The sequence below is a fragment of the Stenotrophomonas sp. Steno-Z1 genome (assembly GCF_056393175.1).
Window position 1 is genome coordinate 1 of the sequence record NZ_JBWJPB010000012.1, and the last position, 101803, is coordinate 101803.

Below are 101803 nucleotides of genomic sequence, written 5' to 3' on the forward strand. Positions count from 1 at the left end.
AAATCACACATGCCATCAACCCTATAAACAGGTAGATGAAATCCGACGACACGATAACCACCGGCCTTCCGATTAGCATGAATGCTATCGACTTTATGATCAGGATAATTGATCCAAAAAGAAGAAAAGTATCCATAACCAATAAAGAGCCCATCCCCATGTGAAGCCTCTTTCCCTTGAGAATCACAACCCCGATGTAACACACAAGAACCAGGAAAGATATCAGGGCCGTCAGGCCAACAACCACCCACTCATTTTCTAGGAACTTTATCACAGCCGGGACACTCCCTTAGGTTAAGACGATAAGCCAAAATACCAAGTGCAGAACCAGCCATTACCAGAACAAATTTCAACAACAACGACTCTGGCGTAAAGAGCGCAACTGGCGCGACGGCACAGAGGAGAAAATATCTAAAGTCAAACACACTGGGCGACAGCAACCACGATTCAATACAATTCTTTTTCATATAAAAGGGCCTCCTCTAAACATAGTAGTCCGCCCAATCAAATCGTCAACAAACTAGCAACATACTAAATCATTTGACCGGAATTCCATCAGGAACGTCATACATGATATCGGTGATTTCACTAACAAGGCGGTGATCCAACAGCAATGTCATGATGACCTTGGCGGTCTCTGCGGTCGGGATAATTTTCCCCGCCTTATCGAAAGCGACGCCCCACTTCCGCTTCGTCGCAACAGTCTTGAGCGCCTTCAAATATTTTGGATTGGAATAGAGATTCTTGTCCTGAATCACCGTCATCCTCTTTAGATGCGTTCCATTCTCGCCAACATAGTCCAACAGCGGTTGCATGTCAGTAAAGAGAGCGGAGAAGGCAGGCTCCAACTTCAGCTTTTCGAACGCCTGAGCATAGCCAGCTCGATACTGCATCATTGACTCAAAGCCCTTCTTGTTCGACACCAAAAGAACACCATCCAAGGCAAAGATGTCAAATCGGGGCTCAAGTGTGAACTCATCACCCGCTACGGCCGACAACTGACCGTTCTTAAAAATGGCATTAATTACATTTTTCTTTATATATACCGGCTTCCACGTCATCGGCGTGCGCCGCGTGGCGTAGAGGGTCTGCCCGTCCTTTACAAACTTCACCAAGTAGCCGACAGCGCCCTTGAGCTTCTTAAGATCATTAGTCGCATGGTCAGACTCCGGCTCGTCAACGAGATCCTTTAGAACCTGAAAGTCAGTATCACCCACAGCAATAGTCAGGCATCCATCATCGGTGGGCTGAGAGAGATGCCCATATGGAATCCACTCGTTAATTCGGGCCCTCTCATTTTCCGCAAAACCCTTGAGAGCATTATCTAGGACTGGATCCGTCTTGATGTAGTACGCCTTGAATTTCTTCGTACCAACGCTCCTCTTAAACACCCAAAGGAATACGCTTGACCCGGCGAGGTCAAATGCCTTGAGGCTTTTCAATGCCAGATCGCTCATGGGTCCCCCATCAAATATACTTCCTGAACATCCTCAATAAGCTGCTTGCCAGGCAACAGCTTTCCTTGCTTCAGCGCGCGCACGGTCTTATGGACCTGTTTTCCACCGACAGCAATATCAACCTCATACAGCCGCCAGCCGAAAGCAATCAATACGGGGTTCATCAGAATCTGCCCCGACCTATAGGTAATCAAAAACAAAAGCACAAGAAAAACGAAGAATCCCGCCAACTTCTGCGGATCTCCGTAACTCAACCCCATGAATGATACAACGTAGGGGAAAACATAATTAATCAGGTCATTCGGAACGGGCTTCGCGGACAGAACTTCAGCTTCGATCTTCAATCGGACAGCCTTTATGGAATACATCGTCAGCCACAGTGCGGCTGATGTAACCACTATTGCGGCCAAGGATGCCCAAGGGTGCTCAAAGATCTGAAGTTCGCAATCAAACTGCCCTCCCCAACCACATATGGGTTCTCCCCACAGCGCTTTTTTGATGTCTTGCGCCGCCAGGACAAAGGCCAGCGGGGCATATGACCCTAGAAAAAGCACTCCTGCTGACCACATCCGAAATTGCATTCCGGTATTTCCTTCTAGTCCACCCCTCTGTTGCCAAGCATAGACCGGCCTCGTCTCATCGACCGAGAACTCCGCCGGGTCAAGGACGCCAGCTAAAGATACCCATTGATTAGAGGCCCTCATAGATAGCGGCTCGCCTGCGGGGATCTTTAGGACGGCCCAAGCCGACGAACTCCAGGCCGTACCCCTGCTCGCATCATGGTGCGAACTTGGGTAGCATCCGGGACACACCACAGGACACAAATCCGGTTTGTGGACGCCTCCGGAGCTAGGCGGGACGGTCAAGGTACTGTTTCCCCCTCTCTCCGCCACACACATGAAAAGGGCTGCCCATCGGGTGGCCCTTTTTATTTGTCTGGGTAGCGCGGCGCGCCGACTGCCGGGTTCGTGGCACAGTCAGCCGATCCGCCCACCCGCATGCAGTCCATGTCCCCGATCCGCGCCTTCACCGCTGCCGATACACCCGCCTGCCTGGCCCTCTTCGACGGCAACGTCCCGCAGTTCTTCGGCGTGCATGAACGTGCGGATTTTGCCACTTACCTGCAGCAGCCTGCGCGACCTGCGGACTACCTGGTGATCGAACGCCACGGCCGGGTGGTGGCATGCGGCGGACTGGCGATGGACGACGCGCTGACCGCCGCGTTCTGCTGGGGCATGGTGGAACGGGCCATGCACCGGCAGGGGCTCGGCAGCGAACTGGCGCACGCGCGCCTGCAGCAGGCACGTGCGCGTGGCGCGCGCCGCGTGGTGTTGAGCACCAGCCAGCACAGCTGCGACTTCTACCGCGCACAGGGGTTTGAAGTGACCGGCGTGGTGAGCGATGGCCATGGTCCGGGCCTGGATGCCGTGGGCATGGCGCTATCGCTGGCATAGCGCGGGAGGACATCCTGCCGGATGCCCCTGTTCATGGTGACCGGGCCGGCGCTACGATGCCGCACGGCAACGTGCTCGCGGCACGACACAGTCAAGGAGGAAACCCGTGTTTCGAACGATCATCATCGCCTGCCTGACGGCAACCGCGCTCAGCGTTCCGATGGCAGCGTACGGCAAGCTACTCGACGGCGATTCCCAGTACACCCCGCCCACCGCTCCGCTTGAGATCCGGAACAGCCGGGATTTTTCCGCCCCCTTCGACACCACGTGGCGGGCCCTGGTCTCGCACCTGTCCGAAACGTCCTTCGTGATCGACAACATCGACAAGGCGTCCGGGCTCATCACCCTGTCGTTCTCGGTACCCGAGGCAGGGAGCGCGTTGGATTGTGGCCAGTGGTCCCTGTGGGTGAAGAATCTGCGTGGCAGGCGGGACTACGCCTACGCAGGCGCGGCGGATTTCGCGCGGTACGAGGCAGTGAATGCCGGAAACCTCTATACGCATGAGCGAAGGATGACCCTGTCCGGCAAGATGAACATCTTCGCCACGGCACTCGATGACACATCCACGCGGGTGAAGGTCACCGTCCGGTACGTACCCGCAATTTCGCTGACCGCGTCCACATTCGAGCTGGACATGAACTTCAACCGCCGCCCTCCCCAGACCGTGAACGATACGTCCAGCTTCAACACCGGACAGGAGGGGCAATTCACGCACGGATTGACCACGTGCAGGGCAAAAGGAACGCTCGAGCGTTCACTTCTGGACAGTATCGCCGCAACGCTCGCGCCCTGACCCTCGATGATAAACCGCCTATCGGTGGCCCCTTCCAGGGGGCCACCGGAGCGGGCGGGCACTCAGCTGCTCGACACCTTCATCAGCACCAGCCCGCTCACGATCAGCACCGCCGCGCCGATCCGCATCGCATTGATCGTTTCGCCCAGGAAGATGATGCCGATGACGAACGCGCCCACCGCACCGATGCCGGTCCAGATCGTGTACGCGGTGCCCAGTGGCAACGTGCGCATGGCCAGCGACAACAGCCAGAAGCTGGCGATCATGGCGGCAAGGGTGATGACCGAGGGCGTGAGCTTGCTGAACCCGTCGGACTGCTTCATCGCGAACGCCCAGACGATTTCGAGTACTCCGGCTGCCAACAGATAGATCCAGGCCATGCGGCCCTCCTTGATGGGGGCCAGGTCGTCCTGGTCGTTGGTTCCCGTTGCGGGGGAGGTCGTTCCTCCTGCCGCCGATTCTAGCAACGCCGTTTCGATCCAGGCACCTGCAGATCCGCCGCTTTGCGCAGGGTTCAGCCCTGGGACGCGGTTGATTCAGCTCCATGCCCGCCGCGTGGCATCCTGTCCCGCCCTGATGCAGGAAAGGCGCATGCCGATTCATCCGACACTGGCCGACTGGCTGGAACAGGCGCTACAGGCGCGGCTACCGGAGGCGGTCGTGGGGCTGTCGTTCAACCTCAGCGAAGGCGCAGCGGGCGACGATGCCGGATTCTGCATCGAACTGGTCGGCACCGACCGCTTCGATGCGAACGATACGGACTGGCCCTGCGACGAGATATGGGCGCCGCCCGTGCGCGAGATCGAGCTCCCCTTTGCACTGACCGGCCAGGGCTGGGAAGCGTGCCTGGCCGCAGTGCACGCGGCGTTGCTGCAGGCACTGGACACGCCCCGTTTCGGCCCGCGCCTGACCCACCAGGTAGCGGGTATCGGCCTGGGCTTCGTGGACGGCGACCTGGACCTGCTCTGGCAGCGCGCCGACTGAGCGGCATGCGCTGGCACTGCGTGCCACGCATGCGCTAGAATGCGCGACTGCACTACGGGGGGCCTGCTCCTGCAGTACAGCTTCCAACACTGGGCGTCGATCCCCGATCGCCCCACGTGTGGAACGTCTCTATGGTGGCCCCGTCGGCCCCTCGCGACGCTAGGTCGAAAATCCCGCCAGGGCCGGAAGGCAGCAACGGTATCGATCGACGCGGGCGCCGAGGTCAGCCGGCGGGGCCGCCACCTTTTTGGGGCCCGGCTACGCCGACGTGTCGCTGCCGCCTGCCGCCGCCGGCGTGCCCTGATGAAACACCACCCGCCACGCGCCCCCGCTCAGTCGCCACAGCGAACTGCGCAGCACCTCGCGCTGGCGCACCCCCTCGATCACATACCAGCTGCGATAACGCACCTGGGCCAGGGTCGGCGCCAGCAGGGCAATGCGATAGTCCTCAGAGACGATCTCCACCGCCGTGCGCTCGGCGGGAATGTCGACCAGCGCCGCCGCGCGCCCGTAGCAGTTCCCGGAACTGCCGATCTCACTGAAGTCGCTATCCAGCAGGTCCGCCAGACGCGCCGCATCGCCCCGCACCCTGGGGGCATGCAGGGCGCGTTCGAGGGCTTCAAGGTGAGCAGCCAGCGCGGCGAGGTCCGGTGCGGACGCCATGCTCAGGGCGGGTCCTGGGCCAGTACGTGCATGGCCGTCGGCGTGGCCAGCGGCACGCATTCGCCGGGCAGCGCGACACGATGGCCGCGCTGGCGCAGCGCATCGCCATCGGCCTCGCTGGCGTAGTGGTAGAGCATCATCCGCGCCTGCAACGCAGCGCTGTATTCGCGCTCCAGGTCGTCAACGCCCGTGTGCGACGGGTTGCCGTGCAGGCCACAGTCGTGGGCGATCAGCTCGTTGTCGTCGGCATAACGCGCCAGCATTTCCGGAATCGGCCGGGTATCCCCGCTCCACACCACGGCGCCCTTGAGGCGCAGGCCGTACGCGGTTTCCGGCCAGTGGTGACGCACCGGGAACACCTCCAGGCGCACGCCGTCGTGCCAGAACGCATCGCCCACCACGATCAGCTGGAAGGCATCCCAGAAGTTGGCGCCGCCCTCGGCCAGCACATTGGGGTAGTCGGCCACGCGCCGGTGCAGCAGCGGCACCACCGTGGCCGGCACGTACACGCGGATGCGGCCACGCCGGTGCGGCGAGAAGAACGCATCCACGAACAGCCGTTCAAAGCCGGCGACGTGGTCCAGGTGCACATGGGTGACGAACAGCGCCTGCGGCACGTGCCCGTACTGGGCCTGGAAAGCGGTCAGGCCTTCCCCACCGCAATCGATGGTCAGCCAGGGCCTGCCTTCGCGCTCGATCACGGCCATCGGCGAGCCGAGCTGGACCGCCGAGGCATTGCCGACGCCCATGAAACGCAGTGCCCACTCCATCAGTAGCCCCGGTTCCAGGCCAGGTCGTAGGCACGGCGCAGTCGTGCGTAATCTTTTTCCACGTCGTCCTGGCTGCGCTCGCCGCGCAGCTTGATCAGCGAGCGCAGCAGGCGCTTGAGGTTCTTCTCACGCCAGCGGGTGGCCGGGATGCGCTGCACGCAGCGGTCGAAATCGATCAGCCAGCCATGGCCATTGGCGTCGAACAGGATGTTGTGGGCGTTGAGGTCGGCGTGGTCCAGCCCGGCGCGATGGAACCGCGCGATCAGCCGCCCGGTTTCTTCCCATGGCGCACCACGGCCGGCGACCAGCGCGCGGTCGGCCAGCGAGCGCACGCCTTCCAGCCGCTCCATCAGGATGGCCGCGCGGTAGCGCATGCCGTCGCGCATGTAGAACGCGGCGATCGGTTGCGGCACCGGCAGCTTCAGCGCGCGCAGCGCGCGCATCAGGCGGAACTCGGCAAAACTGCGGGTGCGGTTGGCACCACGCCACAGGTACTGATCGCGGCTGAGTTTGGCCGCCATGCCGCCGCGCAGGTACTGGCGCAGCACGCATTGGCCAAACGGCGCATCCACGAACCAGGCCCCGCCACGGCCGCCATCGCCGACCGGACGCGCCCGCTCGGCCCAGTGGGCGGGCGAGAACAGGCCGATCTCGGCTTGCCGCAGCCGTTCGCGGTCGAACAGAATGGCACCCATGCCGCGTCCATCGCGGCAGGGCGTCAGCGCTTCAGTGGCGTCGAATGCGACCATTCCTTCGAGTCTAACAACACCATGGCATCAGCGTCCTCTTCCTTGTGTCTTTTGCGTTTGTCCGCACTCGGCGACGTCACCCACGTGGTGCCGCTGGTGAGGACCCTGCAGCAGGCCAGGCCGGGCACGCCGCTGCACTGGATCATCGACAAGGCCGGCCACAAGCTGCTCGATGGCCTGCCGGGCGTGGTATTCCACCCCTACGACAAGAAGACCGGGCTGGCCGGCATGCGCGCGCTGCGCAGCGGGTTCCCGCCGGGGCGTTTCGAGGCGCTGCTGCAAATGCAGGTGGCCTTCCGCGCCAACGTGCTGTCCGCGTTCGTGCCGGCCGTGCGCCGGATCGGTTACGACAAGGCACGCTCCAAGGATCTTCACGGCCTTTTCATCAACGAACGCATCCCCGACCGCCCCGGCATCCATGTGCTGGATGCGATCGGCAGCTTCGGCGAGCCGCTCGGCATCCGCCAGAGCGAGGTCAGCTGGGACCTGGCCATTCCGCCAGCGGCGGTGGCCTGGACGCAGGCGCAGTGGCAGGACGATGGCCGCCCCGTGCTGATGATCTCGCCCTGCTCCAGCCACGTGCGCCGCAACTGGTATGCCGACCGCTATGCGGCGGTGGCCAACCACGCCGGCACGCGTGGCTGGCGGGTGGTGCTGTGCGGCGGGCGCAGCACGCTGGAGCGGGACATGGCCGATGCCATCCAGGCCCAGCTGCAGACCCCGGCGCTGGACCTGGTCGGCAAGGACACGCTCAAGCAGCTGCCGGCCCTGTTGGCCCGCGCCGCGCTGGTGATGACCCCCGACTCGGGCCCGATGCACATCGCCAACGCCATGGGCAGCAAGGTGCTGGGCCTGCACGCGGCCAGCAATCCGGCCCGCAGTGGCCCGTATTCGGACCGCCGCTACTGTGTGGACCGCTACGACGATGCAGCGCGCAAGTTCCTCGGCAAGCCGGCCAGCGAACTGAAATGGGGCACCAAGATCGAGTTCGACGACGTGATGCAACTGATCACCGTCGAAGACGGCATCGCCGCGTTCGAGCGTTATGTCGCCGATCACCGCCCGGCCTGACCGGCAGGCGGACATCACGGGGTTGCCGGCGAGCGTTCGCCCCCCCCTTTTAGCGTCGCAGGCCGACGGAATTACGCGCCCTTGGGCGCGTAGTCCTTATACGACTTCTCTTCGACGTAACCCGAGCCCAGCGCCAGGTTGATGTCCTTCTTGATCCGCGCACGCTGGTCGTTCTCCAGGTAGACGCTGCGGGCCAGGGCGATGAAGTCCTCGTCGAAGGCCTGCGCCTTGTCCTGCAGGCGGATGTTGTCCTCGATGTCCCACAGGCGCTCGTTGACCGCCTTCAGCTCGGCGCGCAGGCGCGCGATGTCCTTGACCGCGGCCGGATGCGCCATCCACGTCTTCTCCAGCGCACTCAGCTCGGCATGGATGTTGGCCAGCTTGGCAGCATCGTCGATGCGCTCGGACTTGATCTGCAGGATCGAGATCTTGTCCAGCAGCTCGCCGAAGGACACGGGAACCAGGATTTCAGCGGTCATGGGGGACATCCGTTACGTGAGATCGGCAGTTTAGCGGACGGTGATGCCGGGCGCCTGCGGCCCGGTAGAGCCACGCCATGCATGGCTTCGTGATGCTCGGCGCACGTCCGTCCCACAGCGGCCGCCCTTCGGGCGGCGTTGCCTCTCCGTCGGAGGGTCGAACCCGGAACGAGGGTGGCCGCTTCATTGCCGGGATTGCTGGGCCCATCCATGGGCCCAGCCCTTCCGCGCTGCGCGCTCCAGGGCCAGCCGTTCGGCTGTCCGGATTCGTTCCAGACGAATCCGTCGAACCCCGGCGTGTCTTCGCTTCACCCCCCTCTCCGCCAGACACGCAAAAAAGGCCACCCGTTGGGTAGCCTTTTTTGCGTGTCTGGCGGAGAGGGGGGGATTCGAACCCCCGAGGCGCTATAAACGCCTGCCTGATTTCGAGTCAGGTACATTCAACCGCTCTGCCACCTCTCCAGATGGTCCCGGCGAACCGGGAGGCGAATAATACGGGCAGGATGCGCCGACGACAAGTCATTCGTTTGCCACGCACGTGAATTTCTTCTGTCTGGATGCCTTGCCGGATGTCCGGCGGCCCGCGATCATGCCGTTATCCCCTGCAACGTCCCCTTGGATGCCGCCCCCTCATGATCGAATTCGGACACCTCACCCACCCTGGCCTGCGCCGTGACCTCAACGAGGACACCTACTACGGCGATGGCGAACTGGCGTTGTGGCTGGTCGCCGACGGCATGGGCGGGCACGCCTGCGGCGAGGTGGCGAGCGCCCTGGCGCGCGAAACCATCGTGCGCGAGATCCGCCAGGGCGCGACCCTGGCACATGCGATCCGGGTCGCCGACGAGGAAATCATCCGTACCTCGCGCCGCCGCAACGACAGCCTGCCGATGGGCACCACCGTGGTGGCTGCGCGCGTACAGGGCAATCGCTATGAGGTGGCCTGGGTCGGCGACAGCCGCGCCTACCTGTGGCGCGACGGCGCCCTGGCCCAGCTCAGCCAGGACCACAGCGTGGTCCAGGAAATGGTGGCGCAGGGCAACCTGACCGCCGAGCAGGCGCGCGCGCATCCGCACCGCAACGTGGTCACCCAGGCGTTGGGAGTGACCGATCCGGCGCACCTGAACGTGGCTACCACCACCGGTGAACTGCGCCCGGGCATGCAGTTGCTTCTGTGCAGCGACGGCTTGACCGAGGAAGTGGAGGACAAGGGCATCGCAAGCACCCTGGCCTACGACGACGCCAGCGCCCAGGAATGCGTGGACACCCTGGTGGCGGCCGCCCTGGACGGGGGCGGTTCGGACAACATCACCGTGATCCTGGTGCGCTGCCACTGAGGCCCGACCGGTCGCGCGGCGGCGGACGCTGCGCCATGCCGACTCGAGGAGCGCGGGCCGAGCATGCGGATTCAAAGGCTGACGGTCGCCGCACCGACGGGGCGCTGAGCGAGATAGCCATCACCGCCCGACTTACACCCGGGCCGGCCCACCCCGGGTAGAGCCGAGCCACGCCCGGCTGCCCTCCGCTCCGGCCCGTGCACGCCGCCAGCCGGGCCGCAGCCACGCCTGGCGTGGCGCCACCCGGCAGATCCAGGCATGCGGCGCCCTGCGGTCAGCCCGCCTCGGCCATCACGCGCTCGCCGTCCCAGATTGCGTGGCCGGCCTTCTTGCGCAGCTTGGCCAGCCGCGCCTCGTGCGCTTCCAGCTCGGAGGCGGTGGCCACCACGCGCGGACGCGGCAACAGGCGCGAGGTGTCGAACGCCTGCGCATGGGCGGTGCCGCCCTTGGCGTCGTCGACCGAACCGAAACCGATTTCTTCCTGGCCCGAGGTCAGCGCGATGTACACATCGCCCAGGATCTGCGCATCGAGCAGGCCGCCGTGCAGTTGGCGATGGGCGTTGTCCACGCCGAGCCGCTTGCACAGCGCATCCAGCGAGTTGCGCTGGCCCGGGAAGCGCTCGCGCGCCATCTTCAGCGTATCGATCACCGTGCAGCGGTCGGTGATCTTGCCGTAGTGGTCGCCGAGCAGCGACAGCTCGTTGTCCAGGAAGCCGATATCGAACGCGGCGTTGTGGATGATCAGCTCGGCGCCATCGATGAAGGCCAGGAACTCCTCGGCGATCTGCGCGAAGACCGGCTTGTCGGCCAGGAACTCCAGGGTCAGCCCGGTAACTTCCTGCGCGCCCTGTTCGAACTCGCAGTCCGGCTTGATGTACTGGTGGTAATTGTTGCCGCTGGGCCGGCGCTCAAGCAGCTCCACACAGCCGATTTCGACGATGCGGTTGCCCTTTCGCCACTCCAGGCCGGTGGTTTCGGTATCGAGGATGATCTGACGCATGGGCTCAGTGTACCGGGCCGGCGGCGCGGATCCGGATCGCGGCGTCGCGCGCCAGCTGGTCCACGCGTTCGTTGTCCGGGTCGCCGGAGTGCCCCTTCACCCAGCGCCAGTCGATCTGGTGGCGCAGCGTGGCCGCGTGCAGCCGTTCCCACAGGTCGCGGTTCTTGACCGGATCGCCGCCGGCGGTCTTCCAGTTCTTGCGGATCCAGCCCGGCATCCACTGGGTCAGTCCCTGGCGGACGTACTGCGAATCGGTGAACAGCACGATGTTGCAGGGCTCGGTCAGCGCCTCCAGCCCGGAGATGGCCGCCATCAGTTCCATCCGGTTGTTGGTGGTGTGCGCTTCACCGCCGCTCAACTCGCGCTCGTGCGCGTTATAGCGCATCAAGGCCGCCCAGCCGCCGGGGCCGGGGTTGCCAAGGCAGGAGCCGTCGGTGTGTAGTTCGATTGTCTTCATTGCATTCCAGATCAGGTCGCCACGGTACCGTGCCAACGGCGTACCGGCAGTGGCGTAGGTCCTGGCAGGGCCAGGGTGCGTTTCTCGGCGGTGAACAGGCAGGCTGCGCGCAGCGGCGCCAGGCTGCGCAGGCCAGGGGCACGGTTGGCCCACATTGGCCCCAGGTAATCCAGCTGCTCGCAGGCCAGACCGGCCCGCTCGAGCGTGTGCCGCAGGCGTTGCGGCGTGCGTACCACCAGCCCGTGGTGGCGCCACTGGCGGCGATACGGACTGAACGGGTTGAGCGTGGACAGCCACAGCCGCCCACCGGGCATCAGCACCCGCTCGCACTCGGCGATGAGGTGCTCGGCATCGCGTGCGGTCACGTGCTGCAGCACGATCGCGTTGACGCTTTCGTTGGGCAGCGGCAACGGCAGCCCACACCGGGTGTCGCCGGCATAACCGCCGCCCTCGCGATGCAGGCGCAGGCCGCGTCCGGGCAGGTCGGCCAGGGCGGTCCAGGCGGCGGTCGGCGCCAGCCACAGCCAAGGTGTGCTCGGCCGCTCGTTCAGCAACGGCGTCAACCGCTCGAACTCCAACTGGCACAGCACTTGCGCCGGTTCAGTATCAAACCAGGATGCGACTGACGCTTGACGGGGGCTCGGCGCGGCGGGCATGGTCCAATTCTATGCGACTCACTGCCCTACCCGCATTTGCGGACAACTACATCTGGGCGCTGGTCGCCGAAGACGGCCAGGCGGTCGTGGTCGATCCGGGCCAGGCGGCGCCGGTGGTGGCTGCCGCAACGCAGCAGGGATGGGTGCCGCGGGCGATCCTGCTCACCCATCACCACGACGATCACATCGGCGGCGTGGCCGAGCTGCAGGCCCGCTACCCGGGGCTGGAGGTGCATGCACCGGCCGATCCGCGCATCCCCCTGGCGACCCATCGGGTCGTTGAAGGTGAACCCGTTCAGGCATTGGGCCAAAGGTTCCACGTAGTATCCGTGCCCGGTCACACCCGTTCGCATGTCGCGTTTCACACCGCTGAACATCTTTTCAGTGGCGACGCACTGTTCAGCCTGGGCTGTGGCCGCATGTTCGAAGGTACGCCGTCCCAGCTTCTGGCATCCCTGCACAAGCTGGCGTCCCTGCCGCCGCACCTGTTGTTGTGTTGCGGGCACGAATACACCGTGTCAAATGCCGTCTTCGCGCGGCATGTCGACCCCACCAACGCTGCGTTGCTGCAGCGCCATGAGGAGGCCCTGGCCATGCGCCGCGATGACCGCCCCACGCTGCCCGTGTCACTGGCCAGCGAGCTTGAATGCAATCCGTTCCTGCGTACCGGAACGCACTCGATCCAGCAGGCCGTCAGTGCCCACCTGGGTCGCCCCGTCACCGATGAAGTCGATGTCGTCGCAGGTCTGCGCGGCTGGAAAGACGGATTCCGTACATGAGCCGGCGATTGTTGCCGCTCGCGCTCGGCCTGGGGTTGTCCCTGGCTGGCGGCGCGAGCGCCCAGTCGTTGAGTGCCGGCATGTCGCAGAACGTGGCCGGCCTGTCGCAGCTGCCACTGGAGGCCAGCGCCCTGCCGCCGGTTTCGGTGCGCAACGGGCAGGAGATCTTCGCCAGCTTCCGTGAGGGCCTGGCCGAGCCGACCTGCAATGCCGAGGCCACCAGCCCGCGCTGGCAGAAACAGTTTGCCCATGCGCCCTCGCGCCTGGCCAACCAGGACGACGATGCCCTGGTGCTGTTCGGCTACGTGGTCGAGGAACTGCGCCGGTCGAACCTGCCGACCGAGTTCGCCCTGATCCCGTTCGTGGAAAGCGGCTACCGCCCCAATGCCCGCAACGGCAGCGGTCCGGCGGGCCTGTGGCAGTTCATCGCCACCACCGCCAAGAACCATCGCGTGCAGATGACCGCCGGTTACGACGGCCGCCTCTCGGCGGTCGATTCGACCCAGGCCGCGGTGCGCTACCTGAAAACCCTGCACGGCATGTTCGGCGGCGACTGGCGGCTGGCCACCATGGCCTACAACGCCGGCGAGTACCGGGTGCTGCAGTCACTGCGCAAGGCCGGGATGAACGCGCAGAACGCGCGCCCGGCCGAACTGCCGGGCCTGTCGCCGATCACCTACGCCTACGTCGAGAAGCTGCACGCGCTGGCCTGCGTGCTGGAGAACGCCGAGACCAAGCCCGGCGTGATGGCCTCGCTGGACCGCACCGTGCCGGTGCTGAAGGGCCACACCCTGCCGGCCGGCACCAGCGTCCAGCAGTGGGCCGCACAGCGCTCCCTGGACCCGGCACGGATCGCCCGGCTCAACCCGGCGCTGGCCAGCGGCAAGGGCCGTCCCAGCGGCCAGGTGACCGTGCTGGCGCCGGCGGCGCACGCGCCGGCGGATGCCAGCGCTGCGGTGATGGCCACCGTCGCCGCGGTGGACGCGCCCGCCGCGGCCAGCGATGCCCTGCCGACGGCCAAAGCCGCCCCCGCCGCCCCGCGCGCCGCCCGCACCGTGGCCAGCAGCGCCGATCGCCCGCGCAACCGCCGCCATACCGTGCGCGACGGTGAGTCGCCGTGGACCATCGCGCGCCGCTATGGCATGCCGCTCAAGGCCCTGCTGTCGCTGAACGGGCTCACCGGCAGCAGCGTGCTGAAGCCAGGCGCGGTGCTGCGCGTGGAGGATTGACGGGATTTCCCGCCGGCCCTGAGGATGACCGCGATGCCCGGCGATGCCGGGCATCGTCGTTTCCGGGGGATGGCCGGCCACCGGAGGCCCGCGCTGGGCGCCACGACGGCGCGCGCAGGGACCGCAGGTGCCCCACCCCACAAACGCAGAAGGCCCGGCAATGCCGGGCCTTCTGCTGCCGCTGCGACCGGATCGGTTACAGGTTGGCTTCTTCGGTCTGTACGCGGTAGCGCTTGCGCATGGCCTCGATGTAGGCCTTGGCCGCCGCCAGGCCGTCGATCTGGTTCAGCTGTTCGCTGAAGGCCTTCTTCTGCTCCGGCTGGATCTCCGCCAGGTTGCCCGGGCTGACCTTGGTCACCGCATAGACCACGTACCGGCCCTGCACCGCCACCTTGCCGTAGCTCGGCTTGCCTTCGGTCGGCGCAACCGCCGAGAACACGGCGCGGTTGATTTCCGGGGTCGGAACCGGCTGGGTACGCGGCAGGCCCGGCATCGGGTTCAGCTGCAGCTTCTCGCTGACGGCGAGCTCCTGCAGGCTCTGCCCGGCCTTGAGCTTGGCCAGCAGTGCGTCCGCGGCCTTCTCGGAGGCCTGGCGGCTACGGTCGGCATGGATCGCGGCGATCACCTGCTCGCGCGCCTTGTCCAGCGGCAGTGCCTGCTCCGGGCTGTGCTCGGTCACCCGGATCATCACGTTGTGGTTGGGCGCGATCTCGATCGGGTCGCTGACCGTACCGTCCTGGGTCAGGATGTCGGAGAACGCCGCGCGCAGTACCGCCGGGTTGGCGGCGACGCCGCTGGCGGTGGCGCGGGTGAACGGGCCCAAGGTCTGCACCGGCAGGTTCAGTTCCTTGGCCGCGCCTTCCAGCGAGGTGGGGTTCTTGTAGACCAGGTCGACCAGGCGGCCGCTCAGCTCGGTGAACGCACGCTCGTTGTCCGCCTTCAGCTGCTCGGCCACCAGCTGGTCGTGCACCTGCTCGAACGAACGGCTTTCGCCGCCCTTCTTCTCGCGCAGCAGCAGCACGTGGTAGCCGAAGTCGGTCTTGACCGGCCCGGTCACTTCACCGGCCTGCATGTTGAACAGCGCATCTTCGAACGGCTTGACCATCGCGCCGCGCTCGACCCAGCCGAGGTCGCCACCGTGTTCCTTGGAACCGGGGTCTTCGGAGTTGGCCTTGGCCAGGGCGGCGAAATCGGCACCCGACTTCTTGGCATCGGCGGTCAGGCGCAGGGCCTTTTCTTCGGCCGCCTTGAGCTTGGCCGGATCGCTGCCATCGGCGGCGATCAGGATGTGCGAGGCCAGTCGCTGTTCGGGCGTGGCAAAGCGCGCCTTCTCTTCGTCATAGCGCTTGCGCAGGGTCGCTTCGTCGGCGGCCGTGGCCGGCGGCAGGCTGGCGCCGTTGATTTCAACGTATTCCAGCGACACGGTTTCCGGCTGGCGGAACTGCTTGAGGTGGCCGTCGTACCACTGCTTGATCTGCGCGTCGGTGACCGGCGCGGTGTCGGCCGGCACGTCCGGCAGCGCGGCCAGTTCGATGTCGCGGGTTTCGCCGAGCATCTTGAGCAGGCGCTCGGTCTCGGCCTGGGTGACGAAACCGGACGACTGCAGCGCGGACGGGATCACGGCCTGCTGGATGCTTTCGCGCACCAGCGCCTCGAACTGGGTCGGGGTGCGCGGCGGATTGCCGCTGGCCAGCGCAATCCGGTACTGGTTGTCATTGAACTTGCCGTCGGCGCCGATGAACGCGGGGATCGCGGCGATGTACTCGCGCACGGCGTTGTCGCCGATCACGATGCCGGACTGCTCGCCGGCGAGGCGCACGACCTGCTCGTCGATCATCTGCTCGAGCACGGCCAGCTTGTTTTCGGTGCTTTCGAAATGGCGCGGGTCGAAGTCCTCACCCTGCTCCTGGCGGGCCTGCTGGCGCGCCTGCTCGAAGCGGACGCGGAAGTCCTGCGAGCTGATCTCATGGTGCTGCCACAGGAACGACATCGGCCACCACGACGGCGCCGAGCGCCACCACGTCGGCGGCGCTGCCACCTTGGCCACGTTCTGCGCGCCCACGCCACCGAGGTAGCTGGAGTCGATCACGAACAGGAACGGAATCATCAGCAGCCCCAGGATCACCGTAACGATCCAGCCCGAGGTCTTGTCGCGAAGTTTCTGCAGCATGGGAAAAATCATGGCCTGAGTGGCGAGCCGGGCAGTGTAACCCGCTTCCGGCGTGGCTCCAAAACCCGCGCGGGCAGGCGCGGGGCCGCTACCGCAACGGCTGCGGGCCGCCGGATGTCGCACTTGCATCGATCCCGGCGTCGGCAGCTGGGCATGGTGCGCTGGATACTGTCGCAGCAGGCAAAGCCGGCTCTCTGCCATCGGCCTGAAACGCACGAAGCGCGCTGTGGCCCACGCCGGACGCGACTGTTGGCGGGTTAAGCGCTGGCTCCCCATGCCCTTTCCGGCGAATGTCCTCCGGCGTCGGCCTACGGCCGCCCCCTCCCCCTTTATTTCGCCTCCAAGGGCATGGGGAGCCAGCGCCCAACCCACCAACGGTCACAAAAAAACCGTTCGACACCGCGCCTGTACCGCGAGCCGAGCCCCGTCGCGGTCGGCAGGCTCCTCGGCAAAATAACGGAGGAGTTCGCCAGGCCGAGGGACCGTTGCGCCAGGGGCCTGGCGGCGGCTGCGGGGCCTCACGCTCGCAGTAATTCCGAACGGCGCCGCCACCCGATCCACGACGTCGCCGCGACTATCCGGACGAACGAGCACGGACGTACGCCACCTGCTCCCGCCGTTGCAACAGGACGGTCCCGTTCTCATTGGGAGAAAAGCCAAAAAAAAAGCCCCTGGTTTTCACCAGGGGCTCTTCAAAGATTGGCGGAGCGGACGGGACTCGAACCCGCGACCTCCGGCGTGACAGGCCAGCATTCTAACCAGCTGAACTACCGCTCCGCGCTTGAAACTTTGCAGGCGCTCATTCTATCCGAAGATATTCAGAAAACCTACCCCGAATACTGCTTTTTTCGAGGATTTTTTTGTAACTGGCGGAGCGGACGGGACTCGAACCCGCGACCTCCGGCGTGACAGGCCAGCATTCTAACCAGCTGAACTACCGCTCCGCGCTTGAACTTTTTCAGCCGACCAACGGTCGGCTCTACCACCTTTCACCGCGACGTACATCGCTGGAGAAAACAAGGCCCCCGATCGCTCAGGGGCCCTATTGAAACTGGCGGAGCGGACGGGACTCGAACCCGCGACCTCCGGCGTGACAGGCCAGCATTCTAACCAGCTGAACTACCGCTCCACATTTCAAACTTTTACTGGCGGTGCTGTGGTGGGTGCTGAGGGTTTCGAACCCCCGACCCTCTCCGTGTAAAGGAGACGCTCTACCGCTGAGCTAAGCACCCCAGCAAGCCGCTTAGTTTACGGCATCCTTCAGGGCTTTGCCAGCCTTGAACGACGGATTGTTCGATGCAGCGATCTTGATGGTGTCGCCGGTCTTCGGGTTGCGACCGGTGCGGGCAGCACGCGCGCGAACCTGGAACGTACCGAAGCCCACCAGCGTCACCGCGTCACCGCCCTTCAGGGCCTTGGTGATGGAAGCGATGACGGCGTCGACGGCGCGGTTGGACTCGGCCTTGGTCAGGTCGGCGGCCTCGGCAACGGCGTCGATCAATTCGGTCTTGTTCATTCTGTACAGCTCCTTTGGCGGGGATTCCGCATGTTCGACAGTGAAGCATCCGACCCAGACTGCGGCCGGACGCCAGTGAAGTTCTCGATTCGCCGACGTCAGTGAGTGCTGACTCGCGAGTGCTGCTTTTATACCAGCGCACCCCTACCCGCGCAAGCTGAAAAGCCAATAACGACGCGGGTTTCGGCGATTTCCAGATGGCGCGTCAGTGCTTGACGCGCGCGTTGGAAGCTGTCTTGCTCTTGCTGCGCACTGTGACGCGCGCCCCATCCTTCTTGGCCTTCTTCGGGGTCAGCGGGGTCTCCAGGGCCAGGTCCAGCACCTCTTCGATCCACTTCACCGGAATGATCTTCAGGTCGCGGGTCACGTTGGCCGGGATATCCGCCAGGTCCTTGCGGTTCTCTTCGGGGATGATCACCGTGGTGATGCCGCCGCGCAGCGCCGCCAGCAACTTCTCCTTGAGCCCACCGATCGCGGTCACGCGACCGCGCAGGGTGATCTCGCCGGTCATCGCCACCTCGGCGCGGATCGGCACCTTGGTCAGCGTGGACACCAGCGAGGTCACCATCGCGATGCCGGCGCTGGGGCCGTCCTTCGGGGTGGCGCCATCGGGCACGTGCACGTGCACGTCGTGCTTCTGCAGGAACTCGTTGTCGATGCCCAGGCGTTCGGCGCGCGAGCGCACCACCGACAGGGCGGCCGAGGCCGACTCCTTCATCACGTTGCCGAGCTGGCCGGTGAGGATCAGCTGGCCCTTGCCCGGGACCAGGGTCGATTCGATCTGCAGCAGATCGCCACCGACTTCGGTCCAGGCCAGGCCGGTGACCAGGCCGATCTCGTTCTGTTCTTCGGCACGACCGAAGTCGACCCGGCGCACGCCCAGGTACTTGTCCAGGTTCTTGCCATTGACCACCACCAGCGCCTTCTTCTTCGCGCTGGCCTTCTTGCCGGCCTTGGCCGGCTTGGGCAGCCCGGCCGGGCCGGCGAGCGCGATGTCCTTGACCACCTTGCGGCAGATCTTGGCCACTTCGCGCTCGAGGTTGCGCACGCCCGATTCGCGCGTGTAGTAGCGCACGATGTCCTGGATGGCGTCGGCCTCGATCTCCAGTTCCTCCGGCTTGAGGCCATTGGCCTTGAGCTGCTTGGGCACCAGGTAGCGCATGGCGATGTTGAGCTTCTCATCCTCGGTGTAGCCGGGGATGCGGATGACTTCCATGCGGTCCAGCAGCGGGCCGGGGATGTTGAGCGAATTGGAGGTCGCCACGAACATCACTTCGGACAGGTCCAGGTCCACTTCCAGGTAGTGGTCGTTGAAGGCGTTGTTCTGCTCCGGGTCGAGCACTTCCAGCAGCGCCGAGGACGGATCGCCACGGAAGTCCATCGACATCTTGTCGATCTCATCGAGCACGAACAGCGCGTTCTTGCTGCCCACCTTGTTGAGGTTCTGCACGATGCGGCCCGGCATCGAGCCGACGTAGGTCCGACGATGGCCACGGATCTCGGCCTCGTCGCGCACGCCGCCCAGGCTCATGCGCACGAACTTGCGGTTGGTGGCCTTGGCGATCGACTGCCCCAGCGAGGTCTTGCCCACGCCGGGCGGGCCGACCAAACACAGGATCGGGCCCTTCATCTGCTTCACCCGCGACTGCACGGCGAGGTATTCCAGGATGCGGTCCTTGACCTTGTCCAGGCCGAAGTGATCGGCGTCCAGCGTGTCCTGCGCAACCTTGAGGTCCTTGCGCACCTTGGTGCGCTTCTTCCACGGCACGCCCAGCAGCCAGTCCAGGTAGTTGCGCACGACCGCGGCTTCGGCCGACATCGGCGACATCTGCTTGAGCTTGTTGAGCTCGGCCTTGGCCTTGGTCTCCACCGGCTTGGGCATGCCCGCCTCGGCGATCTTGCGTGCCAGTTCGTCCAGCTCGCCCGGCGCGTCGTCCAGGTCGCCCAGTTCCTTCTGGATGGCCTTCATCTGCTCATTGAGGTAGTACTCGCGCTGGCTTTTTTCCATCTGCGACTTCACGCGGCCGCGGATGCGCTTTTCCATCTGCTGCACGTCGATCTCGCCGTCGACCAGGCCGACCAGCATTTCCAGGCGGTCGCCGATCTGCAGGGTTTCCAGCAGGCGCTGCTTGTCGGCCAGGCGCACGCTGATGTGCGCGGCGATGGTGTCGGCCAGGCGCGAGGGCTCGTCGATGCCGGCCAGGGTCTGCAGCAGCTCCGGCGGCAGCTTGCGGTTGGTCTTGACGTACTGCTCGAACAGCGACATCAGCGAGCGGGCGATCGCCTCGATCTCGCGCGGCTCGCGCGATTCGTCCGATTCGATTTCGGTGGCCACGCCGTGCAGCGCGCCGTCGCGCTCGGTGACCTGGGTGACGTTGACCCGCGACAGGCCCTCCACCAGCACCTTGATGGTGCCGTCAGGCAGCTTCAGCAGCTGCAGCACCTGGGCCAGCGTGCCGACCTGGTAAAGATCGGCCGCGTTGGGGTCGTCGGTCTCGGCCGACTTCTGTGCCAGCAGCAGGATGCGCTTGTCCGCCGCCATCGCCTGTTCCAGCGCGTGCATGGACTTGTCGCGGCCGACAAACAGCGGAATGACCATGTGCGGGAACACCACCACGTCACGCAGCGGCAGTACCGGCAGGTCGAGAGTCTCAGTAGGGGAACGGGCCATGTGGGCTCCAGTGGAACAGTGGGGATGGCCTCCGGGCGGCCTCGCCCGGATACAAAAAAAGCCGATGGCCTCGTTATGGGGCCATCGGCTTCTAGATGCAAGCTGTTCTAATAAACTTGTTTCAATTCAAACGCTTGAACCGATTACTCCGCGCCAGCGGCCTTCTGTTCAGGGGCCGGCGGGGTCTGGTAGATCAGGTACGGCTCGGACTTGTGCTCGATCACCGATTCATCCACCACCACCTTGCTGACGTTCTCGGCCGACGGCAGGTCGTACATGGTGTCCAGCAGTACCGATTCGACGATGGTACGCAGGCCACGGGCACCGGTCTTGCGCTTCAGCGCCTTGCGGGCAATGGCCGAGAGGGCGTCCGGGCGGAACTCCAGTTCCACGTGCTCCATCTCGAACAGCTTCTTGAACTGCTTGGTGATGGCGTTCTTCGGCTCGGTCAGGATCCTGACCAGGGCGGCCTCGTCCAGCTCTTCCAGCGTCGCCACGACCGGCAGGCGGCCGACGAACTCCGGAATCAGGCCGAACTTGATCAGGTCTTCCGGCTCGACTTCCGCCAGCACCTTGCCCACTTCCTGCTTGCGCTCGGAGCTCTTGACCTTCGCGCCGAAGCCGATGCCGCCGGCGTCGTTGGAACGGGCCTGGATCACCTTGTCCAGCCCGGCGAACGCGCCGCCGCAGATGAACAGGATGTTCTTGGTGTCCACCTGCAGGAATTCCTGCTGCGGATGCTTGCGCCCGCCCTGCGGCGGCACGCTGGCCACGGTGCCTTCGATCAGCTTCAGCAGGGCCTGCTGGACGCCTTCGCCGGACACATCGCGGGTGATCGACGGGTTCTCGCTCTTGCGCGAGATCTTGTCGATTTCATCGATGTAGACGATGCCCTGCTGTGCCTTCTCGACGTCGTAGTCGCACTTCTGCAGCAGCTTCTGGATGATGTTTTCCACGTCTTCGCCCACGTAACCGGCTTCGGTCAGCGTGGTGGCGTCGGCCATGGTGAACGGCACATTGAGCAGGCGGGCCAGGGTCTCGGCCAGCAGCGTCTTGCCCGAACCGGTCGGACCGACCAGCAGGATGTTCGACTTGGCCAGTTCGACCTCGTCGTTCTTCTGCCGGCTCTCGATGCGCTTGTAGTGGTTGTACACAGCCACGGCCAGCGTGCGCTTGGCCCGGTTCTGGCCAATCACGTACTGGTCGAGGACTTCGAGGATCTCGCGCGGCTTGGGCAGCGAACTGCGCGCCGACTGCGCCTTTTCCTCGAGTTCTTCACGGATGATGTCGTTGCACAGCTCCACGCACTCATCGCAGATGAACACGCTCGGGCCCGCAATCAGCTTGCGCACCTCATGCTGGCTCTTCCCGCAGAAAGAACAGTAGAGGATCTTGCCGGTGTCCGTGGAACGACCTTGGCGGTCTTCGCTCATGCTTCGCTTACCCAGTTACCCCACCCGCTGAACGGGGGTTCGATTCGAGAATAGCACAGGGTCGGGAGGACGCCAGTCCGGCCCGACCCTGCGGAAACAAGCCGGAATGCCGGCCTGGCTGCATCATCACGCCGGGGTGATCGACTCTTCCGGACGGCGCTCGAGCACCTGGTCGACCAGACCGTAGGCCACCGCATCGGCCGCGCTCTTGAAGTTGTCGCGCTCGGTATCGCGCGCGATGGTCTCCAGCGACTGCCCGGTGTGCTTGGCCAGCACCTCGTTCAGGCGCGAACGCAGGGTCAGGATTTCACGGGCATGGATGTCGATGTCCGTGGCCTGGCCCTGGAAGCCGCCCAGCGGCTGGTGGATCATCACCCGCGAGTTCGGCAGCGCATAACGCTTGCCGGCCGCGCCGGAGGCCAGCAGCAGGGCGCCCATCGAGGCCGCCTGGCCGACGCAGATGGTGCTCACGTCCGGCTTGATGTACTGCATGGTGTCGTAGATCGCCATGCCGGCGGTGACCACGCCACCGGGCGAGTTGATGTAGATGCTGATGTCCTTTTCCGGATTGTCCGCTTCCAGGAACAGCAGCTGCGCCACCACCACGTTGGCCATGTGATCGTCGATCGGGCCCACCAGGAAGATCAGACGCTCCTTCAACAGGCGCGAATAGATGTCATAGGCGCGCTCGCCGCGGCTGGTCTGTTCGACCACCATCGGAACCATGTTCAGGGCTGTGGTTCGGTTGTCCATTAGTGAGGCACCTATTTTGGGGGGAACGACCCCGCGCCGGGGCGCGGGGCGTAAAACACGGGCCGCTTACTGGCGGATCGCGTCCTGGAACGACAGCTGCTCTTCGGTGTGCTGGGCGCGCTCGGCGATCCAGTCGATCACCTGCTCTTCCATCACGCGATTCTGCAGCCCACTCATCAGCTGGGGGTCATTACGGTACATCTCAATGACCTGCTCCGGCTCTTCATAGGTGGAGGCGATCAGGCGCATGGTTTCATTCAGGCGCTTGGGGTCCAGGCGCAGGTCGTTCCTGCGGGCCACTTCACCGACCAGCAGGCCGACCAGCACGCGCTTGGAGGCGGCGTCCTTGAAGCCTTCGTGGGCGTCGGCCGGGATGTCGCCCGGGTTGCGGCCGCTGCGGCGGATCTGCTCGACCTGCTGGGCCAGCATCGCACGGGCTTCGTTCTCGACCAGGCGCGGCGGCAGTTCCACCGAGGCGTAGGCCGCGATCAGCTGCTCGCCCACTTCCCGGCGGAGGCGGTTCATCAGCGCGCCCTTCAGCTCGCGCTCGAGGTTGGCGCGGATGTCCTTGCGGAACTGCTCCACGTCGCCGCCCTTCACGCCGAAGCTCTTGATGAAGTCCTCGTCCACGTCCGGCAGCACCGGGGCGGACACGTCCACCACCTTGACGGTGACCTTGACCTGCTTGCCGGCCAGCGCGGGCACGCGCCAATCGGCGGGGAATTCGACGTCCAGGGTCTTTTCCTCACCCTTGGCCAGGCCGACCAGGCCCTGCTCGATCTGCTCGAACATCATGCCCTGGCCCACGATCACGCTGCCCTTTTCGCTGCCTTCGGCCGGCAGGCGCTCGTCGCCGGCCTGGGAGAAGGTTTCCAGCGCGACCAGGTCGCCGTCCTGGGCGCCACGGGTGACCGGGCTCCAGCTGCGGCGCTGTTCACGCAGGTTGGTGATCATCTGGTCGATGTCCGCATCGCTGATCTCGGCGGTATGGCGGACCACGGTCAGCTTGCTGACGTCGACATCGCCGAAGTCCGGGATCAGCTCGACGGTGGCGACGAAGGAGAACTCGCCTTCCTCGCCCTTGTCGATGCGCGGCGTGCCGGCGATGCGCAGTTCATGCTCGCGCAGGGCCGCGTCGAAGGTCTCGCGCAGCAGGCCGTCAACGGCCTCGCTGCGGACCTGCGGGCCGAAACGCTGTTCGATCACCTTGGCCGGGATCTTGCCCGGGCGGAAGCCCTTGATGCGCGCGGTGCGGGCGATTTCGCCCAGACGGCCACTGATGTGGGTCTGCAGGCGGTCTTCCGGCAGCGAGAAGGTCAGGCGGCGTTCCAGATTGCCAGTGGATTCGATCGAAGCTTGCATGTTGACTCCTGCCACCGGCGGCAACGCCCCCGGCACGATGTGATGGATGGAACGGGTTTTGAACGCGGGGTCGTTGACGCGCATGCCCGCCGCAGCCCTGTAGTTTCGCCGATATCGGCCAGCGCCGCCAGCGCAGGGCCGGGGCGGCCGTGAAGGGCGGCCCGGGCAGCATGCGGCCGTCTCCCGGGATCCGGGACGTGCCCATCGTCATGGTGCCGGCCAGGGGCCGGGATGACTGGTGCGAAAGGGGGGACTCGAACCCCCACGCCTTGCGGCACTGGAACCTAAATCCAGGGCGTCTACCAATTCCGCCACTTTCGCGAGGCCTGCGCTGGGCAGGGGCGCATTGTTGCAGGCCGAGCAACAAAGCGGAAGGTCATCACCCGCCCGTCCGTCACTCCACGGGCAGTGGACGTGCCGGCTGGGTGTCGTCCTCGGCCACGCCGGTGCGCAGCACGGTGCGCGCAAAGGGGTTTGCGGGATCGCCGGGCAACGGCCGGGTCGGCACGAACTCGCCTTCCTGCACGTGGTCGCGGACCACGGTGGTGGCCAGCCCGGCCTCGCTGACGCCGGGCGCGGCCAGGTCCTGCGGCGGCGCTGCCATGGCGGCGGTGGTGCAGGCAGCCAGCAACATGGCGGCCAAGGTTCGGGCGGTGGTTCGGGTGTTCATCGGGGCGATTCCTGGAGCGTGCGCCGGGGCGCGGAAGCCCGAGTGAAGCGCGATTGACGGCTGCCGTTCGTGCGCCAGTCCGCAGGTTGCGGAATCGGGGTGACGGGCTTGGCCTGCTGCACGCAAACCTCAGGCAGGCGCCGGGGTTTTTGACGGCGGTCGGTAGGGTGGGCGCTGGGCCGCCATGCTCTTTCCGGCGACGCCGCGCCTGGAAGAGGTCAGCGGACGCCTCTGCCGGCCTCACAAAGCACTCCAGAAACCACCTGGGCGGACCCAGGCGGCGCCCGACCTGGTGGGGGAGCTGCTGCGCATTCGCGCTGCAGCCCCACGTCTCGCTGCGCAACACGCGGGCCCCTCTCATCAGCACCCAGAACCCCGCGGCTTCGCCGCGCCCCCTTGACTCAAGGGGGCTCTCCTCCCGCCAGCGCACGGAACAGTCGGACAAGAAAAAAGCCGCCTGGCGGACCAGGCGGCTTCTGTCTTGGCGGGGGAGCTGGTGCGCATTCGCGCTGCAGCCCCACGTCTTGCTGCGCAACACGCGGGCCCCTCCCATCAGCACCCAGAACCCCGCGGCTTCGCCGCGCCCCCTTGACTCAAGGGGGCTCTCCTCCCGCCAGCGCACGGAACAATCGGGCAAGAAAAAAGCCGCCTGGCGGACCAGGCGGCTTCTGTCTTGGTGGGGAAGCTGCTGCGCATTCGCGCTGCAGCCCCACGTCTTGCTGCGCAACACGCGGGCCCCTCTCATCAGCACCCAGAACCCCGCGGCTTCGCCGCGCCCCCTTGACTCAAGGGGGCTCTCCTACCTTCAGCACACCGAACGCCGGGCAAGAAAAAAGCCGCCTGGAGGACCAGGCGGCTTCTGTCTTGGTGGGCTGTCAAGGATTCGAACCTTGGACCTATTGATTAAGAGTCAACTGCTCTACCAACTGAGCTAACAGCCCGAAATCGGGAGGCGAATTATGCAGGATTTCCTGAGCGTGGCGCAAGCGTTTTGTTTGAATGGGAGGCGAATGCGCGCGACTGGGATACTGCCGGCCGATGGCCGGTTGCCGAGCATGGCTCGGCACTACCGTTTGCTGCGGGCGCTGGGATGGCCGATTGCCGAGCATGGCTCGGCACTACGGTTTGCTGCGGGCGCTGGGATGGCCTGTTGCCGAGCATGGCTCGGCACTACCGTCTGCTGCGAGCGTGGTGTTGGCCGCAGGCAAGAAAAAAGCCGCCTGGCGAACCAGGCGGCTTCTGTCTTGGTGGGCTGTCAAGGATTCGAACCTTGGACCTATTGATTAAGAGTCAACTGCTCTACCAACTGAGCTAACAGCCCTGAAAACTCAGGCGCACATTGTAGCGTGTGCGCCTTCTTTTGCAACCCCGATTCACTTTCGGTGAACCCGGTTTTAAATCAGTGGGGTGGCTGAGGGGATTCGAACCCCCGACCACCGGAATCACAATCCGGTACTCTAACCAACTGAGCTACAGCCACCACTGAAACCTTTGCTTCCTGACGCATGCACCCGATGGTGCGCCCGACAGGAATCGAACCTGTAACCGCCGGCTTAGAAGGCCGGTGCTCTATCCAGTTGAGCTACGGGCGCCCTGACCGGATTATCGCATTCCAATCCCGTTTTGAGCAGGCTTGGTCGGGGTAGAGGGATTCGAACCCCCGACATCCTGCTCCCAAAGCAGGCGCGCTACCAGACTGCGCTATACCCCGGCGGTAAATCCCTCCGAGGTTCCCCCCGAAAGAGTCGGCTATTGTGGGAATCGGCGAGCCATCTGTCAACGCTTATTTCACGTTGTCGTCGCTGTCCTGATCCGGCACCGTTCTATCGGCTATGCTCGGCGCAGCGACCGGATGGTCGAAACCCTACCCCTTCAAGGAGATTGGCAATGCGCAGCGGCAATCCCGCACTTTCCGAGTCGACCTTCCTCGACCTGGCCAGCGGCTCTGTAGTGACCTCGCCGGACCAGGCGATGACGATCAACGGCACCGTCAACAAGACCGGCCTGTTGCTGCTGCTGAGCGTGATCACCGCCGCCTTCGCCTGGAGCCAGTCGGTGGACGCCAACGGCCTGCCCACCGGCGGCGCGATGCTGTACACCATCGCCGGCGCGGTCGGCGGCCTGGTGCTGGCACTGGTGACGATCTTCAAGAAGGAATGGTCGCCGGTGACCGCGCCGATGTACGCGCTGGTCGAAGGCCTGTTCCTCGGCGCGATCTCGGCCGTGTTCAACGCCAAGTTCCCGGGCATCGTGATGCAGGCGGTGATGCTCACCTTCGGCACCCTGTTCGTGATGCTGGCGGTCTACCGCAGCGGCCTGATCAAGGTCACCGAGAACTTCAAGCTGGGCGTGGTCGCGGCAACCGGCGGCATCGCGCTGCTGTACCTGGCCTCGTTCGTGCTGAGCTTCTTCAACATCAACGTGCCGATGATCCACCAGGGTGGCTGGCTCGGCATCGCCTTCAGCCTGTTCGTGGTGGTGGTGGCCGCACTGAACCTGGTGCTGGACTTCGACTTCATCGAAACCGGCGCCGACGCCCGCGCGCCGAAGTACATGGAGTGGTACGGCGCGTTCGGCCTGATGGTCACCCTGGTGTGGCTGTACGTGGAATTCCTGCGCCTGCTGTCGAAGATCCAGCAGCGCTGAGCCACGCTCACGACGCGATATGACGAAGGCGCCGCAAGGCGCCTTTTTCATGCCTCCGGGATCACCGGGCGCCCGTGCTGGAGCGCGGCGTAATGGCGGGCCATGAACTCGGCCAGCGCGCGCACTTTGGGCGCCAACTGGCGTGCGTGCGGGTACACCGCGTAGTAGTGCCGGCGGCCCGCGTGGTACTGGGGCAGCACGCGCACCAGTCGCCCGTGCAGCAGATCGTCCTGCACGGTCAGGCGGGTGAACGCCGCGATGCCCTGCCCCGCCAGTACCGCCGCGTGCAGCGCCGGAATCGCATCCACGCGCAGCCGCCCGTGCGGGATGACCTCCACCTGCGCGCTGCGCGCCGAGGTCAACGACCACGCCGACAGCGCGCGCGCCCCGGCGAAGCCGATCAGCGCATGCCGGTCCAGGTCCGTGGGCTGGCGTGGCAGCCCCCATTGCGCGATGTAGCGCGGCGATGCCACCAGCACCATTTCGGTCACGGCCAGTTCGCGTGCCACCAGGGTGCTGTCGGCGAGCGGCCCGGCGATGCGCAGGGCCATGTCGAAACCGCCGCCGATCAGATCGACCAGGCGATCATCGCAGGACAGATCCAGCTCGATGCCGGGGTACTGCTCCAGGAAGGCAGGCAGCCATTGCGAGAGCTCCAGGGTGCCGATCACCAGCGGGGCACTGACCCGCAGCAGCCCGCTGGGCACGTCACCATCGGCCTGCAGGCGCTGCTCGGCCACCTCCAGCCGGTCCAGGATGTCCACGCAGTCCTGGTAGAAGGCGCGTCCGGCTTCGGTCAGCGTCAGCCGGCGACTGTTGCGATCCAGCAGGCGTGAGCCCAGGTGCACTTCCAGCTGGCGCAGCTGCCGCGACATCGACGAATGGGTGGTGTCCATGCGTTCGGCGGCGGCGGTGAAGCTGCCGGCGTCGACAATGCTGCGGAACGCCTTCATGGCGGAAAACTGGTCCATCACGCTCCCGTGCAGCGGCCGGCACCTGTGGCGGTGCCGGCAGCATAGCAAGGCCGGTGTGGCTCAGCGGACCGGCAGCGCCAGGATCTGATCGGTGCCCAGCACGGTGCCGTAGGTGTCTTCGATGCTGGCCAGCGCGGCGGCGTGCAGGCTGGCGTGCCCGACCCGGCTGCCGTCGTGCAGGTCCAGATCACGGCTGGCGGTGGCATCGGAAGAAACGATCACGTTCAGACCCTTCGGCGCGGCATCGCGCGCGGCACCGGCGACGCAGGCGTGGGTCTGCAGCCCGGCGATGATCAGCGTGTCGATCCCGGCGTCCTTGAGCGCCTGCTCCAGTACCGGGCCGGAGGCACCGGCGAACACGCTGACATTGTCCTTGGCGATCACCTGCTCGCCCTTGCGCGGCTGCATCCGCGGGTGGAACTGGACCGTGCGGCCGCCTGCGGCGAACAGCGGCGCCCCGGCCGGCAACACGTGCTGGACGTGGATGACCGGAATCGCGTGGGCGTCGGCGAAGTCCACCAGGCGGCGGGTCTGGGCCAGGGCGGCGTCACCATCGGGGATGGGCATGCGGCCACCCGCGAAATATTCGTTCTGGAAGTCGATCACCAGCAACGCGGTCTTGCCGGCCGGCAGGGCGGTGGCGTCGGGCGCCCCCGCCATGTGGCGGATGGTCGGGTGAGCCGGCTCGGCAGCGGGCTGGGCGGACGCGGTGGCGACACCGAGGATGCCGGCCAGGCCGATCAGGGAGGCGAAGTGCATGGGGAAGCTCCTGCTGTGGTTGGGATGGCGTGCATGGTGCGCACCGGATCCGTGCAGAAACAGCCAGTTACACGCACACCATCTGTGCTCTTCTCGCACAGATTGATGGATGCCCACCTCGTGATCGCCAGCGACAGCGCGCTCCAACAGGCAACAAAAAAGCGGGACGCCGAAGCGCCCCGCTTTCTGGACAACCTACCCGCGCGCTTACAGGCGGCTGGCGATCGCCTGGGCGAAGCCCATGGTGTTGCCGGTGCCGCCGAGGTCGCCGGTCAGCGAATCCTTGGCTTCCAGGGTGGCGACGATCGCCTTGCGCAGGCGCTCGGCGTTGTCGGTCTGGCCGACGTGGTCCAGCATCTGCGCGGCCGCCAGCAGCAGCGCGCACGGATTGGCCTTGCCCTGCCCGGCGATGTCCGGCGCGGTGCCGTGCACGGCTTCGAAGATCGCCGCGTTCTCACCGATATTGGCGCCCGGGGCCAGGCCCAGGCCGCCGACGAGGCCGGCGCACAGGTCGGAGATGATGTCGCCGAACAGGTTGGTGGTGACGATGATGTCGAACTGTTCCGGACGCATCACCAGCTGCATGCAGCAGTTGTCGACGATCATTTCCTGGAACTCGATCTCCGGGTACTTGGCCGCCACTTCGCGCGCCACGGCCAGGAACAGGCCCGAGGTCGACTTGATGATGTTGGCCTTGTGCACGGCGGTGACCTTCTTGCGGCCGGTGCTGCGGGCCAGCTCGAAGGCGTAGCGCACGATGCGCTCGGAGCCCTTGCGGGTGATGCGGGTGCCGGAGAACGCGGTCTCGCCGTCGGCCGACACTTCCTGGCCTTCGGCCAGGTAGGCGCCTTCGGTGTTCTCACGCACGGTGATCAGGTCCACGCCATCGCCGAAACGCGACTTGGTGTTCGGGAAGGACACCGCCGGACGCACGTTGGCGTACAGGTCGAAATGACGACGCAGGCTGACGTTGATCGAGGTGAAGCCGCCACCGACCGGGGTGGTCAGCGGGCTTTTCAGGGCGATCTTGTTGCGCGCGATCGATTCCAGCGTGGAAGCCGGCATCAGGTCGCCGTGCTTTTCCAGCGCGACCAGGCCCGCGTCGGCGTCTTCGTATTCAAAGCCGGTGTCCAGCTTGCCGAGCACGAACAGGGTAGCGTCCATGATCTCCGGGCCGATGCCGTCGCCGCGGATGACCGTGATTTTCTGCGTCATTGATGTGTAGTCCGAACCGAGGGGGAAGCGCCGTCCGTCAGGTGCGCGGAACGCGGGCGCAAGGGAAGTTTCACCCGCAATTATGCCTTACCCGCTCAGGAGACCCCAAATAGGCCATTGGTCGGAGGCGGGCCAGGGCAAACCGCGCTGCGGCTTGCCTTGCACCTCCCCTGCCCCCGCCTTCGGCGCGCCCCTGCGGCAGAAGGACGCTGCTCCAGACCGAGGGCGGTGGTGCCGGCCGATGGCCCGCAACCAACGGGTAGCGGATTCCGCATTCACCGACCGTCGGTCGGTGGCCGCGTCGAACATGAACGGAGAGCAGCCGACCAACGGTCGGCTCTACCGGGGCGGGGATGGAGCAGCCGGCCAACGGTCGGCGGTGCCGGGCCGGGGATGGAGCAGCCGGCCAACGGTCGGCCGGGCCGGGCCGGGGACGGAGCAGCCGACCAACGGTCGGCTCTACCGGGGCGGGGATGGAGCAGCCGGCCAACGGTCGGCGGTGCCGGGCCGGGGACGGAGCAGCCGACCAACGGTCGGCTGTGCCGGGACGGGGCCGTTGCGGCCCCGGACCTCAGTGTTCGTGAACGGCCGGGGCGTCCGCGCCGCCTTCGAGCTGGTCGAGGAAATCGACCGCGCGGCGCAGGTGCGGGATGACGATGGAGCCGCCGACCACCAGGCCGACCGAGAAGGTTTCGAAGAACTCCTCGCGGGTCACGCCGGCGTCCTTGCACTGGGCCACGTGGTAGCTGATGCAGTCATCGCAGCGCAGCACCATCGAGGCGACCAGGCCCAACAGCTCCTTGGTCTTCACGTCCAGCGCGCCGGCCTGGTAGGTCTGGGTGTCGAGCGCGAAGAAGCGCCGCACGACCTGGTTGGGCTCGCCCAGGATGCGCTGGTTCATGCGCTGGCGGAACTCGGTGAACTCGGCGATGCGGTCCTTGCTGCCGTCGTCGGCCGCGCTCATGCCTGGCCCTCGCCAGCCAGCAGCGGTTCCAGCTTGCCGGCGCGGTGCAGGGCCATCATGTCGTCGTACCCGCCCACGTGGACGTCGCCGACGAAGATCTGCGGCACGCTGGTGCGGCGGGTCTTGGCCATCATTTTTTCGCGTTCGACCGGGTCCAGGTCGATGCGCACTTCGGTCCAGTCGCGACCCTTGCTCTTCAGGAAGTTCTTGGCGGCCACGCAATACGGGCACACGGCAGTCGAATAGATGGTGATGGCGGGGGCGCCACCCGGGGTGGACGCAGCATCTTGGCTCACGGGAAACTCCACGGACAAACGAGTGTCTGTATATGGTAGCCGGCTGCTGGATTTTCCACGTCATCACCGCAACACTGTGGATCGAACACTGTCCGGCCCGCCCCGCCACGCTGCCGTCCCGCCTGCCCGCCCCATCCGCCCTGGAGCCCCGATTGCGCCCTCTGCTGCTCTCCGCCGCGCTGACCCTCGCCCTGGCCGTGCCGTTGGCCTCGGCCCAGGACGCCAAGCTGCCGGACATCGGCTCCTCGGCCGGCGAGCTGCTGACCCCGGCCCGCCAGGCCGAGTATGGCGGGATGATGCTGCGCGAACTGCGCAACTACGGCTACCTGCTGGATGACCCGCTGGTGGATGACTGGCTGCAGAACATGGGCACGCGGTTGGGCTCCAACAGCGCCCAGCCACGCCAGTCCTACACGTTCTTCATGCTCAAGGACCGCCAGATCAATGCCTTCGCCACCCTGGGCGGCTACGTCGGGGTGAACGCAGGCCTGGTGCTGACCGCCGAGCGCGAGGACGAGGTGGCCGCGGTGCTGTCCCACGAAATCGCCCATGTCACCCAGCAGCACGTGCTGCGCGGGGTGGAACGGGCCCAGCGCGACCAGATCCCGATCCTGCTGGGCATGCTGGCAGCGGTGGTCGCCGCGCAGCAGGCCGGGGGCAATTCCTCGGGCGATGCGACGATGGCGGCGATCACCTCGGGCATGGGCCTGATGCAGCAGCGCCAGATCAACTACACCCGCAGCAATGAGTCCGAAGCCGACCGCCTGGGCATCCGCACCCTGGCGCGCAGCGGCTACGACGTGGACGCGATGGCCGGGTTCTTCGAGCGCATGTCCGCGTCGATGCGCGGCAACGCGGGTGGCTACTCGGTGCCGGACTTCCTGCAGACCCACCCGGTCAATACCACCCGCATCAGCGAGGCCAAGGCGCGAGCCGAGCAGATGAAGAAGGACACCGTGCTGCTCACCACCGAGGTGCCCGGCGGGGTCCGCCAGGAGCGGGTGAACCCGGCGGACCCGGCGTTGTCCGATCCGATCGTGCGCGGCACCAACCCGATGCTGCCCGCGTCCATGCAGATCTCGGTCAACAGCCTCAGCCGCGGCGCCACCGGCCAGTTCGAATGGGCCCGAGAACGCCTGCGCGTGCTGAGTGCCGATACCCCCGCCGATGTGGTGCGCGAGTACGAGAACCTGCAGCGCGCGCAGAAGACCGGGCTGACCGAGCCGCAGCGTTATGGCCTGGCATTGGCGCGGCTGCGCAACAGCGGCGCGGGCGAGGCCCGTCGCGACCTGGCCGAGCTGCTGCGCGACCACCCGGACAACCTGTGGGTGGGGCTGGCGCTGGGCGAGGCCGAGTCGCGCTCGGGCCAGCCGACGCAGGCCAACGCCCGCTTCGAGACCCTGCTGCGCCAACACCCGGGCAGCCGTCCGGTGGCGCTGACCTTTGCCGAGATCCTCAATGAGCAGGGCGGCCGCGAGGCCGGCCAGCGCGCCCAGGCGATGCTGCGCCCGCTGCTGTCGCAAAGCGGCAATGATCCGGTGTTCCAACTGCGTTACGCCCGCGCCAGCGAACTGGCCGGCGATACCGTGCGCGCCAGTGAGGCCTACGCCGAGGCCGCCTTCCTGAACGGCCGCCCGGAGCAGGCGTTGATGCAGCTGCAGGCCTTGAAGAAGCAGCCGGCATTGGATTACGTGGGCCGCGCCCGGGTCGATGCGCGTATCGAAAGCATCACCCCGACCGTGCTGGAGATGCGCCGCCAGGGCATCCGCGACCCGGAACTGGAACGGCGCTGAGCAGGCGGCCTGGCAGCGCCCGGATGACCGTGGGATGGCAACGCGCGGCAATGTGCGCCGGGGTCGTCACAAACATGTCATGAAACCGTAGTCTACTGGGCTCAATCCCGGTCTGATAAGCAATACGGTGCGCACGTGCAGAAACGCATTCTGATCGTCGATGACGAGCCCGCGATCCGCGAAATGGTCGCCTTCGCCCTCCGCAAGGGCGACTACGACCCGATCCACGCCGGCGATGCCCGCGAGGCCCAGACCGCGATCGCCGACCGCGTCCCGGACCTGATCCTGCTGGACTGGATGCTGCCCGGCACCAGCGGCCTGGACCTGGCCCGGCGCTGGCGCAAGGAGGCCCTCACCCGTGAGGTGCCGATCATCATGCTCACCGCCCGCGGCGAAGAGAACGATCGCGTCGGCGGCCTGGAAGCCGGCGTCGACGACTACGTGGTCAAGCCGTTCTCGGCCCGCGAGCTGCTGGCCCGCATCCGTGCGGTCATGCGCCGGGCCCGCGACGACGATGAAGATGGCAGCGTGGCCGTCGGCTCGATCCGCATCGACGGTGCCGCGCACCGCGTGTTCGCCGGCGACCAGCCGGTGCCGATCGGTCCCACCGAATACCGCCTGCTGCATTTCTTCATGACCCACCCCGAACGCGTCTACACCCGCGCCCAGCTGCTGGACCATGTCTGGGGCGGCAGCGTGTACGTGGAGGAGCGCACCATCGACGTGCACATCCGCCGCCTGCGCAAGACGCTGGAACCGTTCGGCGCGGAGAACATGGTGCAGACCGTGCGCGGCGCGGGCTACCGCTTCTCGACCTCGACCTGAGTCTCGTCGGGCCGCTGCCTGGCGCCTGCGCCGGGTGGCGGCCACTCCTGCTATAACCTTGGATCGCGTCCGAGGACTGCACTTTCTGCGAGACCGCAATGCCGCGCCACATCCGCTCCGCCTGGTTGAAGACATTGGCCACCCTCGCCCTCCTGTTGCTGGCGGCCGGTGTGCTGGGCCTGCTTTCCGGGCATGTGTGGATGTGCATCGCATTGGCCGCGATCGGTGCGCTGGCCTGGCACTACTGGCGGTTGCGCCGGGTGCTGCGCCGGCTGACCGCCCGCCATCGCTGGGACGTGGGCGACGGCACCGGAGTGTGGAACGAACTGGACCGCCTGCTGTATCGCAACCAGCTGGAGATGCGCACGCGCAAGCGGCGCCTGCTGGACATGCTGCGCAGCTACCGTGCGGCCGCCGCCGCGCTGCCCGATGCGGTGGTGGTGGTGGACCGCAACAGCCAGCGCGTGCAGTGGTTCAACGAAGCGGCCACCTCGCTGCTCGGCCTGCACCACCCCGGCGACCTCGGCGAGGCGCTGGTCGAGCGCCTGCAGCCGATGCCGCTGGCGCACTGGCTGGCCGGCGGCCGCAATGCCGAACCGATCCTGGACGTGCCCTCCCCGGTCGATCCGGCGATCCGGCTCAACCTGCGCCTGATTCCCTACTCGCCCGATTACTGGCTGCTGATCGCCCGTGACGTGAGCAAGCTGCTGCGCCTGGAACAGGTCCGCCGCGACTTCGTGGCCAACGTCTCGCACGAGCTGCGCACGCCGCTGACCGTGGTCCACGGCTACCTGGACATGATGGAGCCGGAGGATTTCCCCGGCACCGGCCCGATGCTGGAGGAGATGCGCAAGCAGTCCCAGCGCATGGCCCAGCTGGTGGAGGACCTGTTGACCCTGTCGCGACTGGAGTCGCAGGAACACACCGAAGAAGAAGCGGTGGCGATGGCGCCGATGCTGGCCACGCTGCGCCGCGAGGCCGAGGCGCACAGCCAGGGCCGCCACCAGATCAGCGTGGTCGACAACGCCGGGGTGGACCTGCAGGGCTCCAACAAGGAGCTGCACAGCGCATTCTCCAACCTGGTCACCAACGCGGTGCGCTACACCCCCGCCGGTGGCCGGGTGGAAGTGGAACTGGCCCGCGAGGGCCAGGGCGTGGTGCTCAGCGTGCGCGATACCGGCTACGGCATCCCCGCCACGCACCTGCCGCGCCTGACCGAACGTTTCTACCGCGTGTCCAGCAGCCGCTCACGCGAGAGCGGTGGCACCGGCCTTGGCCTGTCGATCGTCAAGCACATCCTGGGCCTGCACCACGCACGCCTGGAGATCCAGAGCGAGGTCGGCAAGGGCAGCGTGTTCTCGTGCCATTTCGACGCCGACCAGGTGCGCGCGCGCACCGAGACGGCCTCCCTTCCTTCTGCAGAAGACTTCTCCGCATGAGCACTCTCGTCCCCATCGCCGTGCCGGTCGACAACGATCCGCTGCGCGACCCGGCGCTGTACATCAACCGCGAGCTGTCGCAGCTGGACTTCAACTTCCGCGTGCTGGCCCAGGCCATGGACACCCAGGTGCCGCTGCTGGAACGGCTGCGCTTCATGTGCATCTCCTGCACCAACCTGGACGAATTCTTCGAGATCCGCGCCGCCGCCGTGCGCCATGCGCAGGAGTTCGGCCTGCCGCCCGCGCCGGACGGCATGACCCCGCAGGCCATCCTCAACGCCATCCATGACCGCGCCGCCCAGCTGGTGGACCAGCAGTACCGCTGCTGGAACGAGACTCTGCGCCCGGCACTGCACGAGGCCGGCATCGACGTACTCGGCCGCCACTCCTGGAACCATCGCCAGAAGCGCTGGCTGCGCGCGTATTTCCGCAACGAGATCATGCCGGTGCTGTCGCCGCTGGGCCTGGACCCCTCGCACCCGTTCCCGAAGATCCTCAACAAGTCGCTGAACATTGTGGTGGTGCTCAAGGGCACCGACGCGTTCGGCCGCGCCGGCCACCTGGCCATCGTGCGTGCACCGCGCTCGTTGCCGCGCATCATCCAGCTGCCGGAGAAACTCGGGGGCGCGCAGACCTATGTGTTCCTGTCCTCGGTGCTGTCGACCTTCGTCGACGAGCTGTTCCCCGGCATGGAAGTCCAGGGCGCGTACCAGTTCCGCGTGACCCGCAACTCCGAACTGGTGGTGGACGAGGAAGAAGTGGAAAACCTCGCGCTGGCCCTGCGCGACGAGCTGGTGGACCGCGGCTATCGGCCGGCGGTACGGCTTGAGATCGCGCAGGACTGCCCGCGTGACATCGTGCGCACGCTGCTGCAGAACTTCGGCCTGACCGAGAACGCGGTGTACCGCATCGACGGCCCGGTCAACCTCAACCGCGTGATCCAGCTGTACGACCTGCTGGCCCGCCCGGAACTGAAGTACCCCACGCTCAACCCGCGCGTGCTGCGCGATGGCGATGGCATCTTCGACGTCGTCGCGCGCAAGGACGTGCTGCTGCACCATCCCTTCGATGCGTTCACCCCGGTGCTGGACCTGATCAAGCAGGCCGCGGTGGATCCCAACGCGCTGGCGATCAAGCAGACGCTGTACCGCACCGGCAAGGATTCGCAGATCGTCGATGCGCTGATCCAGGCCGCGCGCAACGGCAAGGACGTCACCGTGGTGGTCGAGTTGCGCGCGCGCTTCGACGAAGAAGCCAACCTCGGCCTGGCCGACCGCCTGCAGGAAGCCGGCGTGCAGGTGGTGTATGGCGTGGTGGGCTACAAGACCCACGCCAAGATGCTGCTGATCGTGCGCCGCGAGGGCCGCAAGCTGCGCCGCTACGTGCACCTGGGCACCGGCAATTACCACAGCGGCACCGCGCGCGCGTATACCGACCTGAGCCTGATCACCGCCGATCCGGATATCGGCAACGATGTGCACCTGCTGTTCCAGCAACTGTCCGGGCTGGCCCCGCGGACCAAGCTCAAGCGCCTGCTGCAATCGCCGTTCACCCTGCACCCGGGGCTGCTGCAGCGGATCGATCGCGAAACACGACTGGCCGCCAGTGGCCGCCCGGGCCGGATCATCGCCAAGATGAACGCCCTCAACGAGCCGCAGGTGATCCGCGCGCTGTACGCCGCCTCGCAGGCCGGCGTGCAGATCGACCTGATCGTGCGCGGCGCCTGCACGCTGCGGCCGGGCGTGCCGGGCGTGTCGGACAACATCCGGGTGCGCTCGATCGTCGGTCGCTTCCTGGAACACAGCCGGGTGTACTGGTTCGGCAACGACGGGGCGGCCGAGCTGTACTGCGCCAGCGCCGACTGGCTGGAACGCAACCTGCTGCGTCGGGTGGAGACCTGCTTCCCGATCCTGGACCCCGAGCTGGCGCGCAAGGTTTACCGCGACGTGCTGCAGAACTACCTGGACGACAACCTCAACGCGTGGGAACTGCGCGCCGACGGTGAGTACGCCAAGTGCACGCCTGGGCATGACGAGCCACCGCACGCGGCGCAGATGGCGTTGATGCAGGGCCTGTAGGTGTACGCGACAGCGCTTGCGCTGTCGCCCCACGGCGTGCCATGCAGGCCGTGGCCCCCGCTTGCCACCCCTCGCACCCCGCGCCGGTTGGCGCGCCCGCTCACCCGGCGGCTCAAGCCGTCGGATGCATCGCGGCAGCACTGGCCGGCGCGCGCCAGCGCCGTGAACCGCTGCGACGTCCCGTCGCATCCCATGTGAAGGCCGCGCGGTGACTTCACGCCCCGCCCTTCGGCTAACATTCGCCCATGCCGCATACCTCCACGACTCCGCCCGCCCTGCAGGATGGCGACCTGCTCGCCGCCATCGACCTGGGTTCCAACAGTTTCCACATGGTCATCGCGCGTTACACGCTCGGGCAGTTGCGGGTGGTCGACCGCCTGCGCGAGACGGTGCGCATGGCCGACGGCCTGGATGGCAAGGGCGGCCTGTCCGCCGAGGCGCGCCAGCGCTCGCTGGAGTGCCTGGCCCGGTTCGGCCAGCGCATCCGTGCGATCCCCTCGGTGCGCGTGCGCGCCCTGGCCACCAACACGGTGCGCCAGCTGCGTTCGCCGCAGGCCTTCCTGATGCCGGCCGAGACCGCGCTCGGGCATGCCATCGAAGTGGTCAGCGGCCGCGAAGAGGCGCGCCTGATCTACCTGGGCGTGGCCCATGCGCAGCCGCCCAAGCCGGACCAGCGCCGGCTGGTGATCGACATCGGCGGCGGCTCCACCGAATTCATCATCGGCCAGGGCATGCAGACCCTGGAGCGCGAGAGCCTGCAGGCGGGCTGCATCGCCAGCACCCGGCGCTTCTTCCCGGGCGGCAAGCTCAGCCGCAAGCGCTGGAAGGACGCGCTGACCGAGATCGGCGCGGAGTTCCAGCAGTTCGCCACCAAGTACCGCGCACTGGGCTGGCAGGAAGCGCTGGGCTCATCGGGCACGCACAAGGCGATCAGCGAGATCTGCGCGACGATGAAGCTGAGCAAGGGCGCGATCACCGCCGAGGCCCTGCCGCAGCTGCGCGACGAGCTGCTCAAGGCCAAGCGCATCGAGGACATCAACCTGCCCGGGCTGTCGGCCGATCGGCGCCCGATCATCGCCGGGGGCATCCTGGTGCTGGAAGCGGCGTTCCAGGCCCTGGGCCTGGAGAAGCTGCTGGTCAGCAAGGCCGCCATGCGCGAAGGCATCCTGTACGACATCCTCGGCCGCGCCAGCGAGAACGACCTGCGCGATGAATCGGTGGCGGCGCTGACCCTGCGCTACGGCATCGACATCGTCCAGGCCGACCGGGTCGAACGCACCGCGATGAACCTGCTGGGCCAGGTCGAAGCGAGCTGGGGATTGGACCCGGACGATGCGCGCATGCTCGGCTGGGCCGCGCGCCTGCACGAACTGGGGCTGATGATCGCCCACAGCGGCTACCACGTGCACGGCAGTTACGTGCTGGAGAACTCGGATATCGCCGGCTTCTCGCGGCAGGAGCAGCAACTGCTGGCCGCCCTGGTCCGCAGCCATCGCCGCAACGTGTCCAAGTCGGCCTTCGAGGCCCTGCCCGAGCGCCTGCTGCAACCGGCGCGACGGATGACCGCCCTGCTGCGGCTGGCCGTCCTGCTCAACCGCGCGCATGAAGACACCCCCATGCCGGCGCTGGAGCTGACCGCCGACGACAGCCGCCTGTCGTTGATCCTGCCCCAGGCCTTCATCGATGCCCGGCCGCTGCTGCGTGCCGACCTGATCGGCGAAACCGACGGCATGGCCGGCCTGGGCGTGCAGTTCCGCCCGTTCGTGGCCTGATCCCGGGCGTGGCGGCCGCCACGGCCGCCCGCCCACCCCGCGTGCCCCCGCCCCCGTCCGCCCGGCCCTGTCCGGCGGCTCGATCGTGCGTGCTCCCTGCCTGCGGCCGCCCCGCCAACCCGGCGTCGAACGCCGCCTTTCGCGCACGGCGCCATGCTGCGTCGCAGCATAAAGCTACATTGCGACACAAATCGGTACAGCGGCCGGCGTGCGCCGCATCTGCAACTATCTGCTGCCGCTCACTTTTTGTTCAGGTCCGCACGCCATTGTGAAAAAAGTTTCACTTTGGCTTTACACGGCCTTAACTACCGAGACTATGATCGGGGTAACCGGCCTTCTTGGGCCGGATTTTGGGACGGCGGGAACTTGGGCCCGCCGGCTCCTTTTTGATTCAGTTCCGAACGAGAGAGAGAGAGCGCACATGAATTCACGCACCAACGTATTGGGGCACGCGATCCGCTGTGCCCTGATCGCCGGTACCGCGGGCCTGATGGCCGCGCCGGCGATGGCACAGGACGCGCCGACCGCTACCAACCTGGACCGCATCGAAATCACCGGTTCGCGCATCCGCCAGGTTGACGTGGAGAACGCCCAGCCCGTGCTGGCCATCACCCGTACGGACATCGAACGCCAGGGCTTCAGCTCGGTCGCCGACATCCTGCAGAACGTCACCGCGATGGGCAGCCCGGCGATCAGCCGCGCCAACGTCCTGAGCGCCGGCGAAAACGCCGGTGGCACCTACATCGACATGCGCAACCTGGGCGCGCAGCGCACCCTGGTGCTGATCAACGGCAAGCGCCTGGGCATCAGCACCTCCGGCTACCAGGACGTGTCGAGCCTGCCGGTGTCGGCAGTGGAACGCGTGGAAGTGCTGAAGGACGGCGCCTCGGCCATCTACGGCTCGGACGCCATGGCCGGCGTGGTCAACATCATCACCCGCCATGATGTCACCGGCGTGACCGCCAACGTCTACCACGGCCAGTACAGCCAGGGCGACGGCGCCCGCGACCGCTTCGACGTGGTGGCCGGCTGGGCCAACGACCGCGGCTCGATCACCGTCTCGGCCGAACATACCGAAGAAAAGGCCGTGTGGGCCAAGGACCGTGGCTTCAGCGCCTACGGCAACACCGACCGCCACCCGACCGAAGCCTGGACCACCGTCAGCCAGTACGGCCAGATCACCGGCCTGCGCGGCCCGGGCTGCACCGGCACCGCCACCTGCAGCTACTCGCTCAACCGGGGTGCCAACCCGCTCAACCCGGCCAACTACCACCTGACCAACGCCAATGCACCGGACGGCGATGTCAGCAACACCAACGAGCAGATGCACCTGAACTACCCGCTGAAGCGGGACTCGCTGTTCGTCGACGGTCGCCTGAACATCACCGACGACATCCGCTTCAGCACGCAGCTGGGCTACAACAAGCGTGATTCCAGCCGCCAGGTCGCCGGCTACCCGCTGCAGTCGTCCACGGCCGGCATCGGCCCGATGTCGATCGACAGCTACTTCAACCCGTTCGGCCGCAAGAACGGCTACGCCACCCCGACCGCCGTGGCCTGGAACCACCGCACCTGGGAAGTGCCGCGCGTAAGCGACAGCTCGCTCAAGACCTACCGCGCCGTGGCCGCCTTCGATGGTTCGTTCAACATCGGCGAGCGCTACTTCGATTGGGAAGTGGGCTACCAGTACAACAAGAACGAACTGCGCCAGCACGCCACCGGCAACCTGCACAAGGAACGCGTGAAGAACGCGGTCGGCCCGTCGTACTACAACGCCGCCACCGGCAAGGTCGAGTGCGGCAGCGCCGCCGCCCCGATCGCCAACTGCATGGTCTGGAACCCGCTGGTCGCTGCAGGCGTGACCGATCCGTACGGTCTCACCGGCAACCAGGCCCTGATCGACTACCTCATGCCGGCGGAAGACTCCACCGGCAAGACCGTCGGCAAGAACTTCTTCGCCACCATCGCCGGCTCCATCGTGACGCTGCCGGCCGGCGACCTGGGCTTTGCGTTCGGCCTTGAAAACCGCAAGGAAACCGGCGAGTTCATCCCCGATGCGCTGGCCCAGACCGGCGCGACCACCAACCTGGCCTCCGGCCCGACCGGTGGCAGCTACAAGGTCAAGGAAGCGTACGTCGAGTTCAACGTGCCGGTCCTGGCCGACCTGCCGGGTGCCAAGGAACTGACCTTGAACGCGGCGACGCGCTTCTCGGACTACGACACCTTCGGCAACACGCTCAACAGCAAGTTCGGCTTCAAGTGGCGCCCGATCGACCAGATCCTGGTCCGCGGCACCTGGGCCGAAGGCTTCCGTGCCCCGACCATCTCCGACCTGTACGGCGGCGGCTCTGAAACCTTCACCACCGGCTACGCCGATCCCTGCGATACCGTCTACGGTCCGTCGCGTACCAGCGCCGCCGTGCGCGCCCGCTGCGCCCGCGACATCGCCAATGCCGACACCTACCGTCAGCTGAAGCAGGGCAACGTGCCGATCACCAGCAGCACCGACCAGACCCCGGTGCCGTTCACCAACGGCTCCAACCCGCTGCTGCAGCCGGAAACCTCCAAGAGCAAGACGCTCGGCGTGGTGTGGAGCCCGAGCTTCATCAGCAACTTCAACGTGTCGCTGGACTGGTGGAAGATCCGCATCGACAACACCATCGTTGCCGACAGCCCGAACCAGATCCTGATCGACTGCTACGAGCAGGGCATCGATTCGCGTTGCGCACAGTTCACCCGTGACCCGGCGCTGGGCATCGTCAACAAGCTGACCTACGGCAATCGCAACGCCGGTTTCCTGGAAACCGAAGGTTACGACATGGACCTGACCTACCGTCTGGACACCGACAGCCTGGGCAAGTTCAGCACCAACTGGTCGACCACCTACGTCAGCTCCAACATCTACCGTTCCACCAACGACACCAGCGTCGTGCCGACCCCGACCAACGGGATCGCCACCAACGCCACCAGCGGCTTCCGCGTGCGTTCCAACCTGACCCTGGGTTGGGATCTGGGCGACTTCGGCATCAGCTGGACCGCGCGTTACTACTCCGGTGTCAAGGAGCAGTGCCTGAACGCAACCGCGCATCCGGACGAGTGCTCCGATCCGGGCGTGCGTGCGCCGTGGTACTCCGGTTCGCGCAACTACAACGAGCGTGGTTCGGTGACCTTCCACGACGTGCAGTTCCGCTACAACCTGCCGTGGGATGCCACCGTGTCGGTCGGTGCCAACAACGTGTTCGAGAAGTACGGCCCGAACATGTACACCAAGCCGAACTCGGTGTTCTCCTACTACGGTGGCTACGACATCGGCCGCTTCGTGTACATGAAGTACCAGCAGCGTTTCTGATCGCTGCCGGGTAATACCGCTGCACCCCACCACGGCCCTTCGGGGCCGTGGTTTTTTTTGTCCTGCCGTCCTTGCAGGCGTGGTGGCCACTGGCCGCCAGGAACGATCCCGCCGGGTTGCGGACGCCCACGCCACGCGCGCCCCAGCGCGCGTCATCGGCCGGTCATATCCACGTCATGTCCACTACATCGCCCGGGCCGAGCATGGACGCAACCCGGAGGCCCGCCATGCGCTATGCCATCGTCACCGAAACGTATCCCCCCGAGGTCAACGGCGTTGCCCTGACCGTGCAGGGACTGGAACAGGGACTGCGCGCCGCCGGCCACCAGGTCGACCTGGTGCGCCCGCGCCAGGCCAGCGAAGCCGAGCATGCCCACGACACCCTGCTGGTGGCGGGGGCCGGGTTGCCGCGCTACCCCGGCCTGCGCTTCGGCATGCCCGCCCCCAAGCGGCTGGCCCGCCAGTGGCAACAGCAGCGCCCCGATGCCATCTACATCGCGACCGAGGGCCCACTCGGCTGGTCGGCCCTGCGCACCGCGCGCCGGCTCGGCATCCCGGTGGCCACCGGCTTCCACACCCGCTTCGACGAGTACCTGCCCGACTACGGCGTCGCCTGGCTGCAGGCCGCCGCGCTGCGCTGGATGCGGCGCTTCCACAACCAGGCCGATGCCACCCTGGTACCCACCCAGGAGCTGAAACAGTTCCTGGGCGAGCAGGGGTTCGAGCGGGTGCGGCTGCTGGCCCGCGCGGTGGACAGCAGCCAGTTCGATCCGCAGCGTCGCGACCCGGCCCTGCGTGAGGAATGGGGCATCGACGGCAACGGCTTCGCGGCCATCTACGTGGGACGCATCGCCCCGGAAAAAAACCTCGGCCTTGCCGTGAAGGCCTTCCGCCGAGTGCAGCAGTCGCGGCCGAAGGCGCGTTTCATCTGGGTGGGCGATGGCCCCTCGCGCGAGAAGCTGGCGCATGAGAACCCCGATTTCATTTTCTGCGGCGTACAGCGCGGCGAGGCGCTGGCCCGGCACTTCGCCAGCGGCGATCTGTTCCTGTTCCCCAGTCGCAGCGAGACCTTCGGCAATGTCACCCTGGAAGCGATGGCCAGCGGCGTGGCCACGGTGGCCTTCGACTACGGCGCGGCACGCGAACACCTGCGCACCGACGAGAGTGGCATTGCAGTGAACGATGACGCCGCGTTCCTGGCCGCCGCGCTGCAGCTGGCCGGTGACGACGTGCAGCGTGCACGGCTCGGCCGCAATGCCGCCACTGCCATGCGGCGCCTGCACCCACAGCAGGTGGTGGCCGAGTTCGATGCACTGCTTGCCGAACTGGCGCAGGCGCGGAGGCCGCATGCAGACCACGCGGCTTGAGGCCCTGCGCGGGCGCGAGACCCGTTGGTGCCGGCGCGCCAATCACTACTGCCGGCGCCGGCGCGTGCGCCAGGCCTTCGCCGCCGTCAGCCGGCTCGGCGATGGTGCGTTCTGGTATGGCTTGATGGCCGCGCTGGTCCTGGTGGACGGTCTCGAGGGGCTGCGCGCCTCCCTGCACATGGCCGCCACCGGACTGATGGCGCTGCTGCTGTACAAAGGCCTGAAGCGCTGGACCCGGCGTCCACGGCCGTATGCGGCCGACCTGCGCATCCGCGCCTGGGTGGCACCGCTGGACGAATTCAGCTTCCCCTCCGGGCATACCCTGCACGCGGTGTCCTTCACCATCGTGGCGCTGGCCTACTACCCCTGGCTGGCACCGCTGCTGGTGCCGTTCACCGTGGCGATCGGCCTCTCGCGCGTGGTACTGGGGCTGCACTACCCCAGCGACGTACTGGCCGCCACGGCCATCGCGACCGCGCTGGCCGGTGCCAGTCTGAGATGGCTGCCGCTGCCGGTGTAACCCGTTTTACAATGCGCGCATGACCACGCTGTTCATTTCCGATCTGCACCTGGACCCGAGCCGTCCAGCCATTACCGAGCTGTTCCTGGCGTTCCTGCGCGATGAAGCGATGCAGGCCGAAGCGCTGTACATCCTCGGCGACCTGTTCGAGGCCTGGATCGGCGATGACACCCCGTCGGCGGCCGCCGATGCCGTCGCCGATGCGTTGCATGCGGTGGCCGATGCCGGCGTGCCGGTGTATTTCATCCGCGGCAACCGCGATTTCCTGGTCGGCAACGACTATGCCCGTCGCACCGGCTTCCGCATCCTGCCCGACCCCAGCGTCATCGACCTGTACGGGCGCCCGGTGCTGCTGCAGCACGGCGACCTGCTGTGCACCGACGACGTCGCCTACCAGCAGTTCCGCGCACAGACCCGCGACCCGCAGTTCCAGGCGCAGTTCCTGTCCCAGCCGCTGGCCGCGCGCATCGCCTTCGCGCAGAAGGCACGTGATGCCAGCCAGGCCCGGCAGTCGGAAATGAAGCAGGACGATCGATCCACCTTCGAAACCGTCACCGACGTGGCGCCGGCCGAAGTGGAGGCCACCTTCGCCCGCCATGGCGTGGACACCCTGATCCACGGCCACACCCATCGCCCGGCGATCCATGCCCTGCAGGTCGGTGGCCGCGATTGCACCCGCATCGTGCTGGGCGACTGGTACGAACAAGGCTCGGTGCTGCGCGTCACCGCGCAGGGTTGGACGCTGGATACGCTGGCACGCTGAGCCTCACCACCCCGCGACCGCAGCCACTGCGGTCGCGGGCGCCGCCACTCAGCGGAACGCGGCGACCGTCGCCTTGGTATTGACCAGCACGCGCTGGTTGTCGGCGCTGGACGCAATCCCCATCGGCACGCCGTTGTAGCTGATGTTCGGGTTGGACCAGAAGTTCAACCGCGGGCATCCGGCCGTGCACGCGTAAGCCATGATCGTGCGCCAGCGTGCGCCGCTGGACGGCTCGTAGCGGTAGCCGTGGCCATAGCTGTACGGCGAGGTGCTGGGATCGGTGGCGATGTCGTGGCGTGCGCTCTGCAGGTGCCCGATTTCATGCGCGAAGGAGTAATAGCCGGTGGCGCAGTCCCAATGCACCGCCGCGAACGCGGTGGCGGCGGTGGAGCCGATGCCCGAGGCCAGGCCGCAGGAACTGGCATTGTTGATGACCAGGACCGCGACATCGGCGCGGGTGTTGTTGCGGCTGGTGTGGATGCTGTCCATCACCCCGTCGGTGGTACTGCGGAAGCGCGACAGATCGGTGGAGAAGCTGCTCGACTCGGCATAGCTGGTGGTCTCGTAACCGGCCAGCTCCAGGGTGATGCCGACGTTGCTGTTGATGTAGCCCTGGTTGGATTCGGCCACGGCCAGCTGCACCAGCGACTGCATGTTGCCGCCATACGCGGCGACCGCGCCATTGGTGGCCACCACCAGCACGCGGATGGTGGCCGGGGAGCCCGACGACGCGGCGGCGATGCCGGCACGGTCGCTGACCGGCATGGCTACCTGCGGCAGGCTGTTGTAGTCGGCCGGGTGGTCGGCCGGCATCCGCGACTCGTCCACTTCCACCAGAACGTGGCGACCGTCGCTGAGCGGGCGCAGGCGATAGAGCTGGCCGTCCTTGCGGATCGAGCCGGTCACCGTGTCGCCGGAGCGCACCAGGATCACCGAGTTGGCCGGATCGGACGCCGTGGCCTTGCCCGCTGTTTTAGCGTTGCCGGCCTGCAATTGCCCGTACCAGATGCTGCCGCCGTCCGGCAGTGCCTGCACCCGCTGCTGCAGCGCCTGCACGGGGGTACCCAACAGTTCGAATTCCAGCTGGCGCTGGTTCGCGCCCACCGCGCCGGCATCCACGCGCACTTCCTGCACCGCCGCCGTGGACGCGGCCGACAGGACCGCCTGCGCGGCGGGCTGGTTGGCGGCGCCGGCGCGGCTGAGCACCGTGACCGGTTCAAACAGCGGAGCGGCGCTGGCAGCACCTGCCGCGGCCAGGCACAACGTGATCACACCTGCGGCCTTGCTCATCGATCTGGACATCGTGTCGTCTCTCTTTGAGTGGAAAACGGGGCGGTAGTCGTTGCTGCGGTGCAGCCCCATCGGTCGGGGCCCGCCCATATGGCGCCAACCGTGCGCGTGAATTCAACAATTCCTACGGACGAACATTCGGAACTGTGACCGCCGACCGCACGGTTCAGCGACGTCGCGTTCGCGTCATTTTCGCGCTACCTTTGCCCTGCACCCCGGGGACCCCGCGCCATGGCAGGACCGCCCACGCCGCCACCCACCGCGCCGCTGTCGCTGCAGATCGGCCTGTTTTTCGACGGCACCCGCAACAACGCCGACAACCTGCTGCGTGCCTCGCGCCCGCCCGGCAGCACCACGCCCGCGCCCCGCCCCACGGCACCGCTGGTGGCCGACGACGCCTCGCCTTACCAGAGCCGGCTGACCAGCAGTTACAGCAACGGCCTGACCAACATCGCGCAACTGCATGCGCTGTATCCCGATGACCGCACCACGCCGGCACCGGGCAGCGCCTTGTCGCTGGCGATCTACATCGAAGGCGTCGGCACGCGCAGCGGGGAAGATGACGACCTGATGGGGCTGGCCTTCGGCATCGGGCGCACCGGTGTGCGCGCCAAGGTGCGCCGCGCACTCGACGAGCGCCTGCCCGATGCCCTGCGCAGCCTGGCGCGGGCGCACCCGCATGCCGTGCTGGGCAGCGTCCGCATCGATCTGTTCGGTTTTTCGCGGGGCGCCGCGTCGGCACGCGACGCGGTGCACCGGCTAAACCGTGCCGATGGCCGCACCTGGTTGCGCGAACAGCTGCGCCGTACCGGCTGGCAACTCGCCGGCGAGGAGGCGGTACCGGCGCGACCGGCCCGCTTCGTCGGCCTGTTCGATACCGTCGTGGCGATCAATCGCCAGCAGCACGATGAACTGCCCGAAGTGGGCCTGCCGAGCGGCTGCGCCGACAAAGTGCTGCAACTGGTCGCACGCGACGAGCATCGCCATCATTTCGCGTTGACCAGCGTCGCCCCGGAACACGAGGAAATCGCCCTGCCCGGCGTGCACGCCAACATCGGCGGCGGCTACGACCAGCGCATCGAAGGACCGAAACTGCTCACCCGACCGCTGGGCCAGCGTGTACTCGAGCATGGCCTGGCCGACACCGAGGCGCCGCCCCTGGCCGTGCTGCGCGCCACCGAGGTTTACCGACAGGCGCAGGCCGCATGCGTGCGCTGGCAGCAGGCGTTGGGCCTGGGCGAGGATGCGCTGTGGGTGGACGTGTGGCATCGATGGCAGGCGCAGCGGGTAGCCGGCAGCGTCAGCGTGCGACCGCAGTGGCGGTTGTTCGCGCATGCGGCGGTGGTGCTCAAGCGCGAGATCGACGGGCGCTACCAGTGGGTGGCGCTGCGCCTGATGCAACAGCGCGCAACGGTCGCGGGCGTACGCTGGCTGCGGACCGTGGACGAGGTGCCCGAGCTGGCGCTGCCCGGCGACCTGCTGCCGATCGCCGCGCGCGTGCTTGCTGGCCAGGCACTCGATGCGACGCAGGAGCGGCTGTTGCGCCAACGCTACCTGATGCAGTCCGCGCACTGGAACTTCGACGCACTGGGCGACACCGCCCTGCTGTACGCCGCCGACGAAGCGACGCGCGAGCTGCCGTACCGCCCCGGGCCAGGCTTGTTCTACATCAACCGCCCCACCGAGGACGGCAAGCGCGTGGTGTTGCCCAACGTGTGATGCGCCCGCAGGGGCGGCGGGTCATGGCGTCCGATGGAGAAGCAGCCACGCATGGCGTGGCTCTACGATGGTCCCGTAGAGCCACCCCATGGGTGGCTGCGCGCGGTCCCGGATCGAGAGGAGCACGCGGGCCCGGATCGAGAGAAGCAGCCACGCATGGCGTGGCTCTACGATGGTCCCGTAGAGCCACCCCATGGGTGGCTGCGCGTGGGGCCGGATCGAAAGAAGCACGCGGTCCCGGATCGAGAGAAGCAGCCACGCATGGCGTGGCTCTACACCGCCCCTCGTAGAGCCACCCCATGGGTGGCCCGACACCGCGCCCTCGTAGAGCCACCCCATGGGTGGCTGCGCGCGGACCCGGATCGAGAGGAGCAGCCACGCATGGCGTGGCTCTACACCGCCCTCGTAGAGCCACCCCATGGATGGCTGCGCGTGGTCCCGGATCGAGAGGAGCAGCCACGCATGGCGTGGCTCTACACCGCGCCCTCGTAGAGCCACCCCATGGGTGGCTGCACGCGGTCCCGGATCGAAAGAAGCAGCCACGCATGGCGTGGCTCTACACCGCCCCTCGTAGAGCCACCCCATGGGTGGCTGCGCGCGGTCCCGGATCGAGACGCAGCCACGCAGGGCATGGTTCTACCGTGCCGGGCCGCTGGTGCGTCCGGCCTGCTCGATCAGGTCGGCGAGCTCTTCTTCGTCGAACCCGGCCAGCAGGCGCGCCTCCAGGTTGAACGGGCCGTACAAAAAGCCGCCGGCGTATTCGTTCAACAACGCGATGAAGCGCGCGCGCGGTTCGACCCCGGCGCGGTTGCAATACCAGTGATACCAGCGCGAACCCGCGGCCACATGCGCCACTTCCTCGCGCAGGATGATCTCCAGCACGTCGGCGGTGGCGTGGTCGTTGGCCGAGCGCAGCTTGGTGATCATGCCAGGGGTGACGTCCAGCCCGCGCGCCTCGAGCACGCGCGGCACCAGCGCCATCCGGGCCAGGCCGTCGTGCGCGGTCTTCTCGCACATCTCCCACAAGCCGTTGTGCGCGTCGAAATCACCGTAGTCGAACCCCAGCGCCTGCAGCCGGCCATGCAGCAGCATGAAGTGGCGCGACTCATCATCGGCCACGCTCACCCAGTCGGCATGGAACGAACCGGGCAGCCCGCGGAAGCGGTACACCGCATCCCAGGCCAGGTCGATGGCGTTCAGTTCGATATGCGCGATGGCATGGATGAAGGCGGCACGCCCCTCAGCGCTGCCCAGCCCACGCTTGGGCAGGTCGCGCGGGTGCACCAGGCTCGGCCTGGCCGGTCGTCCGGGCATCCGGATCGGATCGGCCGGGGCGGCATCGGCGCGGGCCTTGAGCTGGCCCGCGCGGAACTGCGCCGCATAGGCCTGGGTCAGGGCCACCTTGTGCAGTGGATCGGTTGCGGCCAGGCACTGCTGCGCCGCGCGCAGCAGGTCACCGGCCGCCTCCAGCGGCAACTCCCCGGCCATCGGCACGGCCTCAGGCGCGGCGCTTGTGCTTGGCGTCGTCCGAACGCAACTGCTGGATACGCTCGAAGTACCCCGGCTCGATGCCCGTCGGATAGACGCCGTTGAAGCACGACGAGTCGAACGCCTTCAGTTCCGGGTTGCCTTCGCGCACCGCCGCTTCCATGTCTTCGATGTCCTGGTAGATCAGCCAGTCGCAGCCGAGGTGCTTCTCTATTTCCTCGATGCTGCGGTTGTGCGCCACCAGTTCCTCGGCGGCCGGCATGTCGATGCCGTAGATGTTCGGGTAACGCACCGGCGGTGCGGCGCTGGCCAGGTACACCTTGCGCGCGCCGGCGTCGCGCGCCATCTGCACGATCTGCTGGCTGGTGGTACCGCGCACGATCGAATCGTCGACCAGCAGCACCACGCGGTTGCGGAACTCAAGGTGGATCGGGTTGAGCTTGCGGCGCACCGACTTCACCCGCTCACCCTGCCCCGGCATGATGAAGGTGCGGCCGATGTAGCGGTTCTTGATGAAGCCTTCGCGGTACTTCACCCCGAGCGTGTTGGAGATCTCCAGCGCGGCGTCGCGCGAGGTGTCCGGGATCGGGATGATGGTGTCGATGTCATGGTCCGGGCGCAGGCGCAGGATCTTCTCGCCCAGCTTGATGCCCATGCGCATGCGCGCCTTGTGCACCGAGACGTTGTCGATCATCGAGTCCGGGCGCGCGAAGTACACGTATTCGAAGATGCACGGGCTGTGCTCGGCCGGCTCGGCGCATACCTCCGAGAACAGTTCGCCACGCGCGGTGATGACCAGGGCTTCGCCGGGGCGCACGTCGCGCACGCGCTGGAAGCCCAGCACGTCGAGCGCGGCCGATTCGGAGGCCACGATGTACTCATCGCCTTCGGCATGCGCACGCTTGCCCAGCACCAGCGGACGGATGCCATGCGGGTCGCGGAAGGCGACCAGGCCCAGGCCCAGCACCACGCTGATCACCGCGTAGCCCCCCTTGCAGCGGCGGTGGACACCGGCCACGGCGCGGATCGCCGCTTCCGGGGTGAGCTGGCGCTGCGCGTCCAGTTCGTAGGCGAACACGTTCAGCAGCACTTCGCTGTCCGAGTCGGTGTTGACGTTGCGGCGATCCTGCTCGAACACCTGCTGGCGCAGGCTTTCGGTGTTGATCAGGTTGCCGTTGTGGGCCAGCGCGATGCCGTACGGCGAGTTCACGTAGAACGGCTGCGCTTCGTCCATGCCCTCGGAGCCGGCGGTCGGATAACGCACGTGGGCGATGCCCACGCGACCTTCCAGGGTGGACATGCGCTTGGCATCGAACACATCGCGGACCAGCCCGTTGGCCTTCTGCACGCGCAGGCGGGTGCCATCGGCGGTCGCGATGCCGGCCGCGTCCTGGCCACGATGCTGGAGGACGGTCAGGCCGTCATACAACTGCCCGGCGACGTTCTGGTTGCCGACGATTCCGACGATGCCACACATGGTGCGAATCTCCGCTGGGCTGTGCCCATCTACTGTGAAGGTGGCCGTGCCTGGCCGGGGGACCCTCTCCGTGCCGGATCGGGTTGGTCCGGACGCACACGCGCCGGATCGGTGTTCTGGGACGAACCAGACGTGCCACTGCGCGCCCCGACATCGGCCGGGTCTCCCGCCTGCTGCGGGGTCTCATCCAAGGGCCGCGGCCATCCGCGCCCTGCCAGCAACCCGCCCAGCACGCCATTATCGCCTGTCAGGCCCGGCTTGCCCAACTCCCCGCCGGGCAGTTGCGACATGTTCACCTCCGGCAGCGCCATCGGCAGGTCCTTCATGCCGTCCAGGCTGGGCATGCGATCCAGGCTGGGCATCTGCGGCATGGCGGGCATGCGCGGCATCTTGGCCTGCATCCAGCCCACCCCGGGGCCAAGCACCACGCGCAGGTTGGAGTCGCGCCAGGCTGCCTCGCGGGGCAGCGGCGTGTAGGACGCCACCAGCAGCAGCACGCAGCCGATCAGCGCGCCACGGACCACGCCCAGCGCACCGCCCAGCGTCCGGTCGGCGCCATTGAAACTGGTCGAGCGCACCGCCTGGCGGATCACCAGGCCGATGCCCCATACCGACACCATCACGATCAGGAAGACGCTCAGGTAGCCGGCGAAAAAATGCTCGGTGCCCGGCGCGGAGGGCGCCGACCACCAGCCGGCGCAGGATTTGCCGAACATCAGCGCCGCCCAGCCGCCGAGCAGCCAGGACAAGGTGCTGATGATGATGCTGACAAACCCGCGCATGACGCCCAGCAGGGTGGAAATGCCGATCACGGCCAGCAGCACGAAATCGATCATGCGCGTCCTCCGCCGTGGGACGGGCCGGGCTCAAGCCACGGGCGCGCGGACGGCATCAGGGGTGTGGCCGGACCATGCCGGCCACGCCGACTTTGGACGCAACCTGAGCCTTGAGGTTCTCCGCCTCTGCTCGGTTGGCGACCGGGCCGACGCGCACGCGGTTGAGCGTGCCCTTGTCGGTGCGTACCTGCTCTACGAAAGCACTGAAACCGGCGGCGCGCACCTTGTCGCGCAGCGCGTTGGCCTCGGCCGCCTGGCCGAAGGCACCGAGCTGCACGGCAAAGCCCACGCTGCTGGCAGCCGGCGCGGCCGGTGCGGCCACCGGCTTGGCAGCCGTGGCGGTGTCCGGCTTGGCCGGCTCCGGCTTGGGCACGGCAGCGGCCGGCTTGGGGTCGGGCTTCGGTTCGGGCTTGGACGCGGCCGGTTTGGCCGCAGCCACCGGCTCGGGCGGCAGCGATTCGGTCTGGACCGTGGTGCCGGCCGCGGCCGCGGTGGCGCTGGATGCGCTGGCAGCGGCCGGCGTCGGCGTGGCAGCCGGCGCCGCGGCAACCGCGTTGTCCGCGCGTGCGTCCAGGGTGACCACCTCGGCCTTGACGTCGTTGCGTACCTTCACCGCCTGCAGGCGGGCGGCCTCGGCCTCGGCACGATCGGCATACGGCCCCACGCGCACCCGCCAGGCCTGGCGACCGTTGATCGTGGCCGGCTCGCTGAAACCAGGCAGCTGCGACTTCTTCAGGTAGGCGATCACCGCATCGGCATCGGCCTGGCTGCCATAGGCGCCAAAGCTGACCGCGAAATTGCCTGCGGCCACGGCCGGAGAGGAATCGGCGGCGGCCGGTGCCGCGTCGGCGGCGTCCTGCAGCGGCTGGGTGCTGGAGGGCCCCTGCAGGCCGGTGGCCGCGCCGGTAGGCGCCACCAACGGCAGCTCACGGGTTTCGAACTGACCGTCCGACGGTGCTGCCGGCGCGCTGATCGGCACGCTCGCCACACCGCTGTCCGGCGCAGGCCCCTTGACCAGCATGGGCAGGAAAATCACGGCCAACGCCACCAGGACGATGGCACCAATCAGTCGCTGTTTCAGAGGAGTATCCACGGAAGGCAGGCAGGGGCGGCGCGGCGGAATGCCACGGCGATTATACGGGTGTCCGCGTGAGCGGTGCCTGCGCCGGCTGAACGGGCGCGGCGTGGTGCAGCGGCGGCTTACTCAGCGGCATCCAGCCACTGCAATGCCTGCGCGGCAGTGTGGAACGAGCCGAACACCAGCACGCGGTCGCCCGCCGCGCTCCCGGCCAGCGCAGCGTGCAGCGCATCAGCCACGCTGGCATGGCAGGTGCCGCTGGCGGCGGCGGTGTCGTGAAGGCGTGCCTGCAGGGCAGTGGCCGTTTGTGCACGGGCGCCCTCCAGGCCGGCCAGGTGCCAGTCCTGCACCTGTTCGCCCAGCGCCTGCACCACGCCGACGGCATCCTTGTCCTGCAGCGCGGCGAACACCGCCACGGTGCGCCCGGCCACGGGCGCGGCGTTCAGCGCGATGGCCAGTTCGCGTGCGGCCTGCGGGTTGTGGCCCACGTCGACCAGCACCGCCACGCCATCACGCTCGACCTGCTGCAGGCGACCGCGGATACGGGCATTGGCCACCCCGGCGCTGATCGCGGCACGTGGCAGCGGCATGTCCAGCGTGCGCAGCGCGGCGATGGCCGAGGCCGCATTGCGCAACTGGATCGGCCCGCGCAGCGATGGCATGGGCAGGTCGATGCGGAAGCCGACATCACGCCAGCGCCAGTGCTGCGCATCGATCACGTCGGCGAAGAAATCGCTGCCGCCACGGATCGCGTTGGCCCCCAGCAGGTATGCGCGCGCCAGCACGCTGGACGGTGGGTCGGTCTCGCCCAGGATCACCGGCTTCCAGCCACGGATGATGCCGGCCTTCTCCGCACCGATGGCCTCACGGTCCTCGCCCAGCCAGTCGCTGTGGTCGATGTCCACGGTGGTGATCACCGCCACGTCGGCATCGATGATGTTGACCGCATCCAGCCGCCCACCCAGGCCCACTTCCAGCACCGCCAGGTCCAGCCCGGCCGTACCGAACACCTGCAATGCGGCCAGCGTGCCGTATTCGAAATAAGTCAGCGTGGTGCTGCCGCGCGCATCTTCGATCGCGTTGAATGCGGCGATCAACGCCGCGTCGGAAACGTCCTGGCCATCGATGCGTACGCGCTCGTTGTAACGCAGCAGGTGCGGCGAGGTGTAGGCCCCGACCCGCCAGCCGGCGGCCTGCGCGATCGCTTCGATGAAGGCCACCGTGGAGCCCTTGCCGTTGGTGCCGCCGACCACGATGGTGTGCGCCCCCGGCTGTGCCAGCCCCATCGCCTGCGCCACGCTGCGCACGCGGTCCAGGCCCATGTCGATGCTGGCCGGGTGCTGCTGCTCGATGTAGGTCAGCCAATCGGAGAGGGTAAGCGGGCGGGCGGTGGTCATGGGCGTTGGATCGATGGGGCGGACGACGGGATGGGACGCGGGGCGATTACAGCGCGCGGTGCTTGGCTTCGCCGAAGAACGGGGTGTGGTGGGCGCAGTCGTTCAGGCGCACCACCTCCAGCTGGTCCAGGTCCGGCCCTTCCAGCAGGTTCAACGTGGTCGGGGCCTGGCGGAACGTCCACAGGCGCGACAGCGGCAGCCCCAGGATGCGGCACAGGATGACCCGGTTGACCGCGTCGTGCGCGACCACCAGCAGGGTGTCGTGCTCGCCGAGGCCGTCAGCCGCGCGGGCCAGGCCGCGCCAGCTGCGTTCCAGCACCAGGCGCAGCGATTCACCGCCCGGCATGAGCACGGTGTCCGGCTCATCGCGCCAGGCCTGCAGCCGCGACGGGTCCTTGTCGTGGATCTCGCTGGCCAGCAGGCCTTCCCACTCACCGTGGGCGATTTCCTGCAGGTCCGGCTCGGTCAGCAGCATCGGCGCACGCTCGGTGCCCAGCGCCAGGTGCGCGGTGCGTTGCGCGCGCGACAACGGCGACGCCACCGCACGCGTGATATCCACCGACCTCAGGCGCTCCCCGAGGGCCTGCGCCTGGGCTTCGCCGATCGGTGACAACGGGATATCGATCTGGCCCTGGTAGCGGCCTTCGGCATTCCACGGTGTTTCACCGTGGCGGGCAAGCAGGATGCGCATGCGTACTGGGAGTCCTTGCGGGGAGGAAGGCTGTCGCAATCGTTCACATGGCGTGAATGATCGAGGGACACGCATGATACCGCGTGCCCTGCCCCGCTGCCGCCGTCGCGCACATCCGGTCGTGCGGTCGTGCGGTCGTGCGGCGGGTCGGCCAGGTCATGCCGCCCGCAGCCGGCACGCGCGCAACGAAAAACCCCGCGGCGTGCGCCGCGGGGTGTTGAGGGGTCAGTCGGCCAGGTTCAGCTCTTTCAGCAACTGCGGCGCGGGCGCCACTTCCTGCATGATCCACTGCATGTAGCGGCTGTCCACCGCGATCATGCGGGTCATCACCGGGTCGAACACCCAGTTGGAGCTGACCGACTCCCAGTTGCCGTCGAAGGCCAGGCCGACCAGCTTGCCGTTCGCATCGAGCACCGGCGAGCCGGAGTTGCCGCCGGTGATGTCCAGGTTGGACAGGAAGTTCACCGGCACCGAGCCGAGGCGCTTGTCTTCCAGGCCGCCATAGCGCTTGGCCTTGACCGCATCCAGCAGCGCCTTGGGCGAATCGAACGGGTCTTCGCCGGTTTCCTTGGCGGCCACGCCTTCCAGCGTGGTGAACGGGGTGTAGTTCACGCCGTCCTTGCCGTAGCCCATGACGTTGCCGAAGGTGATGCGCAGCGACAGGTTGGCGTCCGGGTAGACGAACTCGCCCTTGCTCTTCTTGTAGTCCGCCACCGCCTGCAGGTACAGCGGGCGCGACACCAGCGACTCGCCTTCGCGGGTCTTCTTCTGCTCTTCCTGCTTCAGCAGCGCCGGCATCACCGCCACCGCGTACTGGATCGCCGGATCGGTGCTGGCCTCGAAGGCCGCGCGGTCGGCCTTGAACCACTTCAGGCGCTCATCCAGGCTGCCCAGCCGGGTGCCGGCGAGCTTGCCGACCAGGCCATCCACGGCCGCCTTGTCGCTGCCTGCCAGCCACTGGTTGAGCACCTCGTTGCTGCGTTGCGCGGCCGGCAGGGCCACGTACTGGCTCAGCCAGTAGGTCTGCAGCTGCTGGTCCATGCGCGCGACATAGCGGCGGTCCATCTGCTTCAGGCCGCCTTCGATGGAGGGCAGGTCGCGCGTCTGGTAACCGGCTTCGCGCTCGGCATCGGCCTTGCTGCGCTCGATCGACAGCCGGTACAGGCTGATCGCCGTGCCCACCGCGGAGGTGCTGTTGAACTGGCTGACGAACAGATCGCGCTCACGCGTGGCCTTGCTCGTGTCCAAATGCTGGACCAGCTGCGCATGCGCGGCCAGGGCCGGCTTGCCAGCGGCACCGCGCTTCTTCAGCCACGCCAGCACGGCGGCTTCTTCGGCCTGCTTCTGGCCGGCCGCGTCGATGCGCTTGAAGCCCTCCAGCTGGCCGGCGTAGTTCTTGGCCACGTTGTTCATGCTGGCCGCGGTGGCGGCGTACTTCACCTTGACGTCCGGGTCGGCCTTGCCGGCCTCGTCGATCATCTTCAGCACGGCGTTGTAGTGGCGCGCGATGGTCGGGTAGGTCCAGCGGGCGGTTTCATCGAACTCGCCGGCCAGCGCGTAGCGATTGGTGCGGCCCGGGTAGCCGGCCACCATCACGAAGTCGTCGGCGCCCAGCGGCTGGTCGGCGAACTTCAGGAAGTGCCTGGGCTGGTAAGGCACGTTGTCGGCCGAGAAGGCGGCCGGCTTGCCGTCCTTGCCCACGTAGGCGCGGTAGAACGAGAAATCGCCGGTGTGGCGCGGCCACATCCAGTTGTCGATGTCGCCGCCGAACTTGCCGACGCTGCCCGGGGGCGCATAGACGAGGCGCACGTCCTTGATTTCCATGTTGCGGAACAGGCGGTAGGTGTTGCCGCCGGAGAAGCTGAACAGACGGCAGCGGAAACCGGCGTCGGCTTCGCAGGCGGCGGTCTGCGCCTTGTCGAACGCATCCAGCGCGCGGGTGCGGGCCAGCGGATCCTTGCCGGCGGCGGCGATCGCGGCCTTGGCCTGCGCGGTCACATCGGTGATCTGGTCGAGCACGTACACGCGGGCATTGGGGCCGGCGCTCAGCTCATCCTTCAGGGTCGGCGCGTTGAAACCGTCCTTGATCAGGTTCTTCTCGGCGGTCGAGTTCAACTGGATCGCACCGTAGGCGCAATGGTGGTTGGTCACCACCAGGCCCTGCGGGGAGACGAAGCTGGCGGTGCAGCCGCCCAGCGCCACGACCGCACCCATCGGGTCGCCGGTCAGGTTGGAGATCTGCTCCGGCGACAGCTTCAGGCCGGCCTGCTTGAGCGGGCCGGCGATTTCCGGCAGCTGCTGCGGCACCCACATGCCTTCGGCGGCATGGGCGACCTGGACCAGCCCGAGGCTGGCGACGACGGAAAAAGCGAGCAGGTTCGAGCGCATTGAGCAGCCCCTTGCAAAGAGAACCGCCGATTCTAGCCCGCCCCCTGCCCCGGGCCGCACCCCGGAAGTCATGGGGAGTGTGACCGACGCCGATCATTGCCGCGCCGTGCGCGGCCAGCCGGGCATGGTCCGGCTCTACCGTCTCCCCCAGTGGCATTCCGCCACTCGCGGCCATGTGTCCGCAGGTGCCGGGCAGGCCGGTGCAGGACCGTGTGGTGCCATGGATGGCAATACCGAGCCCCCAAGGACGGGGTTCACGGCGTGTCGTGCACCGGCCTGCCCGGCACCTCCCTCGCCAGAAGGAAGCGCTGCCCCCACCCCGAACCACCCGCAACGCAACATGGGAAACCCGCCGGCGGCTCTATAATCCGCGTTTTCCCCCTGACGAGTTCCACCGAGATGGCGCAGCAAACAATGAAGGCCCTGGTCAAGCGTGAAGCCGCCAAGGGCATCTGGCTGGAAGACGTTCCGGTCCCGACCCCGGGCCCGAACGAGGTCCTGATCAAGCTGGAAAAGACCGCCATCTGCGGTACCGACCTGCACATCTACCTGTGGGACGAATGGAGCCAGCGCACCATCAAGCCGGGCCTGACCATCGGCCATGAGTTCGTCGGCCGCATCGCCGAAATCGGCCCGGGCGTCACCGGCTACGAAGTGGGCCAGCGCGTCTCGGCCGAAGGCCACATCGTCTGCGGCCACTGCCGCAACTGCCGCGGCGGTCGCCCGCACCTGTGCCCCAATACCGTGGGCATCGGCGTCAACGTCAACGGCGCCTTCGCCGAGTACATGGTGATGCCGGCCAGCAACCTGTGGCCGATCCCGGACCAGATCCCGTCCGAGCTGGCCGCCTTCTTCGATCCCTACGGCAACGCCGCGCATTGCGCGCTGGAGTTCAACGTGATCGGCGAGGACGTGCTGATCACCGGCGCCGGCCCGATCGGCATCATTGCCGCCGGTATCTGCAAGCACATCGGCGCGCGCAACGTGGTGGTCACCGACGTCAATGATTTCCGCCTGAAGCTGGCCGCCGACATGGGCGCCACCCGCGTGGTCAACGTGTCCAACACCTCGCTCAAGGACGTGATGAAGGACCTGCACATGGAGGGCTTCGACGTGGGCCTGGAAATGAGCGGCAACCCGCGTGCGTTCAACGACATGCTCGACTGCATGTACCACGGCGGCAAGATCGCCATGCTCGGCATCATGCCCAAGGGCGCCGGCTGCGACTGGGACAAGATCATCTTCAAGGGCCTGACCGTGCAGGGCATCTACGGCCGCAAGATGTACGAGACCTGGTACAAGATGACCCAGCTGGTGCTGTCCGGCTTCCCGCTCGGCAAGGTGCTCACCCACCAGCTGCCGATCGACGACTTCCAGAAGGGCTTCGACCTGATGGAACAGGGCAAGGCCGGCAAGGTGGTGCTGAGCTGGAATTGAGTCACCCCCAGGGGCGGTGACCTGGCGGCTCCCGGTGCGATGCCCGACACGGGCCGCCCCCGGCACGGAAACGAAAAAGGCGCCCATCGGGCGCCTTTTTCATGACCGGCGATGCGCGCCCGCCGTGGCCTACTTGCCGACGGAGAAGGTCAGCACCACGCGGTTGTCGGCCAGCTTGCCGAAGTTGTCCTTGCCGTTGCCGTCGGTGCCGTAATAGCCCAGGCCCACGGTCACCATGCCGATCGCCTTGCTCACGCCCACGTTCCAGTCGGTGTAATCGTTGCCGACATCCTTCTCGAAGGTGCTGCGCCCCAGGTTGGCGGTCACAGCGAAATCATGGGCCAGCGGCCACTCCGCGCCCACCCCGTAGTACCAGCCATCGGTCCCGGAATTCCACACATCGTTGCTGTAGGCCACCGTCGCGCTGTAGTGCTCGGCGAACGTGGTCTTGGTGATGAGTTCGTTGTAGGCAAGGTCGCTGGCACCCGGGTAGGTGTAGCGGTTGACCATCACATCGACATTGACGTTTTCGCTGACATCGATGTTGTAGCCGACGAAGTAATCCACCTCGAAATCCGGGCTGCCGGCGCCGAAGTCCACGCCGGAGCCCCACACGCCCGCGTACAGCCCGACCGGCGAGGTATAGGTGAAGCCCGCCTGCCCGGTCGGGTTTTCATCGGTCTGGGACGCACCGCGGAAGACGTAATCCGAGACCGCCGTGATGTTCCAGCTGAACGGAGACTCGGCCTCGTCCTGGGCACTGGCGGCGAACGGGGCGATCAGGGCGGCGCAGAGCACAGCGGCGGCGGTACAGCGCGTGGCGTGGTTCATGCGGGGTCTCTCCGGGACGTGGGTGGGCGGATGCGGCGTGGTTTACGGTTTTTTAACCTGATTGATATTGCGATGCAACAATCACGTCTGTAACTGTCTTGGCGCCGTCGCCCCGGCCTGGCCTGCGGTCCAGCCCCCGGCACCGCGTCCCGGCAGGTAAAATCCCGGGTTTCCCGTGCCGAAGACTGCCTGCCATGAGCGATGCCACCTCCGCCCCGCTGACCCAGCACTACGTTGAAGAACTGGAGGCGATCCGCGCCCAGGGCCTGTTCAAGTCCGAACGCATCATCACCAGCCCGCAGTCGGCCGAGATCACCCTGGACGACGGTCGCACGGTGCTCAATTTCTGCGCCAACAACTACCTGGGCCTGGCCGACCATCCCGACCTGATCCAGGCAGCCAAGGACGCCCTGGACAGCCATGGCTTCGGCATGGCCTCGGTGCGCTTCATCTGCGGCACCCAGGACCTGCACAAGCAGCTGGAAAAGCAGATCGCCGACTTCTTCGGAAAGCAGGACACCATCCTGTACGCGGCCTGCTTCGACGCCAACGGCGGCCTGTTCGAGCCGCTGCTGGGCGAGAACGACGCGATCATCTCCGACGCGCTCAACCATGCCTCGATCATCGACGGCGTGCGCCTATGCAAGGCCAAGCGTTTCCGCTACGCCAACTGCGACATGGCCGACCTGGAAGCCCAGCTGCAGGCTGCCGATGCCGCCGGCTGCAAAACCAAGCTGATCACCACCGACGGCGTGTTCTCGATGGACGGCTTCATCGCCCCGCTGGATGAGATCACCGCGCTGGCGAAGAAGTACAACGCGCTGGTGCACATCGACGAGTGCCACGCGACCGGCTTCCTCGGCGCCACCGGCCGCGGCTCGGCCGAGGTCAAGGGCGTGCTGGAGAAGATCGACATCATCACCGGCACCCTGGGCAAGGCCATGGGCGGCGCGCTGGGCGGCTTCACCTGTGCCAGCGCCGAGGTGATCGAACTGCTGCGCCAGCGCTCGCGCCCGTACCTGTTCTCCAACTCGCTGCCGCCGCACGTGGTCGCCGCCGGCATCAAGGCCTTCGAGATGCTGGCCGCCGCCGACGACCTGCGCAGCACCCTGGCCGAGAACACCGCCTACTTCCGCCAGAAGATGACCGCCGCCGGTTTCGACGTGAAGCCCGGCGTGCACCCGATCAGCCCGGTGATGCTGTACGACGCGCCGTTGGCGCAGACGTTCGCCGAGCGCCTGCTGGAAGAAGGCATCTACGCGATCGGTTTCTTCTTCCCGGTGGTGCCCAAGGGCCAGGCGCGCATCCGCACCCAGATCAGCGCCGCGCATACGCGTGCCCACCTGGACCGGGCGATCGATGCGTTCACCCGCATCGGCGTCGAGCTGGGCGTGATCAAGAACTGACGCCCCTCCCTCGGGTGGCGCCACCGCAGGGGTGGCGGCCCTCCGCAGCGGTGCCATGAACACCTGGCCGGGGCACGCCTGCGTGCCCCCGCCGACCCACGTCCGGCGTTACCCGCTTACTTCTTCTTTTTCTTCTTGTCCTTGGCCTGTTCTTTGCTGGCCACCACCACCGGTGCCGCCACCGGGCGGTCCTGGCCATTGCCCTTGGCCACGCGGATGCCATTGGCCTTCATCCAGGCGTCGAACTCATCGGCGGACATTTTCTTGTCGCCATTGCTCATCATGAAGCGGTAGCTGCCGCGCCCATCGAGTTCGGGCGTTTTGACTTCCACCATGTTCTCGATGACCGGCGCATCGGCCTTGGCCGTTTGCTTGTGGCCGCCACAGGCGGTCAGCAGCACGGCCGGCAGCAGCAGGCAGGCGCCACGGAACAGCGGGCGGTTGAGGAGGTTGGCGTGCATGGGGGAATCTCCCGGTAGTGAATGGAACGTCGGGTACAAGGCCATCCATTGCCCGGTTCGGTCTGCCTGCCACGCACGGGCAGGCTGGAAAGTCACGGCGGGGCCGCGGCGCCATCGGCCGCGGCATACAACGCATCCAGATCGTGTGGGCTCAGCTCGCGCCAGGCCCCCTTGCCCAGCTCGCCCATCGGCAGCTGCCCGATGGCCACGCGCACCAGGCGCAGCACGTTGATGTCCAGGGCAGCGAGGAGGCGGCGGATGTGCCGGTTGCGGCCTTCGTCGAGCACCACTTCCAGCCAGGCGGTCTTCTCACCGCTGCGCAGCAGCGTGGCGCGGCGCGCGCGCAGCCGTTCGCCCTCTTCTTCCACGCCCGTGCACAGCGCCTGCAACTGGGCGGCATCGGGAATGGCGTCGATCTGCACGTGGTAGGTTTTGTCCGGGCCGGTGGCCGGATCGGTCAGCCGCGCCGCCCACTGCGGGTCGTTGCTGAACAACAGCAGCCCTTCGCTGGCCTTGTCCAGGCGCCCCACCGGGGCGATCCAGGGCAGGCCCGCGCCATCGAAGCACCGGTAGACGGTGTCGCGGCCCTGCTCGTCCTGCGCGGTGGTGACCAGGCCGCGCGGCTTGTTGAGCATGAGGTGGATGCGCCGCAGAGCGTCGAGCGGCTGGCCGTCGACGCGCACCTGGTGGCGCCCGTCGACAATGGGGAATTCGGGATTGTTGATGACGCGGCCATCGACGGTGACCCGCCCGGCCTGGATCCAGCGCGCCGCCTCTGTGCGTGAACACAGGCCGGCCTTGGACAACACGCGCGCCAGGCCGTGGCGCGTGGCGCCGTCACTGCGCGCGGGACTTGCCGGTGACGCACGCCGCTCGGGGCGGCGTGGTCGGGATGCAGGCGCGGCGGGGGGCCGGCGTGTGCTCATCGTGCTCCGCGCAGCGCGCGGCTTACTTCTTCTCGCCCGGCTTGGTGTCAGCCGGTGCGTCGGCGGCAGCCGGTGCGGCGGCGGGAACCGGACGTGCCTTGACCACGCGCACACCGCGCGCCTTCATCCAGGCGTCGAACTCTTCGGCGGTCATGCGCTTGCCGTTCTGGCTCATGTCGAAGCGCCACGGGGTATTGTCGAATTCGGTCGCCGGCTTGTAGGCGGCCGGGTCGTTGGCCTTGATCGCCGGTGCGCCGGGCATGGCCTTGGCGATGTTCTGGCAGCCGTCGATGCGCAGGCGCTGCAGGACGCGGTCGAGCGACTGCTGCTGGTCGAAATTGGAGGTGAGCACGCCAGCGGGCATGCCAAGCTGGACGTTGCGGATGTAAAGTTCTTCGGCAACCGGCGCGATGGCGGTGGCCGGCAGCGGCAGCGGCGAGGCGCTGATGGCACGTGCCGAGCAATCCACGGCTGCGTAGGCGGTGGGGATCAGGGCCAGGCCGAGCACGGCGGCCAGTGCGATACGCAGCATGGGATGCATCCAGGGAATAGGGTGACGCGGCGAGTTTAACAGCGCCACAACGGCTTTCAAGATCCCACATTCAATGAATACGGCAACTTGTTGGATTTATTGTTGATTTCTTCTTCGATCCCTTAAACGCTGGCTTCGATCGGGTGATACGCGAGCGTAAGGGCCCCGTCGCGGCCGGTAGGCCCCTGGCGCAGTGTCCCCCGGCCGCGGGGCGGCCTCCTCCTTTATTTTGCCCAGGAGCCTACCGACCGCGACGGGGCTCGCTTGCGGTGCGGAGGTCGAAGCCAGGCTTTTCTCACTTCCGTCGGTGGGTCGGGCGCTGGGGTCCCATGCCCTTTCCGGCGAATGTCCCCCGGCGTCGGCCTGCGGCCGCCCCCTCCTCCTTTATTTCGCCTCCAAGGGCATGGGACCCCAGCGCCCGACCCACCCACACCCGCGTCACCAACGCTCCAAAGCGCGCCACATGCTTGTCGCCGCCCGGGATGGAAAAAAAGAACAAAAAAAGGGCCCGGCAATGCCGGGCCCTCTTCTGAGGCTGTACTACCAGAAGGATTAGTTCTGGACGTTCAGCTCGGTACGACGGTTCTTTGCACGACCTTCCGGGTTGTCCGAACCATCCGGGTTGGTGTTCGGAGCAATCGGACGGCTCTCGCCGTAGCCGATCGGACCCACCAGACGCGAAGCGGACACGCCGTTCTTGGTCAGGTAGTCATACACGGTGGTGGCGCGACGCTCCGACAGCTTCTGGTTGTAAGCGTCGGTACCCTTCGAGTCGGTGTGACCGGCAACTTCAACGCGCAGATCCGGGTAACGCTTCAGGATCTCGGTGGCTTCGCTCAGGATCGCCACGGCGTCCGGACGCAGGGTCGCCTTGTCGAAGTCGAAGTTCACGCCCTTCAGATCGATGGAGACCGGCACCGGGCAACCGTCCGGACCGATGGTCTGACCCGGCTGCGAATCCGGGCACTTGTCGTCGCAGTTGTTGACGCCGTCGCCGTCGTCATCCAGGTCTGCGCAGCTCGGAGCCACCGGAGCCGGGGCAACCACAGCAGCGGTCGGGGCCGGGCCCAGCGGGATCACGACGCCGACCGAAGCCAGCACGTCGCCGAACCAGCTCTCGTCCGGAGCGGAAACGCTCTGGTCGTCGAAATCAGCGCGGTACGCCACTTCGGCGCGGACAGCAACGCGCTTTTCGAAGGTGGTCTGCAGGCCGACACCGACCTTGGCGCCGAGGTTGCCGTCCTTGCGCTCACGCGGACCGTTCAGGTTCAGCGAGCCGTACTCTTCTTCCGACTTCTGGTAGCCCAGACCCATCAGCAGGTAGGGGTTCCAGCCGCGGCCTTCAGAGATGAAGTGGCGACGCAGGTCGAGCGAGACGCCGTACTGGCTCCAGTTCAGATCCTGGTTGGCATCGAAGTTCGGGTTCTGGTAGTTCAGCTCGCCGTCCAGCGACCAGTTGGGGCTGATGAACTTACCGAGGCCCAGGGTCACGAACGGAGCGTCGTTGGTCAGACGGTCGCTATCCTGGAAGTTGAAGCCGGCCGAACCGGTCAGGTACCAGCGGTCATCAAAATCCTGCGCCGATGCAGCCTGGGCGAAAGCCAGACCGCCCAGCAGCGCGGCAGTAAGGATCTTCTTGTTCATTGAGTACAGCTCCTATTTCGGGGGTATGAAACCGGTAGAGGCATGGGCCAGCACCTGCGTCGTTTTCAGACTGCCGATTCAGCACGCCACCGCCGCGAACATTATGCTCAGGAGGGTGAAGGTGATGTTAACGGTCACGTAACATGTGAAGACGACGGCCAGACCTCTACCCGGCCCAGCTGGTGGCACCCTATACAGGTTGATGAAATTGCGCAAGACCCAGCAACGACAAGGGTTTTCGCATCCCCTACCGGGCGTGTCACATCCGCCGCATTATTCCGCAGCGTAACGCGCAGCGTCTTGATTCAGCGCAGGAACAGCGTTGTATACGGTCGTATGATGGATGCGAATCCTGCGTGGGAGCCGCCATGAAAGCCGTGGGTTTAACGCGTTACCTGCCGATCGACGACCCCGCCTCGCTGCTCGACCTGAACGTGCCGCCACCGGGAATTCCCACCGGCGCGGATCTGCTGGTTCGCGTCCACGCGGTATCGGTCAACCCGGTGGACACCAAACAACGCGCGCCGCGCGCGCAGCAAGAGGACCCGCCGCGCATCCTCGGCTACGACGCCGCCGGCGTGGTGGACGCGGTCGGGCCGGAGGTCACCGCGTTCCTGCCCGGTGACGAAGTCTATTACGCCGGCGATGTCACCCGTCCCGGCTGCAACGCGCAGTGGCAATGGGTGGATGAGCGGTTGGTGGGGCGCAAGCCGGCCACGCTGGATTTCGCCGATGCCGCCGCATTGCCGCTGACCGCGTTGACCGCGTGGGAACTGCTGTTCCAGCGCATGCCATTACAGTTCGATGACCGCCGTCATGCCGGCCAGGTACTGCTGGTCATCGGCGGCGCCGGCGGCGTGGGCTCGATCGCGATCCAGTTGGCGCGCCACGCGGGCTTCACCGTGGTGGCCACCGCCTCACGCGAGGCCTCCGCGCAGTGGTGCCGGCAGATGGGCGCCCACCACGTGATCGACCATCGCCACCCCTTGCCCGCCCAGCTGCAGGCATTGGACATCGCGCAGGTGCATGTCGCCCTCAACCTCGCCGACACCGACCGCTATTGGGACGTGCTGGGGGAGCTGCTGGCACCGCAGGGGCATGTGGGCCTGATCGTCGAGCCGCGCGATGCAGTGCGCATCGGCGACCCGTACAAGGCCAAGTGCATCGGGATCCATTGGGAATTCATGTTCGCCCGCGCCAGGTTCCGCACTGCGGACAGGATCGAACAGCACCGCATCCTGAGCCGGGTAGCCAGCCTGGTCGACGCCGGCGCGCTGCGCAGCACGCGCAGTGCGCACCTGGGCGTGATCAATGCGGCCAACCTGCGCCAGGCCCACCGCCAATTGGAAAGCGGCAGCACGATCGGCAAGCTGGTGCTGTCCGGCTGGGAGTGACGGCACCCGCGCGCCGACCGCGGCTGTCGGCGCACATTGCCACCTATCTGTATCTGTCGGCCCTCCCCCGTCCGACCTACATTCAAGGGCCCTCCCGGTGATGTCGCCATGCCCACCTCGCTCCCGCTGCGCCTGCTGCAACTGCTGATCGGCCTGTTCCTGTACGGCATGGGGGCGGCAGTGATGATCCGCGCCGCGATCGGGGTGGCGCCCTGGGACGTGCTTTCTCAGGGCATCGCCCTGCAGACGCCCCTGTCGTTCGGCGTGGCCACCAATGTTGTCGGCGCGCTGGTGCTGCTGCTGTGGTGGCCGATCCGCCAGAAGCCCGGCCTGGGCACGGTGCTCAACGTGATGCTGATCGGCCCCAGCGCGCAGTTCGGCCTGTGGCTGCTGCCGGAGGTGCATGGCCTGGCGTGGCAGATCCCGATGTTCCTGTCCGGCCTGCTGATCGTCGCCCTGGCCACCGGCCTGTACATCGGCGCGCGTTTCGGCCCCGGCCCCCGCGATGGCCTGATGACCGGCCTGCACGCCCGCACCGGCTGGCCGATCTGGGGGGTGCGCAGCGGGATCGAAGGCAGCGTGCTGGTCATCGGCTGGCAGCTCGGCGGCAACGTCGGCGTCGGCACCCTCGCCTTCGCGCTGTTGATCGGCCCACTGTGCGGCGTGACCCTGCCGCTGTTCGGCATCCGCAAGCCTGCCCCGGCGGCAGCCACGCCCTGAGGGCATCCGGGCCCGCGTAGTGCTGGCCAATGGTGGCGGCATGCCCGGGGGCCCGTGGTTCGCACCGCAAACCGCGGGCGAAGCGCGAAGGATGCCGCGAAGCGCCCCCTTGCTTGTGAGGGCCTTTCGCGGCACCCTTCGCGCTTCCGTACGCAAGCGTATCGACATGTCGCCAGCCGCCGAGTCCCCCGCCGAATCCCCCGCCTATCCGCACCTGTTCGCTCCGCTGGACCTGGGCTTCACCCAGCTGCGCAATCGCATCCTGATGGGGTCCATGCACACCGGCCTGGAGGACCGCGCCCGCGACTTCCCGCGCCTGGCCGCCTACTTCGCCGAGCGCGCTGCCGGCGGCGTGGGGCTGATCGTCACCGGCGGCTTTGCGCCGAACGTGGTCGGCTGGCTCAAGCCGTTCGGCGGCAAATTGTCCTGGCCGTGGGAGGTCCGCCCGCATCGCCAGGTGACGGCCGCGGTGCACGCCAACGGCGGCAAGATCTGCCTGCAGCTGCTGCATGCCGGCCGCTATGCCTACCACCCCCTGTCGGTGGCACCGTCGAAGCAGAAGGCACCGATCAATCCGTTCACCCCCCGCGCGCTGTCCGCCGGCGGCGTGGAGCGCCATATCGCCGATTACGCGCGCAGCGCGCGGCTGGCGCGCGAGGCCGGCTATGACGGCGTCGAAGTGATGGGCTCGGAAGGCTATCTGATCAACGAGTTCATCGCCCCGCGCACCAACAAGCGCAACGACCGCTGGGGCGGCGATGCGGCCCAGCGCATGCGCTTTGCCGTGGAGATCGTGCGCCGCATCCGCGAAGCGTGCGGCCCGGACTTCATCATCATCTACCGCCTGTCGCTGGTCGACCTGGTCGAGGACGGCAGCAACTGGGCGGAAATCGTGGAGCAGGCCAAGGCGATCGAAGCCGCCGGCGCCACGCTGATCAACGCCGGCATCGGCTGGCATGAAGCACGCATCCCCACCATCGCCACCTCGGTGCCGCGCGCGGCGTTCGCCGGGGTCACCGCCAAGCTGAAGCCGCACGTGCAGGTGCCGGTGATCGCCACCAACCGCATCAACATGCCCGACGTGGCCGAGCGCATCCTGGCCGGCGGCGGCGCGGACATGGTGTCGCTGGCGCGCCCGTTGCTGGCCGATCCGGAGTGGGCCAACAAGGCCCGCGCCGGTCGGCCCGAGGCGATCAATACCTGCATTGCCTGCAACCAGGCGTGCCTGGACCACGTGTTCGAGAACAAGACCGCCAGCTGCCTGGTCAACCCGCGTGCCGCGCACGAGACCGAGCTGGTCTACCGCCCGGTTACCGTGGCCAAGCGTGTGGCGGTGGTCGGCGCCGGCCCGGCCGGCCTGGCGTGCGCCACGGTCGCGGCCGGGCGCGGCCACGCGGTCACCCTGTTCGACGCCGGCAGCGAGATCGGCGGCCAGTTCAACGTGGCCAAGCGCATCCCGGGCAAGGAAGAATTCCACGAGACCCTGCGGTACTTCCGCCACACCCTCGAGCAGACCGGCGTGGACGTGAAGCTGGGTACCGTGGCCGACGTGGCCACGCTGGCCGGCTTCGACGAGGTGGTGGTGGCCACCGGGATCACCCCGCGTCGGGTCGACTTCCCCGGCGCCGACCACCCCAAGGTGGTCAACTACCTGGACGTGCTGCTTGGCCGGGTCCAGGCCGGCGCACAGGTGGCGATCATCGGCGCTGGCGGGATCGGCTTCGATGTCGGCGAGTTCCTCGTCCATGATGGTCCGTCCAGCGCGCTGGACCCGGCCCGCTGGATGGCCGAATGGGGCGTGGATCCCACCTTCGAAGGGCGCGGCGCGTTGGCCAGGCCGGCGCCGGAGCCGGCCGCGCGCAAGGTCTGGCTGCTGCAGCGCAGCCCGGGCAAGCCCGGCGCCCGGCTGGGCAAGACCACCGGCTGGATCCATCGCGCCACGCTCAAGGCCAAGGGCGTGAAAATGCTCGGCGGCGTGGAGTACCTGGGCGTGGACGATGACGGCCTGCGCATCCGCATCGATGGCCAGGAACAGACCCTCCCGGTCGACCACGTGGTGGTCTGTGCCGGGCAGGAACCGCGCCGCGATCTGCATGCGGCACTGCAGGCGGCCGGGATCAACGCGCACCTGATCGGCGGCGCGGATGTCGCCGCGGAACTGGACGCCAAGCGCGCCATCCACCAGGGAAGCCACCTCGCCGCCGCACTCTGAGGGCGCCCGACAGCGACCTGAATACGGACCCGTGAACGCGATCCTAGCCCCGCTCCGAACCTGAATGTCAAGCCTTCGGGTTCAGGATGCATTGGGAAATGGCCCCCTATCGTGCGCCAACTTTCCCGCTCACCACCCAGTTCGAGTGAGCGCGCGGACCCCACGTCTTGTTCGGGTCCGCTCCCGGGCGGCCCCGATGGCCGCCTCCCCATGACGCCAAGTCGTACCCTCGCCCCGTCCGCACGATCGGATGGACAGCCAGGTGCGGCCCACACGGAGCAAGGAGATTTATGAAACTGGCCTGGATTCTCTGGCTGTCACAGTTGTTGCCGCAGCCTGCCGCCGATTCGTTGTGCCTGAGCACGACCGTCTACCTCGAAGCGCGTGACCAGACCCTGCGCGGCCAGCAAGCCGTCGCGGAGGTGGCCCTGCGCCGGCTGGACAGCGGCCTGTGGGGCGACTCGATGTGCAAGGTGGTCACCGCGCGCAAGCAGTTCGCCCCGACCATCGTCGCCCCCGGCACCCAGCTGGGCAACGCGGACGCCTGGCAGGAAGCAATGACCGTGGCCTTCGATGCCGAACGCAACTGGGCCCTGCCGGCCGGTGAGCGCAAGGAGATCGTGCCCGGGGCGAGCCACTTCGCCGCGCTGTCGATCGCCAACCCGAGCTGGCGCAACGCCTACCAGGTGGCCACGATCGGCGACCACACCTTCTACCGCGTGCAGAAACTCAAGCCGCGCGCGTCGTAACGATCTGTTACGGCCATACCGTTGAGGATACGGGTCCCGCTCTGGAATAGTGAGCGGCTGCCCCATCACCCTCCCAACGGAGTTCCCATGAAGCTGTACAGCAAGCCCGGTGCCTGCTCCACCGCCGACCACATCGCCCTGCAGTGGACCGGCCAGCCGTTCGAGGTGGAACTGCTCGACAAGGACACCCTGAAGGCGCCGGCGTTCCTGAAGATCAATCCGGCCGGCTCGGTGCCGGCGGTGGTCGATGGCGATTTCATCCTGACCCAGAACGCGGCGATCATGGGCTACATCGCCGATACCTACCCGCAGGCCGGCCTGGCCGGTGACGGCAGCGCCCAGCAGCGCGCCGAGGCCACCCGCTGGTTGTCCTTCGTCAACTCGGACCTGCACCCGGCGTTCAAGCCGCTGTTCGGCCCGGGCACTTTCATCGAAGACGACAGCCAGTACGACGCCATCCGCGCCACCGCGCTCAAGCGCCTGCGCGGCCTGTTCGAACGTGCCGACAAGCAGCTCGCCGACCGCCCGTGGCTGGCCGGTTTCCGCAGCTTTGCCGACCCGTACTTCTACATCACCCTGCGCTGGGCAGCGGGCGCCAAGGTCGACCTGAGCGGCCTGGACAACATCGCCGCCTACAAGAAGCGCATGGACGCCGATGCCGGCGTGCAGGCCACGCTGAAGGCCGAAGGCCTGAGCTGAGTCGTTCGGCGTTGCGCATATATAAGAAGAGAGCCCGGCACTGCCGGGCTCTCTTTTTTGTGCCGGTAGCACCCTGCGCCCTGCTAGCCGAGCGTACGCACCACGTTGCCGCTGGCGTCGCGCAGCTCGGTCGGCACCACCCGGATCCGCAGGCGGCCACCGGGCAGCGGGTAGGTGCCGCGCTGGGCCTGCACGTGCTCCAGCACGCCGCGCAGGGTGGCCGGGCTGAGCACGCAGCGCGCGCTGTCCTGTTCGAGCGCGACATGGTCGGCCTCGCCCGGTTCGAAGCGCCAGCTTCGCTCGCGGTCGGCCAGGGTCAGCGCACGGCCGTGGTCCAGCCGCAGTGGCAACAGCTCCAGCACGCCCGGCACCTGGCCGGCGCCGAGCACCAGTTCGACGGTATCGCCCTCCACCGCCCATCCAAGCGTTTCGATGAACAGCATGCCGGTGGTGGAGCCCTCGCGGGCGCTGCCGGCCTCGACCGCCGCGGCCAGCGCCGGATCGGCCAGCAGCGAGCCGCGCTGCAGGTCGGTGATCCACAGCGGCATGGCCGGCGCCAACGCGTCCAGCACGCCCTGCGTCGACCAGCGCCGCACCGCGGCCATCTCGTCATCGCTCAGGCCTACCACCTGCAGGAAACGCACACGGCCGTTGGCGGTGTCACGCGCCGGCAGTTGCGGATCCTCGACCAGGGCCAGGTGGCGCAGCACGGTATCGGTCTCCAGCGCGATCGGACCGTTGGCGTCCAGATGGTGGCCGGCCTCGAACACATTGCCGCTGCCGAATACATAACGCGCCAGGTTCTGCAGCAGGTTCATCGGCCACACCGGCGGCGCGGCGTCCGGCGCCTCTCCCGGCGCGGCGGCCAGGCGGAAGGTCAGTTCGAAACCGTAGCCGCTGTCAGCCGCGTCATCGCTCTGCTTGTCGTACAGCTCGGAGAAGCCGTAGGTGACGTAGTGCCAGTGCGGGCGCGGGGCGTCGGCCCAGTACACGCTGATGCCGTCCAGCGGATCGTCGCCGCCCAATGTGTAGGGCAGCGCCGTGCCGTAATGCTTCGGCTCCTGGCCGGGATACAGCGCGGCCAGCGCCGCGTTGATCGCATCCCAGCCCGGGGTGCCGTCATCGTCCTTCGTGGGGTCCATCGCGTGGCTCCTGCGGGTGTAGCCAGGCAAGGTAACGCCCGGGCGCGACGACCACCACCCTTCCAAGACGCCACGATTCAGCCAGGAACCGCGGTCGCCGTGTCCGGCACCGCTGTCGCTGGCGCGGCGGGTGCGTCGAGCAGCGCATGGGTGTCGCTCAGCCAGCGGCTGGCCAACGCCGGGCTCCTGGCCTTGGCGACCGCGGCGGCCATGTCCGGCCACAGTTTCTCCAACGCGCCGGCATCGGTGCACCGCTCGATCTTGAGCTGCATGAAATAGCCCTTGAGCCCGAGGTGCCTGCGCACCGATTCGCTCATCCAGTCGTACAGGCGCTTGTACAGGTCCGGATCCTGCTCGCGGCCGGCGGTGAGCGTGCGCGCGGCCGGTGCCGCAACCGCGCCGCCAACCACTTCGATCAGTCCGGCCTGCGCCAGTTGTGCCAATGCGTCCTCCGGCGCGCGCAGGCCCGGTAACAGCGCGGTCAACGCGTCGTCATCGCGCTGACCATCGACCATCAGCAGAATGGACCGCAATGCCGGCGGCAGGCGCCGCGCGCGGTCTTCGATTTCCTGACGGCCCGCGGCCGTCTTGGCATGGATGTAGGCCATGTGGTGGTTCCCCCTGTCACTGCGGTGTTGCCACGCCCGGCAGCCAGCCCTCGGCCGGTGCCCGTACGTCCCCTTGCGACCGTTCCAGGTGGTTGCCCACGCCGGCGCCCCCGTGCGCGCCGTGTCCCCAGCACGCACCGCCAGGCCCCGGGGCCTGCAGCGGTCACGTTCGGAGCTTACCTGAGGCCGGCCGCCACCGATAATGCGCTGCAGCACGCATCGGTCAGGCGTCGGCGCGGAACTGCAGATGCCGGCGGTAGCGCGGATGAGGACCAGGAGCAGGACCGGCAACGCGATCGTGCAAGAAGTTCAGTCGTCGCGAGTGCCACCCCGCCTCGGCAATCGGATACACCGCATGGGCCAGCAGGCCGCCCCAGCCGATCGCCGCAGCCAGCGCCCTGCCCGCCCGCATCCTGTATTCGACAGCCATGCTGCGCCGCACGGCGACCGGGTCCGCGGCGGCCCCATCCGGGGCCGCGCCTGCATGTTCGTCCCCGGCGAAGCGGACGGTGCGGGTCAGTGCCCCAGCGCGCGCCGGATCTCATCAAGTGCCGCCGGATCATCCAGCGTGGACAGATCGCCCGGATCACGCTCTTCGGCCAGCGCCTGCAGCGAGCGCCGCAGCAGCTTGCCCGAGCGGGTCTTGGGCAGGGCGTTGACGATGTGGATGTGCGCCGGTCGCGCCAGCGCGCCCAGCGACTGGGTCACCCGCTGCATCATCTCGGTGATCACCGCGCTGCCGTCACCCTCCACCGCCTGGCGCAGGGTGACGAACACCAGCGGCACCTGGCCCTTCAACTCGTCCTTGACCCCGATCACCGCCGCCTCGGCCACCAGCGGGTGGCCGGAGATGCACTCTTCGATCTCGCGCGTGCCCAGGCGGTGCCCGGCCACGTTGATCACATCGTCGGTGCGGCCCAGGATGAAGGTGTAGCCATCCTCGTCGCGGATCGCCCAGTCCAGCGAGCTGTACAGCAGCTCCTTGAAGTGGCTGAAATAGCTCTGCAGGAAGCGGTCGTCGTCCTTCCATACCGTGCTCATGCAGCCCGGCGGCAACGGCGGGGTCATCACCAGCACGCCCTTCTGCCCGGGCGCGACTTCGTCGCCGGTGTTCTCGTCGATCACCTTCATCTTGTAGCCGAGGTTGGGGAAGCCGGGCGAGCCGAAGCGCACCGGCTTCATGTCCACGCCGGGCAGCAATGTCAGCGCCGGCCAGCCGGTTTCGGTCTGCCAGTAGTTGTCGATGATCGGCTTGCCCAGCGCATCGTTGATCCAGTGCGCGGTCGGCTCGTCGAGGGGTTCGCCGGCCAGGAACACGTACTTGAGCGCATCCAGGTCGTGGCGGGTGATGAAGTCGGTGTCGTGCTTCTTCAGCACGCGGATGGCGGTGGGCGAGGAGAACAGCGTGCGCACGCCATATTGCTCGCACAGTGCCCACCAGATGCCGGGGTCGGGGTGGGTCGGCAGCCCTTCGTAGAGCAGCGAGGTGCAGCCACCGATCAGCGGCCCGTACACGTTGTAGGAATGGCCAACCGCCCAGCCCACGTCCGAGGTGGAGAACATCACCTGTCCCGGCTTGCAGTCGAACACGGTCTGCATCGACTGCGCCATCGCCACCGCGTAGCCGCCCACATCACGCTGCACGCCCTTGGGCTTGCCGGTGGTGCCGGAGGTATACAGCAGGTAGCTGGGCTCGCTGGATTCCAGCCACACCACGGGCACGTCCTGGTCGCCGACTTCCTCGCGCAAGGTGGCGTAGTCGAGGTCGCGGCCGGGCACCTTCGGCTCGGCCGGGTCCAGCCCGCGCGACACGATCAGCACGTGCGGCGGTGGCGAGGCGGCTTCGGCGCACGCGGCATCCACCATCGCCTTGTACGGAATGACCTTGCCTCCGCGCTTGCCGGCATCGGCGGCGATCAGCAGCTTGGGTTGGGCATCATCGATGCGCAGTGCCAGGTTGTGCGCGGCGAAGCCGCCAAACACCACCGAGTGGATCGCGCCGATGCGGGCGCAGGCCAGCATCGCAAACACCGCTTCGGCCATGTTCGGCATGTAGATCACCACGCGGTCGCCGCGGCCGACGTCCAGTCGCTGCAGCACGGCGGCGAAAGCGTTCACCTCGCGATACAGCTCGCGGTAGGTGATCTCGCGGGTCACGTCGGTCTCGGTGGAGATGGCCACCAGCGCCAGCTGGTCGGGTCGCTCGGCCAGGTGCCGATCGACCGCGTTGTAACAGAGGTTGGTTTCCCCACCGACGAACCAGCGCCGGAACGGCGGGGTGCTGTAGTCGAGGATCTGCTCCGGTGCCTTGTGCCAGTAGATGCGCTGCGCCTCCTCGGCCCAGAACGCCTCGGGTTCATCGATGGAACGTCGGTACATTTCCTCGTAACGCATGACAGCCCTCCCAGACAAAGCCATGGGATCGAGCATAGTCCGATGGTCGGTGCCCGACCGTCCGACCTTGGTCGTAGGGCCCGGTAGAGCCGAGCCATGCTCGGCTGCTTCGGCGCCGATCATTGCCGTGCTTCGCACGGCCAGGTAGAGCCGAGCCATGCTCGGCTGCTTCGGCGCCGATCATTGCCGTGCTGCGCACGCCCGGGTAGAGCCGAGCCATGCTCGGCTGCCTCGGCGCCGATCGTTGCCGTGCTGCGCACGGCCAGCCGAGCATGGCTCGGCTATAGGGGTTGTTCGCCGGCAGATCCTTGAACAGCGTGTACCCACCGTTTGTCGAGCAGGTCCGTTGGTGAGGCATGGGACGCCCGACCTCGGTCGCACGGCCGGGTAGAGTCGAGCCATGCTCGGCGGCTTCGGCGCCGATCGTTGCCGTGCTGCGCACGGCCAGCCGAGCATGGCTCGGCTCTACCGGGGCGTGCACCGGCAGATCCTTGACCAGCGTGTACCCACCGTTTGTCGAGCAGAGCCCGCCCTCGGTCGCACGGCCAGGTAGAGCCGAGCCATGCTCGGCTGCTTCGGCGCCGATCGTTGCCGTGCCGCCCACGGCCAGCCGAGCATGGCTCGGCTCTACCGGACGGGCAAAAAAAACGCCAGGCGATGCCTGGCGTTTTTCGTCAACTCACCGACCAACGGTCGGCATGCGCCCGCCGATCGATCAACCCAGCAGGTGGGCCACGCCGGCGCGCTCTTCTTCCAGCTCGGCCAGGGTCTTGTCGATGTACTTCTGGCTGAAGTCGTCCACCGGCAGGTCCTTGACCAGGGTGTACTCACCGTTTTCGGTGGTGACCGCGAAGCCGAAGATCACGCCTTCCGGGATGCCATAGGAGCCGTCGGACGGCACGCCCATGGTGACCCACTTGCCGTTGCTGCCCAGCACCCAGTCACGGATGTGGTCGACGGCAGCATTGGCGGCCGAGGCGGCCGAGGAGGAGCCACGGGCTTCGATGATCGCCGCGCCGCGCTTGCCCACGGTCGGGATGAAGGTGGACGCGTTCCATTCCTGGTCGTTGATCGCTTCGGCGATGGAGGCACCATCGGCGGTGGCGAAACGGTAGTCCGGGTACATGGTCGGGCTGTGGTTGCCCCACACGATCAGCTTCTCCATGCCACCGACCGGCTTGCCGAGCTTGGTCGACAGCTGGCTCAGCGCACGGTTGTGGTCCAGGCGCAGCATGGCGGTGAAGTTGCGCGGGTTCAGGTCCGGTGCCGACTTCATGGCGATGTAGGCATTGGTGTTGGCCGGGTTGCCGACCACCAGCACCTTGACGTCACGCTTGGCGACCTTGTTCAACGCCGCGCCCTGCGCGGTGAAGATCTTGGCGTTTTCCAGCAGCAGGTCCTTGCGCTCCATGCCCGGGCCGCGCGGACGCGCGCCGACCAGCAGGGCGATGTCGGCGTCCTTGAAGGCCACTTCGGCGTCGTCGGTACCGACCATGCCGGCCAGCAGCGGGAACGCGCAGTCTTCCAGTTCCATCATCACGCCGCGCAGGGCGGCCTGGGCCTTGTCGACCGGCAGCTCGAGCAGCTGCAGGATAACCGGCTGGTCCTTGCCCAGCATGTCGCCGGAGGCGATGCGGAACAGCAGGGCGTAGCCGATCTGGCCGGCGGCGCCGGTCACGGCAACACGAACAGGTGCTTTCATGGGGATTTCCTCTGCTAAGAAGCTAAGAAGCGATGGGGGAGATGGCCGCGCGGGCGGGGACAGGCCTGGCGGGGCGGCCGGAACGTGAAAACGGCCCCCTTCACAGGGGGCCGTCGGGATCGGATCAGGCGGCCGGGATGAGCTTGTTCCACTCGGCCACGCGCTCGGCCTGGGCGGCCAGCACGGCGTCGGTGTCGCCTTCCAGGGTGATCGAGTGGATCACGTCGCCCTGCTTCACCGAATCGACGATGGCCTGACCCTCCAGAACCTGGCCGAACACGGTGTGCTTGCCGTCCAGCCAATCGGTCTTGATGTGGGTGATGAAGAACTGGCTGCCGTTCGTGTTCGGGCCGGCATTGGCCATCGACAGCGAACCCACCTGGTGACGCACGCCGTTCTTCTCGTCCTCGAACTTGTAGCCCGGGCCGCCGGTGCCACGACCCTGCGGGCAGCCGCCCTGGATCATGAAATCGGGGATCACGCGGTGGAAGATCAGGCCGTCATAGAAGCCGTGCTTGACCAGGTTCACGAAGTTGGCGACGGTCAGCGGGGCCTTGTCGGCGAACAGCTCGACCTTGATCGGGCCCTGGGTGGTGTCGAAAGTGGCGATGAGGGACATGCAAATCCTTGGGGTACGGGGGTTTGTCGTTAGCCCCATAGGATACACCCGGGACTCGCAGGGGGCCTGCCTGACGATGGTCGAACACCCCCTCGGCGGCACCCGACCGGTGCTCCGGACAGGCGCCCCTCACAGAGATGAATGCCCGTCCGGCAAGGCTTGCAAGAGACTTTTCGCGATTGGTCATCTTGGCCGTATAATGTTGGACTTCTTTTTCCAAATCCGGCGCCGACTGGCCCCCTTTCGCATGTCTATCGAAAATCTTCGCAACATCGCCATCGTCGCCCACGTCGACCACGGTAAGACCACCCTCGTCGACCAGCTGCTCAAGCAGTCCGGCACCCTCTCCGAGCGCACCGTGCTCGCCGAGCGCGTGATGGACAGCAATGACCAGGAAAAGGAACGTGGCATCACCATCCTGGCCAAGAACACGGCCATCACCTGGGAAGACAAGAAGACCGGTATCAAGAACCGGATCAACATCGTCGACACCCCGGGACACGCCGACTTCGGCGGCGAAGTGGAGCGCGTGCTGTCGATGGTGGACACAGTGCTGATCCTCGTCGACGCGATGGACGGCCCGATGCCGCAGACCCGCTTCGTCACCCAGAAGGCCTTCGCGATGGGCTTCAAGCCGATCGTTGTGGTCAACAAGGTCGACCGCCCGGGCTCGCGTCCGGATTGGGTGATCGACCAGGTCTTCGACCTGTTCGACAAGCTCGGCGCCACCAATGAGCAGCTCGACTTCCCGATCGTCTACGCCTCGGCCCTGAACGGCTATGCCGGCCTGGAAGACAGCGTGCGCGACGGCGACATGACCCCGCTGTACGAAGCGATCATGCAGCACGCGCCGAAGCCGGAAGTGGACCCGGACGGCCCGTTCCAGATGCGCATCAGCCAGCTGGACTACAACAACTTCGTGGGCGTGATCGGCATCGGCCGCATCCAGCGCGGCACCCTGAAGAAGAACATGCAGGTCGCGGTGATCGACCGTGAAGGCAAGAAGCGCAACGGCAAGGTCGCGCAGGTGCTGGGCTTCCTGGGCCTGGAGCGCATCGAGCAGGACACCGCCGAGGCCGGCGACATCGTCGCCATCTCCGGCATCGCCGAGCTGACCATCTCCGACACCCTGTGCCACCCGGACACCCCGGAAGCGCTGCCGGCACTGACCGTCGATGAGCCGACCATCTCGATGACCTTCCAGGTCAACAACTCGCCGTTCGCCGGCAACAAGGACCTGTCCGGTGGCAAGTTCCTGACCAGCCGCCAGATCAAGGACCGCCTGGATCGCGAACAGGTCCACAACGTGGCCCTGAAGGTCGAACAGCTGGAAGACGCCGACAAGTTCCTGGTCTCCGGCCGTGGCGAACTGCACCTGTCGGTGCTGATCGAGAACATGCGTCGCGAAGGCTACGAGCTGGCCGTGTCGCGCCCGGAAGTGATCATCAAGCAGATCGACGGCCAGGCCATGGAGCCGATCGAGCAGCTGGTGGTGGACATCGAAGAGCAGCACCAGGGCGGCGTGATGGAAAAGCTGGGCACCCGCAAGGGCCAGCTGAAGAACATGGAGCCGGACGGCAAGGGCCGCGTGCGCCTGGAATACCAGATCCCGGCCCGTGGCCTGATCGGTTTCCAGAACGAGTTCAAGACCCTGACCCAGGGTTCGGGCCTGCTGTTCCACGTGTTCGACCATTACGGCCCGAAGGAGCAGGGCGCGATCGCCAAGCGCCAGAACGGCGTGATGATCGCCAATGCTCCGGGCGCCACCCCGGCGTACTCCCTGGGGCCGCTGCAGGAACGCGGCAAGCTGTTCGCTGCGGAAGGCGACAACGTGTATGAAGGCCAGCTGGTCGGCATCCACTCCAAGGACAACGACCTGACCGTCAACGCGATCAAGACCAAGCCGCTGACCAACATGCGCGCCTCGGGCAAGGACGATGCGATCCAGCTGACCCCGGCGATCAAGTACTCGCTGGAACAGGCCCTGGACTTCATCGAAGACGACGAGCTGGTCGAGATCACCCCGAAGGAAATCCGCCTGCGCAAGAAGGGCCTGACCGAAAGCGAGCGCAAGAAGGCGTCGCGCGGCGGCTGATCGGACCCATTGTCGTGATCGACAAGCCCTACAACCCGGATCCTCACAGGCATCCGGGGCTTCACCTGATCGCCTTGCTGGAAGCCAGCAAGGCGGTCCTGGCGCTGTTGGCCGCGACCGGGCTGGAAATGCTCGGTCCGCAGCCCCTGCGCGATGCGGTCAATGCCCTGATCCGGCGTTTCAGCCTGGACCCGGATCACGGCACCCTGCCCTCGCTGCTCAACATGATCAATCCCGATGCGGTGCACCTGGCCGCCGTGGCCATGCTGGCCTACGGGGTGCTGCATCTCTTCGAGGCCTGGGGCCTCTGGCGCGCCAAGGCCTGGGCGTCCTGGCTGGGCTGCGTCACTGCCGGCATCTACCTGCCGTTCGATATCTACGCCATCATCCGCCACCCTGGCTGGGCCTCGTGGTCGGTGCTGGTGATCAACCTGATCGTGGTCGGCGTGCTCGCCCGCGATATCCGCAAGCGCCATCCCACGCCCACCGCTACCTCCTGAGTTGCCAAGCGTGGCACCGGCTGGTTAGCCTGAGCGCCGGTTTACGGGACACCCTGATGCGTCTGCCGCTGACATCGATGTTGATGATCGTGTCGCTCTGCGGCTGTGCGCCTGCACCTGCCCCGGTGCACGCCAGCGAAGCCCCCGCTGCGGCCGCCGCGCCGCGCCCGGATACCCCCTTCGCCTACGCCGAGACCGACATCGTCGACCTGCAGGCGCAGATGGCCGCCGGGGCGCTGGACAGCACCACCCTGACCCGCGCCTACCTGGAGCGGATCGCCCGCATCGACCGTGCCGGCCCGCGCTTGAACGCGGTGATCGAGCTCAATCCCGAGGCACTCAAGGACGCCGCCGCACTGGATGCCGAGCGCCGCCGCGGCCAGCTGCGTGGCCCGCTGCACGGCATCCCGGTGCTGCTCAAGGACAACATCGGCGCGCGCCCGATGAGCAACAGCGCCGGGTCCCTGGCCCTGGCCAGGTTCCGCCCCGACGACGCCTTCCTGGTCACCCGGCTGCGCGCGGCCGGCGCGGTGATCCTGGGCAAGACCAACCTCAGCGAATGGGCCAACTTCCGCTCCAGCCAGTCGATCTCCGGCTGGAGCGCGCGCGGTGGTCAGACCCGCAACCCCTATCGGCTCAGCCACACGCCCTGCGGCTCCAGCAGCGGCAGCGCGGTGGCGGTGTCGGCCAACCTGGCGGCCGCGGCGATTGGTACCGAGACCGATGGCAGCATCGTGTGCCCGGCGGCGGTCAATGGCGTGGTCGGGCTCAAGCCCACCGTCGGCCTGGTCAGCCGCGAGGGCATCATCCCGATTTCCTTCAGCCAGGACACCGCCGGCCCGATGGCGCGCAGCGTCGCCGACGCGGCGGCCCTGCTGACCGCGATGGCCGGCCGCGACGATGCCGACCCGGCCACCGCGACCATGCCCGGGCGCGCGGTATACGACTACACCTCACGCCTGAACCCGGACGGCCTGCGTGGCGCGCGCATCGGCGTGCTGTCGGGCCCGCTCGACCAGTTGCCCGGGGTGGGCCCGGCGCTGCAGCACGCCGTGGAGGTTCTGCGCGAGGCCGGCGCGGTGGTGGTGCCCGTGCAACTGCCTACCCAGGGCCAGTGGGACGACGCCGAGCGGATCGTGCTGCTGCACGAATTCAAGGCGGGCCTGCAGCGCTACCTCACCACCTACAACGCGCCCCTGCGCGACCTCGACCAGGTGATCGCCTGGAACCGCGGGCATGCCGACCAGGAACTGCTGCCGTTCGGCCAGGACCTGATGGAAAGCGCGGCTTCCACAGGCGGCCTGGGCAATCCGGCGTACATCGCGGCGCGTACCGAGGCCCGCCGCCTGGCGGGCCCGGCAGGCATCGATGCAGCCCTGCGTGCGCAACGGCTGGATGCCTTGATCGCCCCCACCACCGGCATTGCTTGGCCGATCCGTGCCGGGGCCGGCGATGATTTCCCCGGCGGCAGCTACAGTGCCGCCGCCGTGGCCGGCTACCCCAGCCTGAGCGTGCCGATGGCGCATGTGAACGGGCTGCCGCTGGGCCTGCTGTTCATGGGCACCGCCTGGAGCGAGCCCCGCCTGATCGAACTGGGCTATGCCTACGAGCAGCGCACCCGTGCCCGACGTCCGCCACGCTTCGGCACCCACACCCTGCTGCCGCACAACGTCGCCCCCTGAGGGGCGTGCCGCCACGCCCACCGGCGCCTACGGCGCGGGCACCACCGCCGGTGCGCCGTCCTCGGCCCCCGGCGAGCGCACGTCCTCGGCCGGCTGCGAACGCGGGCCACGCAGGCCCGGATCGGGCTGCTGGAGCAGTTCGGCGCGGGTCCGCGGCAGCGCCTGCGGATGCTCGCGGGCCAGGAAATCCAGCATCCGTTCGCGCACGATGCAGCGCAGGTCGAATGCATCGCCGGAGTTGCGCGCACTCACCAGCAGGCGCACCTGCAGCGTGTGCTCGGTGGTCTCGGTCACCTGGGTCACGCAGACCCGGCCATCCCACAGCGCCTCGCCCTTGCAGATGCGCTCCAGCTCGGCGCGGATGGCGGGGATCGGTGCGCGGTAGTCCAGCCACAGGAACGCGGTCCCCAGCAGGTCGGCACTGCGCCGGGTCCAGTTCTGGAACGGATGCTCGATGAACCAGGTCAGCGGCACCACCATCCGCCGCTCATCCCAGATCCGCACCACCACGTAGCTGCTGCCGATTTCCTCCACCCGCCCCCACTCGCCTTCCACGATCACCACGTCGTCCAGCCGGATCGGCTGGGTCAGGGCGATCTGCAGGCCGGCGATCAGGTTGCCGAACACCGGCTTGGCGGCGATGCCGGCGACCAGGCCGATGATGCCGGCCGAGGCCAGCAACGCGGTCCCGATCTGGCGCACCATCGGGAAGGTCAACAGGATCAGCGATACCCCGACCAGGATGATCGCGCCCATCAGCACCCGGCTGAGCACGCGGGTCTGGGTCTGGATGCGGCGGGCCTCCAGGTTGTCGGCCACCTCCATCGGGTGGTCGCGCAGGATCGCCTGCTCGCCGGCAGCCACCGCGCGCACCAGCAACCAGATCACGCAGGCGGTCAGCCCGATGTGCAGCAGGCGCAGCGACTGGTCCAGCCAATGGCCCTGCAGCGGCGTAGCTTCCAGCGCGGGAATCAGCACCAGCAGCGGCAGCGCGAACGCCATCGGGCGGCTGATCACCCGGCCGATGCGCGCGCGACGCTGCTCACGGCCCTTGAGCCGGCGGGTCAGCGCCATCAACAACCACCAGCCGGTGAGCCCGACCGCCAGCGCAATGCCGATCGGCCACAGGTACAACGCCGCTTGCTGCCAGTCCACCGTCACTGCACGCTCCTGCGATCATCGAAGGAAGGTCGCAGCATGCCTGTACCGCCATGACCAGCGTGTCAGGCGAATGTAAGCCGTGCGTGGACAACGCCGGCCAGCGCCACGCCGTGCGTGGCGCCGCTGCGACGGCTCAGGCCGCGTAATGCTGCTGCTTGCGCACGATGGCCATGGCGATCTCCAGCGACTGGTCGTAGTTCAGGCGCGGGTCCACCGATGAGCGGTAGGCACGTTCCAGGTCACGCTCGGTCAGTTCGCGGGCGCCGCCGGTGCATTCGGTCACGTCCTCGCCGGTCAGCTCCAGATGCACGCCGCCGAGACGGGTGCCGGCCGCGGCGTGCAGGTCGAAGGACAGCTCCACCTCGCCGCGCACGTTGTCGAAGCGACGGGTCTTGTAGCCGTTGCTGGTGCTCTCGGTGTTGCCGTGCATCGCATCGCACACCCACAGCACGCGACGGCCGTCGCGCTTGACCGCATCCAGCAGCGGGGGCAGCTTCTCGGCGATCTGCGCCGCGCCCATGCGATGGATGAAGCTCAGGCGGCCCGGTTCGTCATCGGGGTTGAGCACGTCGATCAGGCGCAACAACTGGTCCGGCTGTACCGACGGGCCGACCTTGATCGCGATCGGGTTGCGCACGCCGCGCAGGTACTCCACGTGGGCGCCATCCAGCGCCGCCGTGCGCATGCCGATCCACGGGTAGTGCGTGCTCAGGTTCAGCCAGCCGTGCTGGCGCGGTACCTGGCGGGTCAGCGCCTGTTCGTAGGGCAGCAGCAGCGCCTCGTGGGACGTGTAGAAATCGATGCGGTTGAGGTTGTGCACCCGCACCCCGGCCAGCGTCTCCATGAAGTGCACCGCATCGCCGATCGAGCCGACCATCTTCTGGTAGTCGGCGGCCAGCGGCGAATGCTGCACCCAGTCCAGGTTCCAGTACTCGGGGTGGTGCAGGTCGGCGAAACCGCCATCGATCAGGGCGCGCACGAAGTTCATCGTCATCGCCGAGTGCGCGTGGGCCTGCAGCATCCGCCGCGGGTCCGGCAGGCGCGCCGCCTCGGTGAATTCCGGCCCGTTGATCACATCCCCGCGGTAGCTGGGCAGGGTTACCCCGTCGCGGGTTTCGGTATCGGCCGAGCGCGGCTTGGCGTACTGGCCGGCAAAGCGGCCGACGCGGATCACCGGCTTGCGCATGCCGTGCACCAGCACCAGGCTCATCTGCAGCAGCACCTTGAGCCGGTTGGAGATGGTGGTCGACTCGCAGTCGCTGAAGTTCTCGGCGCAGTCGCCGCCCTGCAGCAGGAAGCGCTTGCCTTCCTGCGCATCGGCCAGTTGCTGCTTGAGCGCCAGGATCTCCCAGGACGTCACCAGCGGCGGCAACCGCTTGAGCTCATGCAGGGCCGCATCCAGCGCCAGCGGGTCGGGATAGGTCGGCATCTGCAGCGCGGTCTTGCCGCGCCAGCTCTCCGGCGACCAGGCTGCGCTGTCGGCGGCGGCAGTGGCGGCGGGATCGACTACGGGCGGTGCGGACGGGCTCATCACAGACTTCCGAGGGGGTGGGGACCGGTCATGGTCGCAGAGCGCGCCGCTGGCGCAAAGCGCCGCCTGTGCGACGGCGACAGCTGAACGGCGGAAAACGAACTCAGCCGGTGGCCCCAGACCGCATTCCCGTTCGGCCGTGGACAGGCGCATGATTTGTTACGGAGTAACACTCGCCAGGCCGGCCCCCTCCCCTACGTCCAGCCACCAAGTCCTCCCCATGAAGCCATCCCTGCTTGCCCGCGGTATCGCCCTGGCCCTGTCCGTGGCCAGCCTGCCCGCGCTGGCCGCCACGGCCGACGCCGCCCCTCCGGCCGTCACCGACCTGGACGCGGTCACCGTCAGCGCCCAGCTCGACCAGGCGCGCAACGCCCTCTCCCCCGACATTGGCAGCAGCCAGTACCAGATCACCGCCGAGGACATCCAGAAACAGCCGCTGGGCGCCTCGGCCCCGCTCAGCCAGGTGCTGCTGCAGGCGCCTGGCGTGGTCCAGGACAGCTACGGCGGCGTGCACGTGCGTGGCGACCACGCCAACCTGCAGTACCGCCTCAACGGCGTGCTCCTGCCCGAATCGATCTCCGGCTTCGGCCAGACCCTGGATGCGCGCACCATCAAGAGCATCCGGTTGATGGATGGCGCATTGCCGGCGCAGTTCGGCGAACGCACCGCCGCGGTGGTCGACATCACCACCCGCAGCGGCGCCGAGCTGGGCAATGGCGGCAGCGCCGGCATCACCGCCGGGTCGTTCGGCACCCTCAACCCCAACGCCTCGTGGTGGGGCAACCAGGGCCGCTGGAGCTGGTACCTGACCGGGAACTACACCCAGAACGAGGTCGGCCTGGAAAACCCCACCGCCTCGCGCCGGCCCGACCACGACGACACCCACCAGGGCAAGGCATTCGCCGACCTTACCTACCTGGTCAACGACACCACCCGCCTGAGCCTGTTCGCCGGTTTCGCCAACAACCGCTTCCAGATCCCGGTCAACCCGGGCCAGACGCCGCAGTTCGGCTACCTGGATACGGTCCAGGCCGATTCCTCGCAGCTGGACGAAACCCAGGGCGAGACCACGCGTTTCGGCATGCTGGTGCTGCAGGGCACGCTCGGCCAGACCGCCTACCAGGTGTCGGCCGGGCAGCGTTACAGCGACCTGGCCTTCAACCCCGACGTGGCCGGCGACCTGGTCTTCGACGGCGTGGCCTCGCAGGTGGACCGCAGCAACCGCGCCAGCACCGCGCAGGCCGATTTCTCCACGCCACTGGGCGACAACCACACCCTGCGCTATGGCCTGTACGGCAACAGCGAACGCGCACGCGCCGGCAGCACCGCCTGGGTGTTTCCGGTCGACGCCGATGGCAACCAGGCCAGCACCACGCCGATCGTGATCGCCGATGCCAGCGCCTTCCCTGCCAGCACCGCGGCGGCGTACGTGCAGGACGAATGGCGGATCGGCCAGGACTGGACGGTCAACTACGGCCTGCGCGCAGACCGTTACAAGGCCTTCGGCGGCACCGAAGGACAGCTCAGCCCGCGCCTGGGCGTTGTCTGGAACGCCAGCGACAGCACCACCGTGCACGCCGGCTACTCGCGCTACTTCACCCCGCCGGCCAGCGAACTGGTGGCCAGCAGCGACATCGCGCGTTACGCCGGCACCACCAACCAGCAGCCGGTCACCGGCAGCACCACGCCGTTGTCCGAGCGCAGCGACTACTACGACGTGGGCGTGTCGCAGCAGGTTGGCGAACACCTCACCCTCGGCCTGGACGCCTACGACCGCAAGGTCGACCGCCTGCAGGACGAAGGCCAGTTCGGCGCGGCCTACATCTATTCCACCTTCAACTACCGCTACGGGCACGTGCATGGCGTGGAGTTCAGCGCCGACTACAGCAGCGGCCCGCTCAGTGCGTATGTCAATGCGGCCTACAACAAGGCAATGGGCAAGCAGGTGATCACCGGCCAGTACAACCTGGACCCGGAGGCGCTGGCGTACGTGCAGGACAACTGGATCCACCTGGACCACGACCAGACGCTGACCTCTTCCGGCGGCGTGAGCTATGCGTTCGCCGGCCACAACCGGGTCGGGGCCAACTACGTGTATGGCAGCGGCCTGCGTTCGGACATCGAGGGCGTGCCCAATGGCGGTGAGCTGCCGTCCTACCTGCAGGTCAACCTGAGCGCGGCGCATGATTTCAACGCCGACAGCGGCCACCCGCTGCACGCGCAGCTGGCACTGGTCAACGCGCTGGACCGCAGCTATCAACTCCGCGACGGCGGCGGCATCGGCGTGTTCGCCCCACAGTGGGGTCCGCGTCGCGGCGCCTACCTGAGCCTTCAGCAGGACTTCTGAACGACGGCGCCCGCCGGCGCGATGCGGGCGGGCGCAGCAGGCGCGCGATCAGCGCGCCGCCTCGATCAGACGCGCGGCGTGCGGAAGGAGACGAACAGCGCCCAGGCGGCCAGCAGCACGAACCACACCAGGCTCCACATCGGCATGGTCAGGCCGAGGAAACGCCAGTCGATGTTGCCGCAGTCGCCGGTGCCGGTGAGCACCGTGCGGAACACCTCGAACGGCCCCATCGTTTCGCTGAGAAACGCCAGCGGCGGGCCACAGCTGGAGCCCATGTCCTTGGGCAGCAACTGCACATATACGTGGCGGCCGGCGATGCCCATGCCAACGGCCGCGGCGATGAAGGCCAGCACGCCGTAAGTGCCGCGCCCGGCGCGATCACGCGGGCCATGCAGGGCGCCGATGAGGAACAGCAGCCCGAGCGCGGCGAAGGCGATCCGCTGGAAGATGCACAGCGGGCACGGCTCCAGCCCGATCTTGAGCTGCAGGAAGATCGCGTAGGCCAATAGCCCGGCGCAGATCAAAAACCCCAGCAGGAACTGGGCGCGGTAATTCCAGCGCAGTGGATTCATTGCCAACACTCGTCAAAGTCCAGGCGCCAAGATTAACAGGCCCTCACCTGCCGCCACCGCCACGCACGTGCCGATTGTCGGCGCAGAAGACCGGACAGCGTGTTCGTCCGCCCGCGGCACGGCTCCTGTCCCTAAACGGAAAAACCCGGCACAAGGCCGGGTTCTTCACCGAATTACGGGTGTTGCGCGTCGATTATTCTTCGACGGCTTCCGCCACGGCAGCCGGACGGTCGACCAGTTCGACGTAGGCCATCGGAGCATTGTCGCCAGCGCGGAAACCGCACTTCAGCAGACGCAGGTAGCCACCCGGACGGGTTGCGTAACGCGGGCCCAGGATGGTGAACAGGTTGCCCACGGCTTCGTTGTCACGCAGACGGGCGAAGGCCAGACGACGGTTGGCGACGGAGTCGACCTTGGCCAGGGTGATCAGCGGCTCGGCGACGCGGCGCAGTTCCTTGGCCTTCGGCAGGGTGGTCTTGATCAGCTCGTGCTTGAACAGCGAGGCGGCCATGTTCTTGAACATCGCTTCGCGGTGGGCGCTGGTACGGTTGAACTTGCGGCCGGACTTCATGTGACGCATGGGAGTGATTCCTTGATTGAATGCTGGATCGGTTGGGTATCGCTGTCGCCATCCTGGCGTTGCTGCTTGGACTGCGGTTGGTCCGATGCCGGCCCTCCTGGCCGACCGTCACCGCAGGCTATGGGCCTGTCGATGCGTGGTGTTGCGGTGAAGCCCCCGCACCCGAAGGTGCGGGGTCAAGCATCTTGCGTCGTACTGGATCAGCCGAGCATGCCGTGCTGGGCGACACCGGCCGGCGGCCAGTTCTCCAGCTTCATGCCCAGCGAAAGGCCGCGCTGTGCGAGGACTTCCTTGATCTCGGTCAGCGACTTCTTGCCGAGGTTCGGGGTCTTGAGCAGTTCCACTTCGGTCTTCTGGATCAGATCGCCGATGTAGTAAATGCTCTCTGCCTTCAGGCAGTTGGCCGAGCGAACGGTCAACTCCAGATCGTCGATCGGGCGCAGCAGCACCGGATCCACGCCGTTGTTGGCCGGCTTGGCTGCACCGCGGTCGCGGTGGGTGAAGTCACCGAAGACCGACAGCTGATCGCTGAGGATGTCGGCGGCGGTGCGCACGGCTTCCTCGGCATCGATCGTGCCGTTGGTTTCGATGTCCAGCACCAGCTTGTCCAGATCGGTACGCTGTTCGACGCGGGCCGCTTCCACCGAGTAGGCGACGCGACGGACCGGCGAGAACGAGGCGTCCAGGACCAGACGACCGATGGCACGGGTTTCTTCATCCGGACGACGACGTGCAGCCGCCGGCTGGTAGCCGAAACCACGCTCGATCTTCAGACGCATATTGATTGCCGTGTCCTTGGTCAGGTGGCAAATGATATGGTCGTTGTTGAGGATCTCGACGTTGTGGTCGACCTTGATATCGGCAGCGGTCACGACACCCGGACCCTGCTTGGACAGCGACAGCGTCGCGTTGTCACCCGTGTGCATACGGATGGCCACGTCCTTCAGGTTGAGCAGGACTTCAAGCACGTCCTCCTGCAAGCCTTCGAGCGTGGTGTACTCGTGCAGGACGCCGTCGATCTCAACTTCCGTGATGGCGAAGCCCGGGATGGACGACAGCAGCACGCGACGCAGGGCATTGCCCAGCGTATGCCCGTAACCACGCTCCAAGGGTTCGATAACGACCTTGGCGCGGGTGTCGGTAAGGCGTTCGATCTGCGGACCGCGAGGACGCAGAACCTGGTTGGCGGTAACCGTCATGTTGCGGGTTCTCCTAGTGAATCCCCGGCCGTCGCCGGGGATTCTCCAATGTGAATTACTTCGAATACAACTCGACGATCAGCGCTTCGTTGATATCCGCAGGCAGGTCCGCACGATCCGGAACAGCCTTGAAGATGCCGGCGAATTTGCCGGAATCCACTTCAACCCACGACGGACGCAGGTCGTGCGTGGCAGACACGGTCAGGGCTTCCTGAACGCGCAACTGCTTGGCAGCCTTCTCGGACAGCGCGACAGCGTCGCCAGCCTTGACCTGGTACGAAGCCAGGTTGACCGACTTGCCGTTCACGGTGACACCGCGGTGCGAGACCAGCTGACGGGCAGCCGGACGGGTCACAGCGAAGCCCATGCGATAGACAACGTTGTCCAGGCGGGTTTCCAGCAGCTGCAGGAGGTTCTCGCCGGTGTTGCCCTTCTTGGTCGAGGCCTTCTTGTAGTAGTTGCGGAACTGACGCTCCAGCAGACCGTAGATACGCTTGACCTTCTGCTTTTCACGCAGCTGGGTGGCGTAGTCGGACAGCTTGCCCTTACGGGCGGTGGCGCCGTGCTGGCCGGGCTTCTGCTCCAGCTTGCACTTGGAGTCCAGCGCGCGCGCCGGGCTCTTGAGGGAAAGGTCGGCGCCTTCGCGGCGGGCGAGCTTACAGGTAGGACCGATATAACGAGCCATTTCTTATCGCTCCTTTAGACGCGACGCTTCTTCGGCGGACGGCACCCGTTGTGCGGGATAGGCGTCACGTCGATGATGTTGGTGATCTTGTAGCCCACGTTGTTCAGCGAGCGCACGGCCGACTCACGACCCGGACCCGGGCCCTTGATGCGGACTTCCAGGGACTTGACGCCGTAGTCGAGCGCGGCACGGCCGGCCTTCTCGGCAGCCACCTGGGCAGCGAACGGGGTGGACTTGCGCGAACCGCGGAAGCCAGCGCCACCGGAGGTCGCCCACGACAGAGCATTGCCCTGGCGGTCGGTGATGGTCACGATGGTGTTGTTGAAAGAAGCGTGGACGTGGGCGACGCCGTCAGTGACGACGCGCTTGATCTTCTTCTTGGTCTTAGCGACGGGCTTAGCCATTTCTTAGGTCCCTTACTTCCTGATCGCCTTGCGCGGGCCCTTGCGGGTGCGGGCGTTGGTACGGGTGCGCTGGCCACGCAGCGGAAGACCGCGACGGTGACGCAGACCGCGGTAGCAGCCCAGATCCATCAGGCGCTTGATCGCGATACCGATTTCACGGCGCAGATCGCCTTCCACGATGTACTTGCCGACTTCGAGACGCAGACGCTCGATTTCCGGCTCCGACAGATCGCGGATCTTGGTGGTCGAGGTCACGCCTGCGGCGTCGCAGACCTTCTTCGAACGGGTACGGCCGATGCCGTAAATGCTTTGCAACCCGACCCAGACGTGCTTCTGGGCTGGCAGGTTGACGCCTGCAATACGCGCCATGACGCGGTTCTCCAGCTGAGTGATGGCCGACGGCGCACCCAAGGCGCGCCAATCCGGCAGGATGGATCAAAAAGTGAACTAGCGATACTAACAAGGTTCCGGTCTACTTGGAAGCCCGTGAAACACAAGGTTTCACGAACCCGGCCCAGGGAGTGTGCCCAGGCTCCGGCGCCGGATCAGGTTGACCCCGGTGAAAAGGCGCTTTCGTGCCCTTTCCCGGTGCCGCCCGCGCTACTCCCGCGCGGGACGACCCGATCTCACCCCCACCCGGAACCGCTGCGGGGGCCGCCCTTCGTTTGTGTGGCCAGGTCCGCGAAGCGGAGGACCATCACGTCAGGAAGACGAAAGTGTAACAGGCTTATCAGCCGCGGGCAAAACCGCCGCGGTTGCCGCCCTTCAGGTTGGCCTTCTTCAACAGGCTCTCATACTGGTGCGACATCAGGTGCGCCTGGATCTGCGCGATGAAGTCCATCACCACCACCACCACGATCAGCAGCGAGGTGCCGCCGAAGTAGAACGAGGCACCCAGCTGGGTACGCATGATTTCCGGCAGCAGGCAGACGATCACCAGGTACAGCGAACCGGCCGCGGTCAGGCGGGTCAGCACGCCGTCGATGTAGTCGGCGGTGGCCTTGCCCGGACGGATGCCCGGAATCAGCGCGCCCGACTTCTTCAGGTTGTCGGCGGTTTCCTGCGAGTTGAACACCAGCGCGGTATAGAAGAACGCGAAACCGGTGATCAGCGCCGCGAACACGATCATGTGCAGCGGCTCGCCCGGGCCCAGGGCGTTGGCAACCTTCTGCAGCCAGGTCGCCGAACTGGCCTGGCCGGACCACATGGCCAAGGTGGTCGGGAACGCCAGGATGCTGGAGGCGAAGATGGCCGGGATCACGCCCGCCATGTTCAGCTTGAGCGGCAGGAACGACGTCTGGTTCATGTACGCGTTGCGACCGCCCTGGCGGCGCGCGTAGTTCACCGTGATCCGACGTTGGCCACGCTCGACGAACACCACGAAGTAGGTGAAGGCCAGCACCACCAGCACGATCAGCAGCAGCGAAATGAAGCTCATGTTGCCGTCGCGATAGGCTTCGACGGTGTGGATGACCGCGCCCGGCAGGCCGGCGACGATGCCGGCGAAGATGATCAGCGAGACGCCGTTGCCGATGCCACGCTCGGTGACCTGCTCGCCAACCCACATCAGGAAGATCGTACCGGCGGTCAGCGCGATGATGGCGGTGAGCACGAAGCCCATGCCCGGGGCGTACACGACCGGCGCGCCGCTCGGCGACACCTGGTTCTGCAGCGCCAGCGCGATGCTGCCGCCCTGCACCACGGCCAGCAACACGGCACCGATGCGGGAATATTGGGTGATCTTGCGACGGCCCGACTCACCTTCCTTCTGCATTGCCTTCAATGCCGGGAAGATATGGACCGCCAGCTGCATCACGATGGATGCCGAGATGTACGGCATCACGTTCAGCGCGAAAATGCTGAAACGGTGCAGGGCGCCGCCCGAGAACATGTTGAACATGTCCACGATGCCGCCGCCCTGCGCCTGCATGAGCGCAAGCATGGCTTCGGGATTCACGCCCGGCACCGGCACATAACAGCCGATGCGATAGACGATCAATGCCCCGATGACGAACAGCAGACGCTGGCGAAGTTCCGTGAACTTGCCGAGCCCGCCGCCGAGGTTACCAATGCCAGCTTGCGCCATGTCTTACTCCTGTACGCTGCCGCCGGCAGCTTCGATCGCGGCCTTGGCACTGGCCGTTGCAGCGACGCCCTTCAGGGTGAACGCCTTGGTCAGGTCGCCCTTCATGACGATCTTGGCACGCTTGGCGGTGCTCGGGACCAGCTTGGCAGCGCGCAGCGCGGCAAAGTCGATCTCGCCGGCTTCCAGGCGTTCCAGCTGGTAGGACAGCACTTCCGCGGTGTCCTTGGCGATCTTGGAACGGAAACCGACCTTCGGCAGACGACGCTGCATCGGGGTCTGACCGCCTTCGAAGCCAGCCTTGATCTTGCCGCCACCCTTACGGGCGAACGAACCCTTGTGGCCGCGGCCGCAGGTCTTGCCCAGGCCGGAGCCGATACCACGGCCGACGCGGGTGCGCTCTTTGCGCGCGCCCGGTGCCGGGCTCAGTTCATTGAGATGCATGGTCATTGGATTATTCCTCAACCTTGACGAGGTAATGAACCTTGTTGATCAGGCCGCGGACCTGCGGGCTGTCCTTCAGTTCACGGACATCGTTGAGCTTGTTCAGGCCCAGGGCACGCACCGACAGGCGGTGACGCGACTGGGTGCCACGCAGGCCGCCCACCAGGCGGACCTTGACGGTCTTGCCGGTTTCATTAGCCATGGTTGAGATCCTCCACCTTCTTGCCGCGCTTGGCCGCGATGCGGACCGGCGACTGCATTTCGGTCAGGCCCTTCAGCGTGGCACGGACCAGGTTGATCGGGTTACGCGAACCGACGGCCTTGGCCAGCACGTTCTTGACGCCAACGGCTTCCAGCACGGCGCGCATGGCACCACCGGCAATCACACCGGTACCTTCGGAGGCCGGCATCATGAACACGCGAGCTGCGCCGTGGCCGGACTTCACCGGGTGCCACAGGGTGCCGTTGTTCAGATCGACGTCGGCCAGGTTCTTGCGAGCCTGCTCCATCGACTTCTGGATGGCGACCGGCACTTCGCGCGCCTTGCCATAACCGAAGCCGACCTTGCCTGCGCCGTCACCGACCACGGTCAGTGCGGTGAAGGTGAACTGGCGGCCGCCCTTGACGGTCTTGCTGACGCGGTTGACCGCGACCAGCTTTTCGATCATGCCGTCGTCGACTTTCTCTTCGCGGTTACGGTCGCGATCGCGACCCCGCTGCTGACGTTCTTCTGCCATGTTGATTCCTTGATTGATTGGGTATGTACGGCTCGGGGCCGCTTATAGCTGTGAAGTGGTGCGGTGTTTCGATCGGCCTTGCAGAAGAAGGACGTCGCCCGGCGCAACCCGCGCCGGCAGGCAGGCGGAAACGGGGACCTGCCCCGTTTCCTTATCCCTTAGAACTGCAGGCCGCCTTCGCGGGCTGCATCGGCCAGTGCCTTGATGCGGCCGTGGTAGCGGTAGCCCGAGCGGTCGAAAGCGACCTTCTCGATGCCCGCAGCCTTGGCGCGCTCGGCGACCAGCTTGCCCACCTTGGCGGCGGCGTCGCTGTTCTTGCCGTTCTTCAGGCCTTCCTTGACGTCGGCCTGGGTGGTGTTGGCAGCGGCCAGCACCTTGGAGCCATCGGCGGTGAAGACCTGGGCGTACAGGTGCTGACCGGTGCGCAGCACCGACAGACGCGGCACGCCGAGAACGCGGATGTGTGCACGGGTCGACTTGGCGCGACGCAGGCGGGCGATGTTCTTGTTGATGCTCATGATTTGAGTTCCTTGAAAGCTGAAGTGAAGCGGGCGTTTGCTTTGAGACGCCCGACCGGTGAAGGCCAGGCGCCCATGGAAGTTCCCGCGCCTGATTAGGCCTTCTTGGCTTCCTTACGAATGATGACTTCGCCGGCGTACTTCACACCCTTGCCCTTGTAGGGCTCCGGCGGACGGAAGCCACGGATCTTGGCTGCCACTTCACCAACGCGCTGCTTGTCGGTGCCCTGGACCAGGATTTCGGTCTGGGTCGGGGTCGACAGGGTGATGCCTTCCGGCGCCACGAACAGGACCGGGTGCGAGAAACCCAGCGACAGGTTCAGGTCCTTGCCCTGCATGGCGGCACGGTAACCGACGCCGACCAGCTCGAGCTTGCGCTCGAAGCCTTCGGTGACGCCGTGGACCATGTTGGCCAGGATCGCGCGGACGGTGCCGGTGAGGGCGGTCAGCGACGGATCGTTGGCAGCCAGGTTGGCAACGCCGTTCTCGATGGTGATTTCAACGCCAGCGACCTTCGGCAGCGACAGGGTGCCCTTCGGGCCCTTCACGCTGACGGAGTCAGGCTGGATGTTCAGTTCAACGCCCTTGGGCAGGTTGACCGGCTTCTTGGCTACGCGGGACATAGTAGTTTCCTTCTCGCCTTAGGCCACGAAGCACAGGACTTCGCCGCCGACGCCCAACTGGCGCGCCTGCGCATCAGTCATGATGCCCTTGGAGGTGGAGATGATGGAGATGCCCAGGCCGTTGAGGACCTTCGGCAGCTCGGACTTGCCACGGTACTGGCGCAGACCCGAACGCGAGAAGCGCTTCAGGGTCTCGATGACCGGCTTGCCTTCGAAATACTTCAGGACGATTTCAAGCTCGGCCTTGTTGTTCTCGATCTTGGTGACGCGCAGGTCGGTGATGTAGCCTTCGGCCTTCAACACTTCTGCGATTGCAACCTTGATCTTGGAGGACGGTGCCTTCACCGTCTGCTTGCCAACCGCGGCCGCATTCTTGATGCGTACCAGCAGGTCGGCGATGGGATCAGTCATGCTCATAGTCGATACCTTTGAGTGCACCGATATCCGCTTTCGCGAAAATCTTGCTGTGTTCCTGGGATGGGCCAGTACCCTTCACATTGTGATCTGCAGGCCGATGGCCCGCCCGGCGCCCGCCCCTGTGAAAAGGCAAGACGCGGGAGTATACGGCAAAAAGAGCCCGACTTGCGCCGGACTCTTCAATTGGGGACAAACCTGAATGAACCGGTCGGTCCCCCTGCCCCGCACCCAGGGGATGCGGGGCAGGTTCCGGGACGAATCCCTTACCAGCTGGCCTTGCGCAGGCCCGGCACGTCACCACGCATGGTGGCTTCGCGCAGCTTGTTGCGGCCGAGGCCGAACTTGCTGTAGACGCCACGCGGGCGGCCGGACAGTTCGCAGCGGTTGCGGTGGCGGCTCGGCGACGAGTCGCGCGGCAGCTTCTGCAGCTTGACTACGGCGTCAGCCTTTTCGTCGTACGAAGCGGTCGTGCTGGAGATGATCTTCTTCAGCTCTTCACGCTTACCAGCGAACTTGACGGCCAGCTTGGCGCGCTTCAGGTCGCGGTTGACCATGGAGGTCTTTGCCATTTCGGATTCCTCGACGTATCAGTTACGGAACGGGAACTTGAACGCTGCCAGCAGCGCCTTCGCTTCCGCATCGGTCTTGGCGGTGGTGGTGATGGCGATATCCATGCCGCGGATCGCGTCGACAGCGTCGAAGTCGATTTCCGGGAAGATGATCTGTTCCTTCACACCCATGTTGAAGTTGCCGCGACCGTCGAAGGAACGACCCGAGACACCACGGAAGTCGCGCACGCGCGGCAGCGAGATGTTGATCAGGCGATCCAGGAACTCATACATCTTTTCACGACGCAGCGTGGTCTTGCAGCCGATCGGCCAACCATCGCGGATCTTGAACGAAGCCACCGAGACGCGGGACTTGGTCACGATCGGCTTCTGGCCGGAGACCTTGGCCATGTCGGCGACGGCGTTTTCCAGGATCTTCTTGTTCGTGGCTGCTTCGCCGACACCCATGTTCAGGGTGACCTTGACCAGCTTCGGAACCTGCATCGGATTGGTGTAACCGAACTGCTTCATCAGCGCCGGCACCACTTCTTCCTTGTAGAACTTTTCGAGACGGGTATTCATCAGCGCATCCTCAGGCGTCGAGCGCCTCACCGCTGGAGCGGAACACACGCAGTTTGCGTCCATCCTCCAGCACCTTGAAACCAACGCGTTCGCCCTTGCCCGAAGCCGGGTTGAGCACGTTCACGTTGGAGATATGGATCGACGCTTCACGCTCGACCACGCCGCCGGCAACGCCTGCCTGCGGGTTCGGCTTGGTGTGGCGCTTGACGATGTTCACGTTGGCGACGATCACACGATCGCCGTCGACGCGGACGACTTCGCCCTGCTTGCCCTTGTCCTTGCCGGTGTTGACGACGACCTGGTCGCCCTTCTTGATACGGTTAGCCATGATTATCTCCTGTCGCTCACAGCACTTCGGGAGCGAGCGAGACGATCTTCATGAACTTCTCGGTACGAAGTTCACGCGTCACCGGTCCGAAGATGCGGGTGCCGATCGGCTCTTGCTTGTTGTTGAGCAGGACGGCAGCGTTGGCGTCGAAACGGATCAGCGAGCCGTCGGCGCGACGCACACCCTTGCGGGTACGCACCACGACGGCGTCGAACACTTCACCCTTCTTGACCTTGCCGCGCGGGATCGCATCCTTCACGGTGACCTTGATGATGTCACCGATGTGGGCGTAGCGACGCTTGGAGCCGCCCAGCACCTTGATGCACATCACTTCCTTGGCACCGGAATTGTCCGCGACCTCGAGGTAGCTCTGCATCTGGATCATGATTCAGATCTCCTTATTCAGCCGCACGCGTGATGACTTCCACCACGCGCCAGTTCTTGGTCTTGGACATCGGAGCAATCTCGGTCACGCGGACGACATCGCCTTCGTTGCAGGCATTGTCGGCGTCGTGTGCGTGCAGCTTGGTCGAACGCTTGATGTACTTGCCGTACAGGGCGTGCTTGACCAGGCGCTCCACCAACACGGTGACCGTCTTGTCCATCTTGTTGCTGACGACACGGCCTTCGACCGTGCGCAGCGTCTTGTTTTCAGTATTGTCGCTCATCGCGGCCATCCTTACTTGGTGCTGCCGAGCAGGGTCTTGACGCGAGCAATCTCGCGGCGGACCCGGCGGGTTTCGTGAGTCTTCGGCAGCTGGCCGGTAACCTGCTGCATACGGAGCGAGAACTGCTCCTTACGCAGATCGGTCAGGTGGGCCTTCAGATCGTCAGCCGACTTTTCGCGAAGTTGTTTGATATCCATTACATCACCGTCCGGGTCACGAAGGTGGTGGTCACGGAGAGCTTGGCAGCCGCCAGGCGGAACGCCTCGCGAGCCACGTCTTCACCCACACCTTCAATTTCATAGATCATGCGGCCGGGCTGGATCTGGGCGACCCAGTATTCCACGTTGCCCTTACCAGAACCCATTCGGACTTCGATGGGCTTCTTGGTGATCGGCTTGTCGGGGAACACTCGGATCCACATCTTGCCACCGCGCTTGACGTAGCGGCTGATCGAGCGGCGGGCCGCTTCGATCTGACGCGCGGTCAGCTGACCGTGGGCGGTTGCCTTCAGGCCGTACTCGCCGAAGCTGACAGCGTTGGCGCTCCAGCTCAGGCCATCGTTACGGCCCTTGTGTACCTTGCGGTACTTGGTTCGCTTGGGTTGCAACATTGTCGTTACCTCGCTTCACGGGCCGGGCGCTGACGGTCACCACGGTCGCCGCGATCGTTACGATCGTTGCGCGGGGAATCGTCCTGCTTTTCCTGGCCAACCTGGGAGAAATCGAAAACCTCGCCCTTGTAGATCCAGACCTTGATGCCGATGATGCCGTAGGTCGTCTTGGCTTCAGCGAAGCCATAGTCGATGTCGGCACGCAGCGTGTGCAGCGGCACGCGGCCTTCGCGGTACCACTCCGAACGGGCGATTTCAGCACCGTTCAAGCGGCCACCGACGTTGACCTTGATGCCCAGGGCACCGAGGCGCATCGCGTTGCCGACCGAGCGCTTCATTGCACGGCGGAACATGATGCGACGCTCCAGCTGCTGCGCGATCGACTCGGCGACCAGCTGCGCGTCCAGCTCGGGCTTGCGCACTTCGGTGACGTTGATGTGCGCCGGGACGCCCATCATTTCGCTCACTTCCTTGCGCAGCTTCTCGATGTCCTCACCGCGCTTGCCGATCACCACGCCCGGACGGGCGGTGTGGATCGTCACGCGAGCGGTCTTGGCCGGACGCTCGATAAGGATCTTGCTGATGCCGGCCTGCGCAAGCTTCTTGCGCAGCATTTCCCGCACCTTCAGGTCGGCTGCCAGGTAACCAGCAAACTCGGCCTTGTTGGCGTACCACTTGGAGTTCCAGTCCTTGGAAATGCCGAGGCGGATACCAATCGGATGAACTTTATGACCCATGGTGTTTTCCTTTCCGCTTACTTGCCGGCGCCCACAACCACAGTGATGTGGCTGGTGCGCTTGAGGATGCGGGTGCCGCGGCCTTTCGCCCGCGCCATGAAACGCTTCAGGGTCGGACCTTCATCTACCATGATGGTCTGAACCTTCAGCTCGTCGACGTCGGCGCCCTGGTTGTTTTCGGCATTTGCAATAGCCGACTCCACCACCTTCTTGATCAGGTGGGCAGCCTTCTTGTCCGAAAACTTCAGCAGGTTGACCGCACGCTCGGCCGGCAGGCCGCGCACCTGGTCAGCGACCAGGCGGGCTTTCTGCGCAGAGATGCGCGCGGAGCGCAGGATTGCTTTCGCTTCCATTGTCATCTCTCCTTACTTGCCCGACTTCTTGTCACCACCGTGGCCCTTGAAGGTCCGGGTGATGGCAAATTCGCCGAGCTTGTGGCCGACCATGTTCTCGTTGACGAGCACCGGAACGTGGTTCTTACCGTTATGAACGGCGATGGTGATGCCTACCATTTCCGGCAGGATCATCGAACGGCGCGACCAGGTCTTGATCGGCTTCTTGCTACCCGCAGCGGCCTCCACCTTCTTGACGAGGTGGTGATCGACGAACGGGCCCTTCTTGAGTGAACGTGCCATGGTCGATTAGCCCCTACGATCGCGGACGATGAATTGCTGGGTGCGCTTGTTCTTGCGCGTCTTGTAACCCTTGGTCGGGACACCCCACGGGGTGACCGGATGCGGATTACCCTGGCCGGCCTTCGCCTCACCACCACCGTGCGGGTGGTCAACCGGGTTCATGGCAGCACCACGAACGGTCGGGCGGACACCGCGCCAGCGCTTCGCGCCAGCCTTGCCCAGCTTTTCCAGGTTGTGCTCGTCGTTACCGACTTCACCGATGGTGGCGCGGCACTCGACCGGCACCTTGCGCATTTCACCCGAGCGCAGGCGCAGGGTGGCGTAGATGCCTTCACGAGCGACGAGCTGCACGGCAGCGCCGGCGGCACGCGCGATCTGGGCACCCTTGCCCGGCTTCAGTTCGATGCCGTGGACAGTGGTACCGACCGGGATGTTGCGCAGCGGCAGGGTGTTGCCGGTCTTGATCGGCGCATCCGAACCCGCGATCACCTGGTCACCGGCCTTCAGGCCCTTCGGTGCGATGATGTAGCGGCGCTCGCCGTCGACGTAGCACAGCAGGGCGATATGGGCGGTGCGGTTCGGATCGTATTCGATGCGTTCCACGCGCGCCGGAATGCCTTCCTTGTTGCGCTTGAAGTCGATGACACGGTAGTGCTGCTTGTGGCCACCACCAACGTGACGGGTGGTGATGCGGCCGTGGTGGTTACGACCACCGGACTTGCTCTGCGGCTCCAGCAACGCTGCGTGCGGTGCGCCCTTGTGCAGATCGGGCGTAACCACGCGCACGGCCGAACGGCGGCCGGGGGAAGTGGGCTTGAATTTCATCAATGGCATGGGATGTACCTCAGGCCTTGGCCGTTACATCGATGGACTGGCCATCGGCGAGACGCACGTACGCCTTGCGCCAATCGCCGCGGCGGCCGGTGCGGTTACGGAAGGACTTGTTCTTGCCCTTCACGTTCAGCACGTTGACCGACTCGACCTTGACGTCGAACAGCTGCTCAACCGCGGCCTTTACATCGGCCTTGGTGGCTTCGTTCGAGACTTCGAAGACATACTGGTTGGAATGTTCCTGCAGGCGCGCGGTCTTTTCGGAGACTCGCGGAGCGCGAAGAACGCTGAAGATTTTCTCGTTGGCGCTCATGCCAGCCACTCCTCGACCTTCTTGACCGCATCAGCGGTGATGACGACCGTGTCGGCACCGACCAGCGACACCGGGTCCAGGCCCTGCACGTCACGCACTTCCACGTAGGGAATGTTGCGCGCCGACAGGTACAGGTGCTCGGAAGCATCTTCGGTGACGATCAGCGGGCGCTTGCCCACTTCCAGGCCGGCCAGCTTGGCGATCAACGACTTAGTGTTGGTCGCTTCGACATCGAAGGACTCCACGATCGTCAGACGGCCCTGGCGGTTCAGCTCGGACAGGATCGCGCACATGGCTGCACGGTACTGCTTACGGTTGACCTTCTGCTCGAAGCTGCGCGGCTTGGCCGCGAAGGTGACACCACCGCCGACGAAGATCGGAGCCGTCAGTGCGCCATGACGCGCGCCGCCGCCCTTCTGCTTCTTCGACTTCTTGGTGGTACCAGCCACTTCAGAGCGAGTCTTCTGTGCCTTGGTGCCGGCGCGACCGGCGTTGCGGTAAGCAACGACGACCTGGTGAACCAGATCTTCGCTGAAATCGCGACCGAACACGGCATCGGAGACCGAGACCTTGTTGTTGCTACCCGTGATAACGAGTTCCATCGTCATCTCTCCTTATGCCTTGCTAGCCGGACGAACGATCACGTCACCACCCGCTGCGCCCGGAACGGCACCACGGATCGCGATCAGACCACGCTCGACATCGACCTTCACCACTTCAAGGTTCTGGGTGCTCTGCTGCACCGAACCCATGTGGCCGGACATCTTCTTACCCGGGAAAACGCGACCCGGGGTCTGGCGCTGGCCCAAGGAACCCGGCGCGCGATGCGACAGCGAGTTACCGTGGGTTGCATCGCCCATACGGAAGTTGTAGCGCTTGATGGTGCCCTGGAAGCCCTTACCCTTGGTGACACCCTGGACGTCGACCTTCTGGCCAACTTCAAAGATGTCCGCCTTGACTTCGCCGCCGACGGCGAAATCGCCGAGCTGCGCGTCTTCAACGCGGAATTCCCACAGGCCGCGACCCGCGTCGACCTTCGCCTTGGCGAAGTGACCGGCTTCCGGCTTGTTGACCAGGGCAGCGCGACGCGCGCCGACGGTCACCTGCACGGCGCTGTAGCCGTCGGCTTCGACGGTCTTGATCTGCGCGATGCGGTTCGGGGTGGCTTCAATCAGGGTTACCGGGATGGCCTGGCCATCTTCGGTGAACACGCGGCTCATGCCAGCCTTGCGGCCCACGAAGCCCAACGAATATTTCTTCGTCATGGTCGTAGTCCTCAGGTCAGCTTGATCTGAACGTCGACGCCGGCAGCCAGTTCGAGCTTCATCAGCGCGTCCACGGTCTTGTCGTTCGGGTCAACGATATCGAGCACGCGCTTGTGCGTGCGGGTCTCGTACTGGTCACGCGCGTCCTTGTCGACGTGCGGGGAAACGAGAATGGTGTAACGCTCGATCTTGGTCGGCAGGGGGATCGGGCCACGCACTTGCGCGCCGGTCCGCTTTGCCGTTTCTACGATCTCGCTGGCCGAACGGTCGATCAAACGATGATCGAACGCCTTCAGCCGAATCCGGATCTTTTGGTCCGCCATGACGGTGGGTTCCTTCGTTAAAAGAGCGACGGACAAGGCCTCTGGGTTGCCTTGTCCCATGAATATCCTGAATGCGGACGCCGCACATTCCCGTGCGGCGACAAGATCTTTCCATAGACCTCAAAAATCGAGGCAGACCGGTCTCCCGATCTGCCCAGACAAAAAGTATAGCGCGCATACAACGCGGCGGTCAACAGGGGACCTGTTGACACTGCCTGAATGGCGCGACCCTTCCTGGTCTGGGGAACACGAGGAGCGTCCTGCGCCTCTTTTCCCGTTTGGTTACGCCCCGATGCCCTACCCAGGCAACATCGGGGCGCAGATTCTAACAG

101 protein-coding genes, 11 tRNA genes and 1 other RNA gene are annotated in these 101803 nt (G+C 66.4%); 30 read left to right on the forward strand and 83 right to left on the reverse strand.

Translation table 11 applies throughout. The features are described 5' to 3' along the window. The 3 genes from AC06FD_RS19365 to AC06FD_RS19375 all read right to left on the reverse strand — a co-directional run. Window positions 1–274, reverse strand: a 274-nt coding sequence (locus tag AC06FD_RS19365) for a hypothetical protein (RefSeq protein WP_478078676.1), incomplete at its 3' end; no start/stop codon positions are given. Window positions 275–536: 262 nt separating this feature from the next. Continuing rightward, window positions 537–1457: a Kiwa anti-phage protein KwaB-like domain-containing protein gene (locus tag AC06FD_RS19370; RefSeq protein WP_478078677.1), complete on the reverse strand. Its 921-nt coding sequence runs from the start codon at window positions 1455–1457 to the stop codon at window positions 537–539. Next, on the reverse strand, window positions 1454–2038 hold the full coding sequence (locus AC06FD_RS19375; RefSeq protein WP_478078678.1) for a hypothetical protein: 585 nt from the start codon (window positions 2036–2038) through the stop codon (window positions 1454–1456). Before AC06FD_RS19375 ends, AC06FD_RS19370 begins: the two co-directional genes overlap by 4 nt. Before the next feature lie 426 nt (window positions 2039–2464). On the opposite strand from AC06FD_RS19375, the gene AC06FD_RS19380 reads away from it, so the two are divergent. Continuing rightward, window positions 2465–2911, forward strand: coding sequence for a GNAT family N-acetyltransferase (locus AC06FD_RS19380; protein WP_478078679.1), 447 nt, complete (start codon window positions 2465–2467; stop codon window positions 2909–2911). A gap of 106 nt (window positions 2912–3017) precedes the next feature. Continuing rightward, the gene (locus tag AC06FD_RS19385) at window positions 3018–3704 is read left to right on the forward strand and encodes a hypothetical protein (protein ID WP_478078680.1); all 687 of its coding nucleotides are present in this window, start codon (window positions 3018–3020) and stop codon (window positions 3702–3704) included. A gap of 62 nt (window positions 3705–3766) precedes the next feature. Here AC06FD_RS19385 and AC06FD_RS19390 read toward each other — a convergent pair whose 3' ends face one another. Next, window positions 3767–4084, reverse strand: a complete 318-nt coding sequence (locus AC06FD_RS19390) for a DMT family transporter (protein WP_478078681.1) — start codon at window positions 4082–4084, stop codon at window positions 3767–3769. Window positions 4085–4295: 211 nt separating this feature from the next. Here AC06FD_RS19390 and AC06FD_RS19395 point away from each other — a divergent pair, with 211 nt between their 5' ends. Then, a complete protein-coding gene (locus AC06FD_RS19395) occupies window positions 4296–4688 on the forward strand; it encodes a hypothetical protein (RefSeq protein WP_478078682.1) in 393 nt (130 codons plus the stop codon). Between the two features lie 140 nt (window positions 4689–4828). After that, an RNA gene (gene ffs, locus AC06FD_RS19400) (signal recognition particle sRNA small type) lies at window positions 4829–4925 on the forward strand. A 21-nt stretch (window positions 4926–4946) separates the two neighbouring features. Here ffs and AC06FD_RS19405 read toward each other — a convergent pair. From AC06FD_RS19405 to AC06FD_RS19415, 3 genes are read right to left on the reverse strand one after another with little or no spacing between them, the layout of a single operon-like run. Next, window positions 4947–5357, reverse strand: coding sequence for a nuclear transport factor 2 family protein (locus AC06FD_RS19405; protein WP_478078699.1), 411 nt, complete (start codon window positions 5355–5357; stop codon window positions 4947–4949). Continuing rightward, window positions 5354–6121, reverse strand: a complete 768-nt coding sequence (locus tag AC06FD_RS19410) for an MBL fold metallo-hydrolase (RefSeq protein ID WP_259210009.1) — start codon at window positions 6119–6121, stop codon at window positions 5354–5356. Before AC06FD_RS19410 ends, AC06FD_RS19405 begins: the two co-directional genes overlap by 4 nt. Then, complete coding sequence (locus AC06FD_RS19415) at window positions 6121–6870, reverse strand: 3-deoxy-D-manno-octulosonic acid kinase (RefSeq protein WP_259210008.1); 750 nt, start codon at window positions 6868–6870, stop codon at window positions 6121–6123. Before AC06FD_RS19415 ends, AC06FD_RS19410 begins: the two co-directional genes overlap by 1 nt. A gap of 21 nt (window positions 6871–6891) precedes the next feature. Between AC06FD_RS19415 and AC06FD_RS19420 the strand changes: the two genes are divergently transcribed. After that, window positions 6892–7941, forward strand: a complete 1050-nt coding sequence (locus AC06FD_RS19420) for a glycosyltransferase family 9 protein (protein WP_478078683.1) — start codon at window positions 6892–6894, stop codon at window positions 7939–7941. A gap of 71 nt (window positions 7942–8012) precedes the next feature. Here AC06FD_RS19420 and AC06FD_RS19425 read toward each other — a convergent pair whose 3' ends face one another. After that, on the reverse strand, window positions 8013–8420 hold the full coding sequence (locus AC06FD_RS19425) for a DUF6165 family protein (protein ID WP_259210006.1): 408 nt from the start codon (window positions 8418–8420) through the stop codon (window positions 8013–8015). 371 nt (window positions 8421–8791) lie between these two features. Next, a tRNA-Ser gene (locus tag AC06FD_RS19430) sits at window positions 8792–8882 on the reverse strand. Window positions 8883–9052: 170 nt separating this feature from the next. Between AC06FD_RS19430 and AC06FD_RS19435 the strand changes: the two genes are divergently transcribed. Continuing rightward, a complete protein-coding gene (locus tag AC06FD_RS19435) occupies window positions 9053–9757 on the forward strand; it encodes a PP2C family protein-serine/threonine phosphatase (protein ID WP_259210005.1) in 705 nt (234 codons plus the stop codon). A gap of 274 nt (window positions 9758–10031) precedes the next feature. Here AC06FD_RS19435 and dnaQ read toward each other — a convergent pair whose 3' ends face one another. From dnaQ to AC06FD_RS19450, 3 genes are read right to left on the reverse strand one after another with little or no spacing between them, the layout of a single operon-like run. Next, complete coding sequence (gene dnaQ, locus AC06FD_RS19440) at window positions 10032–10757, reverse strand: DNA polymerase III subunit epsilon (protein WP_394163958.1); 726 nt, start codon at window positions 10755–10757, stop codon at window positions 10032–10034. Window positions 10758–10761: 4 nt separating this feature from the next. Beyond that, on the reverse strand, window positions 10762–11214 hold the full coding sequence (gene rnhA / locus AC06FD_RS19445) for a ribonuclease HI (protein ID WP_259210003.1): 453 nt from the start codon (window positions 11212–11214) through the stop codon (window positions 10762–10764). A gap of 11 nt (window positions 11215–11225) precedes the next feature. Beyond that, window positions 11226–11870, reverse strand: coding sequence for a TRM11 family methyltransferase (locus AC06FD_RS19450; protein WP_478047495.1), 645 nt, complete (start codon window positions 11868–11870; stop codon window positions 11226–11228). An 11-nt stretch (window positions 11871–11881) separates the two neighbouring features. Here AC06FD_RS19450 and gloB point away from each other — a divergent pair, with 11 nt between their 5' ends. Together gloB and AC06FD_RS19460 are read left to right on the forward strand one after the other, a co-directional pair. Beyond that, window positions 11882–12649, forward strand: coding sequence for a hydroxyacylglutathione hydrolase (gene gloB, locus AC06FD_RS19455; RefSeq protein ID WP_478047494.1), 768 nt, complete (start codon window positions 11882–11884; stop codon window positions 12647–12649). After that, window positions 12646–13878: a lytic transglycosylase domain-containing protein gene (locus tag AC06FD_RS19460; protein WP_394163960.1), complete on the forward strand. Its 1233-nt coding sequence runs from the start codon at window positions 12646–12648 to the stop codon at window positions 13876–13878. Before gloB ends, AC06FD_RS19460 begins: the two co-directional genes overlap by 4 nt. A 196-nt stretch (window positions 13879–14074) precedes the next feature. Here AC06FD_RS19460 and AC06FD_RS19465 read toward each other — a convergent pair whose 3' ends face one another. From AC06FD_RS19465 to AC06FD_RS19545, 17 genes are all read right to left on the reverse strand, one after another. Then, entirely contained in the window at window positions 14075–16048 is a 1974-nt protein-coding gene (locus AC06FD_RS19465) for a peptidyl-prolyl cis-trans isomerase (protein ID WP_478078684.1), read from the reverse strand. Between the two features lie 700 nt (window positions 16049–16748). Further along, window positions 16749–16825, reverse strand: a tRNA-Asp gene (locus tag AC06FD_RS19470). Window positions 16826–16915: 90 nt separating this feature from the next. Continuing rightward, window positions 16916–16992 (reverse strand) — tRNA-Asp (locus tag AC06FD_RS19475). Between the two features lie 108 nt (window positions 16993–17100). Beyond that, a tRNA-Asp gene (locus AC06FD_RS19480) sits at window positions 17101–17177 on the reverse strand. A gap of 28 nt (window positions 17178–17205) precedes the next feature. Continuing rightward, window positions 17206–17280 (reverse strand) — tRNA-Val (locus tag AC06FD_RS19485). A gap of 11 nt (window positions 17281–17291) precedes the next feature. Then, the gene (locus AC06FD_RS19490) at window positions 17292–17564 is read right to left on the reverse strand and encodes an HU family DNA-binding protein (protein ID WP_038690141.1); all 273 of its coding nucleotides are present in this window, start codon (window positions 17562–17564) and stop codon (window positions 17292–17294) included. 205 nt (window positions 17565–17769) lie between these two features. Further along, window positions 17770–20235, reverse strand: a complete 2466-nt coding sequence (gene lon, locus AC06FD_RS19495; protein ID WP_259209998.1) for an endopeptidase La — start codon at window positions 20233–20235, stop codon at window positions 17770–17772. Window positions 20236–20378: 143 nt separating this feature from the next. Beyond that, the gene (gene clpX / locus AC06FD_RS19500; protein ID WP_259209997.1) at window positions 20379–21668 is read right to left on the reverse strand and encodes an ATP-dependent Clp protease ATP-binding subunit ClpX; all 1290 of its coding nucleotides are present in this window, start codon (window positions 21666–21668) and stop codon (window positions 20379–20381) included. A 126-nt stretch (window positions 21669–21794) separates the two neighbouring features. Continuing rightward, entirely contained in the window at window positions 21795–22421 is a 627-nt protein-coding gene (clpP, locus tag AC06FD_RS19505) for an ATP-dependent Clp endopeptidase proteolytic subunit ClpP (RefSeq protein WP_038690153.1), read from the reverse strand. A 66-nt stretch (window positions 22422–22487) separates the two neighbouring features. Further along, window positions 22488–23783, reverse strand: a complete 1296-nt coding sequence (tig, locus tag AC06FD_RS19510) for a trigger factor (RefSeq protein WP_259209995.1) — start codon at window positions 23781–23783, stop codon at window positions 22488–22490. A gap of 236 nt (window positions 23784–24019) precedes the next feature. Continuing rightward, a tRNA-Leu gene (locus AC06FD_RS19515) sits at window positions 24020–24104 on the reverse strand. A 73-nt stretch (window positions 24105–24177) separates the two neighbouring features. Then, the gene (locus AC06FD_RS19520) at window positions 24178–24453 is read right to left on the reverse strand and encodes a hypothetical protein (RefSeq protein WP_478078685.1); all 276 of its coding nucleotides are present in this window, start codon (window positions 24451–24453) and stop codon (window positions 24178–24180) included. Window positions 24454–25318: 865 nt separating this feature from the next. Then, window positions 25319–25394: transfer RNA gene (locus tag AC06FD_RS19525), tRNA-Lys, on the reverse strand. A gap of 304 nt (window positions 25395–25698) precedes the next feature. Further along, window positions 25699–25774: transfer RNA gene (locus AC06FD_RS19530), tRNA-Lys, on the reverse strand. Between the two features lie 82 nt (window positions 25775–25856). Continuing rightward, window positions 25857–25933, reverse strand: a tRNA-His gene (locus AC06FD_RS19535). 35 nt (window positions 25934–25968) lie between these two features. Beyond that, window positions 25969–26045 (reverse strand) — tRNA-Arg (locus tag AC06FD_RS19540). Window positions 26046–26087: 42 nt separating this feature from the next. Then, window positions 26088–26164 (reverse strand) — tRNA-Pro (locus AC06FD_RS19545). A gap of 176 nt (window positions 26165–26340) precedes the next feature. On the opposite strand from AC06FD_RS19545, the gene AC06FD_RS19550 reads away from it, so the two are divergent. Continuing rightward, the gene (locus AC06FD_RS19550) at window positions 26341–27099 is read left to right on the forward strand and encodes a Bax inhibitor-1/YccA family protein (RefSeq protein WP_259209990.1); all 759 of its coding nucleotides are present in this window, start codon (window positions 26341–26343) and stop codon (window positions 27097–27099) included. 47 nt (window positions 27100–27146) lie between these two features. Here AC06FD_RS19550 and AC06FD_RS19555 read toward each other — a convergent pair whose 3' ends face one another. The 5 genes from AC06FD_RS19555 to grxC all read right to left on the reverse strand — a co-directional run bounded on the left by AC06FD_RS19555 (window position 27147) and on the right by grxC (window position 31307). Beyond that, on the reverse strand, window positions 27147–28070 hold the full coding sequence (locus AC06FD_RS19555) for a LysR family transcriptional regulator (RefSeq protein ID WP_478078686.1): 924 nt from the start codon (window positions 28068–28070) through the stop codon (window positions 27147–27149). A gap of 63 nt (window positions 28071–28133) precedes the next feature. After that, complete coding sequence (locus tag AC06FD_RS19560; protein WP_449335880.1) at window positions 28134–28832, reverse strand: cysteine hydrolase family protein; 699 nt, start codon at window positions 28830–28832, stop codon at window positions 28134–28136. Window positions 28833–29039: 207 nt separating this feature from the next. Continuing rightward, window positions 29040–30047, reverse strand: coding sequence for an isocitrate dehydrogenase (locus AC06FD_RS19565; protein ID WP_256776272.1), 1008 nt, complete (start codon window positions 30045–30047; stop codon window positions 29040–29042). 571 nt (window positions 30048–30618) lie between these two features. Beyond that, window positions 30619–31011: a carboxymuconolactone decarboxylase family protein gene (locus AC06FD_RS19570; protein ID WP_256776270.1), complete on the reverse strand. Its 393-nt coding sequence runs from the start codon at window positions 31009–31011 to the stop codon at window positions 30619–30621. Continuing rightward, window positions 31008–31307: a glutaredoxin 3 gene (gene grxC, locus AC06FD_RS19575; RefSeq protein ID WP_259209982.1), complete on the reverse strand. Its 300-nt coding sequence runs from the start codon at window positions 31305–31307 to the stop codon at window positions 31008–31010. Before grxC ends, AC06FD_RS19570 begins: the two co-directional genes overlap by 4 nt. A 152-nt stretch (window positions 31308–31459) precedes the next feature. Here grxC and AC06FD_RS19580 point away from each other — a divergent pair, with 152 nt between their 5' ends. The 9 genes from AC06FD_RS19580 to lpxH all read left to right on the forward strand — a co-directional run bounded on the left by AC06FD_RS19580 (window position 31460) and on the right by lpxH (window position 45213). After that, window positions 31460–33100 (forward strand): M48 family metalloprotease, encoded by a 1641-nt coding sequence (locus tag AC06FD_RS19580; RefSeq protein ID WP_259209980.1) that lies wholly within the window; start codon window positions 31460–31462, stop codon window positions 33098–33100. 135 nt (window positions 33101–33235) lie between these two features. Beyond that, window positions 33236–33925, forward strand: a complete 690-nt coding sequence (gene phoB, locus AC06FD_RS19585; RefSeq protein ID WP_068849561.1) for a phosphate regulon transcriptional regulator PhoB — start codon at window positions 33236–33238, stop codon at window positions 33923–33925. A 98-nt stretch (window positions 33926–34023) separates the two neighbouring features. Continuing rightward, window positions 34024–35364: a phosphate regulon sensor histidine kinase PhoR gene (phoR, locus tag AC06FD_RS19590; protein ID WP_259209976.1), complete on the forward strand. Its 1341-nt coding sequence runs from the start codon at window positions 34024–34026 to the stop codon at window positions 35362–35364. Next, complete coding sequence (ppk1, locus tag AC06FD_RS19595) at window positions 35361–37442, forward strand: polyphosphate kinase 1 (RefSeq protein ID WP_259209975.1); 2082 nt, start codon at window positions 35361–35363, stop codon at window positions 37440–37442. Before phoR ends, ppk1 begins: the two co-directional genes overlap by 4 nt. Before the next feature lie 245 nt (window positions 37443–37687). Continuing rightward, complete coding sequence (gene ppx / locus AC06FD_RS19600; protein WP_259209974.1) at window positions 37688–39214, forward strand: exopolyphosphatase; 1527 nt, start codon at window positions 37688–37690, stop codon at window positions 39212–39214. A gap of 421 nt (window positions 39215–39635) precedes the next feature. After that, on the forward strand, window positions 39636–42563 hold the full coding sequence (locus AC06FD_RS19605) for a TonB-dependent receptor domain-containing protein (protein ID WP_394163966.1): 2928 nt from the start codon (window positions 39636–39638) through the stop codon (window positions 42561–42563). Window positions 42564–42790: 227 nt separating this feature from the next. After that, complete coding sequence (locus AC06FD_RS19610; RefSeq protein ID WP_394163967.1) at window positions 42791–43930, forward strand: glycosyltransferase family 4 protein; 1140 nt, start codon at window positions 42791–42793, stop codon at window positions 43928–43930. Continuing rightward, window positions 43911–44450 carry a phosphatase PAP2 family protein gene (locus AC06FD_RS19615; protein WP_259209969.1) on the forward strand — a complete coding sequence of 180 codons (540 nt, stop codon included), beginning with the start codon at window positions 43911–43913 and terminating at the stop codon, window positions 44448–44450. The genes AC06FD_RS19610 and AC06FD_RS19615 overlap by 20 nt, the downstream gene beginning before the upstream one ends. A 19-nt stretch (window positions 44451–44469) precedes the next feature. Beyond that, a complete protein-coding gene (gene lpxH / locus AC06FD_RS19620; RefSeq protein WP_478078687.1) occupies window positions 44470–45213 on the forward strand; it encodes a UDP-2,3-diacylglucosamine diphosphatase in 744 nt (247 codons plus the stop codon). 48 nt (window positions 45214–45261) lie between these two features. Here lpxH and AC06FD_RS19625 read toward each other — a convergent pair whose 3' ends face one another. Next, complete coding sequence (locus AC06FD_RS19625) at window positions 45262–46515, reverse strand: zinc-dependent metalloprotease (RefSeq protein ID WP_259209966.1); 1254 nt, start codon at window positions 46513–46515, stop codon at window positions 45262–45264. A gap of 219 nt (window positions 46516–46734) precedes the next feature. Between AC06FD_RS19625 and AC06FD_RS19630 the strand changes: the two genes are divergently transcribed. Next, window positions 46735–48222 carry a phospholipase effector Tle1 domain-containing protein gene (locus AC06FD_RS19630; protein ID WP_478078688.1) on the forward strand — a complete coding sequence of 496 codons (1488 nt, stop codon included), beginning with the start codon at window positions 46735–46737 and terminating at the stop codon, window positions 48220–48222. Window positions 48223–48858: 636 nt separating this feature from the next. On the opposite strand, the gene AC06FD_RS19635 is transcribed toward AC06FD_RS19630, so the two are convergent. From AC06FD_RS19635 to AC06FD_RS19665, 7 genes are all read right to left on the reverse strand, one after another. Beyond that, window positions 48859–49710: a ferritin-like domain-containing protein gene (locus AC06FD_RS19635; RefSeq protein ID WP_259209962.1), complete on the reverse strand. Its 852-nt coding sequence runs from the start codon at window positions 49708–49710 to the stop codon at window positions 48859–48861. 10 nt (window positions 49711–49720) lie between these two features. Further along, on the reverse strand, window positions 49721–51187 hold the full coding sequence (gene purF / locus AC06FD_RS19640) for an amidophosphoribosyltransferase (protein ID WP_259209960.1): 1467 nt from the start codon (window positions 51185–51187) through the stop codon (window positions 49721–49723). 29 nt (window positions 51188–51216) lie between these two features. Next, window positions 51217–52023: a CvpA family protein gene (locus AC06FD_RS19645; RefSeq protein ID WP_259209958.1), complete on the reverse strand. Its 807-nt coding sequence runs from the start codon at window positions 52021–52023 to the stop codon at window positions 51217–51219. Window positions 52024–52078: 55 nt separating this feature from the next. Next, window positions 52079–53116 (reverse strand): SPOR domain-containing protein, encoded by a 1038-nt coding sequence (locus AC06FD_RS19650; RefSeq protein ID WP_478078689.1) that lies wholly within the window; start codon window positions 53114–53116, stop codon window positions 52079–52081. A gap of 107 nt (window positions 53117–53223) precedes the next feature. Continuing rightward, window positions 53224–54498: a bifunctional tetrahydrofolate synthase/dihydrofolate synthase gene (folC, locus tag AC06FD_RS19655; protein ID WP_259209954.1), complete on the reverse strand. Its 1275-nt coding sequence runs from the start codon at window positions 54496–54498 to the stop codon at window positions 53224–53226. A 46-nt stretch (window positions 54499–54544) separates the two neighbouring features. Then, complete coding sequence (locus tag AC06FD_RS19660; protein WP_259209953.1) at window positions 54545–55189, reverse strand: histidine phosphatase family protein; 645 nt, start codon at window positions 55187–55189, stop codon at window positions 54545–54547. A 225-nt stretch (window positions 55190–55414) separates the two neighbouring features. Then, window positions 55415–57577 (reverse strand): S46 family peptidase, encoded by a 2163-nt coding sequence (locus AC06FD_RS19665; protein WP_478078690.1) that lies wholly within the window; start codon window positions 57575–57577, stop codon window positions 55415–55417. 414 nt (window positions 57578–57991) lie between these two features. On the opposite strand from AC06FD_RS19665, the gene tdh reads away from it, so the two are divergent. Next, window positions 57992–59014: an L-threonine 3-dehydrogenase gene (gene tdh / locus AC06FD_RS19670; protein ID WP_259210047.1), complete on the forward strand. Its 1023-nt coding sequence runs from the start codon at window positions 57992–57994 to the stop codon at window positions 59012–59014. A 129-nt stretch (window positions 59015–59143) separates the two neighbouring features. Here the strand turns inward: tdh and AC06FD_RS19675 are convergent, their stop codons facing one another. Continuing rightward, window positions 59144–59845 (reverse strand): TorF family putative porin, encoded by a 702-nt coding sequence (locus AC06FD_RS19675; RefSeq protein ID WP_259209947.1) that lies wholly within the window; start codon window positions 59843–59845, stop codon window positions 59144–59146. A gap of 194 nt (window positions 59846–60039) precedes the next feature. On the opposite strand from AC06FD_RS19675, the gene kbl reads away from it, so the two are divergent. Then, window positions 60040–61251, forward strand: coding sequence for a glycine C-acetyltransferase (gene kbl, locus AC06FD_RS19680; RefSeq protein ID WP_259209945.1), 1212 nt, complete (start codon window positions 60040–60042; stop codon window positions 61249–61251). Between the two features lie 116 nt (window positions 61252–61367). Here kbl and AC06FD_RS19685 read toward each other — a convergent pair whose 3' ends face one another. The 4 genes from AC06FD_RS19685 to AC06FD_RS19700 all read right to left on the reverse strand — a co-directional run bounded on the left by AC06FD_RS19685 (window position 61368) and on the right by AC06FD_RS19700 (window position 64814). Next, window positions 61368–61712 carry a hypothetical protein gene (locus AC06FD_RS19685; RefSeq protein WP_259209942.1) on the reverse strand — a complete coding sequence of 115 codons (345 nt, stop codon included), beginning with the start codon at window positions 61710–61712 and terminating at the stop codon, window positions 61368–61370. Window positions 61713–61804: 92 nt separating this feature from the next. Beyond that, window positions 61805–62638, reverse strand: coding sequence for a pseudouridine synthase (locus AC06FD_RS19690; RefSeq protein WP_478078691.1), 834 nt, complete (start codon window positions 62636–62638; stop codon window positions 61805–61807). Between the two features lie 22 nt (window positions 62639–62660). Next, a complete protein-coding gene (locus AC06FD_RS19695; RefSeq protein ID WP_259209939.1) occupies window positions 62661–63170 on the reverse strand; it encodes a hypothetical protein in 510 nt (169 codons plus the stop codon). A gap of 552 nt (window positions 63171–63722) precedes the next feature. After that, window positions 63723–64814 carry an OmpA family protein gene (locus AC06FD_RS19700; RefSeq protein ID WP_259209936.1) on the reverse strand — a complete coding sequence of 364 codons (1092 nt, stop codon included), beginning with the start codon at window positions 64812–64814 and terminating at the stop codon, window positions 63723–63725. 368 nt (window positions 64815–65182) lie between these two features. Here AC06FD_RS19700 and AC06FD_RS19705 point away from each other — a divergent pair, with 368 nt between their 5' ends. The 5 genes from AC06FD_RS19705 to AC06FD_RS19725 all read left to right on the forward strand — a co-directional run bounded on the left by AC06FD_RS19705 (window position 65183) and on the right by AC06FD_RS19725 (window position 70588). Next, window positions 65183–66208, forward strand: a complete 1026-nt coding sequence (locus tag AC06FD_RS19705) for a zinc-binding alcohol dehydrogenase family protein (RefSeq protein WP_449335869.1) — start codon at window positions 65183–65185, stop codon at window positions 66206–66208. A 108-nt stretch (window positions 66209–66316) separates the two neighbouring features. Further along, the gene (yczE, locus tag AC06FD_RS19710; RefSeq protein WP_478078692.1) at window positions 66317–66928 is read left to right on the forward strand and encodes a membrane protein YczE; all 612 of its coding nucleotides are present in this window, start codon (window positions 66317–66319) and stop codon (window positions 66926–66928) included. Between the two features lie 166 nt (window positions 66929–67094). Next, a complete protein-coding gene (locus AC06FD_RS19715; protein WP_478078693.1) occupies window positions 67095–69140 on the forward strand; it encodes an oxidoreductase in 2046 nt (681 codons plus the stop codon). Between the two features lie 290 nt (window positions 69141–69430). Beyond that, window positions 69431–69889 (forward strand): cell wall hydrolase, encoded by a 459-nt coding sequence (locus AC06FD_RS19720; protein WP_259209928.1) that lies wholly within the window; start codon window positions 69431–69433, stop codon window positions 69887–69889. 87 nt (window positions 69890–69976) lie between these two features. Next, a complete protein-coding gene (locus tag AC06FD_RS19725) occupies window positions 69977–70588 on the forward strand; it encodes a glutathione S-transferase N-terminal domain-containing protein (RefSeq protein WP_259209927.1) in 612 nt (203 codons plus the stop codon). 83 nt (window positions 70589–70671) lie between these two features. Here AC06FD_RS19725 and AC06FD_RS19730 read toward each other — a convergent pair whose 3' ends face one another. From AC06FD_RS19730 to AC06FD_RS19755, 6 genes are all read right to left on the reverse strand, one after another. Beyond that, window positions 70672–71730: a suppressor of fused domain protein gene (locus AC06FD_RS19730; RefSeq protein WP_478078694.1), complete on the reverse strand. Its 1059-nt coding sequence runs from the start codon at window positions 71728–71730 to the stop codon at window positions 70672–70674. Window positions 71731–71807: 77 nt separating this feature from the next. Next, window positions 71808–72338: a hypothetical protein gene (locus tag AC06FD_RS19735; protein WP_259209922.1), complete on the reverse strand. Its 531-nt coding sequence runs from the start codon at window positions 72336–72338 to the stop codon at window positions 71808–71810. Between the two features lie 223 nt (window positions 72339–72561). Beyond that, window positions 72562–72768, reverse strand: coding sequence for a hypothetical protein (locus AC06FD_RS19740; RefSeq protein WP_478078695.1), 207 nt, complete (start codon window positions 72766–72768; stop codon window positions 72562–72564). Between the two features lie 86 nt (window positions 72769–72854). Further along, complete coding sequence (gene prpE, locus AC06FD_RS19745; RefSeq protein WP_394163980.1) at window positions 72855–74732, reverse strand: propionate--CoA ligase; 1878 nt, start codon at window positions 74730–74732, stop codon at window positions 72855–72857. Between the two features lie 715 nt (window positions 74733–75447). After that, window positions 75448–76434: a malate dehydrogenase gene (locus AC06FD_RS19750; protein WP_019186175.1), complete on the reverse strand. Its 987-nt coding sequence runs from the start codon at window positions 76432–76434 to the stop codon at window positions 75448–75450. 124 nt (window positions 76435–76558) lie between these two features. Continuing rightward, window positions 76559–77053, reverse strand: coding sequence for a peptidylprolyl isomerase (locus tag AC06FD_RS19755; RefSeq protein WP_259209917.1), 495 nt, complete (start codon window positions 77051–77053; stop codon window positions 76559–76561). 247 nt (window positions 77054–77300) lie between these two features. On the opposite strand from AC06FD_RS19755, the gene typA reads away from it, so the two are divergent. From typA to AC06FD_RS19770, 3 genes are read left to right on the forward strand one after another with little or no spacing between them, the layout of a single operon-like run. Then, on the forward strand, window positions 77301–79148 hold the full coding sequence (gene typA / locus AC06FD_RS19760) for a translational GTPase TypA (RefSeq protein WP_259209915.1): 1848 nt from the start codon (window positions 77301–77303) through the stop codon (window positions 79146–79148). A 14-nt stretch (window positions 79149–79162) separates the two neighbouring features. Further along, window positions 79163–79648 (forward strand): DUF2127 domain-containing protein, encoded by a 486-nt coding sequence (locus AC06FD_RS19765; protein ID WP_259209912.1) that lies wholly within the window; start codon window positions 79163–79165, stop codon window positions 79646–79648. Window positions 79649–79704: 56 nt separating this feature from the next. After that, window positions 79705–81330 (forward strand): amidase, encoded by a 1626-nt coding sequence (locus AC06FD_RS19770; protein ID WP_478078696.1) that lies wholly within the window; start codon window positions 79705–79707, stop codon window positions 81328–81330. A gap of 27 nt (window positions 81331–81357) precedes the next feature. Here the strand turns inward: AC06FD_RS19770 and AC06FD_RS19775 are convergent, their stop codons facing one another. Then, a complete protein-coding gene (locus AC06FD_RS19775) occupies window positions 81358–82485 on the reverse strand; it encodes a mechanosensitive ion channel family protein (protein WP_259210046.1) in 1128 nt (375 codons plus the stop codon). 139 nt (window positions 82486–82624) lie between these two features. Then, window positions 82625–84022, reverse strand: a complete 1398-nt coding sequence (locus AC06FD_RS19780) for a class II 3-deoxy-7-phosphoheptulonate synthase (RefSeq protein WP_478078697.1) — start codon at window positions 84020–84022, stop codon at window positions 82625–82627. A gap of 220 nt (window positions 84023–84242) precedes the next feature. On the opposite strand from AC06FD_RS19780, the gene AC06FD_RS19785 reads away from it, so the two are divergent. Next, a complete protein-coding gene (locus AC06FD_RS19785) occupies window positions 84243–86369 on the forward strand; it encodes a TonB-dependent receptor plug domain-containing protein (protein ID WP_478078698.1) in 2127 nt (708 codons plus the stop codon). A gap of 65 nt (window positions 86370–86434) precedes the next feature. Here the strand turns inward: AC06FD_RS19785 and AC06FD_RS19790 are convergent, their stop codons facing one another. From AC06FD_RS19790 to rpsJ, 28 genes are all read right to left on the reverse strand, one after another. Next, window positions 86435–86941: a disulfide bond formation protein B gene (locus AC06FD_RS19790; RefSeq protein ID WP_259209905.1), complete on the reverse strand. Its 507-nt coding sequence runs from the start codon at window positions 86939–86941 to the stop codon at window positions 86435–86437. A gap of 193 nt (window positions 86942–87134) precedes the next feature. Continuing rightward, on the reverse strand, window positions 87135–87521 hold the full coding sequence (rplQ, locus tag AC06FD_RS19795) for a 50S ribosomal protein L17 (RefSeq protein ID WP_038690259.1): 387 nt from the start codon (window positions 87519–87521) through the stop codon (window positions 87135–87137). A gap of 200 nt (window positions 87522–87721) precedes the next feature. Next, a complete protein-coding gene (locus AC06FD_RS19800; protein ID WP_259209902.1) occupies window positions 87722–88720 on the reverse strand; it encodes a DNA-directed RNA polymerase subunit alpha in 999 nt (332 codons plus the stop codon). 55 nt (window positions 88721–88775) lie between these two features. Beyond that, entirely contained in the window at window positions 88776–89405 is a 630-nt protein-coding gene (rpsD, locus tag AC06FD_RS19805; protein ID WP_038690262.1) for a 30S ribosomal protein S4, read from the reverse strand. A gap of 14 nt (window positions 89406–89419) precedes the next feature. Then, window positions 89420–89809, reverse strand: coding sequence for a 30S ribosomal protein S11 (gene rpsK / locus AC06FD_RS19810; RefSeq protein ID WP_017355427.1), 390 nt, complete (start codon window positions 89807–89809; stop codon window positions 89420–89422). 12 nt (window positions 89810–89821) lie between these two features. Further along, window positions 89822–90178, reverse strand: a complete 357-nt coding sequence (gene rpsM / locus AC06FD_RS19815) for a 30S ribosomal protein S13 (RefSeq protein ID WP_019186163.1) — start codon at window positions 90176–90178, stop codon at window positions 89822–89824. Between the two features lie 361 nt (window positions 90179–90539). Continuing rightward, a complete protein-coding gene (gene secY, locus AC06FD_RS19820; protein WP_259209896.1) occupies window positions 90540–91895 on the reverse strand; it encodes a preprotein translocase subunit SecY in 1356 nt (451 codons plus the stop codon). Between the two features lie 3 nt (window positions 91896–91898). Continuing rightward, a complete protein-coding gene (gene rplO, locus AC06FD_RS19825; RefSeq protein WP_019186161.1) occupies window positions 91899–92342 on the reverse strand; it encodes a 50S ribosomal protein L15 in 444 nt (147 codons plus the stop codon). A 4-nt stretch (window positions 92343–92346) separates the two neighbouring features. Then, window positions 92347–92538: a 50S ribosomal protein L30 gene (rpmD, locus tag AC06FD_RS19830; protein ID WP_259209892.1), complete on the reverse strand. Its 192-nt coding sequence runs from the start codon at window positions 92536–92538 to the stop codon at window positions 92347–92349. Next, window positions 92531–93073 (reverse strand): 30S ribosomal protein S5, encoded by a 543-nt coding sequence (gene rpsE / locus AC06FD_RS19835; protein ID WP_259209890.1) that lies wholly within the window; start codon window positions 93071–93073, stop codon window positions 92531–92533. Before rpsE ends, rpmD begins: the two co-directional genes overlap by 8 nt. 158 nt (window positions 93074–93231) lie before the next feature. Beyond that, window positions 93232–93591 carry a 50S ribosomal protein L18 gene (gene rplR, locus AC06FD_RS19840; protein WP_038690277.1) on the reverse strand — a complete coding sequence of 120 codons (360 nt, stop codon included), beginning with the start codon at window positions 93589–93591 and terminating at the stop codon, window positions 93232–93234. Between the two features lie 95 nt (window positions 93592–93686). Further along, complete coding sequence (rplF, locus tag AC06FD_RS19845; RefSeq protein ID WP_259209887.1) at window positions 93687–94214, reverse strand: 50S ribosomal protein L6; 528 nt, start codon at window positions 94212–94214, stop codon at window positions 93687–93689. An 18-nt stretch (window positions 94215–94232) separates the two neighbouring features. Next, on the reverse strand, window positions 94233–94631 hold the full coding sequence (rpsH, locus tag AC06FD_RS19850) for a 30S ribosomal protein S8 (protein ID WP_019186156.1): 399 nt from the start codon (window positions 94629–94631) through the stop codon (window positions 94233–94235). Window positions 94632–94894: 263 nt separating this feature from the next. Further along, window positions 94895–95200 (reverse strand): 30S ribosomal protein S14, encoded by a 306-nt coding sequence (rpsN, locus tag AC06FD_RS19855; protein ID WP_256776220.1) that lies wholly within the window; start codon window positions 95198–95200, stop codon window positions 94895–94897. Window positions 95201–95218: 18 nt separating this feature from the next. Next, window positions 95219–95761: a 50S ribosomal protein L5 gene (gene rplE, locus AC06FD_RS19860; protein ID WP_038690283.1), complete on the reverse strand. Its 543-nt coding sequence runs from the start codon at window positions 95759–95761 to the stop codon at window positions 95219–95221. Between the two features lie 10 nt (window positions 95762–95771). Continuing rightward, window positions 95772–96089, reverse strand: a complete 318-nt coding sequence (gene rplX / locus AC06FD_RS19865) for a 50S ribosomal protein L24 (RefSeq protein WP_017355416.1) — start codon at window positions 96087–96089, stop codon at window positions 95772–95774. Between the two features lie 16 nt (window positions 96090–96105). Then, on the reverse strand, window positions 96106–96474 hold the full coding sequence (rplN, locus tag AC06FD_RS19870) for a 50S ribosomal protein L14 (protein WP_038690286.1): 369 nt from the start codon (window positions 96472–96474) through the stop codon (window positions 96106–96108). Between the two features lie 13 nt (window positions 96475–96487). Next, window positions 96488–96757 carry a 30S ribosomal protein S17 gene (gene rpsQ / locus AC06FD_RS19875; RefSeq protein WP_017355414.1) on the reverse strand — a complete coding sequence of 90 codons (270 nt, stop codon included), beginning with the start codon at window positions 96755–96757 and terminating at the stop codon, window positions 96488–96490. Window positions 96758–96768: 11 nt separating this feature from the next. Then, entirely contained in the window at window positions 96769–96954 is a 186-nt protein-coding gene (gene rpmC / locus AC06FD_RS19880; RefSeq protein ID WP_017355413.1) for a 50S ribosomal protein L29, read from the reverse strand. Then, window positions 96954–97367, reverse strand: coding sequence for a 50S ribosomal protein L16 (gene rplP / locus AC06FD_RS19885; RefSeq protein ID WP_068849463.1), 414 nt, complete (start codon window positions 97365–97367; stop codon window positions 96954–96956). Before rplP ends, rpmC begins: the two co-directional genes overlap by 1 nt. Before the next feature lie 5 nt (window positions 97368–97372). After that, on the reverse strand, window positions 97373–98104 hold the full coding sequence (gene rpsC, locus AC06FD_RS19890; RefSeq protein WP_042614225.1) for a 30S ribosomal protein S3: 732 nt from the start codon (window positions 98102–98104) through the stop codon (window positions 97373–97375). Window positions 98105–98121: 17 nt separating this feature from the next. Beyond that, window positions 98122–98457 (reverse strand): 50S ribosomal protein L22, encoded by a 336-nt coding sequence (rplV, locus tag AC06FD_RS19895; protein ID WP_017355410.1) that lies wholly within the window; start codon window positions 98455–98457, stop codon window positions 98122–98124. Window positions 98458–98469: 12 nt separating this feature from the next. Then, a complete protein-coding gene (gene rpsS / locus AC06FD_RS19900) occupies window positions 98470–98739 on the reverse strand; it encodes a 30S ribosomal protein S19 (protein ID WP_017355409.1) in 270 nt (89 codons plus the stop codon). A gap of 6 nt (window positions 98740–98745) precedes the next feature. Beyond that, window positions 98746–99573, reverse strand: coding sequence for a 50S ribosomal protein L2 (rplB, locus tag AC06FD_RS19905; protein WP_038690292.1), 828 nt, complete (start codon window positions 99571–99573; stop codon window positions 98746–98748). Between the two features lie 10 nt (window positions 99574–99583). Beyond that, complete coding sequence (gene rplW, locus AC06FD_RS19910; protein WP_038690294.1) at window positions 99584–99883, reverse strand: 50S ribosomal protein L23; 300 nt, start codon at window positions 99881–99883, stop codon at window positions 99584–99586. After that, window positions 99880–100485 carry a 50S ribosomal protein L4 gene (gene rplD / locus AC06FD_RS19915; protein ID WP_128095571.1) on the reverse strand — a complete coding sequence of 202 codons (606 nt, stop codon included), beginning with the start codon at window positions 100483–100485 and terminating at the stop codon, window positions 99880–99882. The genes rplW and rplD overlap by 4 nt, the downstream gene beginning before the upstream one ends. Before the next feature lie 12 nt (window positions 100486–100497). Then, window positions 100498–101148: a 50S ribosomal protein L3 gene (gene rplC, locus AC06FD_RS19920; RefSeq protein ID WP_019186145.1), complete on the reverse strand. Its 651-nt coding sequence runs from the start codon at window positions 101146–101148 to the stop codon at window positions 100498–100500. A gap of 11 nt (window positions 101149–101159) precedes the next feature. Further along, entirely contained in the window at window positions 101160–101471 is a 312-nt protein-coding gene (rpsJ, locus tag AC06FD_RS19925; protein WP_010341589.1) for a 30S ribosomal protein S10, read from the reverse strand. Window positions 101472–101803 lie beyond the last annotated feature (332 nt).

What these genes read in the sequence shown, in the direction of transcription:
- rplV (WP_017355410.1), bottom strand. Translation starts at nt 98,457, where the DNA reads ATGGAAGCGAAAGCAATCCTGCGCTCCGCGCGCATCTCTGCGCAGAAA.
- rpsE (WP_259209890.1), bottom strand. Translation starts at nt 93,073, where the DNA reads ATGGCAGAAGAACGTCAGCAGCGGGGTCGCGATCGCGACCGTAACCGC.
- AC06FD_RS19645 (WP_259209958.1), bottom strand. Translation starts at nt 52,023, where the DNA reads ATGATCGATTTCGTGCTGCTGGCCGTGATCGGCATTTCCACCCTGCTG.
- AC06FD_RS19755 (WP_259209917.1), bottom strand. Translation starts at nt 77,053, where the DNA reads ATGTCCCTCATCGCCACTTTCGACACCACCCAGGGCCCGATCAAGGTC.
- ppk1 (WP_259209975.1), top strand. Translation starts at nt 35,361, where the DNA reads ATGAGCACTCTCGTCCCCATCGCCGTGCCGGTCGACAACGATCCGCTG.
- AC06FD_RS19610 (WP_394163967.1), top strand. Translation starts at nt 42,791, where the DNA reads ATGCGCTATGCCATCGTCACCGAAACGTATCCCCCCGAGGTCAACGGC.
- AC06FD_RS19615 (WP_259209969.1), top strand. Translation starts at nt 43,911, where the DNA reads ATGCAGACCACGCGGCTTGAGGCCCTGCGCGGGCGCGAGACCCGTTGG.
- rpsK (WP_017355427.1), bottom strand. Translation starts at nt 89,809, where the DNA reads ATGGCTAAGCCCGTCGCTAAGACCAAGAAGAAGATCAAGCGCGTCGTC.
- rplX (WP_017355416.1), bottom strand. Translation starts at nt 96,089, where the DNA reads ATGGCTAACCGTATCAAGAAGGGCGACCAGGTCGTCGTCAACACCGGC.
- AC06FD_RS19695 (WP_259209939.1), bottom strand. Translation starts at nt 63,170, where the DNA reads ATGCTGCGTATCGCACTGGCCGCCGTGCTCGGCCTGGCCCTGATCCCC.
- tig (WP_259209995.1), bottom strand. Translation starts at nt 23,783, where the DNA reads ATGCAAGCTTCGATCGAATCCACTGGCAATCTGGAACGCCGCCTGACC.
- AC06FD_RS19705 (WP_449335869.1), top strand. Translation starts at nt 65,183, where the DNA reads ATGAAAGCCGTGGGTTTAACGCGTTACCTGCCGATCGACGACCCCGCC.
- AC06FD_RS19425 (WP_259210006.1), bottom strand. Translation starts at nt 8,420, where the DNA reads ATGACCGCTGAAATCCTGGTTCCCGTGTCCTTCGGCGAGCTGCTGGAC.
- AC06FD_RS19720 (WP_259209928.1), top strand. Translation starts at nt 69,431, where the DNA reads ATGAAACTGGCCTGGATTCTCTGGCTGTCACAGTTGTTGCCGCAGCCT.
- AC06FD_RS19380 (WP_478078679.1), top strand. Translation starts at nt 2,465, where the DNA reads ATGTCCCCGATCCGCGCCTTCACCGCTGCCGATACACCCGCCTGCCTG.
- AC06FD_RS19740 (WP_478078695.1), bottom strand. Translation starts at nt 72,768, where the DNA reads ATGGCTGTCGAATACAGGATGCGGGCGGGCAGGGCGCTGGCTGCGGCG.
- AC06FD_RS19625 (WP_259209966.1), bottom strand. Translation starts at nt 46,515, where the DNA reads ATGTCCAGATCGATGAGCAAGGCCGCAGGTGTGATCACGTTGTGCCTG.
- AC06FD_RS19735 (WP_259209922.1), bottom strand. Translation starts at nt 72,338, where the DNA reads ATGGCCTACATCCATGCCAAGACGGCCGCGGGCCGTCAGGAAATCGAA.
- AC06FD_RS19410 (WP_259210009.1), bottom strand. Translation starts at nt 6,121, where the DNA reads ATGGAGTGGGCACTGCGTTTCATGGGCGTCGGCAATGCCTCGGCGGTC.
- AC06FD_RS19465 (WP_478078684.1), bottom strand. Translation starts at nt 16,048, where the DNA reads ATGCTGCAGAAACTTCGCGACAAGACCTCGGGCTGGATCGTTACGGTG.
- AC06FD_RS19685 (WP_259209942.1), bottom strand. Translation starts at nt 61,712, where the DNA reads ATGCACGCCAACCTCCTCAACCGCCCGCTGTTCCGTGGCGCCTGCCTG.
- prpE (WP_394163980.1), bottom strand. Translation starts at nt 74,732, where the DNA reads ATGCGTTACGAGGAAATGTACCGACGTTCCATCGATGAACCCGAGGCG.
- secY (WP_259209896.1), bottom strand. Translation starts at nt 91,895, where the DNA reads ATGGCGCAAGCTGGCATTGGTAACCTCGGCGGCGGGCTCGGCAAGTTC.
- AC06FD_RS19520 (WP_478078685.1), bottom strand. Translation starts at nt 24,453, where the DNA reads ATGAACACCCGAACCACCGCCCGAACCTTGGCCGCCATGTTGCTGGCT.
- AC06FD_RS19460 (WP_394163960.1), top strand. Translation starts at nt 12,646, where the DNA reads ATGAGCCGGCGATTGTTGCCGCTCGCGCTCGGCCTGGGGTTGTCCCTG.
- AC06FD_RS19570 (WP_256776270.1), bottom strand. Translation starts at nt 31,011, where the DNA reads ATGAGCGCGGCCGACGACGGCAGCAAGGACCGCATCGCCGAGTTCACC.
- phoR (WP_259209976.1), top strand. Translation starts at nt 34,024, where the DNA reads ATGCCGCGCCACATCCGCTCCGCCTGGTTGAAGACATTGGCCACCCTC.
- AC06FD_RS19550 (WP_259209990.1), top strand. Translation starts at nt 26,341, where the DNA reads ATGCGCAGCGGCAATCCCGCACTTTCCGAGTCGACCTTCCTCGACCTG.
- rplC (WP_019186145.1), bottom strand. Translation starts at nt 101,148, where the DNA reads ATGACGAAGAAATATTCGTTGGGCTTCGTGGGCCGCAAGGCTGGCATG.
- dnaQ (WP_394163958.1), bottom strand. Translation starts at nt 10,757, where the DNA reads ATGCGTCAGATCATCCTCGATACCGAAACCACCGGCCTGGAGTGGCGA.
- rplN (WP_038690286.1), bottom strand. Translation starts at nt 96,474, where the DNA reads ATGATCCAGATGCAGAGCTACCTCGAGGTCGCGGACAATTCCGGTGCC.
- folC (WP_259209954.1), bottom strand. Translation starts at nt 54,498, where the DNA reads ATGACCACCGCCCGCCCGCTTACCCTCTCCGATTGGCTGACCTACATC.
- rpmD (WP_259209892.1), bottom strand. Translation starts at nt 92,538, where the DNA reads ATGGCTAATGAAACCGGCAAGACCGTCAAGGTCCGCCTGGTGGGCGGC.
- rplE (WP_038690283.1), bottom strand. Translation starts at nt 95,761, where the DNA reads ATGAATACCCGTCTCGAAAAGTTCTACAAGGAAGAAGTGGTGCCGGCG.
- AC06FD_RS19390 (WP_478078681.1), bottom strand. Translation starts at nt 4,084, where the DNA reads ATGGCCTGGATCTATCTGTTGGCAGCCGGAGTACTCGAAATCGTCTGG.
- AC06FD_RS19690 (WP_478078691.1), bottom strand. Translation starts at nt 62,638, where the DNA reads ATGAGCACACGCCGGCCCCCCGCCGCGCCTGCATCCCGACCACGCCGC.
- AC06FD_RS19450 (WP_478047495.1), bottom strand. Translation starts at nt 11,870, where the DNA reads ATGCCCGCCGCGCCGAGCCCCCGTCAAGCGTCAGTCGCATCCTGGTTT.
- AC06FD_RS19375 (WP_478078678.1), bottom strand. Translation starts at nt 2,038, where the DNA reads ATGCAATTTCGGATGTGGTCAGCAGGAGTGCTTTTTCTAGGGTCATAT.
- yczE (WP_478078692.1), top strand. Translation starts at nt 66,317, where the DNA reads ATGCCCACCTCGCTCCCGCTGCGCCTGCTGCAACTGCTGATCGGCCTG.
- rplQ (WP_038690259.1), bottom strand. Translation starts at nt 87,521, where the DNA reads ATGCGTCACATGAAGTCCGGCCGCAAGTTCAACCGTACCAGCGCCCAC.
- AC06FD_RS19780 (WP_478078697.1), bottom strand. Translation starts at nt 84,022, where the DNA reads ATGAGCCCGTCCGCACCGCCCGTAGTCGATCCCGCCGCCACTGCCGCC.
- rpsD (WP_038690262.1), bottom strand. Translation starts at nt 89,405, where the DNA reads ATGGCTCGTTATATCGGTCCTACCTGTAAGCTCGCCCGCCGCGAAGGC.
- lpxH (WP_478078687.1), top strand. Translation starts at nt 44,470, where the DNA reads ATGACCACGCTGTTCATTTCCGATCTGCACCTGGACCCGAGCCGTCCA.
- rplF (WP_259209887.1), bottom strand. Translation starts at nt 94,214, where the DNA reads ATGTCCCGCGTAGCCAAGAAGCCGGTCAACCTGCCCAAGGGCGTTGAA.
- rpsM (WP_019186163.1), bottom strand. Translation starts at nt 90,178, where the DNA reads ATGGCGCGTATTGCAGGCGTCAACCTGCCAGCCCAGAAGCACGTCTGG.
- AC06FD_RS19635 (WP_259209962.1), bottom strand. Translation starts at nt 49,710, where the DNA reads ATGGCCGGGGAGTTGCCGCTGGAGGCGGCCGGTGACCTGCTGCGCGCG.
- rpsN (WP_256776220.1), bottom strand. Translation starts at nt 95,200, where the DNA reads ATGGCAAAGACCTCCATGGTCAACCGCGACCTGAAGCGCGCCAAGCTG.
- AC06FD_RS19700 (WP_259209936.1), bottom strand. Translation starts at nt 64,814, where the DNA reads ATGAACAAGAAGATCCTTACTGCCGCGCTGCTGGGCGGTCTGGCTTTC.
- AC06FD_RS19665 (WP_478078690.1), bottom strand. Translation starts at nt 57,577, where the DNA reads ATGCGCTCGAACCTGCTCGCTTTTTCCGTCGTCGCCAGCCTCGGGCTG.
- AC06FD_RS19555 (WP_478078686.1), bottom strand. Translation starts at nt 28,070, where the DNA reads ATGGACCAGTTTTCCGCCATGAAGGCGTTCCGCAGCATTGTCGACGCC.
- AC06FD_RS19435 (WP_259210005.1), top strand. Translation starts at nt 9,053, where the DNA reads ATGATCGAATTCGGACACCTCACCCACCCTGGCCTGCGCCGTGACCTC.
- AC06FD_RS19395 (WP_478078682.1), top strand. Translation starts at nt 4,296, where the DNA reads ATGCCGATTCATCCGACACTGGCCGACTGGCTGGAACAGGCGCTACAG.
- AC06FD_RS19750 (WP_019186175.1), bottom strand. Translation starts at nt 76,434, where the DNA reads ATGAAAGCACCTGTTCGTGTTGCCGTGACCGGCGCCGCCGGCCAGATC.
- rpmC (WP_017355413.1), bottom strand. Translation starts at nt 96,954, where the DNA reads ATGGATATCAAACAACTTCGCGAAAAGTCGGCTGACGATCTGAAGGCC.
- AC06FD_RS19715 (WP_478078693.1), top strand. Translation starts at nt 67,095, where the DNA reads ATGTCGCCAGCCGCCGAGTCCCCCGCCGAATCCCCCGCCTATCCGCAC.
- rpsJ (WP_010341589.1), bottom strand. Translation starts at nt 101,471, where the DNA reads ATGGCGGACCAAAAGATCCGGATTCGGCTGAAGGCGTTCGATCATCGT.
- AC06FD_RS19675 (WP_259209947.1), bottom strand. Translation starts at nt 59,845, where the DNA reads ATGAACCACGCCACGCGCTGTACCGCCGCCGCTGTGCTCTGCGCCGCC.
- gloB (WP_478047494.1), top strand. Translation starts at nt 11,882, where the DNA reads ATGCGACTCACTGCCCTACCCGCATTTGCGGACAACTACATCTGGGCG.
- clpX (WP_259209997.1), bottom strand. Translation starts at nt 21,668, where the DNA reads ATGAGCGAAGACCGCCAAGGTCGTTCCACGGACACCGGCAAGATCCTC.
- rpsQ (WP_017355414.1), bottom strand. Translation starts at nt 96,757, where the DNA reads ATGAGCGACAATACTGAAAACAAGACGCTGCGCACGGTCGAAGGCCGT.
- AC06FD_RS19630 (WP_478078688.1), top strand. Translation starts at nt 46,735, where the DNA reads ATGGCAGGACCGCCCACGCCGCCACCCACCGCGCCGCTGTCGCTGCAG.
- AC06FD_RS19800 (WP_259209902.1), bottom strand. Translation starts at nt 88,720, where the DNA reads ATGACGGTTACCGCCAACCAGGTTCTGCGTCCTCGCGGTCCGCAGATC.
- AC06FD_RS19560 (WP_449335880.1), bottom strand. Translation starts at nt 28,832, where the DNA reads ATGCACTTCGCCTCCCTGATCGGCCTGGCCGGCATCCTCGGTGTCGCC.
- rpsC (WP_042614225.1), bottom strand. Translation starts at nt 98,104, where the DNA reads ATGGGTCATAAAGTTCATCCGATTGGTATCCGCCTCGGCATTTCCAAG.
- rnhA (WP_259210003.1), bottom strand. Translation starts at nt 11,214, where the DNA reads ATGAAGACAATCGAACTACACACCGACGGCTCCTGCCTTGGCAACCCC.
- AC06FD_RS19725 (WP_259209927.1), top strand. Translation starts at nt 69,977, where the DNA reads ATGAAGCTGTACAGCAAGCCCGGTGCCTGCTCCACCGCCGACCACATC.
- AC06FD_RS19790 (WP_259209905.1), bottom strand. Translation starts at nt 86,941, where the DNA reads ATGAATCCACTGCGCTGGAATTACCGCGCCCAGTTCCTGCTGGGGTTT.
- typA (WP_259209915.1), top strand. Translation starts at nt 77,301, where the DNA reads ATGTCTATCGAAAATCTTCGCAACATCGCCATCGTCGCCCACGTCGAC.
- clpP (WP_038690153.1), bottom strand. Translation starts at nt 22,421, where the DNA reads ATGGACAACCGAACCACAGCCCTGAACATGGTTCCGATGGTGGTCGAA.
- tdh (WP_259210047.1), top strand. Translation starts at nt 57,992, where the DNA reads ATGAAGGCCCTGGTCAAGCGTGAAGCCGCCAAGGGCATCTGGCTGGAA.
- AC06FD_RS19370 (WP_478078677.1), bottom strand. Translation starts at nt 1,457, where the DNA reads ATGAGCGATCTGGCATTGAAAAGCCTCAAGGCATTTGACCTCGCCGGG.
- purF (WP_259209960.1), bottom strand. Translation starts at nt 51,187, where the DNA reads ATGTGTGGCATCGTCGGAATCGTCGGCAACCAGAACGTCGCCGGGCAG.
- rplP (WP_068849463.1), bottom strand. Translation starts at nt 97,367, where the DNA reads ATGTTGCAACCCAAGCGAACCAAGTACCGCAAGGTACACAAGGGCCGT.
- ppx (WP_259209974.1), top strand. Translation starts at nt 37,688, where the DNA reads ATGCCGCATACCTCCACGACTCCGCCCGCCCTGCAGGATGGCGACCTG.
- AC06FD_RS19770 (WP_478078696.1), top strand. Translation starts at nt 79,705, where the DNA reads ATGCGTCTGCCGCTGACATCGATGTTGATGATCGTGTCGCTCTGCGGC.
- AC06FD_RS19785 (WP_478078698.1), top strand. Translation starts at nt 84,243, where the DNA reads ATGAAGCCATCCCTGCTTGCCCGCGGTATCGCCCTGGCCCTGTCCGTG.
- rplB (WP_038690292.1), bottom strand. Translation starts at nt 99,573, where the DNA reads ATGCCATTGATGAAATTCAAGCCCACTTCCCCCGGCCGCCGTTCGGCC.
- AC06FD_RS19605 (WP_394163966.1), top strand. Translation starts at nt 39,636, where the DNA reads ATGAATTCACGCACCAACGTATTGGGGCACGCGATCCGCTGTGCCCTG.
- lon (WP_259209998.1), bottom strand. Translation starts at nt 20,235, where the DNA reads ATGGCCCGTTCCCCTACTGAGACTCTCGACCTGCCGGTACTGCCGCTG.
- AC06FD_RS19730 (WP_478078694.1), bottom strand. Translation starts at nt 71,730, where the DNA reads ATGGACCCCACGAAGGACGATGACGGCACCCCGGGCTGGGATGCGATC.
- AC06FD_RS19490 (WP_038690141.1), bottom strand. Translation starts at nt 17,564, where the DNA reads ATGAACAAGACCGAATTGATCGACGCCGTTGCCGAGGCCGCCGACCTG.
- AC06FD_RS19415 (WP_259210008.1), bottom strand. Translation starts at nt 6,870, where the DNA reads ATGGTCGCATTCGACGCCACTGAAGCGCTGACGCCCTGCCGCGATGGA.
- AC06FD_RS19565 (WP_256776272.1), bottom strand. Translation starts at nt 30,047, where the DNA reads ATGACGCAGAAAATCACGGTCATCCGCGGCGACGGCATCGGCCCGGAG.
- AC06FD_RS19660 (WP_259209953.1), bottom strand. Translation starts at nt 55,189, where the DNA reads ATGCGCATCCTGCTTGCCCGCCACGGTGAAACACCGTGGAATGCCGAA.
- kbl (WP_259209945.1), top strand. Translation starts at nt 60,040, where the DNA reads ATGAGCGATGCCACCTCCGCCCCGCTGACCCAGCACTACGTTGAAGAA.
- rplR (WP_038690277.1), bottom strand. Translation starts at nt 93,591, where the DNA reads ATGAGCATCAACAAGAACATCGCCCGCCTGCGTCGCGCCAAGTCGACC.
- AC06FD_RS19420 (WP_478078683.1), top strand. Translation starts at nt 6,892, where the DNA reads ATGGCATCAGCGTCCTCTTCCTTGTGTCTTTTGCGTTTGTCCGCACTC.
- rplW (WP_038690294.1), bottom strand. Translation starts at nt 99,883, where the DNA reads ATGAGCGCCAACGAGAAAATCTTCAGCGTTCTTCGCGCTCCGCGAGTC.
- rplO (WP_019186161.1), bottom strand. Translation starts at nt 92,342, where the DNA reads ATGACCATGCATCTCAATGAACTGAGCCCGGCACCGGGCGCGCGCAAA.
- rpsS (WP_017355409.1), bottom strand. Translation starts at nt 98,739, where the DNA reads ATGGCACGTTCACTCAAGAAGGGCCCGTTCGTCGATCACCACCTCGTC.
- rpsH (WP_019186156.1), bottom strand. Translation starts at nt 94,631, where the DNA reads ATGAGCATGACTGATCCCATCGCCGACCTGCTGGTACGCATCAAGAAT.
- rplD (WP_128095571.1), bottom strand. Translation starts at nt 100,485, where the DNA reads ATGGAACTCGTTATCACGGGTAGCAACAACAAGGTCTCGGTCTCCGAT.